The organism is Paenibacillus periandrae (genome assembly GCF_022458865.1).
Lineage (GTDB): Bacteria > Bacillota > Bacilli > Paenibacillales > NBRC-103111 > Paenibacillus_S > Paenibacillus_S periandrae.
Genome location: NZ_JAJNMU010000010.1, coordinates 230687 through 313911 on the forward strand (window position 1 = coordinate 230687; position 83225 = coordinate 313911).

The 83225-nt window shown below is 47.2% G+C and carries 76 protein-coding genes (1 of these 76 cut by a window edge); 23 read left to right on the forward strand and 53 right to left on the reverse strand.

Annotation, left to right across the window (positions count from 1 at the left end):
* Both LRL21_RS18500 and LRL21_RS18505 read right to left on the reverse strand, forming a co-directional pair.
* Window positions 1-315, reverse strand: the 5' portion of a protein-coding gene (locus LRL21_RS18500) for an ABC transporter permease (protein WP_240417276.1). 633 nt of this gene lie to the left of the window's left edge; only the first 315 of its 948 coding nucleotides appear in the window; the start codon lies at window positions 313-315; its stop codon lies off the left edge, out of view.
* A gap of 25 nt (window positions 316-340) precedes the next feature.
* The gene (locus tag LRL21_RS18505; RefSeq protein WP_240417277.1) at window positions 341-1930 is read right to left on the reverse strand and encodes an ABC transporter substrate-binding protein; all 1590 of its coding nucleotides are present in this window, start codon (window positions 1928-1930) and stop codon (window positions 341-343) included.
* A 217-nt stretch (window positions 1931-2147) separates the two neighbouring features.
* Between LRL21_RS18505 and LRL21_RS18510 the strand changes: the two genes are divergently transcribed.
* Window positions 2148-3071 carry a LysR family transcriptional regulator gene (locus LRL21_RS18510; protein ID WP_240417278.1) on the forward strand — a complete coding sequence of 308 codons (924 nt, stop codon included), beginning with the start codon at window positions 2148-2150 and terminating at the stop codon, window positions 3069-3071.
* A gap of 108 nt (window positions 3072-3179) precedes the next feature.
* Here LRL21_RS18510 and LRL21_RS18515 read toward each other — a convergent pair whose 3' ends face one another.
* The gene (locus tag LRL21_RS18515) at window positions 3180-3452 is read right to left on the reverse strand and encodes a glutaredoxin family protein (RefSeq protein WP_240417279.1); all 273 of its coding nucleotides are present in this window, start codon (window positions 3450-3452) and stop codon (window positions 3180-3182) included.
* Window positions 3453-3497: 45 nt separating this feature from the next.
* Entirely contained in the window at window positions 3498-4688 is a 1191-nt protein-coding gene (locus LRL21_RS18520) for an amidohydrolase (protein ID WP_240417280.1), read from the reverse strand.
* Between the two features lie 308 nt (window positions 4689-4996).
* Here LRL21_RS18520 and LRL21_RS18525 point away from each other — a divergent pair, with 308 nt between their 5' ends.
* Entirely contained in the window at window positions 4997-6364 is a 1368-nt protein-coding gene (locus tag LRL21_RS18525) for an LLM class flavin-dependent oxidoreductase (protein WP_240417281.1), read from the forward strand.
* Window positions 6365-6411: 47 nt separating this feature from the next.
* Entirely contained in the window at window positions 6412-7659 is a 1248-nt protein-coding gene (locus tag LRL21_RS18530) for an acyl-CoA dehydrogenase family protein (RefSeq protein ID WP_240417282.1), read from the forward strand.
* 73 nt (window positions 7660-7732) lie between these two features.
* Here LRL21_RS18530 and LRL21_RS18535 read toward each other — a convergent pair whose 3' ends face one another.
* The gene (locus LRL21_RS18535; protein WP_240417283.1) at window positions 7733-8887 is read right to left on the reverse strand and encodes an MFS transporter; all 1155 of its coding nucleotides are present in this window, start codon (window positions 8885-8887) and stop codon (window positions 7733-7735) included.
* Between the two features lie 127 nt (window positions 8888-9014).
* On the opposite strand from LRL21_RS18535, the gene LRL21_RS18540 reads away from it, so the two are divergent.
* Window positions 9015-9908, forward strand: coding sequence for a LysR family transcriptional regulator (locus LRL21_RS18540; protein WP_240417284.1), 894 nt, complete (start codon window positions 9015-9017; stop codon window positions 9906-9908).
* Window positions 9909-10049: 141 nt separating this feature from the next.
* Here the strand turns inward: LRL21_RS18540 and LRL21_RS18545 are convergent, their stop codons facing one another.
* Both LRL21_RS18545 and LRL21_RS18550 read right to left on the reverse strand, forming a co-directional pair.
* Window positions 10050-11252 (reverse strand): macrolide family glycosyltransferase, encoded by a 1203-nt coding sequence (locus LRL21_RS18545; protein ID WP_240417285.1) that lies wholly within the window; start codon window positions 11250-11252, stop codon window positions 10050-10052.
* 98 nt (window positions 11253-11350) lie between these two features.
* Complete coding sequence (locus LRL21_RS18550; RefSeq protein ID WP_240417286.1) at window positions 11351-11881, reverse strand: DinB family protein; 531 nt, start codon at window positions 11879-11881, stop codon at window positions 11351-11353.
* Window positions 11882-12064: 183 nt separating this feature from the next.
* On the opposite strand from LRL21_RS18550, the gene LRL21_RS18555 reads away from it, so the two are divergent.
* Complete coding sequence (locus LRL21_RS18555) at window positions 12065-12748, forward strand: Ldh family oxidoreductase (RefSeq protein WP_240417287.1); 684 nt, start codon at window positions 12065-12067, stop codon at window positions 12746-12748.
* 62 nt (window positions 12749-12810) lie between these two features.
* Here LRL21_RS18555 and LRL21_RS18560 read toward each other — a convergent pair whose 3' ends face one another.
* Both LRL21_RS18560 and LRL21_RS18565 read right to left on the reverse strand, forming a co-directional pair.
* Window positions 12811-14124: a DUF3221 domain-containing protein gene (locus tag LRL21_RS18560; RefSeq protein WP_240417288.1), complete on the reverse strand. Its 1314-nt coding sequence runs from the start codon at window positions 14122-14124 to the stop codon at window positions 12811-12813.
* Between the two features lie 343 nt (window positions 14125-14467).
* The gene (locus LRL21_RS18565; protein WP_420832464.1) at window positions 14468-14791 is read right to left on the reverse strand and encodes a winged helix-turn-helix transcriptional regulator; all 324 of its coding nucleotides are present in this window, start codon (window positions 14789-14791) and stop codon (window positions 14468-14470) included.
* A 126-nt stretch (window positions 14792-14917) separates the two neighbouring features.
* Between LRL21_RS18565 and LRL21_RS18570 the strand changes: the two genes are divergently transcribed.
* Entirely contained in the window at window positions 14918-15556 is a 639-nt protein-coding gene (locus tag LRL21_RS18570) for an NADPH-dependent F420 reductase (protein WP_240417290.1), read from the forward strand.
* Window positions 15557-15701: 145 nt separating this feature from the next.
* Here the strand turns inward: LRL21_RS18570 and LRL21_RS18575 are convergent, their stop codons facing one another.
* Together LRL21_RS18575 and LRL21_RS18580 are read right to left on the reverse strand one after the other, a co-directional pair.
* The gene (locus LRL21_RS18575) at window positions 15702-16589 is read right to left on the reverse strand and encodes a fructose bisphosphate aldolase (RefSeq protein ID WP_240417291.1); all 888 of its coding nucleotides are present in this window, start codon (window positions 16587-16589) and stop codon (window positions 15702-15704) included.
* A gap of 377 nt (window positions 16590-16966) precedes the next feature.
* Window positions 16967-17380 (reverse strand): winged helix-turn-helix transcriptional regulator, encoded by a 414-nt coding sequence (locus LRL21_RS18580; protein WP_240417292.1) that lies wholly within the window; start codon window positions 17378-17380, stop codon window positions 16967-16969.
* Between the two features lie 112 nt (window positions 17381-17492).
* Here LRL21_RS18580 and LRL21_RS18585 point away from each other — a divergent pair, with 112 nt between their 5' ends.
* On the forward strand, window positions 17493-17969 hold the full coding sequence (locus LRL21_RS18585; protein ID WP_240417293.1) for an SRPBCC family protein: 477 nt from the start codon (window positions 17493-17495) through the stop codon (window positions 17967-17969).
* Between the two features lie 304 nt (window positions 17970-18273).
* Here the strand turns inward: LRL21_RS18585 and LRL21_RS18590 are convergent, their stop codons facing one another.
* The 3 genes from LRL21_RS18590 to LRL21_RS18600 form a co-directional block, all read right to left on the reverse strand.
* Window positions 18274-18585, reverse strand: coding sequence for a YbjQ family protein (locus tag LRL21_RS18590; RefSeq protein WP_240417294.1), 312 nt, complete (start codon window positions 18583-18585; stop codon window positions 18274-18276).
* Between the two features lie 27 nt (window positions 18586-18612).
* Window positions 18613-18753 (reverse strand): TraB/GumN family protein, encoded by a 141-nt coding sequence (locus LRL21_RS18595; RefSeq protein WP_240417295.1) that lies wholly within the window; start codon window positions 18751-18753, stop codon window positions 18613-18615.
* 118 nt (window positions 18754-18871) lie between these two features.
* The gene (locus LRL21_RS18600; protein ID WP_240417296.1) at window positions 18872-19132 is read right to left on the reverse strand and encodes a copper amine oxidase N-terminal domain-containing protein; all 261 of its coding nucleotides are present in this window, start codon (window positions 19130-19132) and stop codon (window positions 18872-18874) included.
* A 138-nt stretch (window positions 19133-19270) separates the two neighbouring features.
* Between LRL21_RS18600 and LRL21_RS18605 the strand changes: the two genes are divergently transcribed.
* Together LRL21_RS18605 and LRL21_RS18610 are read left to right on the forward strand one after the other, a co-directional pair.
* On the forward strand, window positions 19271-20005 hold the full coding sequence (locus tag LRL21_RS18605; protein ID WP_240417297.1) for a response regulator transcription factor: 735 nt from the start codon (window positions 19271-19273) through the stop codon (window positions 20003-20005).
* A gap of 14 nt (window positions 20006-20019) precedes the next feature.
* Window positions 20020-21741, forward strand: a complete 1722-nt coding sequence (locus LRL21_RS18610; RefSeq protein ID WP_338044640.1) for a sensor histidine kinase — start codon at window positions 20020-20022, stop codon at window positions 21739-21741.
* A gap of 199 nt (window positions 21742-21940) precedes the next feature.
* Here LRL21_RS18610 and LRL21_RS18615 read toward each other — a convergent pair whose 3' ends face one another.
* From LRL21_RS18615 to LRL21_RS18645, 7 genes are read right to left on the reverse strand one after another with little or no spacing between them, the layout of a single operon-like run.
* Window positions 21941-22258, reverse strand: coding sequence for a 4Fe-4S dicluster domain-containing protein (locus LRL21_RS18615; protein WP_240417299.1), 318 nt, complete (start codon window positions 22256-22258; stop codon window positions 21941-21943).
* Window positions 22255-23859, reverse strand: coding sequence for an FAD-dependent oxidoreductase (locus LRL21_RS18620; RefSeq protein WP_240417300.1), 1605 nt, complete (start codon window positions 23857-23859; stop codon window positions 22255-22257). The genes LRL21_RS18615 and LRL21_RS18620 overlap by 4 nt, the downstream gene beginning before the upstream one ends.
* Window positions 23860-23876: 17 nt before the next feature.
* Complete coding sequence (locus tag LRL21_RS18625) at window positions 23877-25349, reverse strand: 4-hydroxyphenylacetate 3-hydroxylase family protein (RefSeq protein WP_240417301.1); 1473 nt, start codon at window positions 25347-25349, stop codon at window positions 23877-23879.
* Entirely contained in the window at window positions 25343-26689 is a 1347-nt protein-coding gene (locus LRL21_RS18630) for a 4-hydroxyphenylacetate 3-hydroxylase C-terminal domain-containing protein (RefSeq protein ID WP_240417302.1), read from the reverse strand. Before LRL21_RS18630 ends, LRL21_RS18625 begins: the two co-directional genes overlap by 7 nt.
* Window positions 26690-26713: 24 nt before the next feature.
* Window positions 26714-27547: a carbohydrate ABC transporter permease gene (locus tag LRL21_RS18635; RefSeq protein ID WP_240417303.1), complete on the reverse strand. Its 834-nt coding sequence runs from the start codon at window positions 27545-27547 to the stop codon at window positions 26714-26716.
* Window positions 27544-28422: a carbohydrate ABC transporter permease gene (locus LRL21_RS18640; RefSeq protein WP_240417304.1), complete on the reverse strand. Its 879-nt coding sequence runs from the start codon at window positions 28420-28422 to the stop codon at window positions 27544-27546. Before LRL21_RS18640 ends, LRL21_RS18635 begins: the two co-directional genes overlap by 4 nt.
* A 5-nt stretch (window positions 28423-28427) precedes the next feature.
* Entirely contained in the window at window positions 28428-29756 is a 1329-nt protein-coding gene (locus LRL21_RS18645; RefSeq protein ID WP_240417305.1) for an ABC transporter substrate-binding protein, read from the reverse strand.
* Window positions 29757-30021: 265 nt separating this feature from the next.
* Between LRL21_RS18645 and LRL21_RS46305 the strand changes: the two genes are divergently transcribed.
* Complete coding sequence (locus LRL21_RS46305; RefSeq protein ID WP_240417306.1) at window positions 30022-30834, forward strand: response regulator transcription factor; 813 nt, start codon at window positions 30022-30024, stop codon at window positions 30832-30834.
* A complete protein-coding gene (locus LRL21_RS18655; RefSeq protein ID WP_240417307.1) occupies window positions 30831-32606 on the forward strand; it encodes a sensor histidine kinase in 1776 nt (591 codons plus the stop codon). Before LRL21_RS46305 ends, LRL21_RS18655 begins: the two co-directional genes overlap by 4 nt.
* A gap of 310 nt (window positions 32607-32916) precedes the next feature.
* Here the strand turns inward: LRL21_RS18655 and LRL21_RS18660 are convergent, their stop codons facing one another.
* Window positions 32917-33681: a sensor domain-containing protein gene (locus LRL21_RS18660; RefSeq protein ID WP_240417308.1), complete on the reverse strand. Its 765-nt coding sequence runs from the start codon at window positions 33679-33681 to the stop codon at window positions 32917-32919.
* A 315-nt stretch (window positions 33682-33996) separates the two neighbouring features.
* Here LRL21_RS18660 and LRL21_RS18665 point away from each other — a divergent pair, with 315 nt between their 5' ends.
* Window positions 33997-35085, forward strand: a complete 1089-nt coding sequence (locus LRL21_RS18665) for a hypothetical protein (RefSeq protein ID WP_240417309.1) — start codon at window positions 33997-33999, stop codon at window positions 35083-35085.
* A gap of 46 nt (window positions 35086-35131) precedes the next feature.
* Window positions 35132-35767, forward strand: coding sequence for a ketopantoate reductase family protein (locus LRL21_RS18670; protein WP_240417310.1), 636 nt, complete (start codon window positions 35132-35134; stop codon window positions 35765-35767).
* 66 nt (window positions 35768-35833) lie between these two features.
* On the opposite strand, the gene LRL21_RS18675 is transcribed toward LRL21_RS18670, so the two are convergent.
* Both LRL21_RS18675 and LRL21_RS18680 read right to left on the reverse strand, forming a co-directional pair.
* Complete coding sequence (locus tag LRL21_RS18675; RefSeq protein WP_240417311.1) at window positions 35834-36343, reverse strand: aldo/keto reductase; 510 nt, start codon at window positions 36341-36343, stop codon at window positions 35834-35836.
* A 144-nt stretch (window positions 36344-36487) separates the two neighbouring features.
* The gene (locus LRL21_RS18680) at window positions 36488-37252 is read right to left on the reverse strand and encodes a phage capsid protein (protein WP_240417312.1); all 765 of its coding nucleotides are present in this window, start codon (window positions 37250-37252) and stop codon (window positions 36488-36490) included.
* Between the two features lie 170 nt (window positions 37253-37422).
* Here LRL21_RS18680 and LRL21_RS46810 point away from each other — a divergent pair, with 170 nt between their 5' ends.
* Window positions 37423-37653, forward strand: a complete 231-nt coding sequence (locus tag LRL21_RS46810) for a transposase (RefSeq protein WP_420832459.1) — start codon at window positions 37423-37425, stop codon at window positions 37651-37653.
* 143 nt (window positions 37654-37796) lie between these two features.
* On the opposite strand, the gene LRL21_RS18685 is transcribed toward LRL21_RS46810, so the two are convergent.
* Together LRL21_RS18685 and LRL21_RS18690 are read right to left on the reverse strand one after the other, a co-directional pair.
* Entirely contained in the window at window positions 37797-38261 is a 465-nt protein-coding gene (locus LRL21_RS18685; RefSeq protein WP_240417313.1) for a phage tail protein, read from the reverse strand.
* 23 nt (window positions 38262-38284) lie between these two features.
* Window positions 38285-38764: a GyrI-like domain-containing protein gene (locus LRL21_RS18690; protein WP_240417314.1), complete on the reverse strand. Its 480-nt coding sequence runs from the start codon at window positions 38762-38764 to the stop codon at window positions 38285-38287.
* A 105-nt stretch (window positions 38765-38869) separates the two neighbouring features.
* Between LRL21_RS18690 and LRL21_RS18695 the strand changes: the two genes are divergently transcribed.
* From LRL21_RS18695 to LRL21_RS18705, 3 genes are all read left to right on the forward strand, one after another.
* Window positions 38870-39835: a helix-turn-helix transcriptional regulator gene (locus LRL21_RS18695; protein WP_240417315.1), complete on the forward strand. Its 966-nt coding sequence runs from the start codon at window positions 38870-38872 to the stop codon at window positions 39833-39835.
* A gap of 500 nt (window positions 39836-40335) precedes the next feature.
* Window positions 40336-40680: a response regulator gene (locus LRL21_RS18700; protein ID WP_240417316.1), complete on the forward strand. Its 345-nt coding sequence runs from the start codon at window positions 40336-40338 to the stop codon at window positions 40678-40680.
* On the forward strand, window positions 40592-41203 hold the full coding sequence (locus LRL21_RS18705; protein ID WP_240417317.1) for a hypothetical protein: 612 nt from the start codon (window positions 40592-40594) through the stop codon (window positions 41201-41203). The genes LRL21_RS18700 and LRL21_RS18705 overlap by 89 nt, the downstream gene beginning before the upstream one ends.
* 181 nt (window positions 41204-41384) lie before the next feature.
* On the opposite strand, the gene LRL21_RS18710 is transcribed toward LRL21_RS18705, so the two are convergent.
* The 13 genes from LRL21_RS18710 to LRL21_RS18770 form a co-directional block, all read right to left on the reverse strand.
* Entirely contained in the window at window positions 41385-41672 is a 288-nt protein-coding gene (locus LRL21_RS18710) for a hypothetical protein (protein WP_240417318.1), read from the reverse strand.
* A 102-nt stretch (window positions 41673-41774) separates the two neighbouring features.
* Complete coding sequence (locus tag LRL21_RS18715; protein ID WP_240417319.1) at window positions 41775-45989, reverse strand: sugar-binding protein; 4215 nt, start codon at window positions 45987-45989, stop codon at window positions 41775-41777.
* 97 nt (window positions 45990-46086) lie between these two features.
* The gene (locus LRL21_RS18720; protein WP_240417320.1) at window positions 46087-47802 is read right to left on the reverse strand and encodes a hypothetical protein; all 1716 of its coding nucleotides are present in this window, start codon (window positions 47800-47802) and stop codon (window positions 46087-46089) included.
* 127 nt (window positions 47803-47929) lie between these two features.
* Window positions 47930-50302, reverse strand: a complete 2373-nt coding sequence (locus tag LRL21_RS18725; RefSeq protein WP_240417321.1) for a helix-turn-helix domain-containing protein — start codon at window positions 50300-50302, stop codon at window positions 47930-47932.
* Between the two features lie 88 nt (window positions 50303-50390).
* Entirely contained in the window at window positions 50391-51989 is a 1599-nt protein-coding gene (locus LRL21_RS18730) for an extracellular solute-binding protein (protein WP_240417322.1), read from the reverse strand.
* Window positions 51990-52056: 67 nt separating this feature from the next.
* Window positions 52057-52959, reverse strand: a complete 903-nt coding sequence (locus LRL21_RS18735; protein ID WP_338044643.1) for a carbohydrate ABC transporter permease — start codon at window positions 52957-52959, stop codon at window positions 52057-52059.
* Between the two features lie 3 nt (window positions 52960-52962).
* Complete coding sequence (locus LRL21_RS18740) at window positions 52963-53928, reverse strand: ABC transporter permease (protein WP_240417323.1); 966 nt, start codon at window positions 53926-53928, stop codon at window positions 52963-52965.
* A gap of 308 nt (window positions 53929-54236) precedes the next feature.
* Window positions 54237-55862, reverse strand: coding sequence for a DUF4179 domain-containing protein (locus tag LRL21_RS18745; protein WP_240417324.1), 1626 nt, complete (start codon window positions 55860-55862; stop codon window positions 54237-54239).
* A gap of 16 nt (window positions 55863-55878) precedes the next feature.
* A complete protein-coding gene (locus tag LRL21_RS18750; RefSeq protein ID WP_240417325.1) occupies window positions 55879-56481 on the reverse strand; it encodes an RNA polymerase sigma factor in 603 nt (200 codons plus the stop codon).
* 716 nt (window positions 56482-57197) lie between these two features.
* Window positions 57198-58016, reverse strand: a complete 819-nt coding sequence (locus LRL21_RS18755; protein WP_420832465.1) for a carbohydrate ABC transporter permease — start codon at window positions 58014-58016, stop codon at window positions 57198-57200.
* A gap of 7 nt (window positions 58017-58023) precedes the next feature.
* Entirely contained in the window at window positions 58024-58932 is a 909-nt protein-coding gene (locus LRL21_RS18760; RefSeq protein WP_420832460.1) for a carbohydrate ABC transporter permease, read from the reverse strand.
* Between the two features lie 71 nt (window positions 58933-59003).
* Window positions 59004-60290: an ABC transporter substrate-binding protein gene (locus tag LRL21_RS18765; protein ID WP_240417327.1), complete on the reverse strand. Its 1287-nt coding sequence runs from the start codon at window positions 60288-60290 to the stop codon at window positions 59004-59006.
* A gap of 75 nt (window positions 60291-60365) precedes the next feature.
* Window positions 60366-61232 (reverse strand): AraC family transcriptional regulator, encoded by an 867-nt coding sequence (locus tag LRL21_RS18770; RefSeq protein ID WP_240417328.1) that lies wholly within the window; start codon window positions 61230-61232, stop codon window positions 60366-60368.
* 316 nt (window positions 61233-61548) lie between these two features.
* Between LRL21_RS18770 and LRL21_RS18775 the strand changes: the two genes are divergently transcribed.
* A complete protein-coding gene (locus LRL21_RS18775; RefSeq protein ID WP_240417329.1) occupies window positions 61549-62454 on the forward strand; it encodes an AraC family transcriptional regulator in 906 nt (301 codons plus the stop codon).
* Here the strand turns inward: LRL21_RS18775 and LRL21_RS18780 are convergent.
* Window positions 62438-63520: a Gfo/Idh/MocA family protein gene (locus LRL21_RS18780; protein WP_240417330.1), complete on the reverse strand. Its 1083-nt coding sequence runs from the start codon at window positions 63518-63520 to the stop codon at window positions 62438-62440. The genes LRL21_RS18775 and LRL21_RS18780 overlap by 17 nt on opposite strands.
* A 17-nt stretch (window positions 63521-63537) precedes the next feature.
* Entirely contained in the window at window positions 63538-64689 is a 1152-nt protein-coding gene (locus tag LRL21_RS18785; RefSeq protein WP_240417331.1) for a Gfo/Idh/MocA family protein, read from the reverse strand.
* A gap of 431 nt (window positions 64690-65120) precedes the next feature.
* On the opposite strand from LRL21_RS18785, the gene LRL21_RS18790 reads away from it, so the two are divergent.
* Window positions 65121-66482 carry a DJ-1/PfpI family protein gene (locus tag LRL21_RS18790; protein WP_240417332.1) on the forward strand — a complete coding sequence of 454 codons (1362 nt, stop codon included), beginning with the start codon at window positions 65121-65123 and terminating at the stop codon, window positions 66480-66482.
* A 384-nt stretch (window positions 66483-66866) separates the two neighbouring features.
* Here LRL21_RS18790 and LRL21_RS18795 read toward each other — a convergent pair whose 3' ends face one another.
* The 3 genes from LRL21_RS18795 to LRL21_RS18805 form a co-directional block, all read right to left on the reverse strand.
* Window positions 66867-67529: a TetR/AcrR family transcriptional regulator gene (locus tag LRL21_RS18795; RefSeq protein ID WP_240417333.1), complete on the reverse strand. Its 663-nt coding sequence runs from the start codon at window positions 67527-67529 to the stop codon at window positions 66867-66869.
* 302 nt (window positions 67530-67831) lie between these two features.
* Complete coding sequence (locus LRL21_RS18800) at window positions 67832-68917, reverse strand: HAMP domain-containing sensor histidine kinase (protein WP_240417334.1); 1086 nt, start codon at window positions 68915-68917, stop codon at window positions 67832-67834.
* Window positions 68918-68931: 14 nt separating this feature from the next.
* On the reverse strand, window positions 68932-69606 hold the full coding sequence (locus LRL21_RS18805) for a response regulator transcription factor (protein WP_240417335.1): 675 nt from the start codon (window positions 69604-69606) through the stop codon (window positions 68932-68934).
* Window positions 69607-69749: 143 nt separating this feature from the next.
* On the opposite strand from LRL21_RS18805, the gene LRL21_RS18810 reads away from it, so the two are divergent.
* Both LRL21_RS18810 and LRL21_RS18815 read left to right on the forward strand, forming a co-directional pair.
* The gene (locus LRL21_RS18810; RefSeq protein WP_240417336.1) at window positions 69750-70703 is read left to right on the forward strand and encodes an ABC transporter ATP-binding protein; all 954 of its coding nucleotides are present in this window, start codon (window positions 69750-69752) and stop codon (window positions 70701-70703) included.
* Entirely contained in the window at window positions 70700-71401 is a 702-nt protein-coding gene (locus LRL21_RS18815; protein ID WP_240417337.1) for an ABC transporter permease, read from the forward strand. Before LRL21_RS18810 ends, LRL21_RS18815 begins: the two co-directional genes overlap by 4 nt.
* An 878-nt stretch (window positions 71402-72279) precedes the next feature.
* Here the strand turns inward: LRL21_RS18815 and LRL21_RS18820 are convergent.
* From LRL21_RS18820 to LRL21_RS18835, 4 genes are all read right to left on the reverse strand, one after another.
* Window positions 72280-73488 carry an L-serine ammonia-lyase, iron-sulfur-dependent, subunit alpha gene (locus LRL21_RS18820; protein ID WP_240417338.1) on the reverse strand — a complete coding sequence of 403 codons (1209 nt, stop codon included), beginning with the start codon at window positions 73486-73488 and terminating at the stop codon, window positions 72280-72282.
* A gap of 61 nt (window positions 73489-73549) precedes the next feature.
* A complete protein-coding gene (locus LRL21_RS18825) occupies window positions 73550-74395 on the reverse strand; it encodes an enoyl-CoA hydratase/isomerase family protein (protein ID WP_240417339.1) in 846 nt (281 codons plus the stop codon).
* The gene (locus tag LRL21_RS18830) at window positions 74376-75215 is read right to left on the reverse strand and encodes an enoyl-CoA hydratase/isomerase family protein (protein WP_240417340.1); all 840 of its coding nucleotides are present in this window, start codon (window positions 75213-75215) and stop codon (window positions 74376-74378) included. Before LRL21_RS18830 ends, LRL21_RS18825 begins: the two co-directional genes overlap by 20 nt.
* A gap of 27 nt (window positions 75216-75242) precedes the next feature.
* Complete coding sequence (locus LRL21_RS18835; protein WP_240417359.1) at window positions 75243-76469, reverse strand: M20 metallopeptidase family protein; 1227 nt, start codon at window positions 76467-76469, stop codon at window positions 75243-75245.
* Window positions 76470-76693: 224 nt separating this feature from the next.
* Here LRL21_RS18835 and LRL21_RS18840 point away from each other — a divergent pair, with 224 nt between their 5' ends.
* Window positions 76694-78010, forward strand: a complete 1317-nt coding sequence (locus tag LRL21_RS18840; protein ID WP_240417341.1) for a transcriptional regulator — start codon at window positions 76694-76696, stop codon at window positions 78008-78010.
* 442 nt (window positions 78011-78452) lie between these two features.
* On the opposite strand, the gene LRL21_RS18845 is transcribed toward LRL21_RS18840, so the two are convergent.
* The 3 genes from LRL21_RS18845 to LRL21_RS18855 are packed head-to-tail and all read right to left on the reverse strand — an operon-like array spanning window position 78453 to window position 80383.
* Window positions 78453-78632, reverse strand: coding sequence for a hypothetical protein (locus LRL21_RS18845; protein ID WP_240417342.1), 180 nt, complete (start codon window positions 78630-78632; stop codon window positions 78453-78455).
* Between the two features lie 3 nt (window positions 78633-78635).
* Window positions 78636-79631 (reverse strand): zinc-dependent alcohol dehydrogenase, encoded by a 996-nt coding sequence (locus LRL21_RS18850; protein ID WP_240417343.1) that lies wholly within the window; start codon window positions 79629-79631, stop codon window positions 78636-78638.
* Window positions 79628-80383 carry a ThuA domain-containing protein gene (locus tag LRL21_RS18855; protein WP_240417344.1) on the reverse strand — a complete coding sequence of 252 codons (756 nt, stop codon included), beginning with the start codon at window positions 80381-80383 and terminating at the stop codon, window positions 79628-79630. The genes LRL21_RS18850 and LRL21_RS18855 overlap by 4 nt, the downstream gene beginning before the upstream one ends.
* 133 nt (window positions 80384-80516) lie before the next feature.
* Here LRL21_RS18855 and LRL21_RS18860 point away from each other — a divergent pair, with 133 nt between their 5' ends.
* Entirely contained in the window at window positions 80517-81356 is an 840-nt protein-coding gene (locus LRL21_RS18860; RefSeq protein ID WP_240417345.1) for a helix-turn-helix domain-containing protein, read from the forward strand.
* Between the two features lie 575 nt (window positions 81357-81931).
* Here the strand turns inward: LRL21_RS18860 and LRL21_RS18865 are convergent.
* Both LRL21_RS18865 and ltrA read right to left on the reverse strand, forming a co-directional pair.
* Window positions 81932-82144: a hypothetical protein gene (locus tag LRL21_RS18865; protein WP_240417346.1), complete on the reverse strand. Its 213-nt coding sequence runs from the start codon at window positions 82142-82144 to the stop codon at window positions 81932-81934.
* Between the two features lie 147 nt (window positions 82145-82291).
* Window positions 82292-83225 (reverse strand): group II intron reverse transcriptase/maturase (gene ltrA, locus LRL21_RS18870; RefSeq protein WP_240417347.1); only part of this gene is annotated, 934 nt, incomplete at its 5' end.

Consider the following 83225-nt stretch of genomic DNA (forward strand, 5'->3'; position numbering starts at 1 on the left):
CGCAAGAATCGCCAGCGATAGCGTCGGCCCCAGCCGCTCGATGATCGTTTCCGTCACCGACTTTTTCATAAAGTAAGAGTTGCCGAGATTACCGTGAAGCACATCCGACATCCAGTGCACATATTGCAGGTATAAGGGCGTGTTCAGCCCCATTTGCTCGCGCAGCTGTTCGACAATTTCCGGACTGGCTCCATCCCCGAGCATAACGGATGCGGGATCTCCGGGAATCAGATAAATAATGAAAAATACGACAATCGATAAAATGAACAAGACGGGAAACAGGTGCAAAATTCGTTTGAGCAAATAAATCGCCAATACGCTTCTCCTCTTTTATCGCCGATTATTTAAGAACCTTCGTGTTCCACAAAATTGGACCTTCAAAATATTTGTAGCCCGTAACATTTTTACGAACTGCCTTATAGGTAGCGAAATCGCCGATCTTAATAGCCGCCAGGTACTCATATTCGTAAGCTTGGAGCGCATCAGCCGCTTTCCGTTTATCTTCCTTGGTCAAAGCTGTCGTCGTCGCTTTAACCAGATTTTGCAGCTTCTCATCTTCAGGCCAGCCGTACGTTTTTCCAAGATAAAGCAGCTGTGACGGACTTGATTGCAGCGCGAAGGATCCTACATAAATATCCCAGGTGCTCGGATCGCTTCTTTTGCTGATCATCGTAGTAAAGTCGTACACCTCAAGCTTCGATTTCACACCGATTTTTTCAAGCTGATCCTTGACCAGCACGGTAGGGTTATAAAATACGCCGCCCGAATCGCGAGTTGTCAGAAGCTTCAGCTCTTCACCGTTATAGCCTGCTTCCTTCAGCAGCTGCTTGGCCTTCTCGGGATTTTTCTGATTGTATTTCTCCTTGCCCGCCTCGCTGTACCAGTCCGTACTGTCCTTGTTGATCAGGCTTGGATTCAGTTGAATCAGATTCGGATCGGAGGTAGAGCCAACAAGAATTTTTTCCACATCCAAGGCGGCGGCAATGGCTTCACGGAACTTCAGATTGGAGGTAATTGGCGCCTTTTTATTGAACACGACATTGTAGTCGGAAGACAAAACCTTTTGCACCTCTACATCCGGTAGGCTTTTCACCTGATTCAGATTATCTACCGTAATATCAGCGAAGTTATAGTTGCCTGCCAAAAAGCTGGAGAACATCGTCGATGTATCAGGAACGAGATCAAAGTATATATCCTTAATGAACGCTTCTTTCTTGCCCGTTACCCCGTCCGCCGGTTTATCCACCGATTTATAATCATCGAACTTGGCGACGTGCACATACTGATCCTGCTTATATTCAACAAACTTGTAAGGCCCGGTGCCGATAAATTCCTTGACACCTTTAGCATCCGCTCCAGCAATAACCTCCTTGGGCATTATAGCAGCAAACTGCAGATAGCTGGCCAGCTGGGAAGGGATATCATTGCTTGGCTGGCTAAGATTCAGGACAACGGTGTACTCGTCCTTCACTTCGAAATTGGACGCCCCGATCGACGTTTTGGCACGGGCGGTAATTTCTTTCCAACGATTCAGCGAGGCCACCACATCCTCAGCCTTCATTTCCTTGCCGTTGTGGAACTTTACGCCCTTGCGCAGCGGAAACGTGTACGTTTTACCTTCATTGCTAATATCAACTGATTCAGCGAGTACCGGAATGGCCTCATACTTCGTATTGAAGGCGACCAGCTGCTCATAAATGTGTCTGTCGATATTGGCCACGCCGCCCGTAGGAACCAGATGCGGATCTAACGAAGCAAAGGTGAGCGAGAGCGGGTACCTGACTTCACTTACGGTTGCGACCTCTTTCGTATCCTTGCCGCCAGTGCTTGCGGTTCCGGCTGCAGCCGAGTCGGTTTTGGAGCATGCGCTTGTAACCAGTAAGGCAGATAATAATAAAGTAATGATTTTAAGCTTGCGATGTGTTTTCATGTGCTGTTCTCCCCCTTGAAGCATAATAGTGTAGTTTCGCGTAAAATAAAGCCTTGTTTGTCGAATTGTTTTCCTTCGTTCACAATTCCCTGTAATCCGCTTGTTTTAATTATGTTTATATTTGATATAATAAAGCAGAATCGTCATTATGTATAATTGAAAAAAATAAACGAATAGTTTAGAAAACGTAAATTTACTTGATAACGGAGGTAGCAGCATGGAAATACGTATGATTCGAACGTTCCAGATGATCGTCAAGCTTGGCAGCTTTCAAAAAGCCGCTGAGGCATTGCAGTACTCGCAGCCGACGGTAACCATGCATATCAAAAAGCTGGAGGAGGAGCTGGAGGTCGAGCTTTTGGTTCGAGCCAAAACGATCAAAATGACGGAAGCCGGGCGCATTTTCTATGAACGGGCCGACAAAATGCTTAAGGAGTACGAATATTTATGCGATGCCATCACCGATTTTCGGCATGGTGAAGCAGGACTCGTGCGCATCGGCGGCTCCGAGCCCTGGGTGAGCGAGTTTATGCCCACGCTGCTGCCCGAGTTCGTCAAGCTGTATCCGAAGGTACAGATCAGTATTGTGAGTGGAACGAGCAACAAGCTCAGCGAAATGCTTGCGAACGATCTGATCGATTTTGCCGTATGCACCGAGCCCGAGGCCAATTTGCAAATTCAGTTCAAGCCGCTTTTGAAAGAACCGATGGCATTGTTGATTCCGCAAACCCACCATTTGTCCAACAAAAAAGAAATCACAGTCAAGGAATTGAAAAACGAAAATTTTCTGATGACGATGGGCAACTGCCCGATACGTATTAAGGTTGAATCCATCATATCTGAAAAGATCGATGAGATGAACAAAAGCATCGAGGTGGCCAACATCTCCTCGCTCAAATACTATGTACAGGCTAATCTCGGTATTGCCTTGGCTCCGATAGTAGCGATTTATCCGGAAATTCCGGGAACGCTGCTCAAGCCAATCGTCGATCTTCAGGAAGCGTTTCAAATCGGAATACTGAGAAGGCGATACGATCCCCCGCGCGGAACAGCTGTCGTCCGTTTTATGGAGGAAGTCGAGCAGTTTCTCATCTCACGCCATAAAGTCGCTCATTCGAGTATGATTTACCGAATGGCCTGAGACTAATTGGGGACAAAATGAAAGACTGTTCCATCATCACCTGACGGGACAGTCTTCCTGCTTGAATTCAGGCCGTACGGCAGCCTTAAAATCGTAATATGAACGGCGTTATGAGCTGGATGATTTCGAGGCGTCTAGCACTTCGGCCAGACGCGTTAAATCGGCGCCAAACACGGCTTGATACTGGCCGTCGCTACCAATTTCCGTTACAGGAATACGTCGAATATTGTACTTGGCTTCGAGCACATCCCTTAAGATATCATGTCCTTCCACATCGATGGACTCATACTCGTATTGATTTGCTTTCAAATAATTCCTGACCTGATCGCAATAAGGGCATTCCTGCTTGCTCCATAAAACGATTTTTGGCTGTGCTGACATGTTTAATTGCCTCCTGTACCTATATTGTAATTTTGTTAAAAATAATTATTCAGACCAATCCAGCAGCTTATCAGCAGTCCGTAGAAATACCTGCACACCCATAGCCAGGGCATCCTCGTCTACAGTGAATCTTGGGTGGTGGTGGGGGTAGACGATGCCTTTGTCTTTATTCTCGGCCCCGATATTGAAGAACACGCCCGGCGTTACCTGCTGGTAAGCAGAGAAATCCTCCCCTCCCATGCTGGGCGGAATATGCACAACGGCTTCCCGTCCAAATAAATCAACGGCTGCCTGTTCGACAACACGCGTAATTTCCTGCTCGTTATGCACTGGATTATAGCCATATTCATACTCCAGCACGTATTCGGCTCCATGCGCCTCGGTAATCCCACGGAGAATCCTGTGAAAATGCTTGGGAGCCGCGCTGCGAATATGCGGATCAAAGCTGCGTACTGTACCTCCGAGCTTGACCGTCCCTGGAATTACATTATTAGCTGAGCCGCCGATAAACTGCGTTACGGATACGACAAGCTGCTCCATTGGATCGATATTGCGGGAAACGATATGCTGCAGGTTGATAACAGCCTGGGCTCCGATGATAATCGGATCGACCGTCAAATGAGGAGCAGCCGCATGTCCGCCTTTTCCACGAATTGTGATGGTGAAATTATCGGGTGAAGCCATCATCGCACCATATGCAATACCGATCCGGCCAATCGCAAGCTTGGAGCTGAGATGGCTGCCGACAACGAAGTCCACCCCTTCCATCACTCCCGCATCCACCATTTCCTGCGCTCCGCCAGGCGGCATTTCTTCAGCATGCTGAAATAGGAATCGGATTTCTCCACCCAGCTGCTCTCGTCTCGAAGTCAATAGCTTGGCGACGCCCAGCACCATAGCCGTATGGCCGTCATGACCACAGGCATGCATAACACCTGGAACGGCGGATGCGAATTCCAGCTCATTCTCCTCCTGGATCGGCAGCGCATCCATATCGGCGCGAATTGCCAGCACCTTGCCGGGACGCGGCCCGATCAGCCTCGCCAGTACGCTGGTCGGTGTTGGACGGCTGATTTCAAGTCCGCCAAAACCTCGAAGTGTTTCCTCAACGAATTCGGCTGTCTTGAATTCCTGAAACGAGAGCTCCGGATTCCGGTGCAAATGCCGCCGCCATTCAATCACCTGAGCCTTGAAAGCTTCAGGCAGCTCATAGCCTGCTTGCAAAGTCGTACTCATCGCCGCTAACCCCCTTATTCCACATCAACGATGTGAATCTGTTTTCTGGTTTTGCATAACGCAATAATAATTCATCCAATCCGATATGTATAATTGGAAAAACTAATCGTTCTGTTTATAAAATATAAACTGACCGATTATCCATACTTTTAACAGAAAGCCTCAGTCAATTTATAATTACTAAATTCGCTGTTTGCTTTTTTCAATTTTACAAATCATGACCTATGTTTTATGCTTTTCATACGATATTATTTATTATTCCAATCGGTTAACTCAATTTAAATACAATGGATAAAGGTGGAATCCCCATGAAGCAAATTCATCTCGGCGTTTTTGAAGTCAATGGCATCAATCATTTGACTCAAGGCATCTGGACACATCCCAATCAAAATCGGGTGAACTACAAGGACATCAATTACTGGATCGAGATTGCACAAATTTTGGAACGGGGTAAATTTGATTTTATGTTTTTCGCCGATTCGTACGGCTATCCGAAGCAAAAGGAGGAGCTGGCATTCCGCGAAGCTTCCGGCTCTCCCTCGAACGATCCTATGCTGATCATCCCGGCTTTGGCTGTTTCTACCCGGCATATTGCGTTTACGATGACGACCTCGACAACCTATGAGGCGCCTTATGCCAATGCCCGCCGCTTCTCTACGCTGGATCATGTAACCAAAGGAAGAATTGGCTGGAATGTGGTAACGACCAGCAGTAAAGCGGCTTCCGATTTGTTCGGACGTGATGTATTTGTTCCTCATGATGAACGGTATGATATCGCCGATGAATATCTGGAGCTGAGCTACAAGCTATGGGAAGGCAGCTGGGACGATGATGCTGTACGTCTGGATAGGGAAAACCGCGTCTACACCGACCCTGCCAAGGTTCACAAAATCGTCCATGACGGCAAATATTTCAAATTGACCGGCTATCACGGCACAGAGCCGTCGGTACAGCGTACCCCGGTCTTATTTCAGGCCGGGAGCTCTGCTCGCGGACGAGCCTTTGCAGCCCGGCACGCCGAGGGCGTTTTCCTTAAAGCACCGACAACGCAGGTGCTGCGCGATCAAGTCAAGGATATCCGCAATATTGCCCAATCGTACGGCAGAGATCCAAGCTTCATTAAAGTGTTCACCGGACTCTCAGCGATCGTCGGCCGTACGGAGGAAGAAGCGCAGCGCAAATATAAGGAATACGAGCATTACAAAAGCAAGGAAGCGACCCTGCTCAGCTACCAAAGCGTAACGGGGATCGATTTGACGCAGCTGGACCCGCAGTCTTTTTTTGAAAATATCCATACCGAGCAGGGACAAACTCATACCGATCGCTTTACCAAGCACAGCCAAAGCCGCAAAACGGTTCAGGATGTGATCGACGATTTTTCTGCCAAAGGATTTCGCGGGCTGACGGTCATCGGCACACCGGATCAAATAGCCGACCAAATCGAGCGTTGGGTGGAAGAAACCGATGTTGACGGGTTCAATCTGGAGCCTTATATACTGCCTGACTCTTATCTCGACTTCGTCGATTTGGTTGTGCCTATTTTGCAGGAAAGAGGAATTTTCAAAAAGGATTACGCACCGGGCACGTTCCGTGAGCGTTTGTTCGGCCAAGGCGTAGCCAAGCTGCCTCATCATCATCCAGGCGCGGTCTATCGTGACGCCAGCCGCTTGAGCTAACGCTCTCGGGTCGATAAAATCAATGAATGTACACGGAGGGAAGTCACATGTTCAGCTTTGATGATCACGCCAGCCGTGTCGAACAATTCGAATATACGAACGAACAGTACGATCTTGTTCAGCAAATTCGCAGAATCGGGCGCACACAGATTGGACCCGCAGCACGACAAACCGATCGCGACGGAGCTTTTCCGACTGTTGGTATCAACGCACTCAGGCAAGCTGGTCTAACAGGCTTATGTGTACCCAAAGCCTCAGGTGGTTCAGGGGCAGGCATATACGGTGACACCTTGATGCTCGCACTTGCATTAATGGAAATCGCTTCCTGGTGCTCCTCGACCTCGCAGGTGTTTACGCTGCATCATACGGGTGTGCAGCTCGTTCATGCCATGGGCAATGAGGCGCAGCAGAAATACTTTTTCCAGGAGGCGTTGGATGGCCATTTATTTGCCAGCTTCGGCAGTGAGGCCGGACCGAACCGCTTTCAGCTTGACAGCACGCTTCGACAAACCGAAGGCAGCAGCGGCTACCGACTCACCGGCAGCAAGCAGTTCGCCACCTCGTCTACCGGCTCCAAATGGGCATTTTGGCGTTCGGTGTCCGGGGATGTGGAAGGTACACAGGATGACCGTTATGTGATGCCCATTGTTCAGTTGTCCGCGCCCGGCGTTACGATCACCGACGATTGGAACGGGATCGGACAGCGAGGTACGGGCAGCGGCCATGTGACGGCAGACAATGTATGGATTCCGAACGAGCATTTATTCGGGAAGCCCGGCAGCTATCAGGAATGCGCCGATTATTTCGCGGCCCAGTTCCAGATCAACTTCGCAGCACAGTTCGTTGGCATGGCTCAGGGCGCTTATCGTGACGCGCTGAATTACGTTAAAGAACGCGCTCGTCCTTGGGGCGAGCATGTGTATGCTACTGAAGATCCTTTTATTCAGCTGCGCGTAGCCGATATGGCGACCAAGCTCGCCTCTGCACAGCAATCGGTCATTCGCGCCGCTCGGTTACTGCAGGCATATATGACGTATCCTGATCTGCGCAGCAGCGTTCATATTGCCGCTTCCCATGCCAAGATTACAGCAACCGAGGTCTCGCTAGATGTAACGAATTCGATTTTTCAAGTTATGGGAGCGTCCTCGGCAACGCAAAAATATGGTTTTGATCTTTATTACCGCAACGCCAGAACGCTAACGCTGCATGATCCGGTCGATCGCAGACGGGAAGCCGTAGGCAAATACGAGCTGGGCTTGGCAGAGCCTGTCCCCCTTCCAGGCAAAGCTCGCTAATATACAAAAAAGTTACCCTCATTCTACGGAATTGAGGGTAACTGGCATTTACTTTTATGAGGGAAGAAAGGAACTAGGCGCTTGTGTGACCTACAGTTTTACGGCTGGTAATAAGCAGTTGTACTCCGATCATCGCAACAATAATTACAAGCATGGCGAGAAGCGCAGCCATATAGCTTCCACTGCTGTCATAAATCACTCCAATTAATAATGGACCCATCGCACCTATAATGTACCCGCCACACTGAGACATCGCCGACCATGCCCCAGCTTCCTCCGGGGTATCCGTCTCGACAATCGGCAGCATAAGGGCTAGTGGAAATAATCCTCCTGCTCCAATTCCGAGGAATATTACAGCTGGCAGCATTGGCAGATGGAGTAGTAGCATAACAATCCCTACCAGCTCAGACACACTGCAAAGGATTAGAAAAAACCTTCGTTTACCCGTTCTGGATACTAAAAAGGGAATCACTAATGATACAGGAATTTGAATAATGGTAAAGATCGTAAGGAGCATAGCCGAGCTTGCCGAGCTGTACCCAAAGCTATGTGCAATCGGTGAAATCCATGCCGTAAGAGAATAAAATATGCTTGCCATTAATCCAAAAAATATCGTTAACAGAATAGCTCCTTTATTACGGATAGGAAGCTTGGAACGTACTAAGCTTTCATTATTGGCTCTATTTCGAAGAAAAACCGACCACACGATTATGGCAAGAACGCCTACAATGGCCCAGCATGACAAGGTCAATGTTAAGCTGTGATGACTTCGATTGTATATAGGAATTGAAAATGCAGAAGCAAGTGCAGCCCCTACGGTCATGGATGCGGAATAAATACTTACAATACCGGGCTTGGTGGGGAAATACTTTTTAATAAATCCCGATAGCAGAGGCCCTGCCAGGCTGATCCCGATTCCGCCAACTAAAGCACTTGCAACCAATATGAAGACTGAGCTCACTAGACCCCGCAAAGCGGTTGCCCCAGTAATTAGTATTAATGCAATAAAAATGGTACGCTCAAGACCTACTCGATCACGTAGTGCTGTTGCCGCAGGTGCAAAAATCCCCATGCATAACACAGGGAATGTAGTAAGCAGACTTGCTGTTAGTCCACTCATTCCCAGATCACTTTGCATAGTACCAATTAAAGGGGCAACAGATGTAATAATCGGCCTTAGATTTAAAGCTGCGATAAATATGGCTAATAATAAATAATAATTTTTCATATGCGCTGCCTCCCTCCTTCTTAACTGTGTAACCCTCAATCAAGTATATCGACTCAAATATCATTGTTCAATCCTATAATTTATATTATTATGATAGTAAAAAACTATCGATAAAAGGAGTCGTTGCATGGACTCTCGAAATATACAATACTTTATGGCCGTATTTGAGCATCTTCATTTCACAAAGGCTGCCGAAAAGCTTGGAATCTCACAGCCTACATTAAGCCAGCAAATTCGCATACTTGAAGCGGAATTGGGCACACCGCTTTTTGATCGCATCGGTAAAAAGGTTGTCGCAACTGAAGCCGGCAACCTCCTGCGGCTGTATGGAATGAAGATGCTCCAAGCCGAGCAGGATGCCAAAGATGCTATCAAAGAACTCCTGTCTGGTGAACGAGGAACCATTCGGCTGGCCGTTCTGCCCTCTGATTTGGATTTTCAGCTTGTTCCACTGTTCGTTCAATTTAAGATGAAATATCCTGACATCCAGCTGCAAGTTTTCTCTACTATACATGTACAAGAAGAAGTGCTTAACCATAAAGTCGATATCGGTATTGGAATACAAGATCAACCTGATAAAAGATTAATACAAGTTCCGCTGAGATCAGAGCCCTATTATGTATACGCCAATACAGCAAGCGAGCTCGCTGGCAGGAAGACGATCACGCTGCGAGAACTGGAGCAGTACTCATTAGTTATGTATCCGAAAGGCTATCTGGGTCGTGATTTGGTTGACAAGGTTTGCATAACTGAGGGGATTGAATTAGCTACAGTTATGGAGACCAGTTCAGCCATTTCACTGTTACAATTAGTTTCTGCTGGTATAGGCGCTACTATACAGCCTAAAGAATTGCTTAAACAGCATCCAGAACGCCCCGATATTGTAGCTATACCATTTACCGGACCAACGCCTGTACGTCATCTGGAGCTGATCTACTGTACGGATCGATTTATTAGCAGCTCTCATCGACTTTTAACGGATTGGCTGATTGACTTCTTTGATGGAAAAAATAGTAATTAAACTATGATCAATCACTTCTTGGTGATATCGTTTCAATTTTCACAGCTGCAAAAAAGCCGATTGCAGAGGCAATCGGTTTAAGGTATTGAAGCATCGTTATCCACATGTTCATTACATGGATTATCTTATATGCCGTATTGTTTATGTATGGTATTGACTTTTAAAATCGAAAATCTCATCAACAGCTTGATGATACCCACCTGATCGCTGAAACGATTCCTTAATTTTGGAGGCTGCTTCATTGAAAGATGGGTGGTTTAACACATGATCCGCGGCTTCACGTAATTGAGTTGCAGTCAAGCCTTGCATTTGCAATTGAATGCCTGCTCCGATGTTGGCAACCTGTCCGGCAATTATTGGCTGATCCGCGCTTTGAGGGATTACAATGAGCGGAACCCCGTAATAGAGACCTTCATTGGTACTGTTCATGCCTCCATGTGTAATAAATAATTTCGTATATTGTAGTACATCTAGTTGTGGAACATAACTGTTTACAATGAAGTTGTTAGGAATTTCCCCTTTATCAGAAATTTGAGTTCTATTCCCAATAGACATGACAATCGTATGATCGGTGTTGCCAAATGCTTTAAAACAAAGCTTATAGAAATCAATCGATTGATTAAAAACAGTCCCCAGTGAAATATAAATCGGGCTTTTTCCCTTGATTGCAGTAAGGTCGAAGTTATCCTGCGCTAATCGTGAAGAGATGGATGGACCTACAAACTTGAAGGTTGGGTCGAATGCTTCTCCAAAAGGTTGAAAATCCCGAGTTGTATACACGATTGTAAGTGGTGCAGGATTACAAAAAACTTCATAAGGAGAATGAATCTCCACATCGTATTTTTCCTTCACCTTTTTCGTCAGGCTTTGAAATTCATCTTGTATGGGTTTAATGATTTCTGCAGGAATTTCGCTGGTGAGCTGTTCCAGCATATTATCGAATGATTCTTTTGTCTGCGCAAAAGAAGTACAAGAATTTATTGCAGGAAGCTTAAGAATCTGGGCCAGTAAACGTCCACAACCAAACATGGAGTCGTGGATGATGTAATCAAAACGCTCTCCTTTAATCTGTTCAAGAACGCTTGGTATGACGATGTCAGCTGTATGTAAAAGACCGTTAACTCGTTCGGGTAAATAATTTCTTCCGCCTGAAATAAACGCTTTTATAAATTTTTGGCCGTCAAATGTTCGTACAGTAGCTCCCGTCTTCTCCATACGTTCTCGAAAAGCTTCTATTGTAAAGTACACTACCTCTTCCCCACGCGAGATAAGCTCTTGCACAACACCAATAGTTGGATTGATATGTCCTTCTGATCCGCCATTAATAAATAACACACGCGTCATATCTACAGCTCCTTAAGCTTAGGGTTTCCAAACCATCGCACAATTCAAATAATGGAATAAAGCTTATCATAGCTTTTTATACAGCGCAAAACCAGCCTTTAATGTGACAGAGAATTCTCAGTATACCACTTTCTAAGCTGATTAATTTGAGCCTGATGATAGCGGCTATGGTCAGCCATATGCCACAGGCCCCAACGTATCGTTGCTTGCTTTTCATTTTCATGTCCAAAGGTTACAATTTTATCCAGATCAATATCTGTTAGTTGTGCACATGTATCTTTCAACATGGTTACTACATTCTCATATGTAGACAAAAGTGTGTCCAAAGACTTCCCTGTGACCATCGGAAGCCTATTATTTTCATCTATCATGGGGCCATGTTGTTCTTTGAATAACTGTGGAAGTGATTGTCCTTTTATTCGATATACCCAATTCAGATCAACATATGTAATATGTTTTATTAACTGAGCCGTACTATTATAATTGTTAGTGGGACCCTTGTAATCTATTCCTTCTTGTGACATGCCATCAGTGATTAATTGTAGTCGTTGGCTATTCTCTTTTACAGTGGAATATAATATCCCCACAATTGGTGACATATTTGCTTCTCCTTGCAGGTCGTAAAGCATACTAGCTCATCCTCCAAGCTGTTATTATTTTTTATAGCTATTCACTCGTACCTTCTAATCATAGTTGCCTTTCCCACCTTTTTACAATATGTATTTTGCTATAATTTCCTCTTTCATAGTCTAGCGGCGAATCTTGAAAAAACGCAGCAGCTCTAGAGGGCTACCGCGTGTAAAATTCATCAGTTGGGGAAACACCGGGCAAGAGCTAATGGTGTAACTGTATTTTCGTTAAAAAACAGCTATTCGGCTGGAGAGTTGGGCTATTACGTAAGGCGGATTGCCCGTAAAGGATTGGCAGCATTGGCTGCGACCAATGGATCTGCTTTAATGGCTGCAGGACAGAGCAGCGAGGCTGTTTATGGCACAAATCAGCTCGCATTCGCCGCGCCTGTCGACAACCGGGCACCCTTGGTTATCGACCAGGCATCTAGCGCCACGGCGTTTGTCAATATTCGGCAGGCTGCAGAGCGGCGAGAGATGATCCCCGAAGGCTGGGCCATCGATGGGAAGGGACAGAAGACAATGGATTCGCGTGAAGCCATCAAGGGGGCATTACTTGCTTTCGGGGGAGCGCGTGGTGCCAATATCGCACTCATGGTTGAAATACTTGCTGCAGGTACGACAGGCGCGAACTGGTCACTTGATGCTCCATCCTTTGATAAAGGGAGTCACTCCCCTGGTGTAGGCCTGTTCATTGTAGCCCTTAAACCCGAAATACTAGCTCCCGGTTTTTCCGCTCGAATGGCGTCACAGATCGACCGACTGTCCTCCAAAGGTATTCATATCCCTGGAGGCAGCTGTATAGAGGATGAAATAGACCTTCCGTCTTCACTTGTTGCGACCCTTGAGAAATATTGTTTGCATTAACGATAGCGGTCATAACGTGCCACTCTTTTGGGGAGAAAGCAACTCCGTGTAGCGTTCGCAAATTATTTCAGCTTCTGGATAAATGTATCAAGGTCGATGGTTAAAGAAGTTGGTCTGTAAGGAAGCAGTAGAAGGACCAGATTACCGGAATAAATGAATTTCTTATCCGCTTGATACAACGTCATGGTGTAAGTGTCATAACCTGGATACTGATCGGCTATTTGCAGACGGATGTATTGCATTCGTTCGGTAATTGCCTGGAGAATGTCGGGCTCTTGAAGGACGATATTATGTTTCCCCTCTTTAAACTCCAATTCGATTTTGTCGATGCGGGTCAAATCAAGACCAAGTATCGTACTTAAGAGGATACCTTCTTCACCTGGTTTGGCATCTTCAACGATAGAAATTTCATAGGCAGTGGTTTGTCCGGGATAGCTCATTAAACTAGCTCTCGCTGGCCAAACCTCTACAGTCTGGTCAACCCTAAGGTCATCCAGGTTCATCTGAAATTCATACCCCTTTCTATGGATATTCGAATCGGCGGCAAGCCCAAACCAATATGCACCAGGAATAGAATGTTCCATACCGATCCGTTTATCATAATAGACAACAAGCACGCGTTTGTTCAGCTTGTCAATTGACATGATTTTTCCAGCACGGTCAGTCTTATCAGAAAGGGTAAACGTCGTAATCGAGAGTGGGAACGAACCTCCGACTGATTTGAATATAGCGTTCTTAAGCGCCTCGACCTCTTCGTCGTTTAATTTCTCTCGGTGCTGGTAAAGTTTTCGGATTTCAAGCCGGGCAATACCGTTTTCGATATATAGCGAAACGATTTCCACGGAGAATCTGGCGAACAGTGGTTCTAGCTCGCGAATGCTGGAGTTGAATTTATTCTGGTAGGCTGTAAATGAAGGGGTAAAGGCCCCCAATGCTTGCTTACTCTCGTAATGCTCAATTGCTTTAGTCGGGGCAATCCATTTTTCCCCTAAATAGGTTAATATGCGATACCACGCTCGGCAGCGATCTAATGATGCCTCCTTGGCACCTTCCGTGACTCCTTCCTTGCAAATGAAAAGCTGGCCAATGGCCGTTACAGTCTGGGGGGAAAGTTTGCCTCCATTTCTTCCACCATCCTCAGGAAGATCGTACATTTCCTCTACATTCATAAACGTAACTTCCATATGGACTGGGTAATAATTCTCTTTTACTTCGGTAGACTGGCTTGGCAACCATTTCTCGTCAAGCCACCTGCCTGTTTCATTTACATGAACCAGCTGAGACGCTGATATCACACCTGGCTGTTCGTTCCAACTTTCACTTGATTGTGCCTCTGTGGCGTAAAGCGTGCATGTGGTTAATGAAGCAATTAACATGACCAACCTAACTAAATAGGACCGCTTGAATAAATATGATTTTGGAATAATTCCCACATCCTTCCTTATTGATTTAGACATAACGGAAGGCAAAAAGTTGTGCAAGATAAGCATTACTTGGCTAAATCAGCCGAGGTATCGAATTACAGCCTAAATATTATTTTCTCCGAGAACGCAGCAACCCTTTTAAAGGGCATGCTTGATCCGTGCATGTCTTGAATGAACATAGTTTTGGGAGCCGGAGACAACGTCAGGCCATCCGGCACCCTTGAAAAAAAATTCACCAATTCTGATGATGCGTTTCACCGCATTAATGTGTCCATGCATCCCAAAGTGCTGCACACTACTTTTTTTCCGAGTAGATGTACTTCTCACCCCACTCGCTCATTTTATCAAGAAATACAATCATTGACCGTCCACGGGAAGTCAACGAATACTCTACTTTTGGCGGAGTTTCCACATAAATTTTCCTTTCGATTATACCGTCAGCCTCAAGCTCTCGAAGTTGCTCCGTTAGTATTTTTTTAGAAATAGACGGTAAATGACGCAGCAATTCGCTATAACGTACGGGTTCAATATTTTTATAAAGATGCCGATATATTGGAATTTTCCATCTTCCACTTATAATTGATAATACATGTTCTACAGGGCAATCGTTTAATTGCACAGGCATTGTTTCACCTCAAGTTTTTACTAAATTATACATCAAACTGACTTTTGGATACTAAAAAGTGCCTTATTGCATGCAAAATAAAAAGCTCATACAATCATACCATAGAGAGGAGAGGTTAATATGAATATTGGAATCCTTGGGGCAGGTAATGTAGGGATAGCACTAAGCAAAGGGTTAGTTCATGCAGGTCATCACGTTTTAATCAGCAGCCGCGACCCTAACAATTCCAAATATTACGCATGGAAACAAGAAATAGGGGAAAATGGGGATATCACTTCGTTTAATATGGCTGCCCAGTTGGCTGAGATTATCATTGTAGCACTTCCTTGGTCATGTTTAAAGGAAGTGCTTGAACAGATTGACCCTGCGTACCTGAAAAATAAAACGATAATTGATGTAAGTAATGCTGTTCAATTTGATAACGGTCCACGCTTACTATTCAACAATACGTCAGCAGGGGAATGGGTTCAAGAGTTGTTACCAGACTGTTATGTCGTGAAAACACTCAACACGATCAGTGACAAGAAAATGGTTCATCCAAATTTCAAAGAAGGCGTGCCTGTCATGTTTATCTCGGGCAATGAAATACATTCCAAAAATCAGGTCAAATCTCTTCTTAAAGATCTGGGCTGGTTTGACATTATTGACTTGGGAGACATTCGACAAAGCCGCCTGCAAGAATCCATTATGCTTGCTTGTGTAATAAGCGAAATCCAGTTACAATCACCTAATTCGGCATTTGCTTTGCTAAAGCATTAACTACTTTACTTAGTAGGGTTTCAATGTGTGGGGAAACTCCTCAGGTTAAGGGAAACCTCTATTGTCGGCTTTACCACTACCCGAGGAAGAATGCCCTCCATACAAAAAGCCCGTGCTCGTAAGCACGGGCTCCGCTAAGGCCCCTTTAGGAGATTGATGCCTCGTATATGGATCGTATGGAATCGGTCAGCATTTCGTTGAACTGCTCACCCGACTGTTGATCTGACAAGCCTTCGGCCAAGGCGCGCGAGAAGCTGGCGATCAAGCCGTGATTGCGGTTTAACCGCACGTTAGCTTCCTCCCGCTCGTACCCGCCGGACAGTGCTACGACCCGGGCGACGTGCGGCTCGTCCATCAGATCACGGTAGAAGTCGTCCTCGGTTGGGATCGAGAGCTTCAGCATAACGGTCACATCGGGCGCAAGAGCGGACAACTGCTTGAAGATTTCATCCTTCAAGAGCCGTTCCGATTCCTGCTTGTCGAAGCTGTTAATGTTCACTTCAGGCTCAATGATGGGTACAAGTCCTGCGGACCAAATTTGCTTGCCGAGCTCAAACTGCTGCTCGACTACCTTGCGAATCCCTTGAGGATTCGCCTCATGAATGACCGAACGCATCTTTGTTCCGAAGACGTTGCGCTCGACTGCCCTCCGGAGCAAGCCGTCCAGATCAGGAATTGGCTTTAGCAACTGCACACCGCCGTCTGACTCTGTCAGCCCCTTGTCAACCTTCAAAAAAGGCACGATTCCTTTTTTCTCCCACAAATAGTCGGCCGTAAACAACCCATCGATTTTCCTGTCCATGGTGTTCTCAAACAGAATAGCCCCCAAGATGTACTCCGCGTCAAACGCAGGGCTCTTGATGATGCGCGTCCTCATTTCATGCACCAGCGCAAACATCTCCTCGTCACCAGAATAGCGGCTCGGCTCAATGCCGTACTGCTGCAGCGCCTTAGGCGTACTCCCTCCGCTTTGGTCCAGCGCTGCAATGAACCCTTGGCCAGTGCGAATTCGTTCCATCTGCTTTTTGTTCATATACGAAGTTCCTCCCTAAAATACGTTTTTCTTTAATTGTACATCAAATCGGTCAACAATGAAAAAGTGTGAGCCTTCTTCCTGTCCGTTAGGTCAATACGGATCGCTATCGATCAACAATGGAAATGTTAACGACAATTTAATACTCTAAAAGTTGCCCATAACAATATTTTTCGCCATTACTTGGGATACGGTTCCCCGCGCTATCTGTAACGGTAAGTTTTTGAAATAATACAAGGGCACTCATTAGAGTGCCCCGAGCTAAAATCCACTGTTTTCAGCTTTTGTTGACCGATCGCTTCGAGACCGATATCGATACTTTCTCCGTATGCATCTATTTTCATGGCTTACGAACGTAGGAATTACGACGCGATTTTTTATGATGTAATATCGTCGAAATTCTGCAAAAGGCGCAACTCCAGCCCTTTTTCGTTTGTTGTTAGTTCTTGCATGATCGGAATAGTCATATCGGTATTGGGGTTGTATTTCAAGCCCCAGTGCATAATGGCAAAAACGACCGGAAACAGGTCAAGTGCTTTTTGTGTTGGTCGGTACATGGTTTGTGCGCGGTTTGAATCTCCTTCTATCTTGACGAGCAGGCCTGCTTCAACGAGTGATTGGAGCCGTGCGCTCAAAATATTAGTTGAGATGTGCTCGCGTGAAGCAAGAAACTCGCGGTAATACCGCTTGTTATGGATAAGGACGTCACGAAGTATGACTAGGCTCCAGGGATCACCCCATATATCGAGCGCATATACGATAGGACAAACTGTGGAAGATCGCTTTTTCATGAGAATGATTATACAATTCGTGCTTGCATTTTGCAAGTTTGTACTTGCGTTTTGCAAGTACAAGATTTATACTCGGTGTGTAGTCAACAATTAACGAGGGGGGATAACTTGTATGAATCAAAGTTACAGCACTTTTTTTAAGGTAGACCAAAGCCCCGAAGAAGTCTTCGCCGCCATCAATAACGTCCGCGGATGGTGGTCAGAGGAAATTGAGGGCACTACCGACGAACTCGGTGAATTTAAGTACCACCACCAAGATATTCACCGCTGCACCATCCAAATCACCGAGCTTGTTCCAGGTAAAAAGGTTGTTTGGCACATTACAGACAACTATTTTAACTTCGTAAAGGAAAAGAGTGAGTGGAAGGATACCGACATTGTCTTCGAAATCGACAAGAAAGACGGCAAAACAGAAGTTCGATTTACGCACGTAGGCCTCGTTCCCGCGTATGAGTGCTACGCCGTCTGTACAGACTCCTGGGGCATCTACATAAGCGGCAGCCTTCACGACTTGATCACCAAGGGTAAGGGCCAGCCCAACCAAAGTGAGCAAATTGCAAATAAACACGGCATAGTTAACAATTCTTAGAAACCCCATGCCATAGACCGAAGGCTCGGCGCTTAGCAACCAAGGCTATGCCAAGAGATTGCGCTGCCTCTTCTCAAAGCGTCGAGCAACGTATTAGCAGTAGTCAACACAGACTCCTGCGGGTTTCTCCCCAAAAAACTATTTGTGATACGGTTCACCTTCAATTATGCGTCCATTCGCAACTTTGGTTTGCCAGTGGTTAAACTCATCATCTCGGTCAGTAAGTCGTGACTCTATAGCATAATGGATCACAAAATTGAACACATGAGACATGTATGAATTGTTTTTGCTCGGGTGAGGTCGCTTAAACGATCACAGCCGTCCCGCTTACAGCGACCATCAGCATACCCTCTCGAATGACTTCGTAATCAATATCGACTCCGACAATCGCGTTAGCTCCCATCCCCGAGGCTTTCTGGGTCATTTCAGCAAATGCCGCATCTCTCGCTTCCTGAAGTTTGCCTTCGTAAGCGCGCGAGCGCCCCCCTACGAGGTCGGTAATCGACGCCTTAAAGTCTCTGAATACGTTGGCTCCCATAATGACTTCACCGGTGGCAATGCCCAGATACTGCTTGATCGGGGAACCTTCAATAGTTGGTGTAGTGGTTATTATCATAAATTTTCCTCCTCAATTGGCCTAGTACTACTGTCTTTCCACCTCAAAGCCTTCCTTCTCCAGCAATGGAACTACACCCTGGTCGCCCAGCATATGCAGCATTCCAACTACATCCATATACGTTTCTTTTTTATCGCTGTTCAGACAGCCTCTAATCTGCTCGGCCATTCCTAACAAAGCCGCGGCTTCCATCGGATTGCTGCTTGGTGATAAGGGTAACCTGACGTAGAGACTGGTTCCAGACAGCTTGATAGCCTACAGTTTCAGCGACAAAGCGGAGCGGTACTTACGTGACATTCTGGATTAGCTTTGGCGCTGCTTCCAGCTTAACTGCTTTGCCGTTTGCAATAGCATCTATGCTGCCTATTTGAATGGAAAAGGAGAGACCTTCTTTGGCACCGCTGACGGTTTGGATCGCTTCATCCCAATTCACTTTGACATCCAGCTTCTCCAGAATTGGGCGCATCGAGACGAGTGTCACCCCATTTTCTAAAATCGGTTCGGACTTGCTGAATTTACCTGGATAAGCTGCTTGTCCTCCTTTCATATGAAAGCTGCTCATTCCCAATCCTACCAGCCCCAATGAAACAGAACCTAAACGAAAAGATAAACATCAGCTTAACTTTGCTCCTACTGTTTAGGTTCTGTTAAGCTGATTATGCTACTATGTAAATGGGTGAAAACAATGACAAATCTATCTGATATTAAAATCGCAATCGTCGACGACGAGCCTTCGATTGTTACGATGCTGCAAATGGTGTTACGCAGGGAAGGGTTTCATCAGCTGTACGCAGCTTCCACCTGTGCAGAAGCTCTCGATTTAGCGAAGCGCGAAGCCCCCGATATTATCCTGCTCGATATTATGCTCCCCGACGGCAGCGGCCTTGAGCTTTGCTCCAAGCTCCGCGAATACGGGAATCCGCATATTTTGTTTCTGACTGCCAAAGCTTCCGATCTCGATGTCCTGCGAGGTTTCGCCATGGGCGGGGACGATTATATTACGAAGCCCTTCAATCCTCTGGAGGTGGCCGCAAGAATTCAGGCGCGCATACGCCGATTGGAGCCAGAAGCTACGACGTCCAGTCCGGCGAAACGGCCCGAACCGGGGATTTATCGGTTTGGCCGCTTCACCGTCAACGAGGCGGAGGGTGAACTAATCGTGGAAGGACAGCCAGTTCCTTGCCCTGCGCAGGTGTTTCAGCTGCTGTTGCACTTCTGTAAGTTTCCCGGCATCGTATTTTCCAAAACACAGCTCTACGACAAGGTTTGGGGGATCAACGGACAGGGCGATGATTCGACCGTAATGGTACATATCCGGCGCATCCGGGAGCGAATCGAAATCGATCCTGGTAACCCGAAGCTGCTGCTTACCGTACGCGGGCTTGGTTACAAGCTGGTGAAGGAGCCGCAGGAGCGATGAAGATCCAACAGCGCATGGCCTTTCACTTCACATATCAATTGATCTTCTATGCCCTGCTTATTGTGGCTATTACTCTGGTTGCCTGCATCCTGTTCTTCCAGAACATGACGAGCAATGAGATACGCCGGAACTTTCCAGTTGGCGTCCTGCAACAGATCGCTCAAGAAGCTCATTACAAGGACGGGACCATTCAGACCTCACCCGAGTGGGATAAGCTCATCAAGGAGAAAGGCATGTGGCTGCAGGTTGTCAGTGCCGAAGGAGAAGTGATCTACGCCGTCAATACAGCTCCGTATCAGATGCTGCAAACCTCTTACTCCATCGCTCAACTGCTCGATATTCAAGAGACACGGACGCTCGGGTCATATGCCGTACACACTCAGCTGAATTTTTCTTTCCAGGATCCGCTTCTGTATATGCTGGGCTACCCCAGTCCTGACCTTGATCAGCTTGTGGCCTGGTTCGATGCCTATGGGCAGCAGGGAATCGTGCGTAGCGAAGCGGTTCCCCTCTTGGACCAGCGGGTTCGCGAAACTGGCAGCTATCTGCAGGTGATCGATCCCGAGAGCCATATCGTACAAGGCATCGGCGATGGAGCATACGTGAAGAAGGCGTATCGACCGCTGGATATTCTGGCCATCCAGCAATCGCCCAGCAACTATGACACGAATATTGTCGCCCATAGGGACAAGCTGAGCGGAATGACGTGGATCCTCTATACAACCCATGCAGCAGGAGCCCCTCTGAAGCATCCTGTGATGGAAACAGCAACGCGTGGACTCGTCTGGTTTGCAGTTCTGATCCTGCTCTTGGCGCTGCCGATCTCCATCTGGCATGGCTACCGCTACGCTCAGCCGCTGATTCTGTTCGCAGGCTGGTTCGAACGCATGGGCTGTGGACAGTACGATCAGGTACTGACCGCCAAGGACATGCGCAAGGTGTTCCGTCGCAACGGCATGCTGCGCATCCGCTACAGGCTCTACAAGGAGGTAATTGAATCCTTCTATCAAATGACTCATCAATTGGCTCAAATCGAAAAGGAACGCGAGAGACTGGAAAAGGCGCAAGCAGAGTGGATGTCAGGGATTTCCCACGATCTGCGCACACCACTGGCCACAATTCAAGGCTATGGGTATATGCTGGAGAGCTTGCCTGAGCAATGGAGCCAAGAGGAGATGCGCATCATGGGCTCGACGATCCGGGAAAAGGGGGACTATATGCTGGAGCTGATATCCGACTTCTCATTGATTCACCAGCTCAAGCAGGGCGATTCGATCATGGAGCTTCGGGAAATCGACTTGGTAGAGCTGGTGCGCCGCTCTGTACTGAAGTACGTCAACGACGCCACGATGTCTGAGTATCAGTTTCACTACGTTGGGGAGGAGAAGCACCTGCTGGTACAGGCAGATGAAACCTGGCTGCAGCGGCTGATGGACAATCTGCTGTCCAACGCCGTGAAGCATAACCCGCAGGGTGTGATCGTAACCGTCTCTGTTGGCAGGTTGAACAACAAGGCATGCATCCGAGTAATCGATAATGGCAAAGGGATGGATGAGGAAACGTTGCATCATTTGTTCAATCGCTACTACCGGGGAACGAATACTGTAGAATCGACGCATGGCTCCGGGCTCGGGATGAGCATCGCCAAATCCATCGTGGAAGCGCACGGCGGCGAAATCCAGGTACAATCCAAAGTGTGGCAAGGCACGAAAATTGAGATCCTGCTGCCTTGCTGAATAACGGTAGGCTCCGGAATTTGCTCCAGCGGGTAGTGTCGGTTGCTAACCTGCTGGAGCCTTCAATAACCAGATAATACCTTTTTACCCAAATATTTTCTCGCGAAATCAATGAACTTGTATGAACTTATTAATTTGTAGAACATACACGGGCCCGATAATTCAACGTTAAGCCTGATACGTATTATTACAATTAGGACTACCTCAGACTGAGCATAAGTGGATTTCTCGTAACCGGTGTCCTGCCTGGTCCCCAGCCCACCTTTTCCCTATAGCCTCCAATTAAGCCTTCGCCAGCCACCTCTTGCTCGGTGATGAGAGTAACATGATCTGGATCTGGAGCCACATATAGAGCATCCACGGGACAATATAATTCGCACATAAAACAGGTTTGGCAGTCACTCTGCCGGGCAATAACAGGGATACCATCATCTATACGATCGAACACATTGGTCGGACATACCGAAACGCATAAATTGCACTGAATGCATTTGGAATCACTCACGATTTCAATCAAAGTGCAGCCACCTTTCCTACCACTTGCTCTGGCTTCACCCATACCCGATCCAGCCCACCGCTAACCAAGCGATAGTGCTGGTTGGCATCAATATTAGGAAAATCCACTCGTCGGTGCATACCGCGGGTTTCTGTCCTGAATTTCGCCGATTCGTACATCCAGCGAGCTGTAGCCGTCATGGCCAATGCTTCACGTGCCTTATACCCTTGTGCATTCAAAGTAATCGCTTGATCCCTCTGCTGCTTCCATAGCTCGTCGAGCCGCCCCAATGAATCGTTAAGAACCTTGTCCGTCCGGAACAGGTTACGGTCGTAAGGGTGTACTTCCTCTTTGACTGCCTCCACATACTCCTGCACCTTGCCAGGCGATGGGTCGGACTGCTGGCTCGTAAGCGGAGATGTGGACAAACCCAGCAGGCTTCTGTCCTCAGCTTTACCGCTTAAAGCCAATGCAAATTCGGCAGCACCTTGCCCGGCAAAGGAGCCTGAGGACATGGCCCAAGCTGCATTATGGCTGCCCCCACCGGTAAAGCCTCCGCAAATAAATTCACGGGTTGCCGCATCACCGGCCGCATAGAGCCCCGACACCTTTGTAGCACAGGTTTCGTCGATAACATGGATACCCCCGGTTCCCCGAACCGTGCCTTCCAGACGAAGTGTAACCGGAAAGGAATCCCTGAAAGGGTCAATTCCTAGCCGATCAAAGGGAAGGAAAAAGTTCGTCTGGCCCACTCGAAGTATGGGCTTCATTTCCTCCGGCACCTGGTCCAAGCAAGCATATACCTGCCGCCCTTGCAGCAGGTTCCTCGCTATCACAGAACGTCCGCGATGTGAAGCAGCCCCTTCCACGACCGTGCCATCCTCATGATAAAAGCTGGCGTACCTGTAATAGGCCGTTTTCGTTACCGAGGAAAAGGTTGGCGATATGGCATAGGCATTGGAGAACTCCATGCCAGAAAGCTCTGCACCCGCTTCAGCAGCCAATAGATACCCATCCCCTGTCAATACATTACAGCCGAGCGCCTTGCTAAGGAAGGCACAGCCACCCGTCGCGATGACAACTGCACCCGCACGAACGATCCAGGATTCGTTGGTTTGGCTGCGCACACCCCTTGCCCCGGCCACACCATGAGCATCCGCCAGCAGCTCAAGCGCCGGGCTATGGTCTAATACCTTCACCCCAGCCTTTTGTACCAGCTTCCGCATCATTTTCATATATTCCGGTCCTTGCAGCGCCCGGATTTGCACCGCCCCATGCTCATCCGCCGGAAAAGGGTAACCCCATTGTGCTAAATGATTCATTCGCTCGTATGCTTTGTCCAGCACCCTGTTCATCCATCTGTCCTCAGAAAGCTGGCCACCCAGATCATACCTGCCCAGCTTGGCCTCTTGCCGGAGCTTATCGTCAGGCTGGATATACCAGACACCTGTTCCGGATGGAGCGGTCGCACCGCTTGAACCCAAGTAGCCTTTGTCCACAAGCGCCACCTTGGCTCCACCATTGGCGGCAGATATTGCCGACCACGCACCAGCAGGTCCGCCACCAATGACCAATACATCCACATTTAATTCCAAATCCGCTTTCAGTTTTGTTTCGCCCATTCTGAATACCTCCAACCTTAGTAGTGATGAAACGTGCTGCTCAGCAAGTGCTCCTGCACTTTATCGATAAGCGGCTGCTTGTTATATTCGACATATTGCCTTGCATAGGTCCTTATAGGATCTCCAGCATAGTACCTCTCATATAGTTCGTGGCGCGCACCAAGCTGGCTGCCAACCAGCTCCCAAGCCAGCTTCAGCAGCTTTACCCGCTCTTCGGCACCACGGTCTGCACCACGGTAATAAGCCTGAAGCTGCAAACCCAACGGCCCGCGAAATTCAGCAAGCGTCGAAGGAGCCTGAAGCAATCCCGCTCCTGAGAGCTGCTGCAAAATTTCGATCGCTCTTGGATAATAGCGATTCCCGAGATTTTTGGCTGTCGTCATCAGCCCGCTATCCAAAAGCCAAACGCCCGAAGCATCATCCAGCTTGGCTTCATGCTCCGCTGACAACAGTAGAGCTTTGATGGACTCCAGCTGGTACAATAGCTCAGCCAGCTTTTCCTTCACATGGGCGAATTTCTTAATCCCTATCGAATCCGCCAGCTCATTGCCAACAGCCGCGACAAACTCTAGCTTGCTGACCAGCCTGACAATGCTTTCGTGCAAGCCGAGCCCGCTGCCAACCGCTGTGGAGCGAACTTTCCAGAGCAGCTCGGGATCCTCCTTGACCAGCACCCGCTCCCAAGGGATCAGGGCGTCATCGAAGACCAGTACGGCATCCATCTCGTCAAAACGCGAGCTGAGCGGTTGGTTTTCTTCATCCTCTGAGGCAAAGGATTCCCGGCAAATCAGGTGCAACCCCGGTGTATTCACAGCAACCATAAGCAGAAGCGCGTAAGGCTTTTCCTCTGACGTCTTCTTAGCCAAGGGGGATACGATAATTTCATCCATGTAGGGGCTGCCAGTTGCCAGCATTTTAGCTCCACGGACAATGATCCCATCCTCAGTCTCACGTACGATACGCAATGCTGTGTACAAACCTCCAAGCTCAGAGGAAAGCTTGGTCCTGTCAATCTGAGGGTCGTGACCGGCGGAAGTCACCATAAGATCATGATCCCGGACGTACCGGTAATAATTGGCTATTTTAATCGAGTAATAAGGATCCCTGGACTGGAGCAAGTCCCGGCCGACATAGAGGCTCGCCACCTGCCCGCGATAAGTTCCGCCTACCCGGCTCATTACACCAAAGGTCGCGTCCGACCAAATTTTGAATGAACGGCTGCGCCGGAATATATCCTCCTTCTGCTCTGGAATCAGAAAGGCCATGTTGGCCCGGGCTCCTGTTTCTGTCTCATAGACCAATTGCGGGGCAAGCACCGGGTCATCCTGTAAATCAAGAATACCCGCTACAGATTTAATCGTTCCACGAAAATCGGGATGGCTCGCAATATGTTCGACCAGCTTCCCATCCAGCCACACCTTCCTGCCATCATTTAAGCGTTGTATAAATCTCGACCCTGAGCTTGTACCCGTGTTTGATCCTGCTAGCATAGAGTATCCTCTCCCTTTAACCAGAATTCCCTATAGCGGTTGAGCAACGGCTGCAATGGATATTGCTCGAACAGAATTTGCGCCTGCTGAAGCGAGTCGCCGAACGCATATAGCTCATGCAGCCTTCTTCTGAAGGCTTGGGGGCTGCCGAGCTTTTCCCATATTCCGCGCAGCAGCTCGCTGTCATGGGGAGCCTTGATGCCGGCTGCACCCAAAGTGGCTAAGCCGCTTATATGCTGAAGGGTTTCAAAGCCCTTCTGCAGCAGCATGCTCCCGGCCCGTTTGGCAGCCTGAGTCGGCAATGCTGCGGGCAGGAGCACGCCTTCTGGCGACAAATAGGCGCCGAGCTCCGCTGCTTGCAGCAAAGCCCCCATCGTATCGATAGCTTGCACAAGCTCCCCGAGCTCCCCTTGAACATGGAGCTCGTTACCGAGTCCGCTCGCCTCTGCCAGCGCAAACGACATTCCCGCGACAAGCTCTAGCTCCGCCTGTTGCCTCGCTGCCCACTGGTAATCTGCCCATGAGCTATGGGCTGGATCACGAAGCAATCGTTTCACGGTACTGGTATCACGATCGACCAGCACCCGGCTCCAGGGCACAAGCACGGCATTATAGGTTACCGTGACTCCAGAATCGAAGTCTGGATGGAGCCGCACTACCAGATGCTCGCTATCTATCGGCACAACTGCAAGCGTATCTGAGCCTCCCTCCTCGCGGATGAAAACCAACAGCTCATCCACGAACAACGTATCGCTGCCAAATACCTGCGTTCCTCGCAGTACAACGCCCTCCTTCGTGTAAGTTACCACTGGGTATACGGCAGCCGTGCTAGATTGCTGCGGTTGTATAGGCTGCCATGAAAGGGTGACAAGGCTGCTTTGCTCGATGAATGCTTCGATCAGCAAGTTCAACTGTTCCGCTTGGATAATCCCTCTGGGATAAACAGGCTCCAGCGGTCCGGCCTGCTCCAAGGGCAGCCCTGCATCTTTGCGCCTGTGCTCATGCCACGTAACAGCAGACCAGGCAGACAGCAGCGCATGCGCGTAATCCGCCAGCCCCGTGGCAAACACAGATCTGCCGCCTGCCAGGCTGTACAAGCCTGTCCGTTTCATCATCAGCTCATCCAATGACTTAGGGCAAGAATAAGACTGCTTTCTCAGCGGATGCTTCGCATGACCAAACTCTTGCCCCAAGCAAGCTTTTGCCCATTCGTATGGCGCATGCCCGTCCAGCGACGGCTGCAATACCCCATCGATCTGGTATGTGCGTCTATTGGTGCGAATGCCAGCCTTCTCCACATCCACGTCGTTTTTGTGACTTGACTCCTTTGCCTGTTCCATCTCCAGCCACCCTTTCCTACAGCATTAGCCTTTAATGCCTGTCGTTGTAATACCTTCAATGAAATACTTTTGGGCTGTGAAAAACACAACCACACAAGGCAGCAACGTGACGACCGACATCGCCATTACCCGGTTCCAATACACCGCCCCATCCGTATCCAGCGTCATCCTCAAGCCCAACGATACCGGATATTTGGCGACACTATTGATGTAGATCAAAGCATTAAAAAATTCGTTATAGGTCCACAGAAACTGGAAGAGGCCTACCGAAACCAAAGCTGGCAAGCATAAGGGCGCAAGCACCTTGATCAAAATGCTAAATGAGCCACAACCATCCATCACGGCTGCTTCGTCCAAATCCCGGGGAATCCCCCTAAAGAACTGAATTAACAGAAATATAAAAAAGGCATTTACTCCAAGCAAAGCAGGAATATAAAAGGGCAGGTACGTATTCAGCCAGCCAAAATTTTTAAACAGCAAATACCGTGGAATCATAATCACTGCATCCGGAAGCATTAGCGTCGATATCATTAATGCAAAGAACAGCTTTTTCAAAGGAAATTGAAACCTCGCAAAGCCGTATGCGATCAGCATGCTGGACAGAACGGTCAGCACTACGACAGGCAGCACCATGACAAAGGTGTTGCGAAAAAAAACAACATAGCTGTTTTTCCCGATTCCCTTCCAGCCCTTCACATAGGAATCCCATACAAAATCGGTTGGGATCAAGCCAATTGAGGTAAACACCTCGGCATTCGGCTTGAATGAAGCAGCAACCAGCCATAACAGCGGATAAATAAAAGCTATGCCCACTGCCGATAGCAGCATGAACAACAAAATCTTTTGCACCCGGCTCATTTCGCCTCTCCCCCATCCTCATAATGCGTCCAGCGGTCGGAGGTTTTTAGCAGCAGAAAGGTAACTGCCAAAATAATAAGAAACAGGATCCAGGATAGAGCCGAAGCATAGCCCATTTTGAAAAAATTAAACGCCTGCTCGTACAGCATCAGTCCGTACAAAAATGTCGATTTGAGTGGACCTCCCCCTGTTATTACAAAAGCGGCGGTAAACTGCTGGAAGGCGCCAATCGTCTGCATGACCAGATTGAACAGGATGACTGGTGTCAGCAAAGGCAGTGTAATCCGAAAAAATGTTGCCAGCCTCGATGAACCATCAACCCTTGCAGCCTCATAGAGCTCCTTGGGGATTTGCTTTAAGCCTGCCAGAAAAATAACCATCGATGATCCAAATTCCCATACCGGCAGCAGAGTGATCGTAAACAGAGCTAATTTCGGACTGCCGAGCCAATCCATAGGACCAACCCCGGCATGACCCAATATTTCATTAATCAAGCCATCACGCATAAAAAGAAATTTCCATAAAATCGAGACGGCTATGCTCCCGCCAAGCAGCGAGGGCAAATAATAAACCGTGCGGAATATACCAATTCCGCGAAGCGGGATATTCAAAATAACAGCTACCAGCAGCGCTACGGCCAGCTTGGCGGGCACAGCCATAAGTACATAATAGAAGGTTACTTTTAAAGATTGATAAAAATCCGGATCAACAGCCATCATGCTGTAATTTTTCAAGCCAATGAATACGGGCTCACGCACCATATTGTAGTCGGTGAACGAGTAATACAAAGAAGCCAGGAAAGGATAGAGCGTCAGTACGCAGAAGCCTAAGATCCACGGGCTGATATACAGCAAGCCGACATACCATTTACGCATAACCGTTACTTGATATCCTTCAATTTTTCGTTCATTCTGCGGATTAATTCGCTTGCGCCTTGTTCAGGTGTTATTTTGCCGAAGCCTACCTGCTGCAAATAGTCTTCGCTCAGCTTGAACAACTCCTGGTTGCCGCTGATCCCATTCTCCGGGTCACCCGGCTTGGCAAGGGCAAGGCCCACCGCTTTAACTACAGTTGCATCAATGATGTTCTGCTCGGCCAGCTTTTTGGCGTTCTTCTCTACTGGCGGCACGCTGAATACATCGCGTAAACGCTCAGCCGCCTCTGGATCTGTCAGCAGCCAGCTGATGAACTTCGCCGCTTCCTCAGGGTTTTTCGTCGCTTTATTAATGACCAGCGGTGTGGTTGGATTGACCTGCACAGCTGAGGTTTTGGCATTCGCCGCAATCGGGAATGTAGTTACATCCAGCTGCGGAATAAAGGTTTTATGTTTGGATAATGTAGAAGCCAAGACGAACACCATACCCGCGTTCCCCTTTTGCCAGCTCACGTTCTGGGAAATATCCGGGTACAGGCTGCTTTCTGCAAGCGGCTGGAGCACACCATCGTCCAAAAGCTTTTTATAATAAGTAAAGGCTTCTGTCAGGATAGCCTGGTCAAAACCAAGCGTCTTATCGTCCTTAATCCATTGCTGGTTCGTTTGTTGTTTGACATAAGGATGAAGGAAGTTACGGACGTCAAGCTGTGCGAGCAGATAAGCCTTAGGGTCCTGCTGATGCACCTTTTTCCCAAGTTCATGAATCTTGATCCAATCCCAGCTTGTGTCGGCGGGAATGCTAAATTTCTTGTAAAACTCCAGGTTATAGGCGATAACCATCCCGTTAACACCCATCGGCAACCCGATTAGCTCACCTCCAAATACCGTGTATTTGTTTACAAAATCCTGGTTAAAGGCTTCCAGATTCAGGTTCTTTTTCTGTGTGTTTAAATCCAGCACCAGCTTACCCTTCACTGCGATATCATCAATCCAAGTGATGCCAAGATGAGTAATGTCCGGTGCCGTGCCCCCCGCGAATTGCGTAACCAATTTTTGATAATAACCATCAAATCCGCCATATTCAGGCTCGATCGTAATATTCGGATATTTCTTCATATACAAATCTACCGCTTCTAGCACGGCTTTATGCCTATCCTCCGTTCCAAACCAGGCAAACCGCAAGGTCACCTTTTTGGCTGGCTCCTGGGGTTGGTCCTTTTGCGGCTGCACGCTTTGTCCCCCTGCAGCTGGTGTGCTGCTGCCATTATTACAGCCAACTGCAACTACCATCATTAACGTTAATAGTATTCCAATAAATTTAGTCGGTTTTCTCACAATATGTTTCTCCTCCTTTATGCTCTCTGCATATTTACTATAAAGGGTTTGAAGTAAAAAAAATACAACTCCAATCTTAGATTTGGTATCCTGTATGACTTTTTTTAAGAAAAAAAGTATCATTTCCCCTACAAGCATTGGTTGAAGCGTATATTTGTCAATCAAGGAACCTATACAAGAACCGAAAAATCCAGTATCCTTTTAACATATCCGATAGGATTACTTTATTTTATAATGAAAGTCCCAGACGGAGGTTGAAATTCGCGTGTATAAACTTGTGCTTGTTGATGATGAAGCGGAAATACGTAATGGACTCGCCCAATACTTTCCTTGGCAGCAAATTGGTTTCCATGTAGTAGAAACATTCGATAATGGATTGGACGCTTTTACATATATGGAGTCACATCCCGTCGATGTTCTGCTATGCGACATCTCGATGCCGCTTATGAGTGGACTGGAACTTATACAGAAGCTGCACGAACGGAGAATCAAAACCAAGATCCTGCTGCTGAGCGCGTTTAAAAACTTTGAGTATGCGCAGCAAGCACTAACCTACGATGTTAAGGGATATATTCTAAAGCCTACGCACTTCAATGAAATTCATGAGATATTTTCCAAGCTTAAGGCTGAACTGGACAACGATAGTGAGCATCATCCCGATTTACAGGAGCAGCGTGCTCAGGAGGGTAACGAGGGGTCGTTCCAAGATAAAGTGATCGGTTCCATTAAAAGCTACGTTGAGCATAATTATTCCAAAGCTACTCTTGAAGACGCGTCTCGTCTGATCCGCATGAATCCTGATTACGTCAGCAAGTACTTTAAACAGAAGACAGGGCAAAACTTCTCGGACTATATCGTGGAAATCCGGATGGGCAAAGCTATCGAGCTGCTTCAAGATATTAACTACAAAACCTATGAAATCAGTGAACTGGTTGGCTACAGCTATCCAAAAAACTTTACAAGAACTTTCAAAAAATTTTATGGCATCAGTCCCCGCGAATTTCGTAACAGCGGCGAGCTTGCGGGCGACAAACAACCAAATGAAAAATCTATTGGAAAACCAAGTGAAAACGAATGAGCACACGATTTTTTTTCAAAAACCTGCTGCTATTTCTGGCTCCCCTATTATTTCCTGTTGTTATCCTCGGCAGCCTATCCATCTATATTACCCAGCAATACATTCAAGGGGAAATCAATAAGAACAACCTCGTTTTGTTCAACCAATTGGATCGGAATATGGAGCAGATTTTCAATGAAATGGAATCGCTGAGTGTTAGTCTTGGCAATCTTGATGTTTTGTTCAGGATGGAGGATATCCTCCAGACCCAAACCTTAACGTTAGAGGATATTCGGCTCATGAAGGTTATTCAGAACTATTTGAGGGCTCCAGCCAGTGTCAAGCCTTATATTGAATCTATCTATGTATACGTAAATAATAACTATAATCAATTTCTCGCCAACGGTGCCGGATTGATCAGCCTTGATGATTTCCACGACACCTCCTGGATAAACAGCTATAACCAAAACCGCAATCTCACGGGAATCTGGACGGAATCGCGGCAAATTCAACGGTTTTCCTTCGAAAAGCCAATTTCTGTTACCACGATGTATAAAAATATGTTTTCGGCTGTCCAAACCCGTCCACGGGGCGTTATTGCCATTAATATTTATACCGATTATATCGAAAAACTGCTGGATCAAATGGCCACATACCCCAACCAGCATATTATTGTCACCGATATAGAGGGACATATCATATTCCGTAATCATCCCGGATCTGAAACCTATGAATTTAATAGTGAGCTAATCCCTAAGAATAGCGGACCCTTCATTTGGGAGTCCGGCGGCAGCACCTACTTCGTTTCGGAGCAGCTCTCATCGGTCTCAGGGTGGCGTTACCTATCCGTAACACCGCAGTCATCTTTAAATCAGATTCCTTTTAAACTGAGCACCTTTACTGCTTTTATCGTCCTGTTATCCTTGGGCCTCGGCCTGGCGCTTGCCTACTTGCTTACCAGACACAGCACCAACCAAATACGAAGAATGATGACCTTACTGCAGCAAGCAGAAAAGGGTGTTCCCTTGCATGAGGTCACGGCCCCGGCAATTAAGGACGAATATGGCATTATTACGGAAAAAATCATTAAAAATTTCCTAGAACAGCATTATTTGCAGGTTCAGCTTTCCGAGAAAAAGTATAAGCTGCAAGCTGCGGAATTACTAGCCTTGCAGCTGCAAATCAACCCGCACTTTTTGTTCAACACGCTTCAAACTATTTATTGGAAAGTACTTGCATTGACTGGTCAGCCCAATGAAGCCAACCAAATGCTGGAGAATTTATCCGGTTTATTAAAATATTCGCTGGAAACTCCCCATGAAATTGTTTCGATAGATAAAGAAATCCAGAATATGCAGCATTATATCGATATCCAGCAGGTCCGGTATAAAAATAAATTGGAGATTTACTGGCAGTATGAGCATGAAGAGCTCGAAAGCGTTGGCATCGTCAAGCTGCTGCTACAACCCTTGGTGGAGAATTCCATTCAGCACGGATTGCTTGTGCACCGCCCCTTGATACAGATCAAGATCAAAATTTCCCGGCTGCCCTCACACCTCCATATTGCGATCATTGATAATGGAGCAGGTATAAGCAAATCACGATTAGAGGAAATTCGGCTATTAATCAACGAGGATGACCATGTGTACAGCCATATTGGGCTTGCCAATACGAATAAACGAATCCGGCTAGTTTACGGTAAAGAAAGCGGGTTGACGATTCGCAGCAAGCTTGCTTGGGGAACGTCTGTATCCATGGATATTCCAATTAAGGGCCCGGAAGACAAAGATTAGATCGGCCATATAAATAGAGAGGCGACATTTCGTTCAGAATCGAACAAAATGTCGCTTTTTAAAATGCAACAGTTAAATGGACCAAAGTCATTCCAGCCTCGGCTGTAACCACCTGCAAACGGTCAATGGCATTCAAATCGATGGGCTTAAATACTCTTATTAAGTGTCTGCTTTCTTGCCATAGGTCCAGTCGAAGAGTAGCATAAAAAAGAACCTCCTCAAAAGGAAGTCCCCACACTGTTATTAAATTATATCCTCCCGATATATCCTTGCCACGCACTCCACACGTGTAGAATTTAGGCTGGCTGCATCATCCCTTGAGCGGGCTGATCTCTTGATACTCATAATATTGCGACTGAACTGGCGCATGTATTTGTGCTTCCACTGGCACTGGCGGCTGCTGATACGGCTCATCCACATACATGATTCTGCGCTGAATTTGCATGAGCCCATTCACAACGCGAAGCGCGATCCAAAAAAGTACAAGGCCAACGCCTACGTACAGCATATATTGCTGATTATAGGTCCAATCTATATGAAAATAACTAAACAAGCTATTCTCTAAAATATCAAGCTGGATTTCATTCATCAAAATGATATGTACGACTGGAAGAGCAATAAATCCTAGTCCTAATGAAATCACCGTTACCATAATAACAAAAAATACAATGCCTGTTACAAATTTTAGTAATACGAGCAGCAGATTTCGAATAAATAGCCCACTGTCAAATCCTCTCATCATTCGCATCAACCAGTTCTGCCCAGCTTCAGACTGTTGATTGTTGGTATACGAAACAAGAGGAGTCGGTAAACCTAAAATTTGTCTAATCATGCTTTGTTCAAAATTCACAATCCCATTCAACAGCTTAGCTACTCCAAAAAACAGCGGTATTCCGATAAAAATTGGAGTTAAACCGATTGATAGTGCAAGTCCCGTTATCGCTACTGTAAAATAGATAATCCCTAACGGGAGAGATAGCAATAAATAGAGGATCGTCGCATAGGTCTTTGGATTAAAAAGCACCCAATTTACTTTACCTGTCGACGTTTTTGCAGTCGCTTCTATGGCCTTCATATTCAAACACTTCCTTTGGCTTCATATGTCACGCTCTAAGTTATAAATCCATTATATCCGTCTTATTTGCCTGACATAACCGTCTTAGGGAGGGTCTGAACCTAGGCTTTAGACTAGGACTGCTCCTGTTCAGATAAACTTATTGAAGCAAAGACGCTTTATAGTCCTTTAGACTTCATTATACCAACGATAACAAAATGAAGTGATCAGTAAGCTTATGCATAGCACTTTATTCCTATATTTGGTATAGTTGGATTTGACAGATTTCGAGCAAATCCTCTAGCCGATGGAGAGATGATCTGAGGTTGTTAAACAATGTGGGCATTTATTAGTGTAATGTGTTTTCTGGGATCACTTGCTTGTTTACTCGGGGCGGTAATAGCGCTGTTTCAAAAGAAGGGACTACATACTAAATATTTCATACTATCAGGAGCGTTATTTGTGTTTTTTATTATTGCCATAAGTGCAACTGTAGCTTCATTTGAAGCCCCGGCTACTGCCAATAGAACGAATGTTGCTGCAACCACCGCATCCAACCAACTGAACACTCCCGTTAAAGAGGCTCCCAAAACAGTGCCGTATACCATTTTTGAAGATAATAAAAATGAGAAGGTGCCCAGCAGAAAAGTTAGGGTTATGACAGACGCCACTACCGAAGCTGAATTCAGGCAAATAGTAGAAAGTATACGTAAGGATTCCATGGGCTTCGAATATGTCTGGCTCTATTTTCATGATCCCAAACCAAGTAAATATGGTAGTTCTGGAGATTTCGTGGGAGCTGTTCGCTTTCCGCTCACTCGTCGAGGTGTAGCTTTATCCGGTGCCAAAACTATCGATGAATTATATCTTTCAATTGGTAATCGATCTGCTCAGACCCTTAAATCCGAAGTCGCCATTGATGTAAAACCCTATGAAGAGGCGGTTACCAAGCGTGAACAATCAAAACGGGTTGGCTCTATTAGTCCGAGCTTGGAGCAATTTAAACAGGCCTTTAATGCATCTGCCAAACAATTAGGGATTTCCCATCAAATTAACAAGATCAATTTTATTGATTCAAAGCAAGTTAGTTTTGATGTAAAATTTACTGATCTTCTCACCTTAAGCGGAGACCTCAATGCCAAAGACGGAAGCCTGCGATCAGCCTTCATAGCCGGGGGAACGGATGGAACCGAAAAAACTGCAACCAATTTGCTGCAATCGTATGTTGCCTTGATCGCGGCTACGAATCCCGGCTTGTCACGGAAGGAATGTGAGGAAGTCCTCATGGATTTGGGTTTCATAGAAGGCAATGACACGCTTAATTTGAAAGCATCTGTAATTAAGAATGGGGTGAAATACTCCATTAAATCCAGCGAAAAAGCTGGCTTTTGGTTTTTTGTAGAAGACCCTAATCGTGAGTTTTGATTGCAAGGATACATCAAGCCCGCATACCAGTTATCTGATAGCGGGCTTGACATTTGCAGGTCTATTCGGCGTTATTTTCTTATTGTCTATGAACAATGTTGTCTTTGGCTTCCCCGGAGCAGGAGGCGGCATAGCGGGCAATAAGCTTAGAGGCGGCTTTTTGAAAATAGTATTTCTAGAAAAACCACGGGCAGGCACTGAGCATATTAACCAATTGGTTAAAGAATGTTTTGAAAGTGCCCATTTTAAAATTAGTTGGGTAAAGGATATGCAAAACTGGCTATGGAATCACTTTGCTATGAATGCAGCTATGGAGACCGAGGTGTTGAAACGGGGAAGTTTTCCAGCGCTCATGAACCATAAGGACTCCTTTTCCAATGTTGGGTTGAGTATGAGGGAAATGATCCCTGTACTTAAAGCAAGAGGTGCAAAGCTTGATGCCATTTCTCTCTTGTTGACTAAAATTCCACCTGCCCTTCTCGGCACACTTTTTACCAAGGTTATTTTTGCAAAAGGCAGCTTGCCGCGACTTTTCGTGGAATACAACAATAGTAAGGCAGGTTTTGCGGTACTTGAAGTTGTGAGAGAAGCCAAAAAGGTAGGCATACCTATACCGCGTCTTACGACGGCATTTGAAAATACGGAACATCATAAAGCTATTGAAAATCCCTTATTGCCTTAACTTTACCTACAATGCGAATAGGAGCCGTGCTTCGTGTAGATCGAAGTGCGGCTCCTTTCATACAAATCATTTGGAAGCAGCTGGGATGGCAATTTTAATCCCAACGGTTGCTGCCATTTGGGCTATAGCCTTCGGATCAGAATTTTTAACGTTCACGTCGACACGAGGGGTGTATGAAGCCTCCAACTGCTCAGCTTCTTCATTGGTCAGCTTAATCGAAAGGGCTGCAAGCGCATCGTCGATATGGCTGGTTTTGAGCGCTCCAATGATAGGCGCGGCAACAACTGGATTGCGATACAGCCAAGCAAGTGAAATCTGTGCACGGCTTACCCCACGTTCCTCTGCGACTTTTCCAATCGCCTCAACGATCTTCTGATCGGCTGCCGCAGTTGCCTCAAAATACTTATCGGCACCAGCTTCGGAATCGGAGCGAGCCGTGGTCTCACCCCATGCACGAGCCAGACGGCCGCGGAAAAGCGGGCTGTAGATGATGGTCTGAACACCCTCGTCAGCACAAAGAGGAATGTTCAGAGGAGGAATTGCAGACCTTGTTGATTGATCTAGATAAGGTAGCATGAATCAACTCCTGATCCGCTATTTCCCATGAACAGCCTGTTTCTTTATTCAAAAACCACATATTCATCAGCCTCCTAAAATTAAAATAGGGGCATCCCTATAGACACCCCAACCGTGTTTCTTCTATATAGAATGTGTTCTCGTTTAAGATTTATTTGCTGTAAGCACAGCTAATGCTTCTGGCTTGATACATTTTGCACCATAGACCTGCAAACCTTTAATCGCATCAGAAAATTGCTTCTCTGGACGGTAAGCTTCAACCGAATCCACTTGACCAGCAAAGGAGATGGCACTTTTATGTCCGGCGATAATTTTATACTTGGCTCCTGTCGTATTCGGTACGTTATTCGACTTGTAAACTGACATATTATCGATGTTGCCGACAAATCCAGTCCTCATGACATTGGCATCCTTCGTGTAACGTGGATCTTTCACCAAGAGTCCGTAGAAGAAAGCTGGGACAACAACAAAACGATCCCCTTCAGGCACATCATTTTCATCTAAAATGACTCCCAAATCCACAAGGTAATCATAGGCTGTTGCTGAAGTCGGAATAATACGTGTTGTATCATTTCCAATGACATTCCCTGCCTTTACTTCTGTATAAAATCCTGCGATATACTGATCCACCACATTAGCCAAACCATAGGATGCTTCTACGATACCTCCACTCAACAAATCTACATTGGCTTGAACCGCATCCACATCATCAACAGTAAAGCTATAAAACTTAGCTTGGTCGATGGTCAGCGTTTTTTGTGCAGAGTCCAGCTCTTGTGGATTCCCGATTCCCGTTGATTTATCATACGTACCAATGGTTACTGCGCCAATAGAGTTAATTTTAACCATTGAGCCTTGTCCTTTAATTTCACCTTCGTAATCAGTATTTACAATATTTCCATAGACCATATTCTTCTTAAAACTCTCATTTAAACGTGCGCTCCATATTGTCGGAACTACTCGGCCATCAAGGATGGCGGAACCTATATTTCCTTAGTGGCATTCGCGATTATATCCGAAGGTCCGCGACATTGACGTCCCGATTTTGAATCTATTTTTCGCCATATGTGATTGTCATCGTGCTAGACAAGGCGCGTATCCACCATGCTCATGCTATTCAGCCCTTACTTCGAGAACAAGTGAGACTCCGTTTGGTTTATTTGCCCAAATACAGCCCTGAGCTTAATCCTGTCGAAGGTTTATGGAAATGGTTAAAGCAAAATGTAGTGAATAATGTCTTTTTCCATAAGTTTTACATCATTCGCTCTCATGTCTCTATTTTCAATAGCGTATCAACTAAACTCCTCTAGAGACCATTGACCGATTACTTATTAGGGTATGAATTTTTAGAAGGATCGGTAAAGAGCACCAGCCAAATGCGTTAAGGCCTGACCCCAGCTTAGATGACACAAACCACAATGGCTGAATTCCTCTACTTGCGCTTTTGCATACTTTAATATTGTCCTTTAATTACAAAAAACGAGCCCCGAATTGTTCCAGCTAGTCTGGACTTCTGCCTGGCAAACTTAAACTTCTTCACTTCTAACTCCTTTGGTACCTCCATCCCCTCAGAAAGCTTAAAACCAACGGCCCGCTTCTTAGGGTCATCAACCGTATACATGACATTAATCTCAAGACCATCCTCATAAAAGACGTAGGTAAATTGGATATTTTCTACTTGAAAACGCGACGTTTCTAAAGGTTTGGCCGCAAACGCAATATCACGTTCTTTCAAAATGCGGTTCACATAATCAAGGTTCTCCTGACTTTCGATAGCGGGTACAACCGTAAATTCATGTTTGTATTTGTTCATAAAGTAACGGGCTTCATTAGCACGTAAACCAGCAAGTGCTTCTGCTACAGGTGAAGACTCTACACCAACGGTAGATACATTTTTGAAATCAACGATATACGACATTTCCGTCCCTCCAATGCTCTCGTTTATTTCCTAACAACAGGAACCCACATTTCCCCATATACGAATCCGTCACGTTGCCCCATCTCAACCGTTGCATTGGGTCCGCCAACATAGGCAAAAGTCCGGGCTTCTGGCAAAACTTGACCGAAGGCAATGCCAGTAAGCATATTGCTCATCTCTTCGGCCGTATTCCCTTCGCCTTTAATGACGAGGTATTGCCCCTTCGGGAATTCAATAACTCTGTGTTCTTCCGGTACCGATGCTTCTGTCATGACACCAGCATAATACATCCTTTTGTGATTTACAGCTTCGTTCACGGCAAAAATGTAGTCATTCGTGGCAACGGCCTTTAAAGCATCAAGCCTTCCATCCTGCTCTACTGCCCGCCAAAAGTTTTCCTTCTCCTTATTCATGCCGGCATAATCTGTGTAATCGCTCTTTAGCTCCGTGCCAATACCTAGAACGATAAAGCTGTCTTTTTCCTCAAGGGTATACACTGCCATGATCAACACTCCTTTTATGAATTGATCAAATGATTTGTTTTCTCACTTGATACGTTTATAATAAGTATAAATAATGTCAAAATATGATACTGTTTAGAGGGCCCAATGAAAAAAATTGAACGAATTAACACCATCATGCGGTACATCAACAACCGCGCCCACTTTACCATTTCTGAAATCATGCGAGAATTCAACATCTCTCGTTCTACGGCGATTAGAGATGTCAGAGAAATTGAGGCGATGGGAATGCCTCTTGTCGCCGAAGTCGGGAGGGACGGGGGTTATTTTGTCATGAAAAACTCTGTCCTACCCACTGTCCGCTTTACTGATAATGAGATTAAAGCTCTTTTTATTGCCTTTATGGCCACAAGAAATCAACAACTCCCCTATCTCAAGAGTCGCCAATCTTTAGCGGAAAAATTACTCGGCCTCATCTCGGAAAACCAGCAGGATGATCTTGTTCTGTTAAATCAAATTTTGCTGTTCGAAGGAACCAACCCCCACAATCCCGACCTGCTTGATCTGTCAGATCTGCCCCATCCTATGTTAGAACAACTCATCCAAATCCTTCTTATGGACAGCTATTTAGTGGTTTCCGTCGAAGAAGGAAGGGAAATAAAGTCTTATCCCATTTATCTAATACATCTATATCGTGAAAAAAACTCATGGCAAATTGAAGGCTTTGACTTAGAAGAGGAAAAGAGGCTGATAATTCCCGTCGACAATCTCACCGATGTGAAACCATACCCTGAGAAAAAAAGAATAAGCAAGAAGAAGATTGTCGAACAACTAAGCAAGCAGGAAGAAGCCATCAACCTAGTCCTCGAACTCGGTCCAAAGGCGATTGCCCAGTTCAAAAAATACTATCCATTAAATATTTCCATTTCATATACGAATCCTTTTCAATCTACAGCTGTTCTAAAAACATTCATCAATGTTCATCATGCGGAGGAATTGGCTGAAATAACAAATTGGCTGCTTTTCCTTGGTGGAGACATCAAGGTTAAGGAGATGCCGAAAGAGGTTTTGGAGAGTTTGCAGAAGAGGTTGGACGTTTTAGGGAACAGTTGAAAGCCAGAATAAAACCTCTTATACTGCTGTCGGAAACAGGGGTTGAGTGCAAGCGACTATTCGCGCCTAGCCAGACTAGAGCGCTAACCTCTTCCGAGGCAGACACCCACTTCAGCTTCCTCAGCACACTTGCAGAGCTCGATACCTCGAGATCAAGCGGTGCAAACTCAGGAACTTCTGGGATGGCAAATATAGAAACATAGCTTCTGTTAGCGGGAATAGAAATTAATCTAATCCTCATCGTCTGTATTTATCTCTAATCGATAATCTCTGTATGAATATGGGTTTTGGTGTAAAAAAAAGGAGCTGCTGCGGCAGCTTCTTCAAAAAATGATCTCCTTCGAATCATCGACCGATGACAAGAACCTTATTACATAACGCAAACCAATAATTGCGCGGGTTTGCGTCGATAAAATATTCAAACCTTTTTTCCATTTTTTCAACCCACTGGACGGTTACAACAAACCAGAGTTACGATCGATTGGCAGCGTAGCGGCTGTGTGGTCGTAGATACGTCCAAAGACGGTGATGAAGCGGTGCAACGCGTCTTGGATATTAATCCCGATATTGTCATTACCGATATCCGCATGCTGAATATGGACGGTTTATCCATGATTGAACAACTTAAGTCCGTTCAGCCGAAAATTAAATTCGTTGTTCTAAGCGGTTATTCTGACTTTGACCTGGCGAAAAGGGCTATTCCCTTAGGCATTCATGCTTATCTTCTCAAGCCCGTTGAAGAGGAGGAGCTAGAGGATGCACTTCTCCGTTGCATTCAAAGCATTGAACAGAATTTCGATCGGAAAATCATATTCGGATTTAGCCTCTCTCAGCAAATCATTTGAAGAAGCCCAGTCTGTTAGCGGCTATTGGTCACATAGAGCACCAAATGCCATCATTTTTTTCAACGAGGCCACCACGGAAGAAATCACTCCTTTTCCACATGATTTATTGCAGGAACTGCAACATGCCATTAATCATTTGGATAAAGATGCAATCCATAGTAATATTGATGAACTAATTGGCCATTGGGAGAGGAAATCCCCAAGCTTGTCTACGCATACTGTTAAAGCACAGATGGTTTCACTCTTACTGAGTTCTTTGCAAACGCTGACTTCTGATGAAAAGCAAAAGGAAGAGTGGATTAGTCAAGAAATCGTCCACTTTAGCGAATCAAATGCTTATCGGTCTATCGAGGAATGCAAGTCGTGGTTAAGCACTATGATTGAGAAAATCATAGACGTGAAACTTCGCACCCTATCCTCTCTGAGAAAATATGTTATTGAAGAAGTTAAAGCTTACATTCATCAAAATTTCCAATCTAAAATTACACTTGCTTCCCTCTCCGAGCATCGGGAACATGCTTGAGCAGCACGGCCCGCGCCTCGGGATTCGCCCAGATCACGTCGATTTTCGTTTGCTCCGTAAAAGACATTGCCAATCTCCCCCTTCATGGTAATGTAAACATTCCTAAACAATGAATAAACTGAATTCAAATGGTTAGTCGTTTTTCAGCTGACTGAGCCTTATATTCTACGATCACATCGTATCAGCCGTCCTCAGGAGTGTTATCGCCTAGAGTTTGATTCCCTACCTTGGAACGCACTTGGAGCGTCCAAGTAAAGCCGTTCCGCAATTTGGCCAAACCGGGATGTGCGCAAACAGGCAACAGGTGCAGCAGCCCGACTGGAACAGCAGGGCCCTGCACCTGTTCATCTCTACATCTATGCTTTAGTTGGACGGGGCTGCAAACCTGACGGGTTTGTACAGAGCCGGATTTTTGGTCGAGCCGATTCCGCCCCCCACTCAAACCAGCCTGCGTCTCCCCCATCGGCATCGTTGACCAGCAGGGAGAAACTATATGATTTCGCTGACATCAGCCTTATCGTTAAAGAGATAGCACCCGATGAATCTTACTTAAGCTGGTCCAGTGTTACCGTCATTGGCTCCTGCTACTGCCCCCTTCCAATGTACCTGTTGTTCCCGCCCCTTTACGACGGTCCTCTGTCCCAGCCTCCTCGGTCAGGATGTACTCGACAAATTTCCAATTCGCATATTTGCTTGGATTTTTGGACGATGCTGTGCCTGGTGTGAATTCATAGTAATGGTCCCGGTCCAAAGTATCCGCGTCATTGATTGCAATGTTCATACCGAAGATGCCAGACACTGCGGTCGTCAGTGGCGTAAGCTCGCTCAGAGGCACGCGAATGATGTAAGATGTCAGCTTCGCTTCGTCATCCCGGTTTACACGCAGCCAGGAAGAAGGCTTGTCGCCAATGCTTTTTCCGCTGGCCACATGCCAGGCATAGACATCCTCGCCGCGCCCGTCGAAAGCAAAACCATACTCATAATCATCAGAATTATAGCTGGTTGACTTGTCATTCAATGTGTCTATGGTAATTTGCAAACTATCCCCTTCCCACATGCTGGCCCCGTACCGCGAATTCAGATGTACATCATCATATACCTGCACAAGTGTATAGAGGTAGTCTTCATCCCATTGCCAGTAGGCTTTGGTAGCAGAATTGCTCGCCTTCCAGGCCTCCAAGGACCTCGGATCGGCGGGAGGGTTGACGTAGATAGGAAATGCGGTTTTCCATAAAGATAAATCACCTGAAAAATAGGTTGAATTGTCCATCCCGCCTTGAGCCTTATTCACGACCGTGAAGCTCAAAGGAAGTTTTTTGATCGTCAGTGTATTTCCGGCGGCATCCTTGACCGTGACATCAAACACATATTCATGAAACGGCTTTTCCCTTACCTGAGACACAGGGAATAAAAGCTCCTTCTCTTCACTCGCTTGCAGCACAAAGACTTGACTAGCGGGAAGTTGCCAGCCTTCAGGAGCAGTGACTTCAACGGTACCGTTCAACGATTGGGTAAACACATTTTTCAGTTTAATGCCAATGTGCTGCATATCCGAAACAGCCTCCATCGTAGAAGACAGAGAAACCTGTACCTTGGTTTTGTTATCGACTGAAAGCGTCGTAGACTGGACAGTTTGACCCTGCTCCACCAGTGCCACTACAATCGCATTAGCCCCTGCAAATCCAGGATCTGACGAACGAATCGTCAGAGACTTGCTTAAGCTTTGGCCTGCACCCAGCGTGATTTCGCTTTCCTCAAGCACGGCTTGGGTGACTGCGTTCAAAATGCGTAATTTTCCTGTAAATGGAATCGGCCTGGTATTCGTCACCACAACTTGTAACGGGCTCTCGCCTCCTTCAAAGATAGAAATTCGGGAAGGATAGGTGTTCACAAGCAAATTCGTCGCTTCCACGGTTTCGAACCCGGCAAGCTTCGCAGACCAGCCTGCCAGCTTTAGAGCGGTTCTGTCCCAGGCCAGTGCCTGAGCGCTGCGACCTGCCTGCGCATTTTCTTGAGCACGCTTGTTCCAATTCCTCGCGTGTCGGAGCACCTCCTCGGCGAATGGCAAGCTTCCGCCATTTGCCGCTTGCAGCTTCGCTTCAATCTGCGTGGACGTACTCGCGATCGCTGTTCCTGAAGTGAGCGCCGGGGTTCCGGCGGGGGTGGCTCCTGCGATCAAGCTTTCCCATATAAGACCGATCTTGTGGTACTGATGCAGCATAGACATCGCTTCCGGAAGATCCAGAGTATGGTCCTCGACATATGCGATAATTGCTTCTCCCTGTAAATAATGACTATCCATCCAGCTTGTCAAATTCGCATAGGAAGGAGCTGCCGGATTGGTATGAGCCGCCTGCCGCAAGGCGTTAATGGCCGTTATAATGCCCTGTGACTGTGTGAATTGGCTCCCCCATTGGTTCAGCCAAGTGCCATAGAGCTTCTCCGCATTGGCAAACAGTCTGGCATTGAGCCATGCCGACGACAGGCCAGAGATATAGACCGGATCTGTCCCCAGCGATAACGGACTGCTCACGGCTACAGGATTGCCAAGCAGATCCGTTACGGAGACCGAGCTTTCTTCCAAACCCAGATCCAGCGTTCTCGTGCCTGACGTAGACCAAGCAGCGACAACAGGCGCTCCGTTCTTCCTCCACATATAGGCTTTCAGACCGGCGCCGATGTCCGTTTCACCCACGAATTGGGCGTTGCCTAGAACGCCGTTCAGATGCCTCACCGCAATCAGGGAAGGCTTCGCCGAGAAATCCAGATGGCGGATGACACCATAGTTATGCTCCAGATTATAAGGATCCACACCGTCATCCCTCATGTCATAAAGGCTGCTGACCTTCAACCCTGCAGAGGCGCTGATCATAAAATGCTTGACCAGATAAGCAGCCTGAACGCTCTCCGGAACCCCATTGGAGTCAACGGAAGTGGGCCAGCCGACTTCAGTGACGTACAGGTCTTTCCAATCCCCGTAAGGCGTGAGCTTGGACGTATAACTATTCAGCTTGGACATGTACGACGTATCTGGATTAAAGGGGAATATATACGGATGAAAGGACATCGCGTCGATATAAGGATACACGCCATGCTCGAACATCTCCGTCAAATATTGGTACCCGTTCTGATTCGCTACAGCACCGGCAATAATGGTGGCATCAGGCATCACCTTACGAATAGCCAGAGATGTAGCCTTGACCAGATTCGCATAGACCCCCGCATCAGGAGTCGTCTTCCAGAATCCACCATGGTTAGGTTCGTTCCATATTTCGAAGGTATCCACCTTGCCTTTGTAATGCTCCACCGTCTTCGTCACGTAATTGAGATACGCCTCTAATTCCTCCGGGGTGGAGTACCCGTATTTTTCCGCTCCGACTACGCCGCTCTTCCCGTTATAAAGCGGATGGTTGTAACCCAGCACGGCGATGATTTTAATGCCTTTGGATACCAGATCATCCACCCACAAGTCGTGTCTGGAGAAATCGAATACCCCGCCTGCCTTCTCAATCTTGTGCCACTGAATTTCGTCACGAACAACCTTTACGCCTGCTTTGACCAATATATCGGTATCGATCGGACCGGATCGGCCTTCCAGCGCGTAATGTGTGGCCATCGAGAACATCGTGTGCTGATCGTCATACTGGCTCTGATAATTGGGCATCACCGAGAATGGCAGCGATTCACTGGACACAACCCGCGAGCCTTGCTTCACATTCACTTGCAAGCTGTACACGCCGTTGGGCAATCCGAGTAAATCAAGCTGCTCGGTAGGGGTTGCACCCGGATGAACTGTGACCGTTGTCGAGCCCGTCAACGAGGCCGTGCCGGTTGCTGTATATTCGATCAAGTACGTTTTCGGCTCTTGGACCCGTAGATCGAAGTAAACGTTGAACAAGACGCTCTGCGGTTCAAAGATGCCGCCAGGACGGTCATGCGATACCTTAATGGTCCCCTCCAGCTCAATCTGGTTCCATTCCGCTTCCGTGTAGAGGGGATTGCTTCCTCCTGTCATTTGCTCTTTGGTGTAGTTGTTCAGGAGCGCTTGCTTGACATGGCTTCCCATACTTTTCACATCCAGCTTGACACTGGAAAAGAAATCCTGATGCAGGTAAAAAGCAGGCCTGACAAACGCACCGGTAAAGGAAGCTTCACTCGCAGCAGTTTGCCCCGTCAGCGCCGATACCTGCACGGCCTGCACAAGGGTAGGAGTGTCCGCGTTTATTCCTCTGGCCGTTCTCAGCCACCACCCCCAGCCCGACATGCCATCGACGACACCAAGCTTGGGTGCGTATTGAATGTACTCGGCTTGCGATAGAAGTGCCACTCCTGCAGTAGTCGTGTAATCCTGTGGACAAATGCTGTTACTCCGGCAAGCCTCCGTGCTCCATACCTGCTGATGATGGATATATGGAAAGAGCTCTACCGGCAGCTTGTTGGTCGAATTGGGATCAATCAGCTGATGGTTTAACCAATAGGCGATATTGTTCGTATCCTCAACATCGAACTTAGTCGTTTTATCCGGGTCAAAAGCACGTGTGCCGTAGCTATCCTTAGCCAGTACAAAATACTTGGCATATACATCGTTTGTCACGCTCAGCAAAATAAATGTTTTATTAGAGCCCTTAACCCGAAATGTATTCGCTGCTGGAGTATTCGTCTGCCATCCTTCTGGGGGTGTTGTCAACCGGTTCACCGGTCCGGCATAGGCGGGAATACAAAGAAATAGAAAGAAAATCATCGCGAGTACCGATGCGGTCGCCGTTTTTAGCTTTCCGTTGTTCACTCTTCACACCTCATTTATTAATTTTAATGTAATCGTTTACAATTAAGTTCACAGCACAACAGACATGCCAGCAGATAAAGAAGAGGCTAAGCCCCTTCTATAGCATACCTCTTAAGGCTTCTACCTTCTCCGGCTTCATTCCAAATGTCAGGGAGATGGGAACGCCAGTTGGCGCCCACACGGCCGTCACAGCCTCTTCGACTCGAACAACTTCCACTTCTTCCATCTCCGTGTCGGGTTCCGACACGGCAAAGGCAACTAACGCCAGCGCCTCATGCAGCTTGTTGAAGTCGATGATACGCCTGGGACCATTGTACAAAACAAGATCCATGCCTATCCGGCCGTAGTCCCCCTCGTAAAGCTCCCAGTTTCCTGCTGGTGTGGTGACTTCCGCACCTGAAAAAGCAGTCAAGACGTTCATCACCGTGACTTCCAGTGCTCCGATTGCTGCTGTCGCTTTCCGGCCCCGTATTCTGACCTTTACCTTCTGCAAGCTCCCCCCAATCTCAAAACGAATCCGCAGGTCACTGGCCTGAATCGTACCGTCAATGCGATCCAGCCCGATATGCGTATCCCCGCCGTTGGTGGAGAACTGCACACCGCACAATACATGCTGTTGCCGCTGGGCACAGGTAGATACAGCCGCCGCATAGTCATAACCGTCATGCAGGCAGCGCAGCGCGACATAGGTCCTGCTCTCCCCGTTCACCAGGTAAGCGAGCAAATTCCGCCGCTGATTCCACAGCACTTCCTTGGAGGCTGTGCCTAATGAATAGGAAGGGGTGATCCAGGTGGTGGCCGTTTTTTCGTAGCCGTCGTTCCCAGCCTTCTGGTAGATCTCGTGAACCGTTCTGATGCCGGACTCCACGAATAAAGGTATGAACCGGGAAGGACATTGAACCCCACAGCCATACAGTCCAATATCGTAAGGCATATGGTCATCAGGAAAGTACCGGACCGCTCCTTTGGTAGCTATCTGTAAAAACGCCTGAACATTCTCTTTTAGCAGGCTGCTGTAACACCGGCTGTGAGGACCGGACCATTCCATCGTCGCTGCGTGGAAATGCTCCGCCACCGAGCGCCATCCCAACTCCAGCAGTTCCTCACTGAGCTGCATGCCCCGTAAGACCTTTGTTGTCTTATGCATGAGCGACAGATCTGTTAGAACGACTGTCATGTACGTGGGACTGTTGTATTCCTCGAACGTTCCCAGGCGCCGCGTATACTCGGCTATGCCTTCTAGCCGTTCCAATCCGTACTCCAGATACCGAGGCTGTCCAAAAAACTCCCCCGCGATGAGGGTAACGAACGTTCCCATAATCGCAATATTCGTATAATGAGGGCCCATATTGCGCCTCATAATCGATTCACATGCATGAAACACGGCATTCCTAACGAGCTCTCTGAGTTCATCAGGAAAGCGGTGATTATGGCGTACGACTGACTGGACAAGGCTTTTCCCGCAAAAGTCGGCCCAATTCCAGTCCGGCGGATTCATCTGCTTCAACGGCTCTTCATAGAACCACGGCCAGATGCCATAGGTAGCCTGTTCCGGATTCGGCTCCTGCAGCGAGATGACTTGGCGGATGATATCCATCGCCCTTTGCTCATACTGTGGCAGCTCCGTGTCCAGCAACCCCAATGCATAAATGAGCGAATCGCGGGTGGAGTGAATGAATGCTGTATTCTTCAGCGTTGTGTGGTAACCTGGGCTGCTGAATGGCGAGCGAAGCATTCGCGTCTGCGGATTATAACGCTCCTCCATCAACCCTATGGCATGAACGAGCCGATCTTTCACCTCATTTCCTTCCATTTCCCAACTCCTTTTTTCCTATATCTCCTAATAATGCGCCCTTACGGCTTTTAAGGTACCATGATTCATGCCGGAAGCCTATGATCTCCTTTTGTTTCAATATGCTTTTTCCCGTTTTGGCCCATCTTCATTTTTTGTGCATCTCTTCAATTCTTGTTTCCAGCATCATCCGATACTCCGAGGGCGTCAAAGCCGTTATCTTCTTGAAAATTCTTACAAAGCTGTTGACGTTGCCATAACCTACGGCCTCGGCTATATGGCGTATCTTGGAATCGGTTTGCTCCAATAATGCCTTGGCCTGATTGACTCTGTGCTCCATCAGATAATCGATGAAGTTGCTTTCCGTATGCTCCTTGAACATTTTACTTAGATGCGAAATACTCACCTTGAATTCATCAGCAAGCAGGTTCAACGACAGATCGTTGCGGCTGTAATGCATATGTATAAATTGCTGTACGCGTTCTATAAGGTCGCTCTTCTCACGGGTGCTTCGTCTCTCTTTGATGCGTTCGATGTAATCGCTTAGCACGCCAATGAGAAAGAACTTCATGTCCTCAAGGCTCTCAAGCTGATTCAAGGTATCCTGCATCCGCCCGGAGCCGATTAGCTCATCCGGAGCGATGCCGATCTCATCGGCCACTGTAGCTGTCTTCATCATCAGCTGTAGATTCAACTGTCTAATCATCTCCGGGGATACGTTGTACTGGGTAAACGTTTCATACCACCTGTCGATCTGCGTGCTTAATTTCTCCGTGTCCAGCAGCTTGATGGAATCCAGCATACCGTCGGTCATCCCGACCAACCGATAAAATTGCGGCGTGGGGTCACTCTGAATATCTTCCAGCGTAATAATGGAGTTCCGCCCGGTGACTAGCTTGTAGGATAGCGCCTCGACCGCTTGCTTATAGGACAGATGGATGTCTCTAACCGACTGCACGCAGCCCCCTATTCCGATTGTGATGGTTTGTTTGAAATGATCCTGCACATATTTTTTGATCAGCTCCGCGATCGCTGCAGCAAGCAGCTCCGCCTCGCAGCCGTCATCGGCAAAGCTGATGATCATAGCACAAGTCCCATTCTCCAGCTCAACCGATGCCCCCCTGCCTTCGGCATTCATGAATTCATCCGCTACATTGCATAAGGCGTAGTTGTACAGATGCAAATCCTTGGTGGAGGCGATCTCCGTTTTGTAATCCAATTCTGCACACATCACGATAAACCGGTTCGGATACAGCTGGATGCCAAGCATTTCCATATACGGCTTCACATTCGAAAAATTAATTTTGTAGTCCGATAGCAGCTCGATCAACAGCTGCCACTTCATAATGGGCATGTTTTCCTTCATCTGTTTGTGCAGCTGCTCACTGCCGTTCATAATATCGTGGAACCTTGCCTCAATATCGATCAAACTGCTTAACGACGACTCCGTAGAGGATCTGACTTGTGGATGTGTGTTCAGCTTAGAGGAAACCGTCTGTACAAACTGATAGATCGGACGGAACGTCCATCTTCCCACGACCAGCGCGATCACTAAGGCTGTGATCAGAATAATGCCACATAGCCAGACAAGAGTGCTCCGCAAAGCCGCCAAGGGCTCATTCAACTGTACCTCCGGTACAAGGCGAACGAACGTCCAATTTGTGTAGGGAGCATGAAAATAAAAAATCTTCGACTTCTTGCCGTCAACTTCCGCTGCAAGGACACCCTCCTGCAGACCCGACCGTTGGATTTGTGCAATATAGGGCAGTCCGCTGAGGTCCTGACTGAGCTGGGCTAAGTCAGGATGCAGCACAACCACGCCATCCCTGTCTATAATCATCGTCTTAGACTGATCGTCCGACGTATTGTTCTTAATTAAGGAAAACAGCATATCCTCTTTGATATTAAAGGCAACAACCCCTTTTCGACTGCCAGGCGGGTGTATGAGCGGGTATGTCCTCACCAGAGTGACGACATTGCGGTAGATCGCATCATTCGCCCCCGAAATAGGAAGTTTCCTCGCCGGAAGCCAATTCGAATAACCGTCAAACAACTCGAATTCGGCAATCCACTGGTAGTTCTTCAACTTCATCGATTCCGTCAAGTTGTCCCCTGTCACTAGACGATTGTGTGGATACGAGTACATCTCGACGGAAAATAAAAATTCGTCGCTGCGAATCAAGCGGTCAATGTGATTACTGATATGAAGTTCGTTCACGGATCGTTCCGTTTCCGTCATATTGCCATCGAAGAATCGTTTCACCTCATCGTATTGAACGAGCTGAATCGACTCCTTATCAATATTTTTCAGCATAATTTCCAATTTTTGGTCCAGATGCTTGAGAAGCTCCAGATTCGTGCGTGTGAGCTCCTCTTTGAGATTATCGGTGAACACAAAATAGAAGATTGAAGCCGATGCAATAATAATTAGAAACAAGAGCGCCAGCAAGACGGTAATGACTTTTCTTAACCATTTATTTTTGATCGCAGTCAACAGCTTCATCTCCTTTCTACCGGTCAAATTTAGGTCAATTCCCTACGATCTCTGGCAGTTGTCCCGGCAAAGACCAAAACAGGGCAGTTTGTGCCCTGTTTGGTTCTGGATCGATTTATTTGAAGTTTGCTTTATTTTTTTCATACCATTCCTGGGCCAGCTGCTCGGCCTTGTCGCCGCCCAGTCGCTGCCATTCCTTACGGATCTCCCCAAGCGCCCATTTTGCGGTGAAGTTGGCTCCTTGCGTAGTTGCTTTAGCGCGAGTTTCCTCAAGGAAAGTTCTGAGCGAAGCCTGAATCTCATTAATTTCATTGAAGTTAGGCTGATAGGGGGTGTCCCGTCTGAATTTGTTCTTCATCGCAACTTCCAGCGCATTGGCTCTTAACGAAGCGATCAATTGAGAAGCAGGGTCCTGGGCAGCGGATACCAGCAGGTCTGAAGCCTTAAAGGTCTCTTTGCGCAGTACAGCATACTCCCCTGCGTATAACACTTCCTTCTTATTCTTCTCGGCATCGATCGTCTGAGGCACACCATTCACGTCTTTGTAGTGAATGCCTTCCTGTCCGTAACGCAGTGTTTTCCAGCCTTTTTCAATAATCCAGTCGAGGTATTCCACCGCTGCTCTGGGATTTTTCATCTCTTTATTAAAAGCGACGTAGATAAAAGTCGGCGTTTCCTGATATAAGCCATTTTTACCATTCTTTGTAGCAACCGGCTCTAGTGCTATAGGTTTGGCGTCCGGAACGTTCTTCAGCAAATCCTTATTCGAGCTTTCCATTCCCCACTGCCCCATATAAATACCAGCTTTACCAGTTGCCCATAGCTGCTGGGCTCGCTGACTGTTCTTATCGGTGAGGAACTCCTTATCCACAAGCCCAAGCTCATAGAACTGCTTTTCCAGCGCAATTGCATCGCCGAACCGGTCCAGCGTAGCCCCGTACTTCATCTTGCCGTCTTCCACATACCATTGGTTGTTGACCGCTGCATTCATGGCCGATAAGATTTCGAACGTATACGAGTAGCTACCCACAATCGGCGTGGTGTCCGACTTGCCGTTTCCATCCGGATCTTTATTCTTAAAAGCCTGGGCTACTTCAATGAGCTCCTCCATTGTGGTCGGAGCCTTAAGATTGAGCTTATCCAGCCAGTCCTGACGAATCCAAATACCATGGTTCGCCACCGTATCCAGAGCTCGTTCTGTCGCTACCGCATACATCTTGCCATCAAAAGTCAAATACGGCTTGAGGTGCGGATTTTCTTGCAAATACTTTTTGTAGGAGGTGCTGTACTTCTCTATATATTCATCAATCGGTTGGACAGCTCCTTGTGTAATCAGCTTCCCGATATAAGTCCGGTCGTACTCCCAGATCAGATCGGGGGCCTGCTGGGAGGCAACCAACACATTCAGCTTATCCTGTGCCTGATTCCTAGGGACGGGAACGATGCTGACGTCGATCCCCGACTGCTCCTTGATGAATTTCACCCATCGGTTATTCTCATAGGTCCCTTCGTCACTGGACACCTGCCCCCGGTCAAACATCGAGATACTGACCTTCTTAGGCAGAGCTTCATAAGGGTCTGCCTTATTAGCAGGGCTGCTGCTATTGCTTTCTTGCGTCTTGGCCGTCTCCTGCGAGCAGCCTGCAAGCACAACGGCTGTGGCCATCATGAGGGATAGCGTGGACAAAACCCATTTCTTGTTAATTCTCTTCATTTCTCTGACCTCCTGCTATTTTTTCACAATATTTATCAAAGCGAATATAATCCGCCACAGATAGATATCAACCTTTGACCGAACCCAAGAGCACACCCTTCACAAAATACTTCTGCAAGAAAGGATAAACGGCAAGAATCGGGGCAATCGCGACTACAATCGAAGCCGCCCTGATTCCTTCCGGTGTGATCATCATCTCCGAAGCACCTTCACCGCTGCGCAGCAGCTCCGGACTGACAAGCTCGATCATCTGATAGAGCTTCACCATCAGGGACAGCTTATCCGTGCTTCTGATATAAATGAGCACATTCATGTAGGAATTCCACCAACCCACCGCATAAAAGAGCGTTAACGCCGCGATGACAGGCAAGGAAAGCGGGATGATGATTCGCCACAGAATGATCAGGTCATTGGCGCCGTCCATTGTGGCGGATTCCTCCATCTCCTCTGGCAGGCCCTCGAAGAACGATTTCATCACGAACATATTGTACACACTGATTAAGGCGGGAAGCCACAGCGCCCAATACGTATTGATCAAGCCCAGACTGCTGATAAGCAGAAAGTGTGGAATGAGGCCGCCGCTGAAAAGCATGGTGAACAGCACACCCATCAACATCACGTTTCTGCCGCGCAGTGTTCGCTTGGACAACGGATACGCAGCTAGGATGGTGAAAAGCATATTCAGCAGCGTGCCTACTAAGGTAATCACAATTGTATTGCGCATGGCAACAAAAAGTTGACCGTCTTCAATTAAATTGACATAGGCATTGACATTGAATTCAACGGGAAGCATGAACACTTCTCCGCTCATAATCGAGCGGCTGCTGCTGAACGAGATGGCAATCATGTTAATAAAGGGGAATAACGTTGCACAAGCGCACAGCGCCAGAAATACATAGTTGACCCCCAGCATCCTGCTTTTCAAGCGATTCCGCGTTTGCCTCGCAGCCTCAGGCTTCATTTTTTTCATCGTTTACCAGAGCCCCCTTTCCCCCATCGCCTTGATGGCCCTGTTCACCGCAATAATCAGCAGCAGGGCTACGAGGGATTGAAACAGTCCAAGGGCCGTCGTATAGCTGTACTGCAAATTCACAATCCCCCTTGTATACACATAGGTGCTGATCACCTCCGCCACGCTCGACACAGCCGGATTGCGCAGTGTAAACACTTGCTCGAAGCCCACATCCATTATGCGCCCGACTTGCAGAATCAGCAGAATCGCCGCTGTGCTCCGAATGCCTGGCAGGGTTACATGCCAGATCTGGCGAAGCTTGCTGGCCCCGTCCATCTTGGCAGCCTCATACAGCGTAGGATCAATCGTCGCCATAGCCGCCAAATACAGGATCGTGCCGAACCCGGCTTCCTTCCAAATACCCGATCCGACAAAAGCGACGGGCCACCAGAAGCGATCGGTCATAAAATAAACCGGCTCGAACCCAAAGGGCTGTAAGACCTGATTCACCAAACCGGTCGATGGTGAAAGCAGCGCAATGATAATGCTGCCGAGTACAACCCATGAAATAAAATGCGGGATATACAGTAAATTTTGCAGCAGCCTCTTATACCAATTGACGCCGACCTCATTCAACAGAATAGCTAGGATGATGGGCACAGGAAAGGCAAAAATCAGATTATAGGTATTCAACAGCAGCGTATTGCGCAGCACTACATAAAACTCTATGCTCTCGAACAGTTTGCGAAAGTGCAGCAGCCCTACCCACTGGCTTCCCCCAATCCCATCGGTTAAACGATAATTCTTGAAGGCGATTATCTCGCCGTACAGCGGCGCATACTTGAAAAGCAAAAAATACGCGGCCACCGGGACAAGCAACAAGTACAAATACCGATCCCGCTTCACATGCTTCCATACCGAGCTTTTCCTCGGGAAGAAGACGGCACCTGCTGCCGCAGATTTACTTTGGTGTACAGATTGGCTCAAGGTTCTCTCTCCTTCTCTCTCATTTCATTGGGCGGCCTTTAACCTAAAGTAGCATGGTGAGCCAAAGATCCGAAAGCTCTACATTTTCTTCCCATACGCTAAATCGTTTTTACCGCTACACCCTTTTTTTGTGATGATCCACTTTTTTTGTCATTGATGTAGTTGAATAAGCAAAAGAAGCCCCCCCGATTCAGAAACAGGTAGAGACTTCTTCGTTTCATTGTTCTTTTGAATGAAGTAGCTTTGGGCCAATATCAAAAGGCATTGTTTGGTAATAATACACAGTACGGCGGGCAACCATATTGAACTTAATTAATGTTAATCTCTACCTTGCGTTCTTTATCCGAGTAGCTGTAGAAGCCTGGATTCAGCTGCAGTTCTCCCTGCTTGGATAAAAGCCCCGGGTATCGCTCCAAACGCTTATTCGTCCCGTTTCCACCTGGTGGCACAGGATTCATTTCGGGGTAAATCGGTTTTCCGTCTTTTACTACAGACGACTGCGAGATGCCAAGGAACTTAGGATCGCTGGAATGCGATTCTACAATTAAATCCTGCCCTTGTTTATAATAAGTAAAAGTCACCGCAATTCCATCCAAGCTTGTTTGAATAGATTGCTTTGCATCAGACAGACCAGCTAACGGCAACAAATCTTTGGACCGTTTTAAGATCCTGGCTTCTGATAGCAGCAGTTTCATTGGAATAGCAGACCAATCCTTATACCACTCTGGCAACTCAAAATTCAAAAATCGCCCTTTTTTATGTTCCCACCTGCCCCCGGGAATAATTTGCCCATTAATAAACAGCTCGATTTTATCATAGTACACCGAGGGGTCGTAAGACGATTTAGTTTTCCATTTATCATCCATCATGATGCGAATGTTCAACGGCGTTACGACAAGCTGCTTGAGTTCCATGTTCGAATCATTGGCTACCACGGCTGGATCAAGCTTTTTATAAAAAGTTGCCTCACTCGTTCTCTTTCCATCAGCTTCAAATGACGCATCCCACTTACCTGCTATCGTTTGAACAATTTCTAATTGATTAAAATAAAGCTTAGCGCTATTCAAATCGGAATCTGTTAGGCGAAATGTATCCTGACGGAGAATGGTATCAGCTTTGTTGGGCGGCAACACAGCTGAGTAACTAGCAGCAGCTGTTGTACCTCCGACCTTAAGGAGTAGCTTGGGATCTAATTTTTGATCATTAGGCTGTTTCATCGGGATTTCATAGCGAACCGTCAGCACTTCGTTTTCCCTCACCACAGAAACGATATCCAAATTTCCGTATCGAGTCATGCTATCGATTTGCTGGCCTTCTTTTAGAGATGCCGGACTTTCCCGGAGTTCCGTTTCCTTGTATTTATATAATAATAGATTTTGCAAAGAAATCTCAAGCTGCTCCCGCCTTGTTCCTAGTCCGTTTGCCGCTTCAAGCAAACCTGTTAACTGGCCTGAGGAAGCATTCTTGCGGATTCGGTCAGTAAGCTGGAGCGTTTCCCCATGGGAATTAGTCAAAGTTTTTTGTTCAAACCCCGCCACATCAAAATTCGACATTTGTGGGAAATCTAACGAAAACAATACATCTAACCGCTGTTCATCCGTCACTACACCCTTTATTGCCAATGAGGCTCCAGCTGATTGGACCGTAATATCAAGAGGGTTACCAAAACCGCTTTTTAAAGCTGTTGAAATCCCAAGGCGGTCAAACATTTCATCCCACCCTAGAGAGACCCCTGCTACCACGGGTGCAGCCACTAGGACCGAAGACAATGCGATTGACACGGGAAGAAGTCGCATTCTAGAGGTAAAGAGAGGTATTTTCCCCATAAACCCTCTATTATTTAAGTTGGCAGATGCCTTACCACTTTGCATTCTTCCCCACATGGCTTCAAAATCAGGCAATGCAGGTTGTTCCCTGCGTGCACTCTCAAGCAAAATTTGTTCTGTTCGATTAGTCAAGACAATCCACCCCTCTGACTTCAAATTGATTTCCCTTATCTAATTGCTTTTTTATGAGAATTAACCCTTTGTTTAGCCTTGACTTTGCCGTCCCAAGTGGAATATCCAGCGATTCTGCAATTTCAGCCAAAGATAGCTCATGGACATACTTCAACACCATCACCTGTTTAATTTTTATAGGCAAAGCATGAAGCCAACTTGCCAATTCAAGCTCTCCTTCCTTGCATATCAGGCTTTGATCTGCTGCTTCTGATTGTTGCAAGCCTTGAAGCAAGAAATGCTTTAGCTCTTTCAGCACGCCCCGCTTTTTGCGATCGAGATGGTTTTTGCATAAATTTGCCGCAATACGAATGAGCCAAGGCTTCATGCGCTCAATTCGACGGTGATCTGCCTGAAATGCTTTCATGAATACCTCTTGACAAATGTCCTCCGCATCCGCGGCGTTTTTCAGCAAGTAATAGCACAAATAATACACATCGTTTCTGTAAGTCTCAAATATTTCCCTATCTGTCATTCTTGAATCCACCTCCTGTCTAGTTTCTATCAATAAGACAATTAAGGAGTAAATCAGGTTCGTTTTTTTAAAAAATTCCATGATTTTCAGTTCCAACGGGAACCTGCATAAACTGGCTCCTAGAGATAATTCTGCGCGTCGTTTGTTAGGGTAAGATGGATCCCTATGTTACTCAAACCTTTCTGAGCCATTGGTGGCATTTCATCTGTAAACATCTCCCAGCAATGTTTTGACGCATATTTTCGTAAACACCAGCTTAACTCCCACTCAATTCTGAGAGGCTATTATTTAAATTTGTAAATATGGAATAAAGAATCTTATTTTCTCATAACGAACTCCAAGCGAAGACAAAGACGATTAATAATCGTATGAGCATCAAGAGCGATGTTTTTCATAAATGCATAAACTTTCCTGCGGGTCTCGGTAACGGAATGAAAAAACATCCGACTTCAACCATTTCCAAATGCCTTCAACCAAGTTCAAGACGCTCTTTGTGATTTTCCAATAAAGCATGTTAAATAAGCACAAATCTTAGACTCATGTAGGAAACAATTAATAGCACAACATACCAAAGAACCAACCCATTATGGTTGGTTCTTTGGTATGTTGATGGTCTGTGTGAGCATCTGCAGTTCTTTGGTAAGCGTCAAAACTGAATAGACCTGTTCATATCGAAACGGATGCCAAAGAAAGCCGGGCCCTTACTGGATGCCTACCAGGCATGGCTTCGCCAACAAAACTCCCTGCCCATAGAGCAATAAATAGCTCACAAACCTTTTATAAGGTTGTGTTTGAGTTCATCCTTTCATTCCGGAAGTAATCATACCGCTGACAAAATAACGTTGGAATGTCAAGAAGACGGCAAGCATTGGAATCATGGTAATAACCGACATAGCCAATAGACTTCCCCAATCGACATTGAATTCACCGATAAAATTAGAAAGAGCTAACTGAATGGTGTATTTGGACGGATCGCTGATTGCAATTAATGGCCATAGGAAGTCGTCCCAACGCCACATAAAAGAGAAAATAGCCAACACAGCCAGCATGGGTTTAGCAATCGGCAATATAATGCGCCAATAAATTTTCCATTCGCTCGCACCATCCATTCTTGCCGCTTCCAACAGCTCCTCAGGCACCGTTAATAAATACTGCCTCATCAGAAACACACCTGTCGGTGTAGCTGCTGGTGGAATGATAATGGCTAACAAATTATTGTACAGACCCAAAAAACTTAGCACTTTAAAAATGGGGATCATGATGACCTCAAGCGGAATCATTAAAGTGGAAATAAACCCGATGAGAATAATGGAGTTCCCTCTAAAGGAGTACTTTGCCAAGGCAAACCCGGCCATAGAATTAATAAATAACAGTAGAATTGTTGATGAAATGGTAACTACCACACTATTTTTAAAATATAAACCGAAGTTGCCTTTACCCCACGCTTCGGTAAAATGTTCAAAGGTTATAGGCTGTGGCCAAAACTTAGCCGGAAAACTGTATAAAACGTTATTCGTTTTAAAAGATGATATGACAACCCATAGCACCGGAAATATCCATAGCAAACCGATCACGATCAACACTGCGTAAACTGCAAATTTGGATAAGGCTCTCATTTCCATACTAAACAGCTCCCCCTTTCGACAAACGGAACTGCAGAGCGGAGAAGATCCCAATAATGGCAAATAGTACAACCGACATTGCACTCGCCAGCCCCAGCTCCTGCTTTGTAAACCCGACCTCGTAAATATACTGGACGATGAAAGTCGTCTCTTTACCCGGACCTCCGCCGGTTAAGGCAAACATCAGTGGAAAAGCTTTAAAGGCGTCAATCAGAGAGAGCATTACCACGAGTAAGCTTGTAGGTTTTAATAAAGGCAAAGTAATACTCCAAAACAATCTAAGCTTGGAAGCACCGTCCAGACGCCCTGCTTCATAATAGTCCGCAGGGATAGCTTGCAAGCCTGCAATGAAAATGACCATGAAGAAGCCAACCCGCGACCATACCGTAGCAATTATAACCACAATATTAGCCCAAAACGATGATGACAAAAATGCAATCGGCTCTAATCCAATCCAGGTCAGTAAGTAGTTGACGATACCAAAAGCATCACCAAAAATCCACTTCCACGTTAAACCCACAATGATAAAGGAAATCATGGTCGGCCAATAATAGATAGCCCGAAACAAACCCCTAAATCTGACTTCCTGAATCAAAAGCGAAGCAATAATGAGTGCGAACCCATAGATTAAAGGAACAACTATTGCGGCGTAAATTGCAGTCTTACCTAAAGTAGACCAAAACTCCACATTTTTAAATATATCCAAATAGTTATCCAGACCAATAAATGTCATCGGATTCAATCCATCATACTCGTAGAAGGAATATAAAAGGCCAAGGATGGCAGGGATGACGATAAACACAAAAAATATAATCAAATTAGGGAGAACAAACAAATACGGAGCAATTGTAGACTTACCTCCGGATTTCGAGCTTTTGTAGGTCATAGATGCCTTAATCGGCTCACCCATTTACATGCCTCTTTTCATAAAGTGATGATTGAATGGGCTTCATCCAAACGGACGCAGCCCATTCTGATCTACTATTTACTGGCGTCGCTTATTGCTTTATCAATCAATATTGCGGATTTATCCATTGCATCTTTTGCCGTTATTTTCCCTGAGATAACTTCAACCAGGTTATTTTTCAGATCCGTCGAAAACTTGGTAACAAGAATTTGTCTTGACCAGTCGTTTGCAGCGAGCGGTGATGTATTCTTCAGTTCATCGGCAAATATTTCGAACATATCTTTACCAAACGCGTAATCCAGCTTAGAGCTATCTTTGCGGGGACTCATGAATAATGATTCTTTGTTATATTTAGAATTGACATCCTTTGTAGTCAAATATTTAATAAAATCGGCTGATTCTTTCTCCACTCCTGAGCCCTTTAATGCCATCACGAACTTCCCGCCGGGAACTGATGAACGCTGTATCCCTTTGGGCATATAGGTTACTCCCCACTCAAAATTGGTTATATCCTTGTAATTACTAATCATCCAGTTGCCTGCCCAATGGGCTGCTACCGTACCGGAGCGGAACAGATTGTTCGGGTTTTCTCCTCCCAACCAGACAGATGTCGGCATAATTCCATCCGTATGAAGCTTTTTAAACATCTCCGTTGCTTTGATGCCTGCTTCGCTATTAATCGTCGCTTTAGTGCCGTCTTCACTTATCATACTACCGCCAAATTGATACAAGAGTGTAGACCAGCGGTGAGGTGTGAAATCCCAAACCATACCATATTTGGCGCCGCCTTTTTCTGTCACCTGCTTCAATGCCGCCATGTATTCATCCCAAGTCCATACATTATCCGGAGAAGTCGGCACCTTAACGCCCGCTTTATTGAATAGCGTCTTGTTATAGATTAATCCGTTGGCAGTGACATCCATCGGAGCAGCAACCAATTTATTGTTAATCAAATAATACGGCTTAAGTGAATCGATAAATTGCTGTGTGAACTGGTCGGCACTACCTACATAGGGCGTAAGATCAAGCGCTTGGTTCGCAAAAGCCCCTGTATCTGTCACACGGCTCAGTGCCGGAGGTTTGCCGCCAGAGACCATTGTTTTTAATTTGGTTTGTAAATCTTTAAATGCTACCTCAATCAAGTTAATTTTGACGTTAGGATTCGCTTGTTCGTAATCCTTTATAATTCCTTTCATTACATCTCCTTCGCCTCCGTCAGAGAACCATACAAAATCAAGCGATACATTTTTCTTACCACTGGCCTGATCACTGCCTGTTTTCGGTCCGCATGCAGCCAATGTAAATAACATAACTACAGAAAGCAAAAGAAATAATTTTTCTATCAAGCTCTTTTTTTTCATTACAATCAACCCCCTGTTTATTAAAAATATATTTCAACCCTATATCCATGTGATTTAGGGAAGATATTTTGCCATTTAGCCTAGATCGCTATGCCTTCGGTAGCTTTGTGGTGATATTCCGACATATTGTTTAAAGGCTCTACTAAAATACACAGGAGTGTTAAACCCTAATTTTTCAGAAATATCCAAAACCGATCTATCGGTAGAAAGCAACATCTTTTTAGCCTCTTCGATTCGTTTGCGAATCAAATAATTATTCACCGTGTAGCCTGTTGCTTCTTTGAAGGAATGACAGATGTAGTACTTATTTAAATGTAAAACCTTAGAGAGCTCGTCGAGAGAAAAGGTTTCCGTATAATTTTGATTGATAAAATGAAGCACACGACGCACACTTGATTGTTTTTGCGAATGAGTGGGTACCGTATGAAATGAATAAAGCTGCTTTGTTTTACGGTAAATTTTGAACAACATTTGTACCAAATACGTCTTCATCATCACTTTAAAGCCAACCGATTCCTTCTCATCTTCATCTCGCAATGCTATAAACAACTCTTTTATTTGTTCACACTCCTCGGGATCCCAACGTACCAAGAGACCATTCGGGAATTGAAACAGGGAACTCAATTTATCAATCATTTCACCAGTAAGCACATCCTGTATAAATAACTCATTAAAATTCACATAGCTACGGACGTAGGGTGTTTCCTTTGACGGATTTATACGATGCAGTACACTCCCGTTAAAAATAAACATATCACCTGGTGAAGGACTATAAATAACATCCCCGATAAGCAACGTTGCGTCTCCTTGGATAAAAAAGTAAATTTCAGTACCGTGATGTGTGTGAATAGGCCAACTTTCCTGAAAGTTATCAACCTCGGAACGAACATAGATTCCGTTCTTTTCCAGAGCAAGGTTGGTCGGGCTATGTATCGAAAGCATGTGATCATTCCTCCTCTCGAACACTTCAAAAAAGCAATATTATATAATTTTATATATGTGGTAACGCTTTATATAAATTTTATCATGCTTCTATTGTTTTTGTTTTACGTATATTGCTGTTGTTTTGATCAGGATTGCTGTAAATGAAATCATCGCCGTTTTCAACCATAAAAAGAATGGGATCATCGTCGGCAATAACCGAAAATGCTCACATTCCTCGTTTCTACACATTACCATCAGCATCAAACATGCAACAGCCTTGCAGACCACGGCTTCATTCCTGTATGCTATAGTGTGTAAAGGATGTGACCCCCTGATGTCTTATATTCAACCTTTCGGTTTGAACGAAATCCGGCTCTATTTTGCATACCAACGAAAAAGCACGGGAGTTGAACAGTTCCAAGGTACGTTCCATGCGCATCAAGGCATCGAAATTCTGATCGTCCATGAAGGCAAAGGTACGCTTATCGTTGATCAGAAAAGCTACGAAGTAATGCCCGGCATGCTATGTGTGTTCCAGCCTTATCAGCTGCATCATATTCAGATGGAAATGACTCCGCAGACGCCCTTCGTTCGCTCTATCATTCAGTTCGAGCCTTCACTCTATGAAGCGTATTTCGATAAATGGCCAAGCTTATTGGCTTTTTTTAAGCATATTCATACAAGCAAGCTGCCCTATCCTTGCCTATTTAACCTTGACGAAACGGCACAGTTTCACTCACTGTTACAAAGCTTGGAGCTTAAACAATCCACTTTGATCAAGAAGGATGAGCTCGAAGAATACTCCTTGTTTTTGATCGCTTTTTTCCGCGAATTTAAGCCCCTTTGGGAACAAAGTAAAGGCCAGATTGGCATGGGTACGTCGCGCAAGCCCCACCAAGCAGAGCGCATACTCGTCTGGCTGGAGGGGCATTACACCGAACCGCTGCGTTTGGAGAAAATGGCCGCTGAGCTGCACCTTTCTGCACACCATTTATCCCACTTATTCAAAGAGTGTACAGGCTCCAGCATTACTGATTACGTGTTCTCAAGGCGTATGCAGCAGGCTGTTAAACTGTTAATCTCAACGGATCATGCAGTGGCTCATATCGGTGAAGCCGTTGGCATGATGAACTGCTCCTACTTTTGTAAAATGTTTAAAACGGAAATCGGCGTTACACCGCACCAATATCGGAAGCAATGGCAGAAGCAGTTTGACACCAGCTCTACTCCGTACCTGTGATCGAAATTGCATTACGCTGCGCAATCAAACACAGTTCCGCTGCTTTGAACGTATGCTCTTGCGTCATAGCGTTCTCCGTGCGATTGAGGCAATCCAAGATCAATTGACCGAAGTAAGGAAAGCCGACCTTCCCATTCACAGCGAAATGCTGCTCACCATCCTGATTCACCAGATAGACATGATCACTCGTCTGATCACGGGCTATATCCACATATTTGCGAAGCTCGATGTACCCTTTGCTGCCCAGGATCGTCATACGGCCATCTCCCCATGTGCTTAAACCATCCGGCGTCATCCAGTCTACACGGAAATAGCCGGTGGCTCCGTTATCTCCGATTAATGCCGCATCGCCAAAATCTTCAAATTTCGGGTACTGCGGATAGTTATAGTTGGCGACTTTGCTATGAACTACCTTCGCGTCTTTCGCTCCCGTATAATGAAGGAACTGCTCAATCTGATGGCTCCCGATGTCACATAAAATGCCGCCGAACTTATCCTTTTCAAAAAACCAATCCGGTCTGCTCATCAAACCAATCCGATGTGGTCCCAGACCAATAACTTGCAGGACGCGACCTATCGCGCCTTGTTCAATCAGCTGCCCGGCATAGACAGAGCTTTCCACATGCAAGCGCTCGCTGTAGTAGACTGCATATTTCCGTCCTGTCTCGACGACCTTCACACGGGCCGCTTCCAGCTGCTCCAATGTGGTAAACGGCGCTTTGTCCGTGAAGTAATCTTTACCGCTATCCATAACACGAAGCCCCAGAGGTCCGCGATCACAAGGAACTGCCGCTGCCGCAACAAGCTTGACTTGGGTATCCTGCAAAATGTCATCAAGTGAGCTCGCCACCAATACATCGGGATACGTGCTGACGAACTTATCCACTTTGGCCGGGTCCGGATCATAAACCCACTTTAATTGACCTCCCGCTTCCCTCAGCCCATTGCACATACCATAAATGTGTCCATGATCTAACGCCGCTGCCGCAAATATAAACTCTCCAGGCTGACAAACCGCGTTGAAATTCCCTTGAGGTGCGTAATTCATACCGTCGCTTTTTTGCATGTCGTGTAGCTCCTCTTTTATTTATATGTACTGCCGGTTGTAATCGTTTGTGAAGCGAAATTCTCGATGGATGTTTTCTTTTCATAAAAGTGAGTCGCATTCGCCTGTACGCCACTTCTCGTGTAAAACAAATCTTCTTTCGTTAGAGGCAGTTTTACGAGCTCCCCAGTACTGGACGATTTATAAATCGCTGTAATGAGTTCAAGGGTTTTACGTCCGCTAATACCGTCAATCAGCACAAGAGCACCGGTTTCAATGGCGGTTAGCACATTATCGATTTGCCCCGTGTGGCCTTCATACACAACTTCCGGCAGCATATCATACAAGGCTTGCAGCTGTACCTCCAGATCATGGTTCGTCTCAGGAAAGCCATTAGCTAAAGCGTTGGATGCTTTCACCTTCCAAGGTGTGGAAACTCGTGCTTTCGCTCCCTGGAAGATCAGCTGCTGCTCCTCGCCATGGTGAACAACTGAGCTAGTCACTTGCCCCAAAGAACCCTCCTCATAACGCAGTATGGCGATGGAAAGATCTTCGACCTCCGCGTTATCGTGAGACACGTTACTCATGAACGCTTGGATTTCCGTTGGGCTACCCATCATCCAAAGCAGCGTATCGAGGTGATGCACGGCGTGATTCAGCGTCGGGCCTCCCCCTTCTTTCTCCCATGTCCCGCGCCACCACAGATCGTAGTAGCAATGACCGCGCCACCAGAAGGAGTCGACTTGCACGTGGACAATTTTCCCCATGAGTCCGCTGTCCAGCACGGCTTTCAATTTCATCATCGGCGTTTTGAAACGGTTCTGCGCCACCACAGATAAGATCTTGCCTGTCCGCTTCGCAGTATCATTCATCAGATCGCACTCTTCGAGGGAAGAGGCCATCGGTTTTTCAACCATGACATGAGAACCCGCTTCAAGAAACTCTGTTGTTAAGGTTGCGTGCGTATAGGGAGGCGTACAAATGGAAACAAGATCAATTTCCTCCTGCAGCAGTTCCTTGTAATCCTTAATCGCCCGCGCATTCAACTGAAATTGGTCAATGTGCTCCTGCGCTTTATCCTCATAAATATCACAAACCGCAACAATCGTGCACCGCTCCGGAAAATGCAGATATCCCTCAATGTGGGCCTTTGAAATCGCACCTGCCCCAATAATAGCTACCTTCAACATCCTCTTCACCCTCCCTCTCTTTGTTGTTTTTAGCATACCAAGAACGCACTGACCGATGTGATAGTATTTTGTGAAAAAATGCAACTACTTTGCGGGTGAGTTCATGATCTGACCATTTCCAATTTAAACGTACGATCGTACAAGATTGACGCTTTTCTTTTTTCAAACCAAACTCAGGAGGCGTTCGTAAGCCCCAGTACTGGCGTTGTGCGAATAGCCCCTTCGAGTCATATTCAGAAAAGAGCCGATCAGTTATGATTATCATGGAAGAATTACGCTGATGTTCGAAAAAATTTCTTTACCTGGACCTTAGTCGGGGAAAAAATACAGTCTTCGGGTGGTTTTTTCATTTGCCTTCTCCCCTTATTCTATAATTAAGCAAGTTAATAATAATTAATTATTAACTAGAATAATAATAGGAGAGAAGAAAATTGAAAAAAGTATGGCGTTTCATCGTGTATGCGTTCGTTTTTGTTCTGGTTGTAGGAGGAACCGGAGCGATCGGTTCTATGCGCACGATGCAGGAGGCTATGTCGGTTTACGATAAGCCGATTCCTAGTTCTCTACAAAGCCTCCAAGCTCCTGCCTATGATTCGAAAAAGCCAACAGTAGCCGTTATTTTGGCAAATGAAGTGACTGAGGTGTTTGATTTTCTCGTACCTTACGAAATGTTCTCCATGACGGGCTCGTACAATGTTTTTGCCGCTGCACCCGACAAAAACATCAAATCGTTGACAGGCGGTCTTGATGTCGCACCGCATTATACTTTTGACGAGTTAGACAAATTGACGGACAAAGGTCCGGATATTATCGTGATCCCTTTCATGCCGATTTTGGATGAGGCGAAATATAAGCCTGTCCGCGATTGGATAAGGAAGCACTCAGGCAAGGAAACGACCTTGTTGTCTATCTGCAATGGTGCGGAGAATTTGGTCGATACCGGCCTGCTGAATGGGAAATCTGCGGCAACGCATTGGGGAGAAATCGGCAGATTGGAAAAGAAATATACCGAAGTTTCTTGGAAAAGGGATCAGCGTTACGTGGCTGATGGTAACTTGGTCTCCTCGGCCGGCCTGACTTCGGGGATCGATGCCACGCTGTACGTCATATCCCAGCAAATGGGAGAGCCAATAGCTGCGAAAGTGGCGAAGGAAATGAATTACCCTTCCTACAAATTTGTTCAGCATCCGCATATGGAGCCTTTCACGATCGGATTGAGCGATATCGTCTATGTTTTGAACAACGCGTTTCAATGGAGCAAGAAAAAGAATGGGGTCCTGCTGTATAAGGGTGCCGACGAACTGATGTTATCCTCAGCTTTTGACACGTATGGGGCTTCCGGCACGACGACAACAATAACGGTATCAAGCAACCACGAGCCGGTCGTTACCCGGCACGGTTTGAATCTAGTCGCCCGATATCAAATAGCGAATGCTCCGAAACTCGACAAAATGATTTTCGTGGGCCCAGACGTTAAGACGCTCGCTGAGGTCGATATCCGAAACTGGAACGAAAACGGCGGAAAGGCTGAGCAGCTTTACCTGCACAGCGATTCGCCCGAGCGATTCGCGATGGAGCCTGCGTTTGAAGATTTGGCGAAGCAGGAAGATATCCGGACGGCGAAATTCGCCGCCAAGCGGCTCGAGTACCGCGCCACAAGTCAGCTTAAGCTTGAAGGAGCGCCATTTTCTTACGAAGCGTTCGGCATGCCTATTGGTGTCGGGTTGTTGTCTCTGTTCGTCCTCTATTTAGCAGACAGACGTTTCGTAAGGAGAAAGACCGTTTCCGTATGAAACGGGAAGCGAAAGAAGCATCGCAGACGGCCGGTCTGGATGCTTCTTTTTCGTTATTAATAGCTTCCAAGTTACTCATTTGGCGGTATTGGTTTATCATAATAAGCATTTTCACGGTAATACCGAGGCTAGCGACGAGTTTTTCAATCAGTTCCTTAGACTTTGTATGTATGAGTACGTGAACATCTTTGTGAAGGATGCGGAGATTGTAAATCTAGCATCACCGCCAATATGAAGAGGCTGATAATGATGACAGTGGACGTAAGATGTGAACAGGAACATGCCTGTGATTTCGCAGCGCCCCATTTTCATGCTATACCAGCTAATTCTGTTATCTAACTACTCAATACTGCGATTGACGTTTGGCCACTCAACTGCTGGCCATCAGTATGATGGTTGATTTTCGTTTTGAACGGTGCGTGGTGCATAAGCGCAAAGAAAGACGCGCACGCCTTCAGTGATAATACGTTTGGTTTGTTCATCCTGCAATATCCCGGTTTTTCTCGGTTGATTAAATACCAATAAAAACGTTAATGCAGCGAAGTGCTTTGCAGCCATTTGAGGATCGGACACTTCGAGCAATCCAGTTTGTCCAAACTCTGTAAACCTCCTGATAATCCCCTCTTCGGTCGCGTTATCTAGCCTTTCAAAAAACGATACAGGCAGGTTGGCAGCTTCCACCATAACTAGACGGATCAAAGCCGTGTAATCGGACGAACCGTTCGCAGAAGCTGCTACGATTTGTTCGCAAAATAAGATGAGCGTCTGCTCTAGGTCCTCGAACTCCCAGAGATGGTCTGAAATCCCTTGCTCAATCATATCCATAACCGCTGAACTGGTTTCTTCCACAACGGCAAGCAGTAAGTTCTGTTTGTCGCCATAATAATCATAAACTGTCCTTTTGGAAACTCCCGCTTTGGCGGCGACTGCATCGACGCTGGAACGATCAAATCCCTCCGATAGAAACAAGTCTCGTGCCGCCGCAATAATTTTAGCTCGTTTGTCTGGAGAGCCTTTGCGGATTGTCTTGTTTTCCGTATTATCCATTCTTACGTTTCCCCCTTATAGATATACTATCAGAAATCGATTAGAGTCCTGCTTTACAAATTACACTGTACGGTATAGTATAACAAATGCAGCATATCAGATCAATGATCAAGGAGGATTCTATCCATGAACACCATGCCGTCTTTTGTTGATGTTCTCATTGTCGGGGCCGGACCCACAGGGCTTACACTTGCCTGCGACCTTGCCCGTCGAAACGTTGACCTTCCTTATTTCAAAACGGTTTTCATGCCCCAATTTTTCCAGTTTTATTTGCGCTCACACTGGTTTTTTGACCCATTTGGCTATTTCCTGAGCTTCAATTTCTCTTCTGTCCCCAAGGGCAGCCTGATCGTAAAAATTGAACCTCGATTAAGCTCGCTTTCTACCTCAATCGATCCTTCGCACAATTCGACGATGCGCTTTACCAACGTTAATCCAAGTCCGTTCCCCGCCGTTGCGCGAGAAGCATCACCTTGATAAAATTTGTCAAACATCCGCCGCATCGTCTCTTCGCTCATCCCGCATCCTTTATCCTCAAGCCGAAACACCACCTCCCCTCCGCATTGCCATAAGCCAACCTTTAGCGTCCCGCCGCTGTTCGAATGCTTGATCGCATTATCCAACAAATTGATCCACACCTGCTGAATCAAATTTTTATTGCTGCATATTTCAATTTCGTCGTCCAAGGCAAGCTCCAAATTGAGGTTGCGGGTACTCCACTTCGGCTCCAGCAACAGAATCGCCAGCCTGACTTGCTCGTCCAAGCGGTAGGCGGACTTTTCGCTCACGATTTCAATATTCTCTACCTTCGACAGGTTGAGAATACTGGTCGATAAGCCGACCAAACGTTCGGATTCTTGGATAATGCTGTCCAGATATTCCTGTTTGTCTTCCTCGCTGAGGCCACCCTTCTTCAGCAATTTGGCGAAGCCGCTTATAGAAGCTATGGGGGTCTTGAATTCATGGGAGAAATTCCGCACGAAATCGCTGCGTAATGTCTCAATCCCCTTCAGTTCCTGCACCATTTTGTTAAAGCTCGCCGCCAGTGCATCCAGTTCAAAAACAATGCTGCCCTTCGCCCTCACCTCAGCGGAAAAATCCCCCTTCGCCACCTTGCTGGTGGCCTCCATCATATCCCGGATCGGCCTAACCGAGCGCCTGCTCAGCAGCGTGGCAATCACCACCCCCAGAAAAAGGCTGATATACAACAAAACATACACCCCGCGAATGGGTTCCGGCTGATTCATGTCAAGTAGACCTGCCCGATAAAGCAAAAAGGCAAGCAAACCTGCGGAACCAATAGATAACACCATGACCACAAACACCAACGCCACTAAGGAAAACGCCAGACTGATTTTTTGAGGAAGAATCCTTTGCCTGCTTGGCATCCTTCTCATCCCTTTCACACGCGCTTCACCATCTTGTATCCCAACCCGCGCACCGTCACGATCTCAAAATCAGGATTGTCTCTGAATTTGTCGCGCAATCGATTAATATGAACATTCAAGGTATGGCTATCGTTATCGGTATCCAGCCCCCAAATTTCCTCCATTAAATGCAGGCGGGTAAAAATTTTGTCGGTATAGCTCATCAGCTTAAACAGCAGGTAAAACTCCTTTTGGGGCAAAAATGTTTGCTTCGCTCCTCTCGTAACCGTTAGAGCGTTGTAATCCAATGTGGTCTCTCCCAACACGAGCTTGTGCTCGCTGGCAGCCTGCGCTCTGCGCAGCAGTGCCTTGATACGGAACAGCAGTTCCTGCTCGTCGAACGGCTTCGTCAGGTAATCGTCCGTCCCCGCAAGGAAGCCTTGGTGCTTATCCGTGATGTCATGCATAGCCGTCACCATCAGGATCGGGATATTGTCCCCGACGCTGCGCAATTCCTTGCATAATTGATAACCGTCCATCTCCGGCATCATCAGGTCCAGCACAATCAAGTCAAACCGCTGCCCCTCCATCCTGCTCAGCGCCTCGAGCCCATTCTTAACCGGATGGGCATTAAACCCTCCATGCTTGAGTACAGCGCAGAGCAGCTTTTGCGTATTGGCATCATCTTCGACCACAAGAATATCGAACACTGTGCACTCCTCCCTCCACCATGTCATTATTATACTGTCCCAAAGTAAACCGAACATCAACCCCGATTCGCGGCCTCGCTTGAGGTTCAGTTGATATGGAGCGATTAAAATTCTGGTTATCCCACATAGAGAGAGGTTATAGAATGAGAACAAGCAGAAGATACACCATGGGCAATGCCAACGTCATCCATCTTGAGAATGTCAGCAAGAGCTTTGGCGATTACCAAGCCGTGCGCAATCTTTCATTGGAGGTGAATCGCGGGGAGGTGATCGGCTTCCTTGGGTTGAACGGAGCCGGAAAGACCACGACCATCAAAATGCTGCTTTCGTTACTGAAGCCATCATCCGGCAGCATCTACATGCTGGGGAGCAAGGTAGACGCCGGCAATTACAAGCTATGGGAGAAGGTTGGCTATTTGGAGGAGGCCACCTTTTATCCAGAACTTACGATTACGGAAAATCTGGACATTGCCCGCAGGATGCACCTGATCTCCGACCGCAATTCCATTGCTCGCGTCATCGAGCAGCTTGATCTGGGCGCTCATCAGGACAAGAAGGCCAGAACGCTTTCCCTCGGAAACAAACAACGGTTAGGGTTGGCAAAGGCTATGCTCCACAACCCGGAGGTATTGATACTGGATGAGCCGATCAACGGACTTGACCCGGCCAGTGTTGTCGAAATCCGGGAGCTGCTGCTCGACTTGTCGCGCAATCGCGGCGTCACCATCCTCATCTCCAGCCACCTGTTAGAGGAATTATCCAAGCTGGTGGACCGTATAAGCATCATGCACAAAGGGCAGCTCATCCAGGATATGAAGGTAAGCCAAATGGAGCAAGCCCTGCAAAAAAGCGTCATCCTGGACGGACGCAATCGCGTTGCCCTGATGCGTATTCTTACAGAGCATGGGTACAGCTATGAAGAAGCCGCGGACGGGCGCTTGGCCTTGGCAGAAGGCCAAGCGATCACGCAGCCGGAGAAAATCGCAGAAATTTTAGTGAGAATGGGCCAGCCGCCGACTCATCTGAGCGTCGTGACGGAAGATCTGGAAGGTTATTTCTTGCGCATGATCCGTACAGAGGGGACGAAGCAGGCATGAAGCTACTTTCTCTCCTTCACAACGAAGCTCGTAAAATAGGGCGTTCTGTCGTCTTTTGGGTTATGCTCGGGGCCTTTACGGCATTGCCCTTGATGATTGCTATGTTCAACAGCTCCGCAGCGCACTGGGAAGCCTACTTCGCAGAGCTGCTCGGCTCCATAGGTGCCTTGCTCGTCGTAGGTTTTTCATTCACCTCCGCCTGGGTATTTGGAGTGGAGTACACTAACAATACCATCAAGGACATCCTTGTGAAGCCGGTCCCCAAGACCTATACGGTATTGGCCAAATTTATCGCCATCGCGATCTGGAATACAGGAATGGCTATTTTCACCTTTGTGGTCATCGCAGGCGCGGGTTCCCTGATTGGCGTCGGCGGAGGATCCATATCCGCCATCTTGCATGTTTTCTGTCCATTCATGGCCGCCTGCCTGCTGATCATGCTCGTCAGCACGACGAGCGCTTTCATCGCCAATCTCACCCGAGGCTACCTCGCACCGATCGGAGTCACCTTTGTCATCGTCATCGTCTCCAATGTAGTCGTGCAGTTGGGCTTCGGACCTTATTTCCCATGGACGATTCCAGTCCTGCTGCTAACCGGAGCCGAGCTCCACTGGAGCAGCATGGCGATACTGGCTGCCACAGGACTAGCAGGATTCGCCGGAACAGTGGCTTGGTGGCGATTTGCCGAGCATACGTAACAGCCCTGCTTTGGAAAAGTATAGCCTCTCGGTATTCGCCGAGGCAGATGGGACAAGGGGGTTTCCTTGAACCATCGTGCACCCTCCTACGTTGTAGGAGGATTTTTACATGTCCTTACCTATTGCACGCTAGGAAACTGTAGATACTTTTCTTCCAAAAAAAGCTTGACGTTTTTCACTTCCGCCTAAATCACGAGAAAGATTGTCGTTTTTTCCATTCTCTCGATTGGAGCGTGTTGTCGTAAATACTAACATTATTAGAGTTTCTTATTCAATCTCCCGTAATCGACGTATTCATATACAATTTTATAATGGCATCGTATCCTTCTACCTCATATTGCCCAGGGATGAGGATCACATCATAATTAAATTCTCAAATCCTAGTATAGCCATGTGACTCTTTTGTCCGAATATATGATCATCTATATGGAAAATTTGCGTTGATAACAGTCACTACCTAAACAGTTAAAAACAACTACCCAGCACACTACTATGTAGTATGATAAAAATAAATCCTGTCGAAATAAGTCCTGGAAGAACATCGGCAGACTGCGGTACGCATTGCTGTGGGCCTTGCCCATGAATTTATAACCTATCACTCCAATACGTAGCTGTTTCATTCGTGGTCCTTTACTTAATTCACTTCTGCGTGTACACGCATACATTTTCTCATCCCAGTTGTGCCCCGTCTAATGACTTCTTGCCGGGCGACTAACTCTGCCTTGGTCAAACTAACCGGCTCGACCATGCTGAGACCTCAGCAGCTCGCCTTACATGGCCTTCCCAAAAAGAACGTCCCTTCTGCCAACCGGCAGCAAGGGGCGTTCTTCGTCTCATTACACAAGTATGGAATTAATGCCCCATCATGGCAGTATCATTTAACCGTCCATTTTGTAGAGCTTAGCGAGCCCGCCTTCTGCCGTTTCACGGTAACGGCTATTCATATCCTGGCCTGTCTCATACATGGTCTGCACAACCAGATCAAAAGATATTTTACGGGTACCAGACAAGAATTTAGCTAGGCTCAGCGCATTGATCGCCCGCATCGCACCGACAGCATTCCGCTCAATGCAAGGAATCTGAACCAGTCCGTTAATTGGATCACAGGTTAACCCCAAGTGGTGCTCCATCGCAACCTCCGCCGCATACTCTATCTGGTCGATCTCCATACCGGATAATTCAGCCAGTGCAGCCGCTGCCATAGAGCAAGCCGTGCCCACCTCCGCCTGGCAGCCGCACTGAGCGCCGCTGATGGAGGCATTCTGCTTGACCAGGTTGCCAATGAGCCCGCCGACTGCCAGAGCCCGGAGAACCTGTTCGTCCGGGACCTGCTTCTTTTCCTGCATATAACGGAGCGCGGCCGGCACGACACCGCTGGCCCCGCAGGTTGGGGCCGTTACGATTGTGCCGGCGGCGGCATTCTGTTCATTGACGGCGAAAGCGTATGCGCTGACGATCCTGTTCTCACGTGTCTCCGGGCTCTCATCCACATGCCCCTGATGATAGAGATATTTCGCCTTGCGTTCGACATGAAGACCACCTTCCAGAATACCTGTGACGGATAGCCCCTCGTCGATTGAACGCTTCATCGCTTCCCAGATGCCTTGGAGGAAATCCCAGATCTGTTTGCCTTCACGCTGCTCGACGTAATCACTTAGACAGATATGATTCGCTTTACAATAGACACTGATCTCTGCAAAGCTGTTCTCCGGGTAAACATCAGGCCCATGCGTCTCCTCCCGTCCCTCAATTACGATATCCCCGCCGCCAATACTAACAGCACGCATGAATGCGGTTTGCCGCCCGTCTTTGTAAGCGAACAAGTCCATGGTATTGGGATGGGGCAGAACAAAGTCAGGCTGCGGAACAAATTGGACCTCCGCTGGAGCGGGCGACAGTGATCTAATAATAGCTTTGTCCGTCATATGGCCTTTACCTGTTTTGGCAAGTGAACCATAGATCAACGCCTTAAATTGGTCTGCGTCTTCATTTTCTGATTTGAAGATTCTTGCCGCTTTCTCCGGCCCCATGGTATGGGAGCTGGACGGTCCACTGCCAATCTTATATAGTTCAGTCAACGATCTCATAGCACCCTTATCCCTTCTCAGTTGTCTTTGGCTTAAGATCTTCATACTGCTGCTTGACCCACTATCGCCCATTCCTCTGAAAACGTTCCTGGATTCTCTTCAATCGCTCAAAAATCCCCTCTTTATCAATGGCCATGTCATACAATTGGTGAGCAAGCTGGAGACCCTGATCATGGGCAAGGGCTTTTTTCCACGGGTGCGACACAATTGAATGAGTAAGATGTCTGACAGAGCGGGGTGCCTGCATGATCATCTCTGCCAGTTCCCACGCACGTGGAAGAAGCTGTTCACGAGGCAGCATCTCACTGACCAGACCGAGGTCTAATGCCTCTTGGGCAGTAATGTTCATCCCCGTGTATGCGTAGTATGCCGCTTTCTTGCTTCCCAGTATCTTTTGAAGTGCCAGAACGATTCCATCTCCAGGCGGAACACCACCCAGATAATGGGCATCGAAGAACGCTGTGTCTTCCGCGCAAACGGTAATATCACAAAGCGTCCCCAGCTGCCAATGTGAGCCTGTGCCATTGATCGCCCCAATTGTGGGGATGTCAAGGCAATGAATCATATTTTCAATCATTCTGAGCGATTCATGATACATTTCCAGCTTCCGGCGATTCGGCCAATCCATGAATTTGGCGGTCCAGACTTCAGGATTGCCTATTTGCCACAAATCTCCTGTCCCTGTAAGGATCATCACCTCATTCTCAGGATCACGGCCAACATCTGACCATACATGGCCATATGCAGTTTGGGCCGCCCAGTCAAATTGAAGAGGTCCTCCGCTGGTGTGCATCCGCACTTCCAGTATGCCGTCACGGCGGGTCATGATGAACAAGTCCTTGTACTTCTCCGAGTATTCTTCGAATCTTGTAGGTCCCGCCATATCTCTATTGGACATCTTTGCCATTTAGACGTCCTTGCATCTTCATCAGTCGCTCCAGAGCACCTTCTTCATCAATGGCCATATCGAACATTTGGTGAGCAAGATGGAACCCTTGATCACTGACCAGGGCTTGTTTCCATGGACGGGATATAATGGAATGGGAAAGATGTCTCGTTGAACGCGGCGCCTGCATGATCATCTCCGCAAGCTCCCATGCACGTGGAAGAAGCTTTTCGCGGGGCAGGACTTCACTAACGATGCCCAGGTCCAATGCGGTTTGACCATTGATATTTTTGCCGGTGTATGCGTAGTATGCCGCCTTCTTGAAACCGATCATGCTCTGCAGCGTGAGCAGCATTCCATCTCCGGGAGGTGTGCCTCCCAGATAATGCGGATCAAAAAAGTCGGCGTCTTCTGTGCAAATGGTAATATCGCAGAGAGTTGCGAGTTCACAATGCGTTCCCGGACCGTTGATCGCCCCGATTGTGGGGATATCAATGCAGAAGATCAAATTCTCAAGCAGTCTCAGCGATTCATGATACTGTTCGAGCTTCTTTTGCTTCGGCCAGTCCATAAATTTGGTATTCCAGACTTCAGGGTCCCCTATTACCCATTTATCCCCTGTTCCAGAAATAATCATTACCTCGTTCTCAGGGTCGCGGCCAATATCTGACCATGCATGAGACCATGCCGTATGGGCTTCCCAATTATGTTTGTACGGTCCTCCGTCGGTGTGCAGCCGCACTTCAATGATTCCGTCACGACGGGTCATTAATAGAAATTCCTTGTATTTCTCCGAGTACTCTTCAAATTTGGTTGGTCCAATCATACGTCTCTCTGTCATTTCAATTCCTCCTGTTTTGTTTAAATATTATCTATTACTTTCAAGCCAATCTCTGGCGAAAGCAGCGTAAGCCGCAGCCCCTTTATAAAGCACCTCGTCCGAGAACATCGTCTTTGGATGGTGCATAGGGTAACCATAACCTTCTTCGGTATTGCCTGCGTTAAGAAACACTGAGGTACTTGGCACCGCTTGTGATACAAATGCAAAGTCTTCCGATCCCATTAATTTACCACCGGGTATAAATTGGGTTATACCGATAAAGGAACTGGCGCCAAAGGTGTTTGCAATAGTAGTTCTCATTTGTCGGTTAAGCCCGCTGTCCGTCTTCACCTCAGGACATCCCCTGGTATAGATCACATCCACCTTTGCCTGAAACGTTTCTCCAATACCTGCAGAAATGTCGTGGATACGGGTTTCGATTTTATCCCGCAATACGGCGTTAAATGTGCGTACGCTGCCTTTCATTCTGGCCGTATCGGGAATCACGTTGTTTGTACTCCCGCCTTCCATCACTCCAATTGTAAGAACTGCATTCTCCATTGGCGAAATTTCACGGCTTAGGATCCCTTGCAGCGCCAGATGAAGATGAGCAGCTACATTTAATGGGTCTACTGCAGCGCTAGGCATCGCTCCATGTGCGCCCCTTCCGCGGATGATGACTTCGAACCAATCAGAAGAAGCTGATATCGCTTCTCCGGCCTCAGGCACTACAAATTGCCCGGCAGGAATTGGCATTCCAGTCAACACGTGAAGCATCATGGCTGCATCCACTTTAGGATTTTCGAGAATCCCATTCTCAAGCATCATCTTTGCCCCGTGCAGAGTCTCTTCACCCGGCTGAAACATAAGCTTAACCGTCCCGCGAAGCTGCTCTTCGTTTGCCTTCAGGATCTCCGCAGCTCCCAACAGCATGGAAGTATGCAAGTCATGACCGCATGCATGCATGTTTCCATTCAACGACGCAAAAGAAAGATCTGTTTCTTCTTGAATGGGCAGCCCATCCATATCCGCACGAATAAGAATCACCTTCCCGGCATGATGTCCGCCGATCGTAACCATTAGACCTGATTCTCCTATGGGAGTGGGCTTAAGACCCATCGACTCCAACACCTCTTTTACGTAGGCAGTTGTTCTGGGCAAACTTAAATCAAGTTCCGGAATCGCATGAAGATGATGCCTGTACATGACCAATTTTTCCTGCAGATGACGGGCCATACTCAAAAATTCTCCAGCTTCTTCAATCACAGTGAACATCTCCCAAAACACAAATTGAATGAACGTAAGAACAGAGTAAACATTCCCCCCTACTTATTTTAAGACATTTTAAGAACAGAATTATCGTACCTTTAAATTTATTAGATGTCAAGAGAAAATAAGACATTTTAAGAACATTATATTGGAAGCTATCGGAACATTGATATATCACATTTATTGTGATATAACTCTTTTGATTGAACTGTTTATGAAAGGAATCTACCATGAAAATCAAGCTAGGTATTATCACGCCTGAGACCCATATGGACTATTTCCGCGCCATTGAAGAAGAAATGCGGCCCTTATGTCAGTTCCGGTTTCTTACGATCAGCAACTTCCGGGAAACAAAAGACGTATATCTCAAAAACTTAGGTTCGGTAGATGGATTTGTTATCAGTGGCAGGATGCTTTACGAGTCAATTGATAAGGAATGCTTGGATGAAAAAGTACCTATTCACATTTTGCAGGATAATGAAAACCTTCTTTATAGGGAACTTTTCCGGCTACTGGTAACAGAACCTGGGCTTGATATATCCCGGATCTATGTGGATTATGCGTATATTATCGATTCTTTCAGTGAATTCCGACAATACCTGACTCATGAGGGAAAGCCCATTAACAGCGACGATCTGCTCGAAAAACGGGTGGAAACAATGCTCGAAAACCATATCACTCTGTGGGAAGATAAGAAAATAGACCTGTCCATCACGGCGTTCGGCCACTTTGTTCCAGAACTCAAAAAGCACGGAGTCAGATATATCTTAATCCGCCCCACTTTGGAAAACGTTAAAGAGACCATAAGAGAGATCATCAACGAGATTACCATCCTCAAGCTTAAGAGCCAGAGGGCAGTTGTCGCATGCTTGTCGACCAAAACGGCGGATCCGCCATCTGAAGAGCAGCTTCATGAGCTGAAAGTCCTTGTCGGCAGATTTCTGCGCAACGTGAATCTGGCAGACACGGCCCAAATTTCGGAAGGCTTTGTCAGACTATACACCACCTATGGAAATTTCATGAAAATCACCTCTAACGCGCATAACTGCACCCTGCTGGAGTATCTAGAAGAGCGCATAAGCGACAAGGTGAAGATCGGGTGGGGCTCGGGGCTTGAATATTTTCAAGCTAATGTTAACGCCACCAAAGCTCACAGACAGGCGGAAGCCTTTACGGGCAGCTGCAGCTTTTTTATAAACGAGGATCAGAAGGTTATCGGCCCAATGCGGAGCATGAATGTCATACAGTTCTCTGAACAGGGGGACCCGGAAATCATCGCGTTAGCCAAAACTATCGGAATAAACAACATCAACTTGCAAAAAATCATGTCCTATGCAGAAATCATGAGAACAAATAAATTATCCTCTGAGGATGTTGCTCAATGCCTGTCCATGACCGTCAGAGGTGCAAACCGTATCCTTAACAAAATTGAAGAAAGTAAATACGTACAAACGGTATTTGAAAAACGAGACAATAGTAAAGGGCGACCCCAAAAATACTACGAACTGTTGTTTCTCGACAAAGAAGGGCGCAAATTAAGTAGATGACACGCATTGTTTCGGTTGCCATTTTGACTTTAAATTAATGGCAAAAACTTTTTGCACTTGATTTACCAAGTCAAATCACTTCCTGGCCGGACGACCAGCTCTGCACATGCTCCTGGAACCGCCGCGTTGCAGGTGAAGCATATTTCATCGAGTTGACCGCGATGCCAAGGGAACGGAAGCGGGGTTCAACCATTCCACATGTTCTTGGAATGACTTATGCCGCATACTCGGAGGCGCAAGTCGTTCCCTTACAACGTCCCGGATTCGCTTTTTATTTCAAAAATAAATTGTCGGTTGATGACAAGAACATTATCCCATTCCCGACAAAAACCCATCGCTAGTTGCGATGGGTTTCAATGCATTTTACTTCTTAAATTGTGAGCCTGGATCCTTACTCGCCGGATCAGCGATAGCAGTGTCCAGGGCGGTTATCGTTGTACAGCTAAGGGCCTGCTCCCCTTAGCAACACAGCGATGTCTGGAACCTCCTCTGGAAGCAGCTGATCGGCTACCAGCTCCACCCCATCGAAGCCCCATTTCTTCAGTTTCAGCAGCTGCCCCCGATGCTCCTCTATCCGGAACTGATCGGTCCAGAGCAATGTGTTCATCCCTATTCTAATCATTGTTCACTCCCATGGATGAAGTAAGATCTTGCCGCTGCGGCCCGATGCCGATACTTCGAAGGCTTCCTGTATGCGGCCCATAGGAAACGTATGCGTTATGAGATGCATCGCCTGTGGAGCGCTTTGGATCATCTTCATAAGCTGAGGGAACTCATGAAGATTATAGTGCCAGGAGCCGATCAGACGAATTCCCTTGCGCAGCAGATCCTGACTGACTCGAATTGGCGTCTCCCCATGGCATTCTCCCACGAAGGCAATACTCCCTTTGCGGCGGACCACATCGATTAGCAGTCGGTGGGCGACAACCGCTCCGGAGCAATCCAGACCGAAGTCCGGACCTTGTCCCCCGGTAAGCGACTTGATCTGCTTCACCGCACCCTCGTCCCGAGGGTCAATGATCTCGTCGGCGCCAAGCTGTTTGCCGAGGGCTACACGGTATTCATTCGATTCCACGGCGATGACCCGTGCCCCCCGGTATTTGGCTGACACTATAGCACCCAGGCCTACGGGGCCAAGCCCGGTAATCAATACGGTGGAGAAGGCGTCCACTCCTATCGTGACATACGCGCCGTGTGACGGTCCTAGGGCACAGCAAGCAAGTGACGCCTGATCGTAGCTCAGCGAATCCGGGAAAGGAAGCAGCAGCCACGAGGGCTTCGCAATATATTGAGCCATGGTTGGGGCGGAATAAGACAGAGTGTGCTCGCAATGAATGAAATCCCCGGACAGGCACAAAGAACAGCGACCACACGGATATTGAGGCATGACGACGACGCGGTCGCCTACGGCAACTTTACTTCCCGCAGCCGTCTCCACGACCTCCCCGGCGGCCTCATGCCCCAAGCAGCTGCTTGTTTGCCCCTGAAGGAAGCCCTTGTATTCAGTACACATCGGCGCCGTATGAATCTTGACCAGAGCCCAGCCCTCAGGCAGAGCCGGCCTATCCTTCTCGATCACAACAGCTTGCTTCTCGCCTATAATCGCAGCCGCTTTCATCATTTGCTCTCTCCCTCCCTCAGCAGCCAGTGAATGGCATTGCGAATCAATTGTTGGAATTCCGGCATGTCGAACTCCTCCGGGTGGCCGAGCGTCGTCATGAATACCTCGCCGCCCCAAGCATTCGTTCGAGTCCATGCGACCGGTTGAATTCGGGGAGAGCTCATGGTACCCTCCTTAAGCTCCGGATCCACGGTGTGGCCGTTCAAGAGCAGCTGCGCTCCTTCGGGTGGATACGGTAAGACGTGATACAGCCAGGATCTCGCATGAATACGCGGCGGGATCCCCTCCAGGATGGGATGGCTCTCAGATCCCCAGCAGATGGAGACGTCGGTAGAGGAGGAGTGGCCATAGTGGCGAATCCACGGGGCGCCGAGCACCTCGATGCCGAAACGAGTATTCCATTCCTCCAGCGGGTGTCCCTCTGGATAACTGAAGCTGTGCGTGCTTGTTCGGAAGGCCAGCACGGGCTTGCCGGATTGGACGTACCCGAGAAGGTGACGCATTTGCTCCTCCGGCAGCTCGCGAAATCGCAAATACAATACGGCCAGATCTGCCGTGTTCAGCAGCTCTAATCCTGGAATGTTAGCCGGTTCTTCCGGATTCGGAGAAGAAATGAGTATGGTAACCCGGGCGCCATACGAGCCTGCAATGTCCGCAGCTACCTTGGGTAACATAAGTTCCGACGCATATTCATCCTCTCCGGCGATAAATACGATGTGCTTGTTCAATAATGAATGACTATCTTTATCCATGAAGAGCGACCTCCTTTTATACTAATCAAATCCTTCATAATCAATTATAGTTCTCTCTTCCTGAAATTAAATGGACTTATCGATTGATAATTTGTCCTTTTCTTTTATCATAATAGAGAAAGGGGGGATGGCTATGGCCGCCGGCATTGAAATTACTCTCATGGGAATCCACACGCCTCACGAACCTGATTTCTTCTTAGGCCGTCCAGCCGGATTTCATGCTTACGTGCTTCTCAGCTTTACGACCCCCTTCATCGCCCGCACGGTGCATGGGCTGGAGGTGGGGCAACCCGGCGACTGCATTCTTCATGATCCGAGCTTTGGTGAATATCACGGTCCAGCTCCCGGCATGACGGAGGGCTTCCAGAACATTTGGTTCCACCTTACCGGCGAGCGGATTCCTCTGCTGGCAGAGCAGTACGGGATTCCGATGAATGAAATCATCTCTACGGGGGATCCGGGCTGGCTGCTTCCTACGGCGCGCTCCCTTGAGAATGAGCTGTTTCATCGCAAGCCCTTGACGACGGAGCGAATTCCTCTGCTTGTGGAGGACCTCTTCCTTCTGCTCGGCCGACAGAAGCAGCTCACCAAAGAGCTGGAATCCTATACGCCGCTGGAGAAGGAGCTGCGCGGCAAGTTCACAGAGATTCGGGCACAAATCCACTCGGAATACTATCAGCCTTGGAATGTGGAGAAGATGGCGACGCTAGTGAGTTTAAGTCCGGAGCGGTTTTGGGTGCTGTATCAGAAGTTTTTCAAAACGAGCCCTAAGGATGATCTCATTACCAAAAGGCTGGAAGAAGCCAAGGTGCTGCTCATCAGCAGCAGCCGAAGCATTGAGCAGATTGCCCTGGATTGCGGGTTTAACAGCGCGTTTTACTTCTCCCGCTTGTTTAAGAAACGCAACGGCTATTCGCCCAGAGGATTCCGCAAGAACCTCGGCAATTACGACAAAGCAGGCCCTCCTGTTTAAAGGAGACCTGCTTCTTTTAATACTCGTAAGCGCCGATATCGATAGGAAGCGTTCGGGGCGTTCCGGTGATGTCATTGGCGGTGTTCCTCTTTCGTCGGTAGGCAAGCAGTTCCCCGTACCTTTCCTTTATGGCCAGCGGAACGCGATCAGCGCGGTATGCAGGCCGCTCTGTTCGTAGCCGGCCGCCCGCCGTTCGCCTGACCCTCCCGGATGGTGCGGCTGCATGTGCCGAAGGCGCGCGCGTCCGGACCGGTCTGAGCAGTGTTCCTCTTTCGTCAGTAGGCAAGCAACTCCTCGTATCTTTTCCTCTATGGCCCGCGGAGCGCGCTCGGCGCGGTATGCGGGCCGCTCCGATCGATGCTGGCTACCCGCCGTTCGCCTCTGTTTCTCCCGGATGGTCCGCTGCATGCACTACAGGCGCGCATGTCTGGACTGAGCGGTGTTCCTCTTTCGTCGGTAGGCAAGCAGTTCCCCGTACCTTTCCTTTATGGCCGGCGGAACGCGATCAGCGCGGTATGCAGGCCGCTCTGCTCGTAGCCGGCCGCCCGCCGTTCGCCTCAGTTTCTCCCGTATGGTCAGGCTGCAAGTGCCGAAGGCGCGTCCGTCCGATCCGGTCTGAGAAGTGTTCCTCTTTTGTCGGTAGACCAGCAGCTCCTCGTACCTTTTCCTTTATGGCCCGCGAAACGCGCCAGGCGCGCGCCCCGCGGCGGTGGCTTCCTTCCGGCAGCGCTGGCTTGGTCGCACGCTTCGGTTCCAGCCCAATACGATTCACGGTTCCTAGTATTCATAGTAGGGTAAGACGAGGGATTACTCCCTCGGACTCCCCGTCAAACCGTGCATGCGGATTTCCCGCACACGGCTTTCCTTCGTCAGTTCCTCATCTTCAGGAGTGAGTTCTCTTCATCCGTCACCGGACTGCCTATTTCACTCCTGAATTAGGAACGTGTGGTGAGTAAGCTTGTTAGAAATACCATTCCTGCTGCTTCCAATACTTTGTTGGGAATCAGCGAATTAGAGACCGTAGATTTCTTTTGGCGCATGAAGGCTCGTACCCTCATTCGTGTCCATTCGTCCACACGTTGAAACTTTTTCTTTACATTCCCTACTCCGAAATAGTTGCCAAATCCTCGTACAATTTCGTTTAGTTTCTTGAGCATCTCTTCAAGATTATTTCCTTGTTTTCTGCGGGTGACCTTTCGGATTTTATCCTTGTACCTCTTCACTTTAGCATCCGGCAGTATTAGATAGTCGCTCCAGAAGTCGAATCCTAGAAAACGAAATCCTTCATCGAAATGCACAACCTTTGTTTTCTCAGGGTGCATTCGTAGACGTAGTTCATCTTCCAAAATGGTTTTTGCTACTAGGTATGCTTCTTCTGCCTGCTCCTTTGTTTTACAGAGAATGACAGCATCGTCTGCATACCTGACTACAGCAAAGCCTCTCTCCTTCATCCCCCAGTCGAAATGATTCAAGTACAAATTCGCAAGCAAAGGTGACAAATTGCCCCCCTGTGGAGACCCGATTTCCGTTTCATGGAACTGATCATCTTCCATGAAACCCGCCGTTAGCCATCCGCGAATGAGCGTCAGCACTTTACCGTCGGTGATTCTCTCATGTACTTTCTCCATCAGTAATTCGTGTGGAATTTCATCGAAGAAAGACATGATGTCCAGGTCGACCACATATTCATATCCGCCGCGTTTTGCGCGTCGAATCGTATTTATTGCTTGGTGCGCTGAGTATCCTGCTCGAAAGCCAAAACTGTAGTAGTAGAAGTCTTGTTCAAAGATGGGCTCGATGATTTGGCGTACCGCTTGCTGACATACACGATCTCGGATAGTGGGAATACCTAACGGCCTTAACTTTCCG

Excerpts from the sequence above, each read along its gene's own strand:
- LRL21_RS18765 (WP_240417327.1), bottom strand. The coding sequence starts at position 60,290 with ATGAAAAAAAAGAGCTTGATAGAAAAATTATTTCTTTTGCTTTCTGTA.
- LRL21_RS18550 (WP_240417286.1), bottom strand. The coding sequence starts at position 11,881 with ATGCTTTACGACCTGCAAGGAGAAGCAAATATGTCACCAATTGTGGGG.
- LRL21_RS18525 (WP_240417281.1), top strand. The coding sequence starts at position 4,997 with ATGAAGCAAATTCATCTCGGCGTTTTTGAAGTCAATGGCATCAATCAT.
- LRL21_RS18710 (WP_240417318.1), bottom strand. The coding sequence starts at position 41,672 with ATGCCGATGGGGGAGACGCAGGCTGGTTTGAGTGGGGGGCGGAATCGG.
- LRL21_RS18505 (WP_240417277.1), bottom strand. The coding sequence starts at position 1,930 with ATGAAAACACATCGCAAGCTTAAAATCATTACTTTATTATTATCTGCC.
- LRL21_RS18660 (WP_240417308.1), bottom strand. The coding sequence starts at position 33,681 with ATGAAGGCCATAGAAGCGACTGCAAAAACGTCGACAGGTAAAGTAAAT.
- LRL21_RS18610 (WP_338044640.1), top strand. The coding sequence starts at position 20,020 with ATGGCCTTTCACTTCACATATCAATTGATCTTCTATGCCCTGCTTATT.
- LRL21_RS18635 (WP_240417303.1), bottom strand. The coding sequence starts at position 27,547 with ATGAGCCGGGTGCAAAAGATTTTGTTGTTCATGCTGCTATCGGCAGTG.
- LRL21_RS18620 (WP_240417300.1), bottom strand. The coding sequence starts at position 23,859 with ATGGGCGAAACAAAACTGAAAGCGGATTTGGAATTAAATGTGGATGTA.
- LRL21_RS18860 (WP_240417345.1), top strand. The coding sequence starts at position 80,517 with ATGGCCGCCGGCATTGAAATTACTCTCATGGGAATCCACACGCCTCAC.
- LRL21_RS18695 (WP_240417315.1), top strand. The coding sequence starts at position 38,870 with ATGAAAAAAATTGAACGAATTAACACCATCATGCGGTACATCAACAAC.
- LRL21_RS18575 (WP_240417291.1), bottom strand. The coding sequence starts at position 16,589 with ATGAACAAAAAGCAGATGGAACGAATTCGCACTGGCCAAGGGTTCATT.
- LRL21_RS18560 (WP_240417288.1), bottom strand. The coding sequence starts at position 14,124 with ATGTTAATTGCTTCATTAACCACATGCACGCTTTACGCCACAGAGGCA.
- LRL21_RS18585 (WP_240417293.1), top strand. The coding sequence starts at position 17,493 with ATGAATCAAAGTTACAGCACTTTTTTTAAGGTAGACCAAAGCCCCGAA.
- LRL21_RS18540 (WP_240417284.1), top strand. The coding sequence starts at position 9,015 with ATGGACTCTCGAAATATACAATACTTTATGGCCGTATTTGAGCATCTT.
- LRL21_RS18530 (WP_240417282.1), top strand. The coding sequence starts at position 6,412 with ATGTTCAGCTTTGATGATCACGCCAGCCGTGTCGAACAATTCGAATAT.
- LRL21_RS18850 (WP_240417343.1), bottom strand. The coding sequence starts at position 79,631 with ATGATGAAAGCGGCTGCGATTATAGGCGAGAAGCAAGCTGTTGTGATC.
- LRL21_RS18690 (WP_240417314.1), bottom strand. The coding sequence starts at position 38,764 with ATGGCAGTGTATACCCTTGAGGAAAAAGACAGCTTTATCGTTCTAGGT.
- LRL21_RS18570 (WP_240417290.1), top strand. The coding sequence starts at position 14,918 with ATGAATATTGGAATCCTTGGGGCAGGTAATGTAGGGATAGCACTAAGC.
- LRL21_RS18665 (WP_240417309.1), top strand. The coding sequence starts at position 33,997 with ATGTGGGCATTTATTAGTGTAATGTGTTTTCTGGGATCACTTGCTTGT.
- LRL21_RS18515 (WP_240417279.1), bottom strand. The coding sequence starts at position 3,452 with ATGTCAGCACAGCCAAAAATCGTTTTATGGAGCAAGCAGGAATGCCCT.
- LRL21_RS18785 (WP_240417331.1), bottom strand. The coding sequence starts at position 64,689 with ATGTTGAAGGTAGCTATTATTGGGGCAGGTGCGATTTCAAAGGCCCAC.
- LRL21_RS18720 (WP_240417320.1), bottom strand. The coding sequence starts at position 47,802 with ATGGAAGGAAATGAGGTGAAAGATCGGCTCGTTCATGCCATAGGGTTG.
- LRL21_RS18835 (WP_240417359.1), bottom strand. The coding sequence starts at position 76,469 with ATGTTCACTGTGATTGAAGAAGCTGGAGAATTTTTGAGTATGGCCCGT.
- LRL21_RS18520 (WP_240417280.1), bottom strand. The coding sequence starts at position 4,688 with ATGAGTACGACTTTGCAAGCAGGCTATGAGCTGCCTGAAGCTTTCAAG.
- LRL21_RS18685 (WP_240417313.1), bottom strand. The coding sequence starts at position 38,261 with ATGTCGTATATCGTTGATTTCAAAAATGTATCTACCGTTGGTGTAGAG.
- LRL21_RS18855 (WP_240417344.1), bottom strand. The coding sequence starts at position 80,383 with ATGGATAAAGATAGTCATTCATTATTGAACAAGCACATCGTATTTATC.
- LRL21_RS18675 (WP_240417311.1), bottom strand. The coding sequence starts at position 36,343 with ATGCTACCTTATCTAGATCAATCAACAAGGTCTGCAATTCCTCCTCTG.
- LRL21_RS18605 (WP_240417297.1), top strand. The coding sequence starts at position 19,271 with ATGACAAATCTATCTGATATTAAAATCGCAATCGTCGACGACGAGCCT.
- LRL21_RS18595 (WP_240417295.1), bottom strand. The coding sequence starts at position 18,753 with ATGGCCGAGCAGATTAGAGGCTGTCTGAACAGCGATAAAAAAGAAACG.
- LRL21_RS18780 (WP_240417330.1), bottom strand. The coding sequence starts at position 63,520 with ATGCAAAAAAGCGACGGTATGAATTACGCACCTCAAGGGAATTTCAAC.
- LRL21_RS18815 (WP_240417337.1), top strand. The coding sequence starts at position 70,700 with ATGAAGCTACTTTCTCTCCTTCACAACGAAGCTCGTAAAATAGGGCGT.
- LRL21_RS18750 (WP_240417325.1), bottom strand. The coding sequence starts at position 56,481 with ATGGAATTTTTTAAAAAAACGAACCTGATTTACTCCTTAATTGTCTTA.
- LRL21_RS18625 (WP_240417301.1), bottom strand. The coding sequence starts at position 25,349 with ATGCTAGCAGGATCAAACACGGGTACAAGCTCAGGGTCGAGATTTATA.
- LRL21_RS18705 (WP_240417317.1), top strand. The coding sequence starts at position 40,592 with ATGCACTTCTCCGTTGCATTCAAAGCATTGAACAGAATTTCGATCGGA.
- LRL21_RS18755 (WP_420832465.1), bottom strand. The coding sequence starts at position 58,016 with ATGAGAGCCTTATCCAAATTTGCAGTTTACGCAGTGTTGATCGTGATC.
- LRL21_RS18545 (WP_240417285.1), bottom strand. The coding sequence starts at position 11,252 with ATGACGCGTGTGTTATTTATTAATGGCGGATCAGAAGGACATATCAAT.
- LRL21_RS18830 (WP_240417340.1), bottom strand. The coding sequence starts at position 75,215 with ATGACAGAGAGACGTATGATTGGACCAACCAAATTTGAAGAGTACTCG.
- LRL21_RS18680 (WP_240417312.1), bottom strand. The coding sequence starts at position 37,252 with ATGGTCTATGGAAATATTGTAAATACTGATTACGAAGGTGAAATTAAA.
- LRL21_RS18590 (WP_240417294.1), bottom strand. The coding sequence starts at position 18,585 with ATGATAATAACCACTACACCAACTATTGAAGGTTCCCCGATCAAGCAG.
- LRL21_RS18840 (WP_240417341.1), top strand. The coding sequence starts at position 76,694 with ATGAAAATCAAGCTAGGTATTATCACGCCTGAGACCCATATGGACTAT.
- LRL21_RS18730 (WP_240417322.1), bottom strand. The coding sequence starts at position 51,989 with ATGAAGAGAATTAACAAGAAATGGGTTTTGTCCACGCTATCCCTCATG.
- LRL21_RS18845 (WP_240417342.1), bottom strand. The coding sequence starts at position 78,632 with ATGATTAGAATAGGGATGAACACATTGCTCTGGACCGATCAGTTCCGG.
- LRL21_RS18810 (WP_240417336.1), top strand. The coding sequence starts at position 69,750 with ATGAGAACAAGCAGAAGATACACCATGGGCAATGCCAACGTCATCCAT.
- LRL21_RS18735 (WP_338044643.1), bottom strand. The coding sequence starts at position 52,959 with ATGAAAAAAATGAAGCCTGAGGCTGCGAGGCAAACGCGGAATCGCTTG.
- LRL21_RS18510 (WP_240417278.1), top strand. The coding sequence starts at position 2,148 with ATGGAAATACGTATGATTCGAACGTTCCAGATGATCGTCAAGCTTGGC.
- LRL21_RS18795 (WP_240417333.1), bottom strand. The coding sequence starts at position 67,529 with ATGGATAATACGGAAAACAAGACAATCCGCAAAGGCTCTCCAGACAAA.
- LRL21_RS18535 (WP_240417283.1), bottom strand. The coding sequence starts at position 8,887 with ATGAAAAATTATTATTTATTATTAGCCATATTTATCGCAGCTTTAAAT.
- LRL21_RS18865 (WP_240417346.1), bottom strand. The coding sequence starts at position 82,144 with ATGAATACTAGGAACCGTGAATCGTATTGGGCTGGAACCGAAGCGTGC.
- LRL21_RS18580 (WP_240417292.1), bottom strand. The coding sequence starts at position 17,380 with ATGAAAAAGCGATCTTCCACAGTTTGTCCTATCGTATATGCGCTCGAT.
- LRL21_RS18640 (WP_240417304.1), bottom strand. The coding sequence starts at position 28,422 with ATGCGTAAATGGTATGTCGGCTTGCTGTATATCAGCCCGTGGATCTTA.
- LRL21_RS18800 (WP_240417334.1), bottom strand. The coding sequence starts at position 68,917 with ATGCCAAGCAGGCAAAGGATTCTTCCTCAAAAAATCAGTCTGGCGTTT.
- LRL21_RS18770 (WP_240417328.1), bottom strand. The coding sequence starts at position 61,232 with ATGCTTTCGATACATAGCCCGACCAACCTTGCTCTGGAAAAGAACGGA.
- LRL21_RS18600 (WP_240417296.1), bottom strand. The coding sequence starts at position 19,132 with ATGAAAGGAGGACAAGCAGCTTATCCAGGTAAATTCAGCAAGTCCGAA.
- LRL21_RS18825 (WP_240417339.1), bottom strand. The coding sequence starts at position 74,395 with ATGGCAAAGATGTCCAATAGAGATATGGCGGGACCTACAAGATTCGAA.
- LRL21_RS18820 (WP_240417338.1), bottom strand. The coding sequence starts at position 73,488 with ATGAGATCGTTGACTGAACTATATAAGATTGGCAGTGGACCGTCCAGC.
- LRL21_RS18775 (WP_240417329.1), top strand. The coding sequence starts at position 61,549 with ATGTCTTATATTCAACCTTTCGGTTTGAACGAAATCCGGCTCTATTTT.
- LRL21_RS18655 (WP_240417307.1), top strand. The coding sequence starts at position 30,831 with ATGAGCACACGATTTTTTTTCAAAAACCTGCTGCTATTTCTGGCTCCC.
- LRL21_RS18760 (WP_420832460.1), bottom strand. The coding sequence starts at position 58,932 with ATGGGTGAGCCGATTAAGGCATCTATGACCTACAAAAGCTCGAAATCC.
- LRL21_RS18630 (WP_240417302.1), bottom strand. The coding sequence starts at position 26,689 with ATGGAACAGGCAAAGGAGTCAAGTCACAAAAACGACGTGGATGTGGAG.